Annotated in this window: 100 protein-coding genes, 1 tRNA gene and 3 pseudogenes (1 of these 104 running past the window's edge); 45 read left to right on the top strand and 59 right to left on the bottom strand. The window is 64.4% G+C overall.

The genetic code is table 11. From position 1 onward, the window contains the following. Window positions 1-17: the 5' portion of a class III poly(R)-hydroxyalkanoic acid synthase subunit PhaE gene (gene phaE, locus XarbCFBP7408_RS04740; RefSeq protein ID WP_181106604.1), read on the bottom strand. It extends 1153 nt beyond the left edge of the window; 17 of the gene's 1170 nt are visible here — the first part of the coding sequence; its start codon is at window positions 15-17; its stop codon lies beyond the left edge, outside the window. Window positions 18-71: 54 nt separating this feature from the next. After that, entirely contained in the window at window positions 72-734 is a 663-nt protein-coding gene (locus XarbCFBP7408_RS04735) for a CDP-alcohol phosphatidyltransferase family protein (RefSeq protein ID WP_181106596.1), read from the bottom strand. Window positions 735-816: 82 nt separating this feature from the next. Here XarbCFBP7408_RS04735 and XarbCFBP7408_RS04730 point away from each other — a divergent pair, with 82 nt between their 5' ends. Continuing rightward, window positions 817-1578: a 3-hydroxybutyrate dehydrogenase gene (locus XarbCFBP7408_RS04730; protein ID WP_104561923.1), complete on the top strand. Its 762-nt coding sequence runs from the start codon at window positions 817-819 to the stop codon at window positions 1576-1578. 317 nt (window positions 1579-1895) lie between these two features. Here the strand turns inward: XarbCFBP7408_RS04730 and XarbCFBP7408_RS04725 are convergent, their stop codons facing one another. From XarbCFBP7408_RS04725 to ppsR, 3 genes are all read right to left on the bottom strand, one after another. Further along, window positions 1896-2384, bottom strand: coding sequence for an NUDIX hydrolase (locus tag XarbCFBP7408_RS04725; RefSeq protein WP_104561835.1), 489 nt, complete (start codon window positions 2382-2384; stop codon window positions 1896-1898). A gap of 64 nt (window positions 2385-2448) precedes the next feature. Next, on the bottom strand, window positions 2449-2958 hold the full coding sequence (locus XarbCFBP7408_RS04720) for a DUF1249 domain-containing protein (protein WP_104561833.1): 510 nt from the start codon (window positions 2956-2958) through the stop codon (window positions 2449-2451). A 202-nt stretch (window positions 2959-3160) separates the two neighbouring features. Continuing rightward, window positions 3161-3982 (bottom strand): posphoenolpyruvate synthetase regulatory kinase/phosphorylase PpsR, encoded by an 822-nt coding sequence (gene ppsR, locus XarbCFBP7408_RS04715; protein WP_104561831.1) that lies wholly within the window; start codon window positions 3980-3982, stop codon window positions 3161-3163. 141 nt (window positions 3983-4123) lie between these two features. Here ppsR and ppsA point away from each other — a divergent pair, with 141 nt between their 5' ends. Next, the gene (ppsA, locus tag XarbCFBP7408_RS04710) at window positions 4124-6517 is read left to right on the top strand and encodes a phosphoenolpyruvate synthase (protein WP_104561829.1); all 2394 of its coding nucleotides are present in this window, start codon (window positions 4124-4126) and stop codon (window positions 6515-6517) included. Next, the gene (locus XarbCFBP7408_RS04705) at window positions 6517-7479 is read left to right on the top strand and encodes a mechanosensitive ion channel family protein (RefSeq protein WP_104561827.1); all 963 of its coding nucleotides are present in this window, start codon (window positions 6517-6519) and stop codon (window positions 7477-7479) included. The genes ppsA and XarbCFBP7408_RS04705 overlap by 1 nt, the downstream gene beginning before the upstream one ends. A 209-nt stretch (window positions 7480-7688) precedes the next feature. Here the strand turns inward: XarbCFBP7408_RS04705 and orn are convergent, their stop codons facing one another. The 3 genes from orn to mntR form a co-directional block, all read right to left on the bottom strand. Then, a complete protein-coding gene (gene orn, locus XarbCFBP7408_RS04700) occupies window positions 7689-8273 on the bottom strand; it encodes an oligoribonuclease (protein ID WP_104561825.1) in 585 nt (194 codons plus the stop codon). A 68-nt stretch (window positions 8274-8341) separates the two neighbouring features. Further along, entirely contained in the window at window positions 8342-8851 is a 510-nt protein-coding gene (gene tadA / locus XarbCFBP7408_RS04695; protein ID WP_104561823.1) for a tRNA adenosine(34) deaminase TadA, read from the bottom strand. Window positions 8852-8853: 2 nt separating this feature from the next. Beyond that, a complete protein-coding gene (gene mntR, locus XarbCFBP7408_RS04690; protein WP_024939187.1) occupies window positions 8854-9321 on the bottom strand; it encodes a manganese-binding transcriptional regulator MntR in 468 nt (155 codons plus the stop codon). A gap of 144 nt (window positions 9322-9465) precedes the next feature. On the opposite strand from mntR, the gene XarbCFBP7408_RS04685 reads away from it, so the two are divergent. The 4 genes from XarbCFBP7408_RS04685 to XarbCFBP7408_RS04670 all read left to right on the top strand — a co-directional run bounded on the left by XarbCFBP7408_RS04685 (window position 9466) and on the right by XarbCFBP7408_RS04670 (window position 14323). Further along, window positions 9466-10812, top strand: a complete 1347-nt coding sequence (locus tag XarbCFBP7408_RS04685) for an Nramp family divalent metal transporter (protein WP_104561821.1) — start codon at window positions 9466-9468, stop codon at window positions 10810-10812. A 542-nt stretch (window positions 10813-11354) separates the two neighbouring features. Further along, window positions 11355-12179: an alpha/beta fold hydrolase gene (locus tag XarbCFBP7408_RS04680; protein WP_104561921.1), complete on the top strand. Its 825-nt coding sequence runs from the start codon at window positions 11355-11357 to the stop codon at window positions 12177-12179. A 345-nt stretch (window positions 12180-12524) separates the two neighbouring features. Then, window positions 12525-13652: a Cache 3/Cache 2 fusion domain-containing protein gene (locus XarbCFBP7408_RS04675; protein ID WP_104561819.1), complete on the top strand. Its 1128-nt coding sequence runs from the start codon at window positions 12525-12527 to the stop codon at window positions 13650-13652. A gap of 44 nt (window positions 13653-13696) precedes the next feature. Next, complete coding sequence (locus XarbCFBP7408_RS04670; protein ID WP_104561817.1) at window positions 13697-14323, top strand: hypothetical protein; 627 nt, start codon at window positions 13697-13699, stop codon at window positions 14321-14323. 90 nt (window positions 14324-14413) lie between these two features. Here the strand turns inward: XarbCFBP7408_RS04670 and XarbCFBP7408_RS04665 are convergent, their stop codons facing one another. Further along, the gene (locus XarbCFBP7408_RS04665; protein ID WP_104561815.1) at window positions 14414-14977 is read right to left on the bottom strand and encodes a TetR/AcrR family transcriptional regulator; all 564 of its coding nucleotides are present in this window, start codon (window positions 14975-14977) and stop codon (window positions 14414-14416) included. Between the two features lie 87 nt (window positions 14978-15064). Here XarbCFBP7408_RS04665 and XarbCFBP7408_RS04660 point away from each other — a divergent pair, with 87 nt between their 5' ends. Beyond that, window positions 15065-15808: an SDR family NAD(P)-dependent oxidoreductase gene (locus XarbCFBP7408_RS04660; protein ID WP_104561813.1), complete on the top strand. Its 744-nt coding sequence runs from the start codon at window positions 15065-15067 to the stop codon at window positions 15806-15808. 593 nt (window positions 15809-16401) lie between these two features. On the opposite strand, the gene XarbCFBP7408_RS04655 is transcribed toward XarbCFBP7408_RS04660, so the two are convergent. After that, window positions 16402-17058 carry a nucleotidyl transferase AbiEii/AbiGii toxin family protein gene (locus tag XarbCFBP7408_RS04655; protein ID WP_104561811.1) on the bottom strand — a complete coding sequence of 219 codons (657 nt, stop codon included), beginning with the start codon at window positions 17056-17058 and terminating at the stop codon, window positions 16402-16404. Continuing rightward, window positions 17055-17546 carry a helix-turn-helix domain-containing protein gene (locus XarbCFBP7408_RS04650; RefSeq protein ID WP_104561809.1) on the bottom strand — a complete coding sequence of 164 codons (492 nt, stop codon included), beginning with the start codon at window positions 17544-17546 and terminating at the stop codon, window positions 17055-17057. Before XarbCFBP7408_RS04650 ends, XarbCFBP7408_RS04655 begins: the two co-directional genes overlap by 4 nt. Before the next feature lie 211 nt (window positions 17547-17757). Between XarbCFBP7408_RS04650 and XarbCFBP7408_RS04645 the strand changes: the two genes are divergently transcribed. From XarbCFBP7408_RS04645 to XarbCFBP7408_RS04620, 6 genes are all read left to right on the top strand, one after another. Then, entirely contained in the window at window positions 17758-24390 is a 6633-nt protein-coding gene (locus tag XarbCFBP7408_RS04645; RefSeq protein ID WP_104561799.1) for a DUF3320 domain-containing protein, read from the top strand. Between the two features lie 132 nt (window positions 24391-24522). After that, the gene (locus XarbCFBP7408_RS04640; RefSeq protein ID WP_219820257.1) at window positions 24523-25959 is read left to right on the top strand and encodes a hypothetical protein; all 1437 of its coding nucleotides are present in this window, start codon (window positions 24523-24525) and stop codon (window positions 25957-25959) included. Continuing rightward, window positions 25956-26687, top strand: a complete 732-nt coding sequence (locus tag XarbCFBP7408_RS04635) for a hypothetical protein (protein ID WP_104561797.1) — start codon at window positions 25956-25958, stop codon at window positions 26685-26687. Before XarbCFBP7408_RS04640 ends, XarbCFBP7408_RS04635 begins: the two co-directional genes overlap by 4 nt. A gap of 2 nt (window positions 26688-26689) precedes the next feature. After that, window positions 26690-31090 (top strand): hypothetical protein, encoded by a 4401-nt coding sequence (locus tag XarbCFBP7408_RS04630; protein WP_146093736.1) that lies wholly within the window; start codon window positions 26690-26692, stop codon window positions 31088-31090. Beyond that, the gene (locus tag XarbCFBP7408_RS04625) at window positions 31087-32121 is read left to right on the top strand and encodes a Wadjet anti-phage system protein JetD domain-containing protein (RefSeq protein WP_104561793.1); all 1035 of its coding nucleotides are present in this window, start codon (window positions 31087-31089) and stop codon (window positions 32119-32121) included. Before XarbCFBP7408_RS04630 ends, XarbCFBP7408_RS04625 begins: the two co-directional genes overlap by 4 nt. Before the next feature lie 174 nt (window positions 32122-32295). Further along, entirely contained in the window at window positions 32296-33267 is a 972-nt protein-coding gene (locus XarbCFBP7408_RS04620; RefSeq protein ID WP_104561917.1) for an IS5 family transposase, read from the top strand. Between the two features lie 115 nt (window positions 33268-33382). Here the strand turns inward: XarbCFBP7408_RS04620 and XarbCFBP7408_RS04615 are convergent. The 8 genes and pseudogenes from XarbCFBP7408_RS04615 to XarbCFBP7408_RS04575 all read right to left on the bottom strand — a co-directional run. After that, window positions 33383-33911: pseudogene (locus XarbCFBP7408_RS04615) on the bottom strand (integrase core domain-containing protein); the annotation flags it as partial. A gap of 3 nt (window positions 33912-33914) precedes the next feature. After that, entirely contained in the window at window positions 33915-34859 is a 945-nt protein-coding gene (locus tag XarbCFBP7408_RS04610; protein WP_104561791.1) for a nucleotidyl transferase AbiEii/AbiGii toxin family protein, read from the bottom strand. Beyond that, window positions 34843-35664 carry a type IV toxin-antitoxin system AbiEi family antitoxin domain-containing protein gene (locus XarbCFBP7408_RS04605; RefSeq protein WP_104561789.1) on the bottom strand — a complete coding sequence of 274 codons (822 nt, stop codon included), beginning with the start codon at window positions 35662-35664 and terminating at the stop codon, window positions 34843-34845. The genes XarbCFBP7408_RS04610 and XarbCFBP7408_RS04605 overlap by 17 nt, the downstream gene beginning before the upstream one ends. 155 nt (window positions 35665-35819) lie before the next feature. Beyond that, window positions 35820-37079, bottom strand: a complete 1260-nt coding sequence (locus tag XarbCFBP7408_RS04600) for a tyrosine-type recombinase/integrase (RefSeq protein WP_104561787.1) — start codon at window positions 37077-37079, stop codon at window positions 35820-35822. A 401-nt stretch (window positions 37080-37480) separates the two neighbouring features. Then, window positions 37481-37702 carry a transcriptional regulator gene (locus XarbCFBP7408_RS04590; protein WP_258072014.1) on the bottom strand — a complete coding sequence of 74 codons (222 nt, stop codon included), beginning with the start codon at window positions 37700-37702 and terminating at the stop codon, window positions 37481-37483. A 1-nt stretch (window position 37703) separates the two neighbouring features. Beyond that, window positions 37704-38795, bottom strand: a complete 1092-nt coding sequence (locus tag XarbCFBP7408_RS04585) for a PmeII family type II restriction endonuclease (RefSeq protein ID WP_104561783.1) — start codon at window positions 38793-38795, stop codon at window positions 37704-37706. A gap of 4 nt (window positions 38796-38799) precedes the next feature. Further along, complete coding sequence (locus XarbCFBP7408_RS04580; protein WP_219820256.1) at window positions 38800-40176, bottom strand: DNA cytosine methyltransferase; 1377 nt, start codon at window positions 40174-40176, stop codon at window positions 38800-38802. Then, the gene (locus XarbCFBP7408_RS04575) at window positions 40176-40418 is read right to left on the bottom strand and encodes a plasmid-related protein (RefSeq protein ID WP_258072013.1); all 243 of its coding nucleotides are present in this window, start codon (window positions 40416-40418) and stop codon (window positions 40176-40178) included. Before XarbCFBP7408_RS04575 ends, XarbCFBP7408_RS04580 begins: the two co-directional genes overlap by 1 nt. 314 nt (window positions 40419-40732) lie before the next feature. On the opposite strand from XarbCFBP7408_RS04575, the gene XarbCFBP7408_RS04570 reads away from it, so the two are divergent. Then, window positions 40733-41098, top strand: coding sequence for a transcriptional regulator (locus tag XarbCFBP7408_RS04570; protein WP_104561911.1), 366 nt, complete (start codon window positions 40733-40735; stop codon window positions 41096-41098). 218 nt (window positions 41099-41316) lie between these two features. Here the strand turns inward: XarbCFBP7408_RS04570 and XarbCFBP7408_RS04565 are convergent, their stop codons facing one another. The 10 genes from XarbCFBP7408_RS04565 to XarbCFBP7408_RS04520 form a co-directional block, all read right to left on the bottom strand. After that, the gene (locus tag XarbCFBP7408_RS04565) at window positions 41317-41550 is read right to left on the bottom strand and encodes a type I toxin-antitoxin system ptaRNA1 family toxin (protein WP_104561779.1); all 234 of its coding nucleotides are present in this window, start codon (window positions 41548-41550) and stop codon (window positions 41317-41319) included. Window positions 41551-41613: 63 nt separating this feature from the next. Next, window positions 41614-41871, bottom strand: a complete 258-nt coding sequence (locus XarbCFBP7408_RS04560) for a hypothetical protein (protein WP_104561777.1) — start codon at window positions 41869-41871, stop codon at window positions 41614-41616. 2 nt (window positions 41872-41873) lie between these two features. Then, window positions 41874-43535, bottom strand: coding sequence for a P-type conjugative transfer protein TrbL (gene trbL, locus XarbCFBP7408_RS04555; RefSeq protein WP_104561775.1), 1662 nt, complete (start codon window positions 43533-43535; stop codon window positions 41874-41876). Next, a complete protein-coding gene (gene trbK, locus XarbCFBP7408_RS04550) occupies window positions 43532-43801 on the bottom strand; it encodes an entry exclusion lipoprotein TrbK (protein ID WP_104561773.1) in 270 nt (89 codons plus the stop codon). The genes trbL and trbK overlap by 4 nt, the downstream gene beginning before the upstream one ends. Before the next feature lie 15 nt (window positions 43802-43816). Beyond that, entirely contained in the window at window positions 43817-44617 is an 801-nt protein-coding gene (gene trbJ / locus XarbCFBP7408_RS04545; RefSeq protein WP_429001402.1) for a P-type conjugative transfer protein TrbJ, read from the bottom strand. 249 nt (window positions 44618-44866) lie between these two features. Beyond that, on the bottom strand, window positions 44867-45238 hold the full coding sequence (gene traJ, locus XarbCFBP7408_RS04540; RefSeq protein ID WP_104561771.1) for a conjugal transfer transcriptional regulator TraJ: 372 nt from the start codon (window positions 45236-45238) through the stop codon (window positions 44867-44869). Between the two features lie 322 nt (window positions 45239-45560). Further along, window positions 45561-45839, bottom strand: a complete 279-nt coding sequence (locus tag XarbCFBP7408_RS04535) for a TraK family protein (protein WP_104561769.1) — start codon at window positions 45837-45839, stop codon at window positions 45561-45563. Between the two features lie 665 nt (window positions 45840-46504). Then, window positions 46505-47392 (bottom strand): replication protein C, IncQ-type, encoded by an 888-nt coding sequence (gene repC / locus XarbCFBP7408_RS04530; protein WP_181106700.1) that lies wholly within the window; start codon window positions 47390-47392, stop codon window positions 46505-46507. After that, window positions 47364-48242, bottom strand: coding sequence for a helicase RepA family protein (locus XarbCFBP7408_RS04525; RefSeq protein WP_104561767.1), 879 nt, complete (start codon window positions 48240-48242; stop codon window positions 47364-47366). The genes repC and XarbCFBP7408_RS04525 overlap by 29 nt, the downstream gene beginning before the upstream one ends. Before the next feature lie 3 nt (window positions 48243-48245). Further along, window positions 48246-48479 carry a Plasmid-related protein gene (locus XarbCFBP7408_RS04520; protein ID WP_015039729.1) on the bottom strand — a complete coding sequence of 78 codons (234 nt, stop codon included), beginning with the start codon at window positions 48477-48479 and terminating at the stop codon, window positions 48246-48248. Window positions 48480-48560: 81 nt separating this feature from the next. Between XarbCFBP7408_RS04520 and XarbCFBP7408_RS04515 the strand changes: the two genes are divergently transcribed. Both XarbCFBP7408_RS04515 and XarbCFBP7408_RS04510 read left to right on the top strand, forming a co-directional pair. Further along, a complete protein-coding gene (locus tag XarbCFBP7408_RS04515) occupies window positions 48561-49580 on the top strand; it encodes a LuxR family transcriptional regulator (RefSeq protein ID WP_181106701.1) in 1020 nt (339 codons plus the stop codon). Between the two features lie 104 nt (window positions 49581-49684). Then, window positions 49685-49930 carry a helix-turn-helix transcriptional regulator gene (locus tag XarbCFBP7408_RS04510; protein WP_104561905.1) on the top strand — a complete coding sequence of 82 codons (246 nt, stop codon included), beginning with the start codon at window positions 49685-49687 and terminating at the stop codon, window positions 49928-49930. Window positions 49931-50019: 89 nt separating this feature from the next. On the opposite strand, the gene XarbCFBP7408_RS04505 is transcribed toward XarbCFBP7408_RS04510, so the two are convergent. From XarbCFBP7408_RS04505 to folD, 4 genes are all read right to left on the bottom strand, one after another. Continuing rightward, window positions 50020-51222 carry a tyrosine-type recombinase/integrase gene (locus XarbCFBP7408_RS04505; RefSeq protein WP_104561763.1) on the bottom strand — a complete coding sequence of 401 codons (1203 nt, stop codon included), beginning with the start codon at window positions 51220-51222 and terminating at the stop codon, window positions 50020-50022. Window positions 51223-51529: 307 nt separating this feature from the next. After that, entirely contained in the window at window positions 51530-53095 is a 1566-nt protein-coding gene (gene guaA, locus XarbCFBP7408_RS04500; RefSeq protein ID WP_104561761.1) for a glutamine-hydrolyzing GMP synthase, read from the bottom strand. Window positions 53096-53225: 130 nt separating this feature from the next. After that, window positions 53226-54683, bottom strand: coding sequence for an IMP dehydrogenase (gene guaB / locus XarbCFBP7408_RS04495; protein ID WP_104561759.1), 1458 nt, complete (start codon window positions 54681-54683; stop codon window positions 53226-53228). Window positions 54684-54868: 185 nt separating this feature from the next. After that, window positions 54869-55780 carry a bifunctional methylenetetrahydrofolate dehydrogenase/methenyltetrahydrofolate cyclohydrolase FolD gene (gene folD / locus XarbCFBP7408_RS04490; RefSeq protein ID WP_104561750.1) on the bottom strand — a complete coding sequence of 304 codons (912 nt, stop codon included), beginning with the start codon at window positions 55778-55780 and terminating at the stop codon, window positions 54869-54871. A gap of 49 nt (window positions 55781-55829) precedes the next feature. Between folD and XarbCFBP7408_RS04485 the strand changes: the two genes are divergently transcribed. After that, window positions 55830-56150 (top strand): DUF1244 domain-containing protein, encoded by a 321-nt coding sequence (locus XarbCFBP7408_RS04485; protein ID WP_104561748.1) that lies wholly within the window; start codon window positions 55830-55832, stop codon window positions 56148-56150. 126 nt (window positions 56151-56276) lie between these two features. Here the strand turns inward: XarbCFBP7408_RS04485 and XarbCFBP7408_RS04480 are convergent, their stop codons facing one another. The 9 genes from XarbCFBP7408_RS04480 to cmk all read right to left on the bottom strand — a co-directional run bounded on the left by XarbCFBP7408_RS04480 (window position 56277) and on the right by cmk (window position 66607). Further along, window positions 56277-58133 carry a monovalent cation:proton antiporter-2 (CPA2) family protein gene (locus XarbCFBP7408_RS04480; RefSeq protein WP_104561746.1) on the bottom strand — a complete coding sequence of 619 codons (1857 nt, stop codon included), beginning with the start codon at window positions 58131-58133 and terminating at the stop codon, window positions 56277-56279. 174 nt (window positions 58134-58307) lie between these two features. After that, a complete protein-coding gene (galU, locus tag XarbCFBP7408_RS04475) occupies window positions 58308-59201 on the bottom strand; it encodes a UTP--glucose-1-phosphate uridylyltransferase GalU (RefSeq protein WP_104561744.1) in 894 nt (297 codons plus the stop codon). Next, window positions 59201-61108 (bottom strand): polysaccharide biosynthesis protein, encoded by a 1908-nt coding sequence (locus tag XarbCFBP7408_RS04470; protein ID WP_024939212.1) that lies wholly within the window; start codon window positions 61106-61108, stop codon window positions 59201-59203. The genes galU and XarbCFBP7408_RS04470 overlap by 1 nt, the downstream gene beginning before the upstream one ends. Before the next feature lie 13 nt (window positions 61109-61121). After that, window positions 61122-62099 (bottom strand): MraY family glycosyltransferase, encoded by a 978-nt coding sequence (locus XarbCFBP7408_RS04465; RefSeq protein ID WP_104561742.1) that lies wholly within the window; start codon window positions 62097-62099, stop codon window positions 61122-61124. Beyond that, a complete protein-coding gene (gene lapB, locus XarbCFBP7408_RS04460) occupies window positions 62099-63277 on the bottom strand; it encodes a lipopolysaccharide assembly protein LapB (protein WP_104561740.1) in 1179 nt (392 codons plus the stop codon). The genes XarbCFBP7408_RS04465 and lapB overlap by 1 nt, the downstream gene beginning before the upstream one ends. 6 nt (window positions 63278-63283) lie before the next feature. Further along, window positions 63284-63589 carry a lipopolysaccharide assembly protein LapA domain-containing protein gene (locus tag XarbCFBP7408_RS04455; RefSeq protein WP_104561738.1) on the bottom strand — a complete coding sequence of 102 codons (306 nt, stop codon included), beginning with the start codon at window positions 63587-63589 and terminating at the stop codon, window positions 63284-63286. A 65-nt stretch (window positions 63590-63654) separates the two neighbouring features. Next, window positions 63655-63966 carry an integration host factor subunit beta gene (locus XarbCFBP7408_RS04450; RefSeq protein ID WP_016903549.1) on the bottom strand — a complete coding sequence of 104 codons (312 nt, stop codon included), beginning with the start codon at window positions 63964-63966 and terminating at the stop codon, window positions 63655-63657. A gap of 88 nt (window positions 63967-64054) precedes the next feature. Continuing rightward, window positions 64055-65740 (bottom strand): 30S ribosomal protein S1, encoded by a 1686-nt coding sequence (gene rpsA / locus XarbCFBP7408_RS04445; protein WP_016903550.1) that lies wholly within the window; start codon window positions 65738-65740, stop codon window positions 64055-64057. Window positions 65741-65923: 183 nt separating this feature from the next. Next, the gene (gene cmk, locus XarbCFBP7408_RS04440; RefSeq protein ID WP_104561736.1) at window positions 65924-66607 is read right to left on the bottom strand and encodes a (d)CMP kinase; all 684 of its coding nucleotides are present in this window, start codon (window positions 66605-66607) and stop codon (window positions 65924-65926) included. Between the two features lie 173 nt (window positions 66608-66780). Here cmk and ykgO point away from each other — a divergent pair, with 173 nt between their 5' ends. From ykgO to XarbCFBP7408_RS04410, 6 genes are all read left to right on the top strand, one after another. After that, window positions 66781-66906 carry a type B 50S ribosomal protein L36 gene (gene ykgO / locus XarbCFBP7408_RS04435; RefSeq protein WP_005913193.1) on the top strand — a complete coding sequence of 42 codons (126 nt, stop codon included), beginning with the start codon at window positions 66781-66783 and terminating at the stop codon, window positions 66904-66906. Window positions 66907-67155: 249 nt separating this feature from the next. Then, on the top strand, window positions 67156-67497 hold the full coding sequence (locus XarbCFBP7408_RS04430; protein WP_104561734.1) for a hypothetical protein: 342 nt from the start codon (window positions 67156-67158) through the stop codon (window positions 67495-67497). 234 nt (window positions 67498-67731) lie between these two features. Next, window positions 67732-68766, top strand: a complete 1035-nt coding sequence (locus XarbCFBP7408_RS04425; RefSeq protein ID WP_181106702.1) for an agmatine deiminase family protein — start codon at window positions 67732-67734, stop codon at window positions 68764-68766. A gap of 138 nt (window positions 68767-68904) precedes the next feature. Further along, the gene (locus XarbCFBP7408_RS04420; protein WP_104561730.1) at window positions 68905-69789 is read left to right on the top strand and encodes a carbon-nitrogen hydrolase; all 885 of its coding nucleotides are present in this window, start codon (window positions 68905-68907) and stop codon (window positions 69787-69789) included. Window positions 69790-69793: 4 nt separating this feature from the next. Further along, window positions 69794-70321: a GNAT family N-acetyltransferase gene (locus XarbCFBP7408_RS04415; RefSeq protein ID WP_104561728.1), complete on the top strand. Its 528-nt coding sequence runs from the start codon at window positions 69794-69796 to the stop codon at window positions 70319-70321. Further along, the gene (locus XarbCFBP7408_RS04410; protein ID WP_051750033.1) at window positions 70314-71546 is read left to right on the top strand and encodes a TraB/GumN family protein; all 1233 of its coding nucleotides are present in this window, start codon (window positions 70314-70316) and stop codon (window positions 71544-71546) included. The genes XarbCFBP7408_RS04415 and XarbCFBP7408_RS04410 overlap by 8 nt, the downstream gene beginning before the upstream one ends. A 119-nt stretch (window positions 71547-71665) precedes the next feature. Here the strand turns inward: XarbCFBP7408_RS04410 and XarbCFBP7408_RS04405 are convergent, their stop codons facing one another. The 10 genes from XarbCFBP7408_RS04405 to XarbCFBP7408_RS04360 form a co-directional block, all read right to left on the bottom strand. Further along, window positions 71666-72547 (bottom strand): endonuclease/exonuclease/phosphatase family protein, encoded by an 882-nt coding sequence (locus XarbCFBP7408_RS04405; protein WP_429001403.1) that lies wholly within the window; start codon window positions 72545-72547, stop codon window positions 71666-71668. 77 nt (window positions 72548-72624) lie between these two features. Further along, on the bottom strand, window positions 72625-75759 hold the full coding sequence (locus XarbCFBP7408_RS04400; protein ID WP_181106714.1) for a discoidin domain-containing protein: 3135 nt from the start codon (window positions 75757-75759) through the stop codon (window positions 72625-72627). 26 nt (window positions 75760-75785) lie between these two features. Continuing rightward, complete coding sequence (locus XarbCFBP7408_RS04395) at window positions 75786-76622, bottom strand: carbohydrate ABC transporter permease (RefSeq protein ID WP_104561724.1); 837 nt, start codon at window positions 76620-76622, stop codon at window positions 75786-75788. Then, complete coding sequence (locus XarbCFBP7408_RS04390) at window positions 76619-77503, bottom strand: carbohydrate ABC transporter permease (protein WP_104561722.1); 885 nt, start codon at window positions 77501-77503, stop codon at window positions 76619-76621. Before XarbCFBP7408_RS04390 ends, XarbCFBP7408_RS04395 begins: the two co-directional genes overlap by 4 nt. After that, window positions 77500-78858: a sugar ABC transporter substrate-binding protein gene (locus XarbCFBP7408_RS04385; protein ID WP_104561720.1), complete on the bottom strand. Its 1359-nt coding sequence runs from the start codon at window positions 78856-78858 to the stop codon at window positions 77500-77502. Before XarbCFBP7408_RS04385 ends, XarbCFBP7408_RS04390 begins: the two co-directional genes overlap by 4 nt. 3 nt (window positions 78859-78861) lie before the next feature. Continuing rightward, entirely contained in the window at window positions 78862-80481 is a 1620-nt protein-coding gene (locus XarbCFBP7408_RS04380; protein ID WP_104561718.1) for a glucoamylase family protein, read from the bottom strand. A gap of 103 nt (window positions 80482-80584) precedes the next feature. Further along, entirely contained in the window at window positions 80585-83563 is a 2979-nt protein-coding gene (locus XarbCFBP7408_RS04375; protein ID WP_104561716.1) for a TonB-dependent receptor, read from the bottom strand. Between the two features lie 121 nt (window positions 83564-83684). Beyond that, window positions 83685-84707 carry a LacI family DNA-binding transcriptional regulator gene (locus tag XarbCFBP7408_RS04370; RefSeq protein ID WP_104561714.1) on the bottom strand — a complete coding sequence of 341 codons (1023 nt, stop codon included), beginning with the start codon at window positions 84705-84707 and terminating at the stop codon, window positions 83685-83687. 276 nt (window positions 84708-84983) lie between these two features. After that, window positions 84984-85253 (bottom strand): BolA family protein, encoded by a 270-nt coding sequence (locus XarbCFBP7408_RS04365; RefSeq protein WP_104561712.1) that lies wholly within the window; start codon window positions 85251-85253, stop codon window positions 84984-84986. Next, complete coding sequence (locus XarbCFBP7408_RS04360; protein WP_104561710.1) at window positions 85250-85549, bottom strand: YciI family protein; 300 nt, start codon at window positions 85547-85549, stop codon at window positions 85250-85252. The genes XarbCFBP7408_RS04365 and XarbCFBP7408_RS04360 overlap by 4 nt, the downstream gene beginning before the upstream one ends. A gap of 350 nt (window positions 85550-85899) precedes the next feature. Here XarbCFBP7408_RS04360 and XarbCFBP7408_RS04355 point away from each other — a divergent pair, with 350 nt between their 5' ends. From XarbCFBP7408_RS04355 to XarbCFBP7408_RS04345, 3 genes are read left to right on the top strand one after another with little or no spacing between them, the layout of a single operon-like run. Then, window positions 85900-86805: a segregation and condensation protein A gene (locus XarbCFBP7408_RS04355; RefSeq protein ID WP_104561708.1), complete on the top strand. Its 906-nt coding sequence runs from the start codon at window positions 85900-85902 to the stop codon at window positions 86803-86805. Between the two features lie 13 nt (window positions 86806-86818). Continuing rightward, window positions 86819-88036, top strand: coding sequence for an SMC-Scp complex subunit ScpB (gene scpB, locus XarbCFBP7408_RS04350; protein ID WP_181106703.1), 1218 nt, complete (start codon window positions 86819-86821; stop codon window positions 88034-88036). Then, window positions 88029-89663, top strand: a complete 1635-nt coding sequence (locus tag XarbCFBP7408_RS04345; protein ID WP_104561704.1) for a pseudouridine synthase — start codon at window positions 88029-88031, stop codon at window positions 89661-89663. Before scpB ends, XarbCFBP7408_RS04345 begins: the two co-directional genes overlap by 8 nt. Window positions 89664-89865: 202 nt before the next feature. Here XarbCFBP7408_RS04345 and XarbCFBP7408_RS04340 read toward each other — a convergent pair whose 3' ends face one another. Continuing rightward, window positions 89866-90303 (bottom strand): hypothetical protein, encoded by a 438-nt coding sequence (locus XarbCFBP7408_RS04340; protein ID WP_104561702.1) that lies wholly within the window; start codon window positions 90301-90303, stop codon window positions 89866-89868. Window positions 90304-90468: 165 nt separating this feature from the next. Between XarbCFBP7408_RS04340 and XarbCFBP7408_RS04335 the strand changes: the two genes are divergently transcribed. Then, window positions 90469-91239 carry a glutaminyl-peptide cyclotransferase gene (locus tag XarbCFBP7408_RS04335; protein ID WP_104561901.1) on the top strand — a complete coding sequence of 257 codons (771 nt, stop codon included), beginning with the start codon at window positions 90469-90471 and terminating at the stop codon, window positions 91237-91239. Between the two features lie 66 nt (window positions 91240-91305). On the opposite strand, the gene XarbCFBP7408_RS04330 is transcribed toward XarbCFBP7408_RS04335, so the two are convergent. Both XarbCFBP7408_RS04330 and XarbCFBP7408_RS04325 read right to left on the bottom strand, forming a co-directional pair. Beyond that, a complete protein-coding gene (locus tag XarbCFBP7408_RS04330) occupies window positions 91306-92106 on the bottom strand; it encodes an amidohydrolase (RefSeq protein ID WP_104561700.1) in 801 nt (266 codons plus the stop codon). Window positions 92107-92305: 199 nt separating this feature from the next. Then, window positions 92306-93454, bottom strand: coding sequence for a pyridoxal phosphate-dependent aminotransferase (locus XarbCFBP7408_RS04325; RefSeq protein ID WP_104561698.1), 1149 nt, complete (start codon window positions 93452-93454; stop codon window positions 92306-92308). A 198-nt stretch (window positions 93455-93652) separates the two neighbouring features. Between XarbCFBP7408_RS04325 and ccmA the strand changes: the two genes are divergently transcribed. From ccmA to XarbCFBP7408_RS04265, 11 genes are all read left to right on the top strand, one after another. Then, a complete protein-coding gene (gene ccmA / locus XarbCFBP7408_RS04320) occupies window positions 93653-94297 on the top strand; it encodes a heme ABC exporter ATP-binding protein CcmA (RefSeq protein WP_039527017.1) in 645 nt (214 codons plus the stop codon). Further along, the gene (gene ccmB / locus XarbCFBP7408_RS04315; RefSeq protein ID WP_006452115.1) at window positions 94294-94989 is read left to right on the top strand and encodes a heme exporter protein CcmB; all 696 of its coding nucleotides are present in this window, start codon (window positions 94294-94296) and stop codon (window positions 94987-94989) included. Before ccmA ends, ccmB begins: the two co-directional genes overlap by 4 nt. A gap of 94 nt (window positions 94990-95083) precedes the next feature. Next, window positions 95084-95836 (top strand): heme ABC transporter permease CcmC, encoded by a 753-nt coding sequence (ccmC, locus tag XarbCFBP7408_RS04310; RefSeq protein WP_104561696.1) that lies wholly within the window; start codon window positions 95084-95086, stop codon window positions 95834-95836. Further along, window positions 95833-96003: a heme exporter protein CcmD gene (locus tag XarbCFBP7408_RS04305; RefSeq protein ID WP_024939981.1), complete on the top strand. Its 171-nt coding sequence runs from the start codon at window positions 95833-95835 to the stop codon at window positions 96001-96003. Before ccmC ends, XarbCFBP7408_RS04305 begins: the two co-directional genes overlap by 4 nt. Continuing rightward, window positions 96000-96470 (top strand): cytochrome c maturation protein CcmE, encoded by a 471-nt coding sequence (ccmE, locus tag XarbCFBP7408_RS04300; protein WP_039515161.1) that lies wholly within the window; start codon window positions 96000-96002, stop codon window positions 96468-96470. Before XarbCFBP7408_RS04305 ends, ccmE begins: the two co-directional genes overlap by 4 nt. Window positions 96471-96641: 171 nt before the next feature. After that, entirely contained in the window at window positions 96642-98579 is a 1938-nt protein-coding gene (locus XarbCFBP7408_RS04290; RefSeq protein WP_104561692.1) for a heme lyase CcmF/NrfE family subunit, read from the top strand. After that, a complete protein-coding gene (locus XarbCFBP7408_RS04285; protein ID WP_104561690.1) occupies window positions 98572-99174 on the top strand; it encodes a DsbE family thiol:disulfide interchange protein in 603 nt (200 codons plus the stop codon). Before XarbCFBP7408_RS04290 ends, XarbCFBP7408_RS04285 begins: the two co-directional genes overlap by 8 nt. Further along, on the top strand, window positions 99171-99605 hold the full coding sequence (locus XarbCFBP7408_RS04280) for a cytochrome c-type biogenesis protein (RefSeq protein WP_181106707.1): 435 nt from the start codon (window positions 99171-99173) through the stop codon (window positions 99603-99605). The genes XarbCFBP7408_RS04285 and XarbCFBP7408_RS04280 overlap by 4 nt, the downstream gene beginning before the upstream one ends. After that, window positions 99605-100618 carry a tetratricopeptide repeat protein gene (locus tag XarbCFBP7408_RS04275; RefSeq protein WP_181106709.1) on the top strand — a complete coding sequence of 338 codons (1014 nt, stop codon included), beginning with the start codon at window positions 99605-99607 and terminating at the stop codon, window positions 100616-100618. Before XarbCFBP7408_RS04280 ends, XarbCFBP7408_RS04275 begins: the two co-directional genes overlap by 1 nt. A gap of 244 nt (window positions 100619-100862) precedes the next feature. Then, the gene (gene metX, locus XarbCFBP7408_RS04270; protein WP_104561686.1) at window positions 100863-102065 is read left to right on the top strand and encodes a homoserine O-acetyltransferase MetX; all 1203 of its coding nucleotides are present in this window, start codon (window positions 100863-100865) and stop codon (window positions 102063-102065) included. Further along, window positions 102055-102480, top strand: a complete 426-nt coding sequence (locus XarbCFBP7408_RS04265; protein ID WP_258072010.1) for a DUF1294 domain-containing protein — start codon at window positions 102055-102057, stop codon at window positions 102478-102480. Before metX ends, XarbCFBP7408_RS04265 begins: the two co-directional genes overlap by 11 nt. A 57-nt stretch (window positions 102481-102537) precedes the next feature. Here XarbCFBP7408_RS04265 and cydC read toward each other — a convergent pair whose 3' ends face one another. After that, window positions 102538-104214 (bottom strand): thiol reductant ABC exporter subunit CydC, encoded by a 1677-nt coding sequence (gene cydC, locus XarbCFBP7408_RS04260; RefSeq protein ID WP_104561684.1) that lies wholly within the window; start codon window positions 104212-104214, stop codon window positions 102538-102540. Further along, a complete protein-coding gene (gene cydD, locus XarbCFBP7408_RS04255) occupies window positions 104211-105956 on the bottom strand; it encodes a thiol reductant ABC exporter subunit CydD (RefSeq protein ID WP_104561682.1) in 1746 nt (581 codons plus the stop codon). Before cydD ends, cydC begins: the two co-directional genes overlap by 4 nt. A gap of 149 nt (window positions 105957-106105) precedes the next feature. Between cydD and XarbCFBP7408_RS04250 the strand changes: the two genes are divergently transcribed. The 6 genes and pseudogenes from XarbCFBP7408_RS04250 to XarbCFBP7408_RS22295 all read left to right on the top strand — a co-directional run. Then, window positions 106106-107728 (top strand): cytochrome ubiquinol oxidase subunit I, encoded by a 1623-nt coding sequence (locus tag XarbCFBP7408_RS04250; protein WP_104561897.1) that lies wholly within the window; start codon window positions 106106-106108, stop codon window positions 107726-107728. A 16-nt stretch (window positions 107729-107744) separates the two neighbouring features. Next, complete coding sequence (gene cydB, locus XarbCFBP7408_RS04245; RefSeq protein ID WP_104561680.1) at window positions 107745-108896, top strand: cytochrome d ubiquinol oxidase subunit II; 1152 nt, start codon at window positions 107745-107747, stop codon at window positions 108894-108896. A gap of 92 nt (window positions 108897-108988) precedes the next feature. Continuing rightward, window positions 108989-109099, top strand: a complete 111-nt coding sequence (cydX, locus tag XarbCFBP7408_RS04240) for a cytochrome bd-I oxidase subunit CydX (protein ID WP_104561678.1) — start codon at window positions 108989-108991, stop codon at window positions 109097-109099. A gap of 60 nt (window positions 109100-109159) precedes the next feature. Beyond that, window positions 109160-109236 (top strand) — tRNA-Pro (locus tag XarbCFBP7408_RS04235). Between the two features lie 123 nt (window positions 109237-109359). After that, window positions 109360-110566: pseudogene (locus tag XarbCFBP7408_RS04230) on the top strand (CynX/NimT family MFS transporter); the annotation flags it as partial. 1 nt (window position 110567) lies between these two features. Further along, window positions 110568-111517, top strand: a pseudogene (locus XarbCFBP7408_RS22295) (IS481 family transposase); the annotation flags it as partial. Between the two features lie 69 nt (window positions 111518-111586). Here the strand turns inward: XarbCFBP7408_RS22295 and XarbCFBP7408_RS04225 are convergent. Both XarbCFBP7408_RS04225 and XarbCFBP7408_RS22290 read right to left on the bottom strand, forming a co-directional pair. Then, window positions 111587-113500 (bottom strand): CocE/NonD family hydrolase, encoded by a 1914-nt coding sequence (locus tag XarbCFBP7408_RS04225; protein WP_104561676.1) that lies wholly within the window; start codon window positions 113498-113500, stop codon window positions 111587-111589. Window positions 113501-113566: 66 nt separating this feature from the next. Beyond that, window positions 113567-113893: a hypothetical protein gene (locus tag XarbCFBP7408_RS22290; protein WP_146093735.1), complete on the bottom strand. Its 327-nt coding sequence runs from the start codon at window positions 113891-113893 to the stop codon at window positions 113567-113569. Window positions 113894-114194 lie beyond the last annotated feature (301 nt).

Below are 114194 nucleotides of genomic sequence, written 5' to 3'. Positions count from 1 at the left end.
CCGCTGGTTGCCATGATCCCTTCCCGTGACTGTCCACCAGCCATCCTACCGCGTGTGCCCGGCCGTACCGGTCAGGGTTTGGGGATGCGCAGCGTCTTGCTGATCATCAGCGAACCGGACACTGCAAACAGCAGCACCAGCGGGTGGAACTGCCACGGCCCGAGCTGCCACTGGCCCCACCACAAGCTCTGGCCGATATGGCCGCTGCTGGCAGCCACCGCCAGCAGGATCACCAGCAGCAGGCTGGTCGGGATCGGGGTACCCTCGAAGTACGGCACCTTGTCGGCCTCGCCGGCGATCTCTTCGGCAGTCACGTTGTAGCGCGCCAGCCGGCTCACGCCGCAGCAGACGAAATAGCTCAGCACCAGCCAATCCCAGCCGCCGCGCATGCCGCAGGCATAGCCCAGCGCCGCCGGCGCCACCCCGAACGAGATCACGTCGGCCAGTGAATCCAGCTCGCGTCCCAGCGTCGAGGAGGCCTTGCGCCAGCGCGCCACATGCCCGTCCAGCGCATCGAACACGAACGCCAGCGGGATCAGCGCCATGCCCAGCAGCAGGTCGCCGCGATGGCCTTCCTGCAGGAAGCGCATCGACGCGAACACCGCGCCGGTGCCGCAGAAGGCGTTGGCCAGGGTGAACCAGTCCGCGAGTTGGAAATCGCGCAGCATCGAGAAATGGCGTTTCATGCGGAACCCGAGAAGAGCAAGGCGCAAAGGGTAACGCGCGCACGCCATGCAGGCGACTGTTTCGCACGATCGGCTAGGCTGGCGATCGGCATGGCCGCTCCGGCCGGGCACGATCGACACCGAGGACAGCATGAAGCGCAGCATCCTGATCACCGGCGCAGGCAGCGGCATTGGCGCCGGCATCGCCACCGAGCTGGCCGCCGGTGGCCACCATCTGATCGTCAGCGATATGGACCTGGCGGCAGCCGAACGCACCGCGCAGCGCCTGCGCGACGCCGGCGGCTCGGCCGAAGCACTGGCGCTGGACGTGACCGATGACCACGGCATCACGCAGGCCTTGGCGTGCGTGACGCGCGCGCCGCAGGTGCTGGTCAACAACGCCGGCTTGCAACAGGTGTCCGCGCTGGAAGACTTCCCGATGCAGCGCTGGGCCTTGCTGGTGGATGTGATGCTGACCGGCGCCGCACGGCTCAGCCGCGCGCTCCTGCCCGGCATGCGCGCGGCCGGCTACGGACGCATCGTCAACATCGGCAGCATCCACTCGCTGGTCGCTAGCCCGTACAAGAGCGCGTATGTCGCCGCCAAACACGGCCTGGTCGGCCTGGCCAAGGTCATCGCACTGGAAACCGCCGACTGCGACATCACCGTCAACACGCTGTGCCCGAGCTATGTGCGCACCCCGCTGGTGGAGCGCCAGATCGCCGACCAGGCGCGCACGCGCGGCATCGCCGAAGAGGCGGTGATCCGCGATGTGATGCTCAAGCCGATGCCCAAGGGCGCCTTCATCGACTACGACGAACTCGCCGGCACGGTCGCGTTCCTGATGTCGCATGCCGCGCGCAACATCACCGGGCAGGCGATCGCCATCGATGGCGGCTGGACCGCGCAGTGAGCACGGCTGGCGAAATTTTCACCAGCTTCCGTGGCCGCCTTGCGCCGCAAGGCGCGCGCGCAGTTGTCCACAGACTTGCGCAGACTTCATCCACAACCGGTGTGGAGAAGTGCGTGGAGGCGGAATGCGGAAGGCATGTCGCCACAGGGTGCGGCGCCGGCTTGCGGTTGCGCTCGCCAGGTCGATCGCATGCGCATTGGCGCCGATGGAACGACATCCATGGCGAAGGGAGACGACACGCAAGTCCGGCCCTGCGGTGACCGCGCCAGACAGACAGCCGCGCTCGCCTGGGCGGCTGCGCACTCCCTCACTCCCGCTCAGATACGCGAATACGTCCACGACTGCATGCGCCCGTCGCGATACGGCATCACGCCATGGAACGGACGCGGGTCGCCATCGAAGACCAGCGGCAGAAAATTGCGGTCGCCCTCCCACATCGGTACCTGGTCCATGCGATCGATCGCCACCCATTCCAGCGTGCCTTCCGGGTTGTAGGCCTGCGGCTCGCCCTGGAAGCTGTGGATCAGGAACACGAAGCCCAGCCAGTCCTCGCCGTGCTTGCCGAAGCCCGGCCAGCTGATGGTGCCGCGCAGTTGCATATCGCCGCACTCCACGCCGGCCTCTTCGCGGATCTCGCGGCGCATGCCGGCCAGCACGTCCTCGTCCGGTTCCACCTTGCCGCCGAGCCCGTTGTATTTGCCCAGGTGCTGATCGCCGGGGCGGGCATTGCGATGGATCATCAACACCTGTGTGGCGTCGGGCGACAACAGGTAGCCGAGCGTGGCGACGATAGGGGTATAGGGCATGGCGGGCGCGCTAGAATCGAGCGCATCAGTATGCCCGATGCTACGCAAGCGGCGTGGCGCAGCCTCAGCCGACGGCGGCCTGCGAGCCGGGACGCGGTGGCGCGACGTAGTCGCTATCCAGACGCAAGGCAGCCACGCCATGGCCGCGCTCGGCCAGATAGTCCAGCCACTTGCCCAGGAACGTGTTCATGCGCATGCGGTGGCTGATCAGCTCGGCCGGCGGCGGGAACATGCCCATCACGTCCTGCCAGCGACGGCCGACGTAGCAATGGGTGGTCTCGGCCTGGCGCGCATCGCGGTACAGGCGCACATAGGCCGACGGGTCCGGCTCGCCGGTGACCGGGTCGCACAGGTCGTAGGTCAGCCGCAGCTCGACCGTATAGCGGTGACATTCGATCACGTCCAGACGCAGGTCCAGGCCATCGCCGATCGACGACAGATAGGAACCGGGAGCGAGGTCGGCCGGTGCGAACAGCCGGGTCAGGTGCTGGAAGTTTTCTGCGTACAAGCCCATCAGCCAGCCGAACCGGCTCAACCTGGGGATGCGTTCGAGTTTACTCAGTGCTTGCGCCATGAACCGATCCTACACGCTGCGCTGCCGCACGGGCAGCATTGACGACCGGCCACCGGCAGGCCTACCTTGGCGGAGCCCTGCCCCGCCCGCTTGATGTCCTTGACGCTCACCGACCGACCGTGGCACGTTACGGTAGCTCCGGATCGTGAATGTGCTACGCGCGGCCCAACCCCAATCCCCAATCCCGCCAACCAATCCCGCCTCAAAACATCTCGCGCTGCAGCCCCAGCGTGGATAACACCTTGCTGGAAATTTCCTCGATCGAGGTATTGGTGGTGCTCAAGGTCGGAATGCGCTCCATCTGGAACATGCGCTCGGCGGTGGCCACCTCGCGCCGGCAGGTCTCTGCCGCGCTGTAGCGTGAATTGGCGCGCCGCTCCTGGCGGATCTGCTGCAAGCGCTCCGGGTCGATGGTCAGGCCGAACAGCTTGCTGCGGTAATTGCGCAGGCGCGGCGGCAGACGCTCGTTTTCCAGATCTTCCTCGGTCAACGGATAGTTGGCGGCGCGGATGCCGTAATGCAATGCCAGGTAGATGCAGGTCGGCGTCTTGCCGGCGCGCGACACCGCCACCAGGATCACGTCGGCCTCGTCGTAATTGAGCGCGATGCCGTCATCGTGGCTCAGCGCGAAGTTCATCGCGTTGATGCGGCGGTGGTAGGTCTCGAAGTCGACCATGCCGTGCGCACGCCCCACGCGCGAATGCCGCGGTGCATTGAGCTCGCGCTCCAGCGGCTCGATGAAGGGCGCGAACACGTCCAGCATCAGGGCGCCGCTTTCGGCCAGGATCATGCTCAGCTGGGGATCGACGCAGGAATTGACCACCACCGGACGGACCTGGTACCGCTCGCCTGCCGCGCGTATCCGCAGCGCCGCATCGCGCGCTTTTTCTGCATCATCAATGAACGACATGCGGTCGGTGACGAAGTTGAAACCGCTGAACTGCGTGAGCAGGCTATGCCCAATCGTTTCAGCGGTGATACCGGTTCCATCGGAGACGTAGAACACCGGTCGAATTGTTGACATCAAGACCACCTCTTTGAACTGGTGTCCAAAACTACGGGTTCATGCTTGTGCAGATTCCGCTGTGCACTGCATCATAGCGGCTTCTTCCTACGGACGCGGCCATCCAGCCCGCTCGGGCGATGGCCATACGGAGCATCGCGCTTGAACGAGAATATCCTGTGGTTGCATGAGCTACGCCTGGCCGATCTGGCCCGCGTAGGTGGTAAGAATTCCTCGCTCGGCGAGATGATCGGCAACCTGGCCGGGCTTGGCGTTTCGGTTCCCGGTGGATACGCGACCACCGCCGAGGCTTTCAAGGACTTCATCGCGCACAACGACCTGTCCAAGCGCATCTTCGACAAGCTTGCAACGCTGGATGTCGAAGACGTGTCTGCCCTCACCGTCGCCGGCAAGGAAATCCGTGGCTGGGTGATCGATGCTCCGCTGCAGCCGGAACTGGACCGCGATATCCGCAGCGCATACGCACAACTGTGTGCGGAAAACGGCGGGGGCGAAGTGGCCGTGGCGGTGCGTTCGTCGGCCACCGCCGAGGATCTGCCCGATGCCTCGTTCGCCGGCCAGCAGGAGACCTTCCTCAACGTGACCGGCGCCGACGATGTCGTGCACAAGGTCAAGGAAGTGTTCGCCAGCCTCTACAACGATCGCGCGATCGCTTATCGCGTGCACCATGGTTTCAAGCACGAAGACGTGTTCCTGTCGGCTGGCGTGCAATTGATGGTGCGCTCGGGCGTCGGTGCGGCCGGCGTGCTGTTCACGCTGGACACCGAATCGGGCTTCCGCGACGTGGTGTTCGTCACCTCCAGCTTCGGCCTGGGCGAGATGGTGGTGCAGGGCGCGGTCAACCCGGACGAGTTCTACGTCTACAAGCCCACGCTGACCGCAGGCAAGCCGGCGATCCTGCGCCGCTCGCTGGGCAGCAAGGCGATCCGCATGGTGTACTCGGATGTGCCCGGCGAACGCGTGCGCACCGAAGACACGCCGATGGAACTGAGCAGCACCTTCTCGATCAGCGACGAAGACGTGCAGGAGCTCTCCAAGCAGGCGCTGGTGATCGAAAAGCATTACGGCCGCCCGATGGATATCGAGTGGGCCAAGGACGGGGTCAGCGGCAAGCTGTTCATCGTGCAGGCGCGTCCGGAGACCGTGAAGTCGCGCAGCCATGCCACCCAGATCGAGCGTTTCGCGCTGGAAGCCAAGGACGCCAAGATCCTGGTCGAAGGCCGTGCGGTCGGTGCCAAGATCGGCAGCGGCGTGGCGCGCGTGGTGCGCTCGCTGGACGACATGAATCGCGTGCAGGCCGGCGACGTGTTGATCGCCGACATGACCGACCCCGATTGGGAGCCGGTGATGAAGCGTGCCTCGGCGATCGTCACCAACCGCGGCGGCCGCACCTGCCACGCGGCGATCATCGCGCGCGAACTCGGCGTACCGGCGGTGGTCGGCTCGGGCAATGCCACCGATGTGATCAGCGACGGTCAGGAGGTGACGGTGAGTTGCGCCGAAGGCGATACCGGCTTCATCTACGATGGTTTGCTGCCGTTCGAGCGCACCACCACCGACCTGGGCAACATGCCGCCTGCCCCGCTCAAGATCATGATGAACGTGGCCAACCCGGAACGCGCATTCGACTTCGGCCAGCTACCCAACGCCGGTATCGGCCTGGCACGTCTGGAGATGATCATCGCCGCGCATATCGGCATCCACCCGAACGCGCTGCTGGAATACGACAAGCAGGACGCCGACGTCCGCAAGAAGATCGACGCCAAGATTGCCGGTTACGGCGATCCGGTGAGCTTCTACGTCAATCGTCTGGCCGAAGGCATCGCCACGTTGACCGCCTCGGTGGCGCCGAACACGGTGATCGTGCGCTTGTCGGACTTCAAGTCCAACGAATACGCCAACCTGATCGGCGGTTCGCGTTACGAGCCGCATGAAGAAAACCCGATGATCGGCTTCCGCGGCGCCAGCCGTTACGTCGACCCGTCCTTCACCAAGGCGTTCGCGCTGGAGTGCAAGGCGGTGTTGAAGGTGCGCAACGAGATGGGCCTGGACAACCTCTGGGTGATGATCCCGTTCGTGCGCACGCTGGAAGAAGGCCGCAAGGTGATCGAGGTGCTGGAGCAGAACGGGCTCAAGCAAGGCGACGGTGCCGATGGAAAGCCGGGCCTAAAGATCATCATGATGTGCGAGCTGCCGTCCAATGCGCTGCTGGCCGATGAGTTCCTGGAGATCTTCGACGGCTTCTCGATCGGCTCCAACGACCTGACCCAGCTCACCCTGGGCCTGGACCGCGACTCGTCGATCGTGGCGCACCTGTTCGACGAGCGGAACCCGGCGGTCAAGAAGCTGCTGTCGATGGCGATCAAGTCGGCGCGCGCCAAGGGCAAGTACGTGGGCATCTGCGGCCAGGGGCCGTCCGATCATCCGGAACTGGCCGAGTGGCTGATGCAGGAAGGGATCGAGTCGGTATCGCTGAATCCTGACACCGTGGTGGACACCTGGCTGCGTCTGGCCAAGCTGAAGAGCGAGGGCTGATGGGCATGTTGGGTGCGATGTTGGCGGCGGCGGGAGCAGTCGCTGCAAGGCCGGTGGCGGCCAGGACGGCGGAGCCGGCGTTCAACTGGGCCAATATCCCGTGGGCGCAATATGCGCTCAACTGGGGGCTGGCCCTGCTGATCGTGGTGGTCGGCATGTGGCTGGCCAAGCAGCTCAGCCAGTGGCTGCACCGTGCGCTGACCCGCGCGCGCGTCGAGATCACGCTGACCAACTTCCTGCGCAACGTGCTTTACGCGTTGTTGCTGGTGCTGGTCTTCGTCAGCGCGTTGAGCAAGATCGGCGTGCCGCCGACCTCGCTGATCGCGGTGCTGGGTGCGGCCGGCCTGGCGGTCGGTCTGGCGTTGAAGGACTCGCTGTCCAACATCGCTGCAGGCGTGATGCTGATCGTGCTGCGGCCGATGCGCGATGGCGACCATGTGGTGATTGCCGGCCAGGAAGGCATCGTCGACGAGATCCGGATCTTCCAGACCCGGATCCGCGCGTTCGACGAGCGCATGATCACCCTGCCCAACAGCACCATCACCACCTCGCCGATCGTCAACTACAGCACCCTGCCCAACCGGCGCCTGGAAGTGACCGTGGGCGTGGGCTACGGCGACGATCTGAAGAAGGCCCAGCAGCTGTTGCTGCAGATCGCCAAGGACAATCCGAACATCCTTCAGTCGCCGGCACCGTTCGTGCAGGTCACCAACCTGGGCGAAAGCACGGTGGATCTGATGGTGTTCGCATATGCGACCAACGGCAATTTCGGCGCGGCCAAGAGCACCACGCTGGAAAGTATCCGCAATCAGCTGCTGGAAAACGGACTCAACATCCCCTACCCGCAGCGCGACCTGCACGTGTATCATCACGATGCCGACGGCAAGCCGATCTCCGATCTGTTGCTCAAAGGCATCACCGACGATGGCGACCTGAACAAGGGACCTTCGTTGGCGCGCTGATGCGGGTAACACTGGCAATAGTGCATGCTCACAAAAAAGGCCGCATCGGACGATGCGGCCTTTTTTGTGCGCGTGGATGGCGCCGAACCGGGTTTGCGAGGGATGCGAGAAGCGAGGCTGAGAGGCGCCTCACCTGCGCGCCGCACCCTATATCCGGCGATCGCCTCGCACGGCTGCATGTCCGACTGCGCAATACCGCCTTGGCGTTTTTAGCCTTCCACACCCGCTGCAGTATCGCCGCCGAGCGCGCCCATGAACTGGCGGTAGTGGCGCAGCTCGTCGATCGAATCGCGCACATCGCTCAGGGCGGTGTGCGCCGAGCTCTTGGCAAAACCATTGGCCACCGTCGGCGCCCAACGCCGTGCCAGCTCCTTGATGGTGGACACGTCCAGGTTGCGGTAATGGAAATAGCGCTCCAGGCGCGACATCTGGCGGTGCAGGAAGCGGCGGTCCTGGCAGATCGAATTGCCGCACATCGGCGAGGCGCCGGCGCGGATCCACTCGCTCAGGAAGGCCACCGTCTGCGCTTCGGCCTGGGCGTGGGTGACCTGGCTGTCGAGCACGCGCTGCCACAGCCCCGAACGGCGGTGCTGATTGCGGTTCCACTCGTCCATGGCTTCCAGCGTCGCCAGCGGGTGGGCGATGGCCAGCTCCGGCCCTTCGGCAAGCACGTTCAACTGCGCATCGGTCACGATGGTGGCGATCTCGATGATGGAATCGCGATCGGTATCCAGGCCGGTCATTTCCAGATCGATCCAGACCAGTCGGTCGTTGCCTGCAAGGGTGTCTGCCATGTCGCCGTCCTGTGGAAGCCGTCGCCGGCCGGAACTGAAGGGCGCGCATCATACCGCGGCCGCGCCGCTCAGGGCGCAAGGGGCGGCTTGCCGCGCTTGGCCCTGAAGTAATTGGTCAGCCGCAGACCGGCTTCGGCGGCCAACACGCCACCGCTGACCTGCACGCGGTGGTTGTGGCGCGGGTCGGCGGGCAGATCGAACACGCTGCCGCAGGCGCCGGTCTTGGGGTCGCTGGCGGCGAACACCACCCGCGCGATGCGTGCGTGGATCATCGCCATCGCGCACATCGCGCATGGCTCCAGCGTGACATACAGCGTGCAGCCGATCAGCCGGTGGTTGGCCAGGCGGCGGCCGCCTTCGCGCATGGCCATGATCTCGGCATGCGCGCTGGGATCGTGGCTGGCGATATTGAAGTTCCAGCCCTCGCCCAGCACGGTGCCATCGGCATCGATCAGCAGCGCGCCGACCGGAATCTCGTCAAAGTCGCGTTCGGCATGCTCGGCCAGTTGCAGGGCGCGTTGCATCCACTGTTGGTCGATCAGCGCCTGCGCCGCATCCACCGACGTTTCCACCGGCATGCTCACGCGGCGCTACCGCCCTGGCGATCCAGAAACGCGGCGAACGCGGCCACGGTGGCTTCGCTGACATGGTGCTCGATGCCTTCGGCGTCGCGGCGCGCGGTGGCCTCGTCGATGCCCAGAGCGAGCAGGAAACGTTCGACGATCTGATGGCGCTGCCGGCTGGACGCCGCCAGCGCCTCGCCGGCCGGGGTCAGGAACACCCCGCGGTACGGGCGCTGCACCACCCAGCCGTCGCGCACCAGCCGCTTGAGCATCTTGGCCACGGTCGGCTGCGCCACGCCCAGGCGTGCGGCGATATCGACCTGACGCGCCTCGCCACCGTCGACCAGCAGGTCGGAGATCAGCTCCACATAGTCCTCGACCAGCTCGGCGCGGCGCGCTTCGCGCACCTGACGGAAGCTTTCCATATGCACCTGTGCGTCGATCAGCGCCGGCGCGGCTGCTTCCAGCTTTTCGCTCTTGCCCACCCTCATCCCCGTCATCACGTCCGGCGCCAGTGCCGGGATGCGTAGTTTGAAGCACGCAGCCGATCATTACGATTTAAATTGCCAATGCTCAACAGCATAGCAGTTGCTATATGATCGGTGCGACTCCCTGCCAGCCTGCTCCGCATGTCCGTCGATCTGCGTCCTCACCCAGCCTCGCCCCTCCCCGTGCCGGCCGCGGCCCATGGCGGGCTGGGCGATCACCACGCCAGCGTCGCGGTCCCCAAGGGCGGCCACTGGTGGTTCCGGCTGCTGGCGTTTCTGGGTCCGGGCTACATGGTGTCGGTCGGGTACATGGACCCGGGCAACTGGGCCACCGACCTGGCCGGCGGCTCGCAATTCGGCTATCTGCTGCTGTCGGTGATCCTGCTGTCCAACCTGATGGCGATCGTGCTGCAGAGCCTGTCGGCGCGGCTGGGCATCGCGACCGGGCTGGACCTGGCGCAGGCCTGCCGGGCGCGTTACCCGCGCGGGGTGAACCTGGCGCTGTGGGGCATCTGCGAACTGGCGATCATCGCCTGCGATCTGGCCGAGGTGATCGGCACCGCCATTGCCTTGAAGCTGTTGTTCGGCATCCCCCTGACCGTGGGCGCCATCGTCACCGCGGTGGACGTGGTGCTGGTGCTGTTGCTGATGAACCGCGGCTTCCGCGCGCTGGAAGCGTTCGTGATCGCGCTGCTATTGATCATCTTCGTCTGCTTCGGCATCCAGATCGCGCTGGCGGCACCGCCGATCGCCGCCGTGCTGGGCGGCTTCATTCCGCATGCGCAGGTGGTCACCGACCCGCGTGCGCTGTATCTGGCGATCGGCATCATCGGTGCGACGGTGATGCCGCACAACCTGTACCTGCATTCGTCGATCGTGCAGACACGCGCGTATCCGCGTACCGACCCGGGCCGGCAGTCGGCACTGCGCTGGGCGGTGACCGACAGCACCGTGGCGTTGATGTTCGCGCTGTTCATCAACGCCTCGATCCTGATCCTGGCGGCAGTGGTGTTCCATGCGCAGGGCCGCACCGACGTGCAGGAAATCGAACAGGCCCATGCCCTGCTCGCGCCGATGCTGGGGGTGGGCCTGGCCTCGACGCTGTTTGCAGTGGCGCTGCTGGCCTCCGGCGTCAATTCCACCGTCACCGCCACGCTGGCCGGGCAGATCGTGATGGAAGGCTTCCTGCAACTGCGCTTGCCGCCGTGGCTGCGGCGCCTGCTGACGCGCGGCATCGCCATCGTGCCGGTGGTGATCGTGACCTGGTTGTATGGCGAGGCCGGTACCGCGCGGCTATTGGTGCTCAGCCAGGTGGTGCTGTCGATGCAGTTGCCGTTTGCGGTGATCCCGCTGGTGCGCTTCGTGTCGGATCGTGAATTGATGGGTACGCTGGTGGCACCGCCGTGGCTGGTGCGCATCGCCTGGGTCATTGCGGCGGTGATCGTCGGCTTGAACCTGAAGCTGCTGTGGGAGACCGCGCTGCAGTGATCGGCCCCGGCAACCGGCCGCAGTGACCGGCCTGTGCGGTCGAGGCTGACACGCGCACGGTCCATTGCGCGTGCCGCCTGCACAGCGATCGGCGCAACGCCCTGCCCGACTGCGCGCAGCCACCCGGGCCGGCCTGGCCGCATGCGATGTCTTGTCGTGTCATGCCAGTGCGCGCCTGGATCACAGCCGGCATATCCGGCGCCGCACTGCGCACGCGCGTGCAATCTGCAGGTGTCCACCAAGCGCTTTACTTGCCGCATGCACCGGCCTGTTCGCGGCCTGCGGCGGTGGTGCCTTTGCAGGCGCGTCGTGGTGACACGCTTGCGCCGTCACGCGACGTCCGGGATGCATGCCCCCCTCCCCCAGGAGTTTCTATGCCTCCGTTCCAGCCGCATCCGGCCGACGCCGGACGCCGCAGCTTTCTCATCTCCGGCACGGCCGCCGTGGCGGCGTTATCGCTGCCGAGCTTGACCAGTGCTGCCGCGGCGGCGCGCGCCCATCCCACCACACCGCCCCATCCGACCAACAACGGAGTCAACCCGATGCCCAATTTCGTCACCCGCCCCGATGGCGCCAACATCTTTTACAAGGACTGGGGCAAGGGCCAGCCGGTCGTGTTCTCGCACGGCTGGCCGCTCAGCGCCGATGCCTGGGATGCGCAGATGCTGTTCATGGGCCAACACGGCTTCCGCGTGATCGCGCATGACCGTCGCAGTCATGGCCGCTCGTCGCAGACCTGGGACGGCAACGACATGGACACTTACGCCGACGATCTGGCGGCCGTGATCGAGCAGCTGGATCTGCAGGACGCGATCCTGGTCGGCCATTCCACCGGCGGTGGCGAAGTGGCGCATTACGTCGGTCGCCATGGCAGCAAGCGCGTGGCCAAGGTGGTGCTGGTCGGCGCGGTGCCGCCGCAGATGGTCAAGAGCCCGACCAACCCGGGTGGCCTGCCGATCAGCGTGTTCGACGGCATCCGCGAGGGTGTGGCCAAGGACCGTTCGCAGTTCTATCAGGAGTTGAGCACGCCGTTCTTCGGCGCCAACCGCGACGGCAACACCGTCACCCAGGGCATGCGCGATGCGTTCTGGCTGCAGGGCATGCTGGGTGGACACAAGGGCCAGTACGACTGCATCAAGGAATTCTCTGAGGTCGATTACACGCCTGACATCAAGAAGATCGATGTACCGGCGCTGGTAGTGCACGGCGACGACGAGCAGATCGTGCCGATCGATGCATCGGGCAAGCTGTCGGCCAAGATCATCCAGAACGCCGAACTGAAGATCTACGCCGGCGCTCCGCATGGCCTGCCCGTCACCCACGCCGATCAGTTCAACCAGGACCTGTTGGCCTTCGCCAAAGCCTGATCCGGTTCGATTCGCGACACCAAGCCGGCTCGCGAGAGTCGGCTTTTTTATGCGTTTCTCCTCGGCGCCGCCGGCTTCCAGGCGCGCAAAGGCCATCGCGCCGTTCGTCGGCCACACCCATCGCGCCGCAAGCCTGTGACGTTCTCGACCGTTCTTGAACGCCACGCCACTTGGCGTAACCGCCGCGCTTCCAAATCGATCGGCTTGAGCTATCGTATACACCGCCAGCGGCGCGGGGGCCGCTTCAGCATGGTGTGCAACAGCCGATAACGGCTAGGTCCGACCGCTGCCGGGGGGCTGCGACGGCATTCGCTTCAATCACTAAACGCGTTCAGGGGAATTGCGATGCTTCGTCACTCTTTGCGGGTGCGCCTGCTGTTGCCGGTGCTGGCCTTGGTGCTGGTCGTGGTGGTGGCACTGACGGTCATTCTGGCCATTACCGAAGCGAACCGGGTCAAGTTCGAGACCGGCGACGCGATCGAGCGGCAGTCGGTGTCCTTGCAGACCCTGTTCTCGGTCACCCGCGTGATGATGCTCGATCGCGTCAATTCCTCCATGCGCCAGCTGCGCAAGGACGCCAACGCACGCGGCGCCGCAAGCATCGGCAACGAAGTGCGCGTGGGCGATCGCAGCGCCAACGACCTGCTGCTGGGCCAGAAGGCGCAGGCCAACGTCTTCGACATGCTCGACGATGTCACCGCCATCCACGAAGGCACCGCCACGCTGTTCTCGCGTACCGGCAATGACTTCGTGCGCATCTCCACCAACGTCAAGAAGGACGACGGCAGCCGCGCCGTCGGCACCGTGCTCGATCCCAACGGCCAGGCCGCCGCCAAGCTGCGCAACGGCGAAAGCTTCTACGGCGTGGTCGATATCCTCGGCAACCCGTACGTCACCGGCTACGAGCCGATCTTTGCCGGCGACGACAAGCGCGTGATCGGTGCCTGGTACGTGGGCTACAAGGCCGACACCCAGGCGCTGGAAAACGTGGTCAGCAGCCGGCGCGTGCTCGACTCCGGCTTCATCGCCGTGTTCGATAGCAAGAACAAGCTGCGCTTCCAGTCCACCACCGGCGCCACCACCGATACCGCCACCATCGAGCGGATCGTCAAGGAAACGCCGGACGATTGGGTGGTGACCAAGCAGGAAGTGCCCGATTGGGGCTTCACCCTGGTCTCGGCCTATCCCAGGAGCGACGTCAATGGTGTGATCGTGCGCCAGTCGCTGTGGATCGCCGGCATCGGCCTGCTGGTGTGCGCGCTGTTGCTCGGCCTGCAGTGGGCGCTGATCTGGAGCCGCGTGCTGCGCCCGATCCAGCACCTGACCACCGTGGCCGAAGAGCTGAGCCTGGGCAAGTGGAACCACACCATCGACGAGGTCAACCTCAAGGATGAAATTGGTACCCTGGCGCGCGCCATCTCCCGCCTGTCCAACAGTGTCCGGCTGGCCATGGAGCGGCTCAGCAAACGCTGAGCCGCGCGCACCCACCCCGTACCAGATGCTGCAAGGAAGACGCCATGTCCACTGAATTCCGTCCGCTGATCGAGGTCCTGCGCGAGCTCAAGGCGCTGGCACTGAAGAAGGCGTCCGGCTTTCTGTTCATCGTCACCGAGGAGAACCACTCCTGCATCATCCGCCTCAACGCCGGGCAGATCGAAGAAGTGGTGTTCCGCATGCTGCGCAATGACGAGGCGGTGCAACGCCTCACCATGGTCAATGCGGCCAAGGCCCGCTTCCAGGCCGACCCCGGCGCCGGCATGGGCAAGCCCTCGCTGCTGAGCGACGACTCGCGACAGTGGTTGCTGGGCGGTTTCGAACAGGATCTGGGTGGTGCGCCGGCACCGCCGCGTGCAGCAGTTCCAGCGGCTCAGGCAGCGGCCGCAGCAGCGTCTGTCGCCGCACCGAGCGCAGCACCTGCATCCGCTGGCGCTGGCGCCGCACCCGACGAGCAGGTCCGCGATGCACTGGAAAAAGTCGCGCTGAATTATCTCGGCCCGATCGCCGGCATGCTCTGCGACGAAGCCTGGGACGCATCGAGCGACATCGAGCAGGTGCTCAATCAGCTCGGCGCCAACCTCTCCACGCCACAGGAAACGCAGAAATTCATGGCCGATGCGCGCGTGGCGCTGGCCAAGCTGCGCTGACGCGCAACTGCAGTAGATTCAGGATCAAGCCGCGCATTGCGCGGTTTTTTTTTGCGCCCACTCGTGCGGAGATAGCGGAATTATCGCTGGCTAATCCAGACTTTTCACGCTTATGCCATTCAAGAACAAGTCGACGAAATGCCCGATACGCGATTTCGATGATTGGTCATTTTCGACTGCAAGGGAGATGGCAGTCACCACGCAAATGAAATCCTCATACGTGACGTCGCCACGGATCGCACCCGCGTCCTGCCCGCGCTGAAGCAGCCGGCGCCCTTCCGCGGTGATCGCATGACAGCCGGGTGTCCCGCATTGGATAACAGCCCCGATCGAAGCAGCAAGGCTCTGATAAATGCTCGTGTTCCTGGCAAGTTCTTCCAGGTACGCGCGTACCGCCTCGCCTGGAGCAAGGTCTCGGTCGCGCGCACGGCTGGCTTGCGCGAGCGACAGGAAACGCTCGTTGCTGGTCGCGGCTAAAAGTGCCTCGCGCGTGGGAAAGCGACGATACAGCGTACCGATGCCGACACCTGCGCGCTTGGCAACTTCCTCGAGCGGGACACCAGCTCCTTTTTCCAGAAAAAGCGCTTCAGCTGCAGAAAGGATGAGTTCCCGATTTTTCTGCGCGTCAGCCCGAAGGGCAGGTTCATCACTCACGCTTTTTCCTCTTCATTCTTGTCAAGTGGAGGCTACCTCCATATTATAAGTGGAGCAATCCTCCATATTTGAAGAAGGCACCAGCAAGTGACGAACCGTTTCGAAGACAAAGTGGTGGTGATCACCGGGGGCAGCGACGGCATCGGCCTGGCATCGGCGAAGCTGTTCGCAATGGAAGGCGCGCACGTGTACATCACCGGGCGTCGGCAGGACACACTTGCCGAGGCCGTGAAGAAGATCGGCCACGGAGCAGTCGGTGTGCAAGGCGATGTCACCAACTCCGACGACGTCGCGCGGCTTTACGAACGCATCAAACGCGATCACCACAAGGTCGATGTCGTGTTCGCCAATGCGGGCATCTACGAGGTCGTCCCCCTCGACGCGATCGACGCTACGCATTTCGACACGACCTTCGACGTCAATGTGAAAGGCATGGTGTTCACCGTGCAAAAAGCGCTACCGCTGATGACTGCGGGCAGCGCTATCGTCCTCAACGGCTCCATCGCCGGCAGCAAGGGCCTGCCAGGCCAGTCTCTTTACAACGCCAGCAAGGCCGCGGTGCGCTCGTTTGCCCGAAGCTGGACCACTGACCTCAAGGAGCGAGGCATCCGCGTGAACGTCGTCTCGCCTGGTGGCACGCAGACGCGCCTGATACGCAGCTACCTCGATTCGCAGCCCGAAGTTGAAGAGGCGCTGAGCAAGAGTGTTCCGCTTGGCCGGTTGGCCGAACCGAACGAGGTAGCACGGGCAGTCCTCTTCCTGGCATCCAGCGAGAGCAGCTTTGTCGCCGGCCATGAGCTTTTCGTCGACGGTGGTGTCGCTGCGGTTTAGGCATTGGGCAAGACGCGTGGGGTGCACGGCGATCCTGCGTGTCGAAGCCGTGCTGATCGTGCAGGCATGGCTGCGGCTCTGGTCGAAACGCTTCGGCAAGCGCAGAGCATCCCGCTGTGCGATCTTGTTTGACGCATAGGCGCGAGGCAGCCCGCTCTTCTAGAGGGTGATCCTGGCATCCAGCAACGGCACAGGCGCAGGCCAGCATCCCATCATCCGCGAAGGTCGAACGTACCTGAGTGCAGAACGCCTCACCCTTCCCCGCCAACGGCGGGGTCCGGGCGCATGCGCACCCGGACTATTTCACCATCATCGATACTTGCGTCATCATCTCGACGACTGGCGACAGTCATCGAAAGGCCGATGTCACTCCCCCTCTGTCATCAACGGGCCTCGTAAATCCCTGTGATTTAAGGGATTTCTAGTGAGGGATTTCTAGTGATCGACAAATATATACCGTCGCGATCTACCGTCAAAACACGCGTTTAATGCTGGTGCGGGTTATGGAGCGACCTGCGCGGCGTCGACACTTCCGGGCTTATTGTCGATTTAGCGCGCTCCACTACGACCGGGAACGACCACACGCTAAGGGATTACAGTTCACCCAGGAAATCCCCGACCACGGCGACGCAATGATCGAAGCTGGGCGTGTAATCCAGCATGGCGATGGCGTTGAACGCGGCGCGCAGGCCGGCATGCGGCGCCTGGATCTGGGACAGAAACGCCTCCCGATGGCGTAGGAGAAACGGCGTCGCCGCCAGAAGCTGCTGAGGCTCGCGCTCGATCACGAGCGCCAGGTCGAAAAGATCACGCGCCGTAACCCGATCGCCACGGTGGTACATCTTCTTGGCAATGATTTCGGCGGCTGTCTCCACCTTCACAGCGCGACCGCCGATATCCCAGGTGTCCCAGGCGTCGTTCAGCAGATTGGGAGCGGCAACGAAGTCGACCTCGCCCTCCTCGAACTGCAGTTTGACGAAGGCGCCTGGCTGCTCAGTGTAGTCCTGCGTCAAGTCCGCCGCCGAGTCGCTCAAACGAGGCGTGACAAAGCCGAGGTACTGCGGATCGGGCACGAAAATGTCGATATCCTTGCTCAGCCGATGGCAGTGACGGAACATAAGCACGGTTCCACCGCCCAGGGTCCAGAACGGGTCCGTGATGCCGCCGTACTGGCTGATCTCGTCGATCAGCGCCAACGCCCGCGGGAAAAGCTTCTCCCATGGACCGCCGGGCAGTGCCACGGGCTTCATGCCCACAGCGCCCGACGGTGCACGGACAAGGACCCAGCCAGCTTCGCCACGTTGCGCCAGACCTGCCTTGGCGGCAGGTGTGCACGCGAGGCCGCCTCTTCCACGGCCATCACGACGATGGGCACAGGCGCCTCGTCGAGTAAATGTGTCAGGTGAGGGGCAAATGGAGCAGGCACTTCGCCACTCGCCAGGGCCTGCTCCAGCGCCTCGGGCGCCAGTTCACGTGCATAGCTGACGCTAACCGTCTTGGCCGCCATCCACAGGCCGCGCTTCTTACGCCTCGCTTGCGTATCGAGCTTGGGACTGTCCAAGCCCAGTACCGCCGTCACCTGCCCCACACGGTTGACGCCAAGATCGCTCAGCGTGCCATTTTCCAGGCCGACCAGGGTCTGCCGAGACAGTCCGCTCAAGTGCGCCAACTGCGCCTGGGACAGGCCCAGCTCAGTGCGCCGGGTCCGCACGGTATGGCCGAGATCGATGAGGTTCATGACAGGCGCGATAGTTAGGCTAAATGACTAATATTTTTTACACAATACACCCGCCTATCACCACCTGCAAGAAGGCAGATGTGCAGGCCGTCCGCCCTATTTCGCTGCGATGGCTCTTATCTAGCCGACATCTCTGCCAGCTGGCGCTAATATCCTGGCAGGGCGTAACAGGGCGTCATGCGCGTTACGACAGGGCACTGCTGGGGATTCCATGGACGACACACAACTGGAAGATTCGGCCACCGCTGCCGAATTGAAAATCGACGTTACCCTGATCGCCAAATTGAACTTGGCGGACTTTCAGAATGCGGTCCCGCTGTTGCGGGATCTCTGGCTGGTCAACGAGACCGATCAGAAGCATGAGCAGGTCGAGTTGGTCCTGACGTCCGATCCGCCCTTTCTGAAGCCGCGCCGTTGGCGGATCGACGCGCTGGCCGCGGGCTCCCGCTATCCGATCCGCAACCTGGACATGAATCTGGACGGCGGATTGCTGGCGCGGCTGACCGAGGCCGAGACGGCCACGGTCTCGCTGGCCTTGCGCTCCGTGGGCGCGGATGCTTCCACCCCGGCCCTCGCGCAGTGCGACAGCCATCTGGAGCTGCTGCCACGCAACCAATGGGGCGGCATCTCGCATCTGCCGGACTTGGTCGCCGCCTTCGTCCAACCCAACGATCCGGCCGTGGATCGGCTGCTCAAGAGAACCGCCGAGGTGTTGCGGCAGAACGATCGCAACCCCGCACTGGATGGCTACACCGGCGGCGCCAAACGCGCCTGGGAACTGGCTTCGGCCCTCTGGGGGGCCACGGCTGGCATGCAGTTGGACTATGCACTGCCCCCGGCCAGCTTCGAGCAGTCGGGCCAGAAGGTGCGCAGTCCCAGCCAGATCGAAAGCTCGGGGCTGGGGACGTGTTTCGACCTCACGTTGCTGTTCTGCGCCGCACTCGAGCAGGCAGGGTTGAACCCCCTGTTGGTCTTCACAGAGGGCCATGCCTTTGCAGGGGTCTGGCTGCAACCGGAGGAGTTTTCCAACACGGTCGTCGACGACGTGACCGCTTTGCGCAAGCGCCTCAGGCTCAAGGAACTGGTGCTGTTCGAGACCACCCTGATCACCCAGCGCCCCACCGTCCCTTTCAGCTATGCCACCGAACGCGGTGCCCAGCAGGTTGATGAATCTCAGGATGCGGGATTCCGCCTGGCTGTGGACATCCGCCGGGCGCGGCTGCAGCGCATCAAGCCATTGGCCAGTGCGGAGGCGGCAGTTGCTGCGGTGTCAGACAATGAAGCGCCGCCGTCTTCGCCCGCCGTATCAGTGATCGAAGACGCGCCTGACCTGCCCGACAGTGCGCCAGCCAATACAGAAGACGCCAGCCAGCTCGATCCCAAGGACCGGCTGCTTCGCTGGCAACGCAAGCTGCTGGATCTGTCGCTTCGCAACAACCTGCTCAACTTCAAGGCCGGCAAGAAAGCACTCAAGCTGGAAGCACCGGACCCTGGCGCGCTGGAAGACCTGCTGGCCAGCGGCCAGTCCCTGAAGCTGCGCCCGCGTCCGGACCTGATGGACGGTGCCGATCCGCGCGATCAGGCCATCTACGAAGCCCGCGAACGCGAGAACGTGCGCCGTGCGCACGCGCTGGAAGCCCTGCAGAAAGGCGAGGTTTTCGTTGGCGTTCCCGAGATCGAACTCGATTCACGCCTGGTCGATTTGTTTCGCAGCGCTCGCACGACTTTGCAGGAAGGCGGTGCCAACACGCTTTATCTCGCCCTGGGCTTCCTGTCCTGGACCCGCGAAGACCGTGACGGTCAGCGCTACCGCGCGCCCTTGATCCTGGTGCCGGTCAGCCTGCAGCGCAAGAGCGCCCGCTCGGGCTTCACGCTCAGCCTGCATGACGACGAGCCCCGCTTCAATCCGACCTTGATCGAGATGCTGCGCCAGGACTTCGAACTGAGCCTGGGCACGCTCGAAGGCGAACTGCCGCGGGACGATGCCGGCCTGGACGTCGCTGCGGTATGGAAGGCTGTCGGCCACGCCATCAAGGACATCAAGGGCTGGGAAGTGACCGAGGACGTGGTGTTGTCCATGTTCTCGTTCGCCAAGTATCTGATGTGGAAAGACCTGGCCGAGCACAGCGAACAGTTACGCGAGAACCCGGTCGTGCGCCACCTGCTGGACACCCCGCGCGATGCCTATCCACTGGGCGCTCCGTTCCCGCAAGTGCGCGAACTGGACCAGCACTTCGACCCCAGGCAGGTATTCTGCCCCTTGCCGGCGGATTCCTCGCAGTTGTCAGCCGTGCTGGCCGCCTCGCAGGGCAAGGACTTCGTCCTGATCGGTCCACCGGGGACGGGCAAGAGCCAGACCATCGCCAACCTGATCGCACAATCCCTGGCACAGGGCCGACGCGTTCTCTTCGTATCCGAGAAAATCGCGGCGCTGGACGTCGTCTACCGGCGCCTGCGTGAAATCGGCCTGGGCGAGTTCTGCCTGGAGCTGCACTCGAGCAAAGCCCGCAAGCTCGACGTGCTGGCGCAGTTGCAATCGGCTTGGTCCAGCAGTGGCCAGGCCGATGCCGAGCAATGGCGGGCCGAGGCCGAGAAACTCAAGCGCCTGCGCGATGCGCTGAACATCTATGTGGAACGCCTTCACCAGCGTCGCCGCAACGGCTTGAGCCTGTTCGATGCCATCGGCACCGTCAGCGCGGGACACGACGTCCCGACACTTCACTTGGCCTGGCCCTCGGCCGATCAGCACGATCATGCTGGCATCGAACAGTTGCGCAGTGCCGTGGACCGCCTGGAAGTCAATGCACAAGCCATTGGCCATGCCGCGCTGGCGCAGCACCCCCTGGCCCTGGTCGGCCAGGGAGACTGGTCGCCCACCTGGCAGCAGCAACTGATCGCCACTGCGCGTGATGTGCTTCCCGCCGTCCAGGCGACGATCGAATCCGCCCAGGCGTTTGTCCAGGCCATCGGCCTGCCCTCTCCCACGTTGACGCCCGAAACCTGCGAAGCGCTGCTGCTCCTGGCCCAACGCCTGCCTCTGGCGGCGGGACATGATTGGCGCTTTGTCCTGCGGCCCGACGCACGCAGCCTGAGCCAACGCCTTCAGGAAGGCGCGGCACTGGTGCGCCGCCATGCGGAACTGAACATACAGCTGTCCACGCCGTGGCCCGCTTCTGTCATGACCGCCTGCGCCGACGGGCTGGCCCTGCTCGCCGAGCACCGGCAGACTCGCGCAGAACTCGGCGAGCCCTGGCCGATACGCATCACCGTGCAGCTCAACCAAGGGCTGGGCCTGCTGGCCCAACTCGGCGAGCACCACTCGGCAATATCGGCTCCCTACGGCAAGGCGATCGAACAGCTCGACGTCGCCCAGTTGCAGCAAATGTGGGAACAGGCCGAGCAGACGTTCTGGCCCAAGTCCTGGCTGGGTAAACGCAAAGTCACAGCACAACTGTCCAGCGCTATCACAGGCGGCGCGCAGCCCGACGTCGCCAACGATCTGCAGCATTGGAAGGCCATCCGCGCCTTGCGCCAGCAGATCCGGGCCATCGTTCCAGGCCAGCAGTGTGCGGACGTCTGGGCAGGACTGGAGACACAAGAGGACAAGATACGCACGGCCCTGCGCTGGCAAACCGCCCTGGCCGCCGTACGCGAAGGCCAGCCCTGGGAGGACGACGGCTTCGATGCCATCGCCAACGGCCAATGCGGGGCCGCCCTGCAAGCCGATCTGCAACGGGCACGGCGACTGCGCCAGCTCGACCAGGACATTGCGGCACAGGCATCGCTGGAAACGGCGACCGACGGCCTATGGGCAGGCCACTCCACACCAGTCGACCGCCTGCGTGCCGCACTCGACTTCCTGAGCGACTGGCGCAGCCATGCCCAGCTAGGTGCATTGGATGCCCACACCTTGGTTGAGGAAGGCGCTTGCGGCCCCACGCTGACACGTGACCACCAGACGCTTCGCCAGCGGGCCGATACGGAACAAGCACTGGCCGCCCTGGACGACTTGCGCGAGTCCACCGCAGGCCTGTGGAAAGGTCTCGCCACCCACCTGGATGACCTCGAGCAGGCCTGCCAGCTCCGAGAGGATCTGGCTGCCGTGCTGGCCCGCCTGGCCACCACGCCCGAACAGATCTCTGCCTGCAAGGCACCGCTGCATACGCTATTGGGCGATGCCAATGCATTGCTGGAGCCCGGTGGTCGAATCGCGCTGGCCGGCGCTCGATACGTGGAGAAATGGGAACAGCTGCTACCCCGGCGCGAGGCACTCGCGACCACCGGAAATTTTGCCGAGGCCGCCCAGACGCAGTGGCAGTCCATGTCACTCGAAGGGCTGATCGAGCAAAGCCAGTCCATCGTGCGCGCCGAACACAGTCTGCGCAGTTGGTGCGCATGGCGCCAGGCGCGCGACGAGGCGCTGGCACTCGGGCTGACCACGCTGGTCCTGGGCATCGAGCAAGGCCAGGTCGGCCCGGACCAAGCACGCCGAACTTTCGAGACCAACTACGCGCGCTGGTGGCTCAACGCCGTGGTCGATCATGAGCCGGTCATTCGCGGTTTCGTCAGCGCCGAGCACGAACAGCGCATCCGCGATTTCCGCGAGCTCGATGAGCGCTTCACCGCCCTGACCCGGGACTGGCTGCGCGCCCGCCTGTGCGCCGACCTGCCCTCGCAGGACAACGTCAGCCGCAACTCCGAATGGGGGCTGCTGCGGCACGAGATGGGCAAAAAGCGCGCGCACCTGCCCTTGCGCGAACTGATGGCCCAGATTCCGGAGGCGCTGACCAAGCTCACGCCCTGCCTGCTGATGAGCCCGCTGTCCATCGCCCAGTACCTCCAGGCCGGGGCCAACGCGTTCGACCTGGTGATCTTCGACGAAGCCTCGCAGATCCCGGTCTGGGATGCGATCGGTGCCATCGCCCGCGGCCGCCAGGTCGTCATGGTCGGCGACCCCAAACAGTTGCCGCCGACCTCCTTCTTCGACCGCGCCGAATCAGGGCTGGACGACGAAGACGTCGAGGCCGACCTGGAGAGCATCCTCGACGAGTGCATCGGCGCCAATCTGCCGACACGGAATCTAAACTGGCACTACCGTTCCCGACATGAAAGCCTGATCGCGTTCTCCAACCATGCCTACTACGACGGCGGACTGGTCACCTTTCCTTCCCCCGTCACCAACGATCGCGCGGTCAGCTTGCAGCCGGTCTCAGGCACCTACCAGAAAGGCGGTACACGGACCAACCCGGCCGAAGCGAAGGCGCTGGTCGCCGACGTGGTGGCGCGCCTGACCGCGCCTGGCTTCCGCGAAAGCGGACTGACGATCGGCGTGGTCACCTTCAATGCCGAGCAGCAGAAGCTGATCGAGGACCTGCTCGACGAGGCACGCCGCCAGGATCCAAGGCTGGAGCCCTATTTCGCCGAGAGCGAACTGGAGCCGCTGTTCGTCAAGAACCTAGAGAGCGTGCAGGGCGACGAACGCGATCTCATCTATTTCTCCATCACCTACGGCCCGGACCCCGCAGGCCAACTGGCCATGAACTTCGGTCCGCTCAACCGCCAGGGCGGCGAGCGCCGGCTCAACGTGGCCATCACCCGCGCGCGTCACGAACTGCGCGTATTCGCCAGCTTCCGCGCCGAGCAGATGGATTTGGCGCGAACGCAAGCCATCGGCGTGCGCGATCTCAAACACTTCCTGGAATTCGCCGAACGCGGCGCCCGTGCGCTGGCAGAAGCCAACCGCGGCAGCCTGGGGGCCTTCGACAGTCCGTTTGAACAGGCCGTGGCCACCGCCCTGGCCCGGCGCGGCTGGCACGTCCAGCCGCAGATCGGCGCCTCTTCGTTCCGTGTCGACCTCGGAATCGTCGATCCCGACGCCCCCGGACGCTACCTGGCCGGTGTGGAATGCGATGGCGCCACTTACCACCGCAGCGCCACTGCACGCGACCGCGACAAGCTGCGCGAGCAGGTTCTGCGCGGCCTGGGATGGGACATCGTGCGGGTCTGGTCCACCGACTGGTGGATCGATCCGGCCGGCACGCTCGACAGGCTGGACGCCCGGCTGCAAGCCGTGCTCACGGCCCAGCGCAAGCGGCGCTCCGAACAGGCCGAGCGCGAAGCTGAGGCCGAGCGCCTGGCGCAGGCGGCCATCGCGCAAGCTATGGCGTCAGTAACGAAGCCAGACGAGGAAACGGCGGCCCCAATCCAGGATGCGGGTCCGGTCGCACCAGAAGTCCCGACGACAGCTCCATCGCAGCAAGTAGAGGAAGTCTTTGCTCGCCAGGTCTCCGCAGCACCAGCCCATGCCGGTAAGGCAGAAACAACGCCACCCGAAGCCTCGCTCTATCGGGTCACCCATCCGGCCGAAGCGGTCGCCGGCGCCAATCCCGATCGCTTTTTCGACGACGATTACAACGACACCCTATTGGCCATGATCGCCCACGTCATCGATCATGAAGGCCCCGTGCTCGACGCCCTGCTGGCTCGCCGCATCGCCCGTGCCCACGGCTGGGTACGCACAGGCGGGCGGATCCGCGAGCGCGTGTTCCAACTTGCTCGAGCCCGCCATCGGACGACGGATGAAGAAATCGGCACGTTCTACTGGCCCGAGCATCTCGATCCTGCAACGGAGCCGCCTTTCCGGGCGCCTGCCGACGAAGACAGCGTGCGGGCGGTCGACGAGATCAGCCTGCAGGAACTGGCTTCGCTGGCCCGTGCTGTGATCGCACAAGGAACGAAAGACGAAGCTGTGTATTACGCAATGGCGCGGAGACTGGGCCTCCAGCAGCTGCGGGCCTCCAGCCGAGTACGCTTGGAACAAGCCGTGCATTCGACAGGACATTAGGCAGACGTTCGCAGGAAGGGAACCATGCCGTACCAGGAGGAACCACCATTGGACTCGGAACGGGGCCTTGCGTCGCGCAGGATAGTTCCGGCGGAGCCTGGACCGCGGGCGTCCCCCGAGGATGGCCTGCGATTGGATGGCGGCGCCCCAGACCTGCTTGACCTGTCGCGTCAGCAGCGCAACCTGCTACTCCTGCGCCCCATCTTCCAGCTCGAGCGCTACAAGACGATGCTTGGTGATGAAGGCAATGCGGACAGGACACTGTTCCACGGTATCGACACCCACTACCTCGCGTTGTCCGCCCTCGACCTGATGATGGAAGCGACGACCATTTCCAGCGGAAGTACATCGGTCGAGGTCGTGGCTCACCTGGGATACATCGCCAGCCGCATGAAGCCTGGCCTCACATCACCTCAGGCACGCCGCATCGCGGATGTCGTCCTTGACGCGCTCGACAACAAAGCCAACAACCACAGGGAGTTCAGCGCGGAGTTCTTCGACGCATCTGCCGGCACCGCCAGATCGATCCGATATCGACTGGTCCGCTTCGAACCAGACGCCGATGACGTCTACCGCTACCGTCCCACCGCCGAGGGCTACCTCGTCTACCTGGGAATGCTCGACCTCGCGCCGGAGGATTCGCAGGAGCTGATGGAGAAGATGCTCGACCTGCTGGTGCGCCGCGGCCGGTTCGAGGCCGCCGTCGAGATCGCACGGCGAGCCCGGAAGTACTCCATCGAATACCGCCAGCTGATCCGTGACCAGCTCTATCAAGCTTACCGGGCGCCCGGCAGCGTCAACTGGAGCCGCGACATGGCAAGCCGGCTGGACGAGGCACGAGCACACGTGCGCCAGCGCCAAGCGGAAGACGCGCGGATGGAAGAAGCCGTTGGTGAAGCCCTGCTCGGTGCCGACGAGCCGAAAACGCGCACGAGCCTGGTGCAGCTGAAGGAAACCATCCGTAGCGCCAGCCTCATTCGGCTGCAGCTCGTCACCGACATCAACGTGGCGCCCGAGCGTTTCATCGAAGCACAGCGCGCAGTCTTTCGCGCACGCAGGCCCACCGGTCTCCCGGACCTTGAGCCGCAACTGCTTCCGCAACTCGTCAACCTTCCCACCCGAGTACTCTCGGCAGAAGCGGACGTCTTCATCAGTGCGCTGTACCCACCCGTGTGGCCGAAGGTGTACGACATGAACTCGGTGTTCACCCTGCTGCTAGAGCAACGCGGGGAGGACACGGAGATCGAGACCGACCCAGGCTCGATCGAGAAATTCGAGCCTCCGCCCGACCAGTTTCCAAAGGACCTCGTGCAGCGCGCCAACGACTGGCTGACTGGGAAGTTCGCCACCGGCCAGCGGCTGCGCATCGACCAGTTGCTGGATGCCGCCGAAGACGAAGGCCTGGACAGAACGATGCGGCGGTGCCTCGTGCTGATCCTTTTCCGCTCGTTCGCACGGTCCGAGAACCAGTTCAAGAACGTGAGCGTCGAACTCACGGGAGAGACGTTCCACCTCGACATCGCTCAGGGCAGCGCCCTCGCATTTGTTCCTCAGGAAGATTCAGCATGAATGCAGAACCTACCGTGCGCAACGCCGCGCGACTGACGTACAAGGCGCTACACACGACGCTGTCACCCATCAACGACGCGGAATACCGCGAACTGCTGGCCCTGTGCAGAGCGGACCCGACGTTCAGACAGTACGTCGAAGATGTCGCGGCCGGGATGGAACTGCAAATTCTCGACTTGAGCGAGCAGCGCGGTCTCATCGTGGTTCCAGCCTCCAAGGACAGCCGCTTCGCGGTGCGTATCACGGATATCCGCAGCGGCATGACGCCGGATCAGAAGGCGGCCCTCGTGCTGGCCCACATCGCCATCGCCGCGGTCTTCTTCCCGACGACCGATGGACTGGACGACGACAACTACTCCCCGCCCCCGGCGTCGGTGGCCACCTGCCGCGACACGCTTCATGCCCTGGCGCGACGCCTGAAGGAGACCTCCGACCTCCCGCCGGACGTGCCATTTGAACTCGCGCCCGGCTGGGAGACGATTTCAGCACTGCCCGTCGCCATCCCGTCCGGTCAGCGGGCGTCGCACGCCTCGGTCGTCGGCGTCGTCAAGATTGCGCTGAACCATATGGCGCAGAACGGCCTTGTCCGGCTCGACCGCGACGCGGAGGACGAAGCGGCGGCGACCTATACGCCCACCTTCCGGCTGCGGGTGCAACTGCGAGAGCTGGCGTTGCGGCGACTCTACGAGATGGCGCAACTGGCTACGACCGAGCGCAAGGCGGTGTGATCATGCAGAAGATTTCCCGCCTCCACCTGGGCAACTGCGGCTTTCGCACCGCATGGTATGAAGGGATGACCTTCGATCTGACCGACCCGGACAGCGGCTACCCGACCGACACGCTCATCAATCTGGAAAACGGCGGCGGCAAGACCACACTCATCGGCCTCGTGTTCTCGTGCTTCGAGACCGCTCAAGAGAAGTTTCTCAAGCACATCCAGAGCAAGCACAACACCTTCTCTCAGTACTTCACTCATGATGGCACGCCTGGATTCATCATCGTTGAATGGCTCATGCCGTCCAGAACGGCGGGAGCAGAACCCTACCGCCTGGTGACCGGTCAGGCGGTCGCAGTGAGGTCGCACACGGAGCCACCTGAAGTCGACCGCATGTTCTTCTCATTCGAGGAGCACACCGACCTCGGCCTGACGGATATCCCCGCCCCCGGTCTGGCGCAGCCCACGCCGACCTCCATGCAGGAGTTTTCGCGTTGGCTGTACGCACGGCAGAAAAAATACCCGGGCGACGTTTTCATCAGCCACAACCGCCAGGCCGAGTGGCAACGGCACTTGAGAGACGAGCGTCTCATCGACCTGGATATGCTGCGCATGCAGGTCAACTTCTCGGCCCAGGAAGGCGGATTCGACACAGGTTTCCTCGATTTCAAGACGGAAGGCGAGTTCCTGCGCAAGTTCCTGCACCTGACCAGCGACACGACGAAAGCCGACGAAGCACGCAAGCTGGTGGTCGCGGTGTGCGAAAAGCATCGCCGCAAGCCGCAGTTCCAGAAGCGCCGCGATGAACTGACCAGATTCCGGGCGGCACTGAACGCGTTCGCCGACGCTGCCCAGCTGTATCTCGAGACACTGGCTGCGCAGCGCTCGATGCTGGTCCGTGGCGCTCAGATGGTCCAGGCTCTGCAGGCCCGCGCCATCTCCTTGCGCTTCGACCACGCTCAGGAAGCGGAATTCGAGCGGCTCCAGCGACAACTGGCTTCGGCCGCGCTTGCGGATTCGACGCTCCACACTAAGGAGCAAGCGACGGTCACCTGGGCCTGGCATCAGAAACGCAGTGCGCAAGCCAAAGCGCGCAAGGAGGCCGCCGATGCCCGGGTAAGAGACCTGGAGCGGGACGAGCAGCTCATTCGAGCGGCACGACTGCAGAAAGAAATCATCGGTGTCGACGAAGAAATCAAAGAGCTTGACGCACTAGCCGAAGCCGAACGCGCAAATCTCAAGCCGACAAAGGACCACGCCGAGATTCAAGGGGCACTCCTGCGCCGAGCGCTATTCAACGAAGAACAGCGACTGAAGGCGGCACTCCAAACGCTCGATCAGCGGGCTGCCGCGCGTGAGGAGGCACGGACCACCCTTCGCAAGAAACGAGATCAAGCCGAAGCCGACGAGCTCCGACTGGTGGGAGAACGCTCGAAGCTTCAAGCGGCCGAGGAGGCGTATGCCCGGCGGCGTGACGCATTGCAAGCAGACAAAACGTTTCGGGCGCCAGAGGAAACCACCGCCGAAGCGCTCGAACGCCTCGATACCGAGGCTGCAACCGCGACCGCCGAGCGCGACCTGCATCGAGCGTCTCAACAACACTGCGCCAAGCAAGCGCGGGAGCGTCGGCAGACCGCCGCAACGGAAAGCGTCCGTGTCGCCGAGTTGGCCGGCAAGGCCCAGTCAGCCGGCGAATTCATCGCCCGAGGGGAAGCCGAGCTTGAGCGTCTGGCGCAGTTGCCCGCTCTGCTGAACGCCATTGAATCCGACCGCGTCGACCCGCTGTCCGCGGCCTTGCCCGCACGCCTGCGCGAGGTCGTCTCCGAGTCGGCAAGACAAGTGTCTCTGGGAGACGTGCGCCTGGCGGAGTTGCATGCCACCAGACAGGCCATCGATGAAACCGGCGTTGCCGGCTACAGCGCCGATGTCGCACTCGTCGTCCAGACGCTTCTACAGGCAGGTGTGCGCTCGGCCCAAGCCTACAATGCGTACATCTCCCGCGCTCTGCCCGATGCCTCCAAAGCGCGAACGCTCGTCGCCAGCGATCCCGCCCGCTTCCTCGGCGTCTCCGTAGCATCCACGGAACTTGACAAAGCCAGAGCACTCGCCTGGGAGACGCGCCGACCTGCACGGCCCGTGGTGGTATCCGCGGCAACCCTTGAGCCTGCGACACAACTGGCCGAGCGCGTGATCGTCGCGGCCGAGGACGATTCGGCCTTCAACGTCGAGGCTGCGGCCAAGCTGGCCTCCAACCTCGAACTTCGCGTCGTCGAGGAAAATGAGCGCCAGTCAGCCTATCGGGAGCGCCAGGACCGGACGCTGAAGGCGATCCACGAACTCGACACGTATGCGAAGGAATTCGGCGACGGAAAACTTGGCAATGCACGAGCCGACAAGCTGGCCTTCGAAGAAGACGCTGCCGTGGCGACAGCGCGCGCGGAGTCCCTCGAATCACAGGCGCTTGAACTGGATGAGAAGGCTCAAGGACTGGAGCTGCAAGCGCAGGCGGCTGATCTGCGACGCCAGGCCGCAGTCCTGTCTTCGTCAGCAGTCCGCAGTTTCCAGAGCGAACACGAAGCCGGCCACGAGGAACGCGTCCGCAGACTTGCGGAGATCGTGCAAAGCATCATTACTGCACAGGAAAACAAGTCTGCAGCCGATGTGGGCCTTGAACAACTACAGAAGGAACACGACAGCGACCACGGCTTGCGCGTGAGCACAGGCCATGAACTCGGGCTCGCCGGCGAAGAGCGGGCGGGCATTGCCCACTATGACAAGGACTATCCGGCCCACGAGCAGTTGCTGCAGAACCCGCGGCCAGTGGAGACATTGCGCCGCATCTATCGCGACGCCGAAGCCGCCTACCACGCGCAGGAGCAGGAGCGACTCGGACTCCTGGCGCACAAGCTGGACGATGCACGAAAGCGCCGCGAGGACAAGGCCAGAGAGTTCACCCGCGAGTTCAAGGGCGTGCAGATGTCGGATATTGCTCCATTCCTGAACCTTAATCACGAAGAAGAACTGGCTGGCTTCAAGGCAGCGCTGGAGGCGGCCAAGCCAGAGCAAGTGAATGCCGCCTCGAATCTGCAAGTCGTGAATGGCGATTCAAAGAAATGGTTCGACTCGAACAAGTCCAACCTCGGACCCGCAGAGCCCGCTCACGAAGCTTTGGACCTGGATGCCCTGGCTGCTCTCATGGTGGACGCCGAGGGCCGCGTGGTCTCGGCGCTGGAGCGGATGCGCGTGGCCAACGAAGCCGCGAACCAGGCCGCAGACCGGGCAGATCGAAAGCGCCAGGCAGCGCAGGCCGACGAAAAGATCGAGGCGCTGCTGCGCAGCAGCATGGGCCTTGCAGACAAGCCCGACCCCATGCTCATCGCAGCGGAAATCGGTGCCCAGGTAGGAGTGACCTTGGAAGTGCCAGACCCAGACAGTTTGGTTCTCGAGACCGATGCCAGCAATCAGGTCAGCGCGCTGCTGAGGGACTACACAGGCAAGAATCAAGGCGTCAGCAAGTTGCAGGAGAAGGCTCAAACCGCCTTCGACCTCGTCAAGGCAGCTGCGTCGCAGCCATCGTTCCGCGAGGTCGACCCCGATGTTGCGCAGCACATGGTCGCCAACGCGTTCGGCGCCGCGTGCACGGACGCCAGGCGCCTCCTGGAACACCTGGACGACCGCATTGCGACGACCGAGGCGACGCTGCAATCGATGCAAGCCGATTTCGACGCCTGCGTCGAGGAGGTGCTTGCCGTCGTCCGCTCGGCCATCACGACGCTCAATCGCGCGATGAGCAAGGACAAGTCCGTGCCAATGGGCGCCCCATACGTCGGTGGCAAGCAAGTCCTGAAGATGCGGGCAAATTTCAGCACGATCCCGGTCGAGACACGACGCCAGACCCTCAGCGCCTACCTCGATACATTGGCCGATACGAACGTGTTCCCGCCGCGCGGCACGGATCTCATCGCCGATGCCGTGATGCGCGTTTATGGGCGTCCGCTGGGACTGCAAGTCCTGAAGATGTCCATCGAGGAGACAGAGCAGTACGTACCAGTCGAGCGGGTATCGAACTCCGGTGGCGAAGGCGTCGTCATGGCGATGTTCCTGTACCTGGTCATCAACCAGCTGCGAGCTGAGAACCACGCGCAAGTGCATCGCATCGCCGGCGGACCACTCATCCTCGACAATCCCTTCGCAAAGGCCACTAGCCCCGCCATGTGGCGCGCCCAAAGGCTGCTGGCCGAAACCATGAACGTCCAGTTGATATTCGCCACGGCGCTTCAGGATTTCAACGCTCTCGGCGAGTTCCAGCGGTTCATCCGCTTGCGCCGAGCCGGACAGAACAGCAAAACCAGACGCTGGCACCTCGAGTTCGCGAACCTGAAACTCAACGACGGGCCAGAGGAGTTAACAGCTTGAGTACATTCCTTGAAGCCCTGCTGTCGTCGCCGCGCAAGCGCGTGCCGCTGGACGAGCTGCGCCGACACTACTTCTCGTTGTACCCGGATGTCCAGAACAGCCCGGAACGCAGTTCGATGCTGCTGGAAGCGCTGAAGAAGCTAGAAGCTGACGGCGCCATCTCGCTTCCGGCTTCCGGAAGTTGGGAACAGGCCGGTTCGCCGCCTCTTCCGCTCTGGATCACCTTGAAGCGCACGCCTCGCTCCAAGGTGGCCGTGACCCACGCCACCGTGACCTGGGCACCGGAGCTGGGATTCTGGCCGGAATTGAGGCCATCGCAGTTGTCAGCGTTGCAGCCCATCAACGACTTCCTGCTTCGACGCCGGGGGACTTTTTCTCCAGTTCCCATCAAGGAGCGTTCCCTGGAAATCTTCGGCGACGAGAAGCGACTCGACAACATGTGCACCAGGGACTTTCTCTTTGGCGGACGACTCCCACTCTCCGTCATCGGTTGCTTCCGGGTACCCCAACCGCTGCCGTATCGCAAGGTTGATACGCCTGGCAAATCCATACTCGTTGTCGAGAATCACAACACATACTGGAGCTTTGCAGAATGGAACGAGGACACGCGACGATACACCGCAGTCGTCTACGGTGGAGGCGAAAACTTCAGACTCACTGGGCGAGCGTTGCAGCAGGCGATGCTGGAAACAGGAGCTTCTTCAGCGGAATACTTCGGGGACCTGGACCCGAAAGGCTTGTCAATTCCCGTGGACTTCAACCGCTGCATTGAACCGGGCTATCCGACTGTTTCCGCAGCGCTCCCGTTGTACCGCTGGTTGATTGCAAACGGGATTCGGCGTGAAAAGCCAGAGTGTGCAACCTATGCTGTAGGGCTGGCAGTTGCTTGGCTCGGCTCAGAGCTGGCTGCAAAGCTCGAAGCAGTTTGGTCTTCGGGCATGTGGCTGCCTCAGGAAGCTCTAGGCACCGAGCAGCTCCATTCTGGCGCCATGGACATCATGGCCACACCAACCCGCGGTTTGGACGGCTGAACGGAAAAACACATAGCCTCCAGCTACGGTGGTAATCCCCCTTTTTAGCGGACTTCAGAAGTGGAGTTATGCAGCCATCGCCAGTTTCATCGCTGGCGTGATGCCGCCTAGGGAAGGTCTGAACAATTCCCCATGATCCTGCGACAATCGCACAGAGGCAACGGGACGATGACGATGCAACTTTCCTTCGGCGACGCTGAGTACAACGGCAAGCGCAAGCGGACGCGGCGTGAGGTGTTCTTGGCCGAGATGGATCAGGTCGTGCCGTGGAAGGACCTGCTGGGGCTGATCGAGCCGCACTATCCAAAGTCGGGGCAGCAGGGGCGACAGCCGTATCGGCTGGAGACAATGCTGCGCATCCATTTTTTGCAGCAGTGGTATGCATTGAGCGATCCTTCGGCGGAAGAAGCCTTGTACGACACGGTGTCGATGCGCCGTTTTGCGAAGATCGGCGGGCTGGACGAGGTGCCGGATGAAACGACGATTCTCAACTTCCGGCATTTGCTGGAGCGGCATGATTTGGCGCGCAAGCTGTTCAACCGGGTCAACGCGCACCTGTCGCGTAAAGGGCAGAGTCTGCGAGGCGGGACGATCGTGGACGCCACGATCATCGCTGCGCCCAGTTCGACCAAGAACAAGGATGGCGAGCGCGATCCGGAGATGCACCAGACTAAGAAGGGCAACCAGTACTTCTTCGGGATGAAAGCGCACATTGGGGTGGACGATGAGTCGGGCCTTGTCCACCATGTGGAATGCACGGCGGCCAACGCAGCGGACATCACGCAGGCACATAAGCTGCTGCACGGCAAGGAAGACACGGTGAGCGGCGACAGCGGCTACACCGGGCTGGACAAGCGCGGAGAGATGAAGCGCAAGCGCAAGTTGCGCTACCTGATCGCCGAGAAGCCCTCGAAGCTGAAGCAGATCAAGAGCAAACGCGAATTGAAGTTGGTCAAGCGGTGGGAGCACACCAAGGCCAGCCTGCGCGCGAAGGTGGAACACCCGTTTCGTGTGATCAAGCGCCAGTTTTGCTACGTCAAGGTGCGCTATCGCGGCCTGGCCAAGAACACCTCGCAGGTGCTGACGCTGTTTGCGCTGTCGAACCTGTGGCTGAAGCGCAAAGAGTTAATGCCCGCCGCGGGGTAGGTGCGCCTGTAATCTGGGTAATACCCCGCAAATGCGCCCAAAACGGCAAAAAATCGAGGATCTGAGTGCCTTGAGCGCGGCCGATGTGGCTTACTTCATTTTCCCGACGCGTTGATCAGGCCATCCCTAGCGCCATGTTCGGGCGCTCATGGTTGTAAGTCCATAGCCGGCGTGTGGCCTTGTCCTGCACCCGCTCGATGGTGTCGAACAGGGTGCGGGCCAGCCAAGCGTAGCGGACCGTGCGGTTGTAGCGTTCGACGTAGGCGTTCTGTTGTGGCTTGCCCGGCTGGATGTGCTCGTTGCGCAGGTACAGGAAGCAAAGGCCGAAGCCCCAGTCGCGATACGTCGTCGTCAATCGCACCAGCCAGTCCGCGATCCGTGCGTTTTCGTCCCACGCCTCGGCCTGGTACCGATAGCAGGTCTCACTCACCTCGAAGCTCTGGCAGGCGTGCCGGATGTTCGTGCGTCCGACTTCGACCGCAGTTCGGGCCATCTCCCGACGTTGAGATGGCCTCACCATTTTTTTGCCATCGTCTCCTTCAGCAGGTCGGCACTGAGCTGGGCGTCGGCGTACATCTTTCTTAGGTGCCGTTCTCGTCCTGCAGCTCGTTGAGCTGGGACATCAGCGACGCATCCATGCCGCCACGTCATTGCACCTTGATGCGCGCCAGCACTTCGGCCAACTGCCGACGATCCGCGGCGCGTTTAGCCGCCGTGCGTTTCCCCAGGTTGTGCAGCTTGCGCCGTACACCGGGCAGACCGGCCGCATTGCCAAGGCCGATCAACCCGAAATCCGGCTGCTCATCCTCGACCGATTGCAGAAAAGCGCTCGACGGCTCATCCAACCAATGCGCCACGCGCGCCAACAGGCGCTCGCGGCTCTCCAACAAGGCCGTCGCTTCAATAGGCTCAGCCGTCATGCCCTTGAAGTGAGCGTAGAAGGTGGCCTCGAAATCCGCAGGTACACGCGGCGCCAGCATTTCCCATGCTGGCTTCGGACTGCATGTCAGGTACACGAGAAATGTCCGCCAAAAACCTGCATCCGCCCGCTCATCCTCCAGCAGCAAGCCCACGTCGAACAGATCGCGTGGATGCTGCCGCGACAATGCCGCCGCCAGCTTTCCGGCATACAGGTCGGCGAAATCCAGTACCTGCACTTCGGCGAAGCCGAACGCCTCCTCCACCTTCGGGCGCACGACCATGGTCCGCACTGGATGGACCGTCCCGCGCATCACCGGCGTCGTCTCGATCTGCACCCGCGCGCGGCCGCGACTGGCCACCAGCCGGGTGACCGTCCCGCCTTCGCCCGATGACGCTTGCACCTGCAATTGCGAAGGCCAGGCGCACATCGCGTCGGCCAGTCGTCCGAGTGCTTCGGCGATCAGCTTCGCATCCTCGGCGTGGTCGTGCACCGGCAGCCAGGCCAGGTCGATGTCCACCGACAGACGCGGCAGATCATGCTCGAACAGGTTGATGGCAGTGCCGCCCTTGAGCGCAAAACGTGGCTCCTGGGCCAGCACCGGCAGGATTTCCACCAGCAGCCGCACACGGCCGGTGTAGCGACGATCCCACCGATCAAGCCAGGTGCTCATCGAGGTCTCCTGGCAAGGTGATCTGGTAGGTCGGATGCAGGCGCCCACCGGGCACCAGCGCACGCTTGCCCCGGCCCAGATCGACACCCTCCATCGGCACGTGCGCCAGCCAGGCATGCCGGTGGCGATCGGCCAGCGCCAGGAACAGCCGCTTGGCCTTGATGCTGCGGCAGTGGCGCAACAGCAGGCCGACCCGCTGAGGCCGCAGCGTGGTCATGGCCTGCATCAGCGCATCGGCCTCGTAGACCCCTGCCGCATCCGATACGCCATCGCACAACTCCAGCATGGCCCGCTCGGGCGTCGCGCACACCAGGGCATCGACACCAGGCGCAGCGGAATGCCAGGCCAAGCCCGCCTCGGATAGCGCCTTCTCGGAGACTTCCGCAGTGAAGGACACGGCCGGCAGATCGAACGGTCCATTGCCCTGGTACTCGAAGCGCTGCTCCATGGATAGCTTGCCGCCCCAGCCCGGCGGCGGCACCGGCCCGTAAAGCGTGATCGTCCCGGCATCGCCTAGACGCAAGTAGTGCTCGTGCCCTTGCAAGGCCAGCGCGAAGCGTCCCCCGACATGCAGCGGCATGCCCTCCCCGACCTGCAGGCTGCGGACCACCCCATCCCATTGCAGCCGCCCGCCCGCGCGCATGTACACACCACGCGCTGGCGACACCAGCCAGCCGCTGCCCACGTAGCGCGCGACCAAGCTGTTGGAGTAGTCATGCGCGCGCAGCCAGCGGCTCGACACCAGTTGCGTATCGCCCAGTTCGGCTAGCAAGCGGTTCAGTTTTCCTGGATTTTGAGCATCCATAGTGCTCAAAATATCATTTTTATAAACTACACCCAAGACTGACGGGTTTGACGAAGTTAGGAAAAGATCATTCAGAGTGATGCTTTCTGGATAAATGCAAACCTCAGGCTGTCCATTCGAAGCAATCACGGTCAATGCCATCATGCGCCCCTCCCTCACAAAGCCGGGCTGAGCACCGGGACCGACACGTTCTCCGGGAGCAGCTTCGGCACATGCGTACGCCCATCGATCCACGCCTCCACCATGTCTGCCCACTCCTGCAGCATGTGACGCCGCGGCCCGGCGTACTCAGCCTTGTTGTAGACCGACCGCGAAGACCTGCTGCCCTCTCCGTGCGCCAGGCACTTCTCGATCCAGTCACCGTTGAAGCCGACCTCGTTGAGCAACGTGGATGCGGTGCGCCGCAGGTCATGCACCGTGAATGGCTCCAGCGGCAAACCGGCTTCCTTCGCGCGGGAGCCAATGAGCTGGGTCACTCGGTTGAGCGTTGCATGCGACATGCAGCGATCGGGGTCATAGCGCGACGGCAGCACGAATCGCGAGCCAGCCGCGCAGGTGTGTAGGGCCACGAAGATGTCCATCGCCTGCCGCGACAGATAGACCACGCGCGGCTTACGTCCCTTCATCCGCACCTTGGGGATCGTCCAGGTGGCGTTTTCGAAATCCACCTCGTTCCACGTTGCCTCGACCAGTTCGCTCTTGCGCACCATCGTCAGCAGGATCAGACGCAAGGCCAACCGGATGGTCGGATAGGACGCAATGGTCTCCAGTTGGTGGAAGGCCAACCGGATTTCGGCGGGCGAGAGCGCCCGGTCCTTGGGAACGAAGGTCGCAATCGAAGCCGCCTTCACATCGTCGGCCGGGTTGGCGAGCCGTTCGCCATGCAGGATGGCGAAGGCATAGACCTGCTTCACGATGTCCCGGACGTGGATGGCCGTGGCCGGTGCGCCGCGCGCCTTCACCTTGTTGCACAGCGCCCGCAGGTCGTCGGGGGTGACTTCCCTCAATTTGCGATTCTGGAAGACCGGCAGGATGTCGCGGTCGATGATGTACTTGCGCATCGCCCGGGTGCTGTCGGCCATGCGGGCATCGGCCAGCCAGCGTTCCGTCATCTCGCCGAAGGTCCTGGCGGCAGTCAGTCGCCGCTTGGCCCGCTGCTTCTCCAGCGCCGGGGAGTCTCCTTGAGCAACCGACCGCTTGGCGTCGAGCAGCCGTTCTCGGGCCATGGCCAGCGACATGCCGGCCGGCCCATACCGTCCGAGCGTGAGCGTCTCGCGGCGTCCGTTGAGACGGTAGTCGTAGCGGAAGGTGATGGTACCGGCGGTCGATACCGCCGCGTACATGCCATCGCGGTCAAAAACCTTATAAATCTTGGACTTAGGCTTGAGATTGCGCAGTGCTGTGTCGGTGAGCATTGAGGATGTTACTCCTGTTCGTGACGGCTTTTACCGTCAGGAACCTGGAGACCCGTTGATGCTCGGAAAGCCGCATGAAACAAGCTTTCCAGGGGAGTGTTTTACCGTCAAAGACCGGTTTGGTCTCAATAGTAAACGGGAGGGTCTCAATCCGACCTCCGGTTCTTACCGTCAGCTCTACCGTCAACCCGTTTTGCTGGCCGGCGATAGTCACCGATAGCTGCCGTGAGGTATTTCTTTCTAAAGCAACACGTTATGACAGACTTTCGATAGCTGACGATAGTCCCCGAAGGACCTGATTTCACTCCCACTCGATTGTCTATAAGCATAAAAATACTTTTCATGGCAATAACTTACGAATCAACCGTCCAGTTGATGCCATGAAAAGTGCCATGCTCAGATCAAGGGGATGAACACTGCTTGCCCTGGTGCCGGGCAATGGCCTCTTCCAGCGTCTCACCGGGCTTCCATCCGAACAGGTCGCGGACGCTCTTCGTTCTGACATGGCCGGGCGGCTTGAACTCGTAACCGGCGGCGATCATCTCGGCCGCCACATCCTCGGTAATGAAAAACGGCTCGGCCTCGCCGCCATTGCCTAGTTCTTTCATGTCGGAAAGCATCATCTCAAACACCTTCGTCAAAAAAAGCGGTCATTGCGGTTGCAAACCAAAATAGCTGGCTTTCCGTAAAGTCTTCACGTATCCACTCCGGCAAGCTATTTCGCGGGAACTGTAGCTGCCCAAGCGCCGTAGCAAGCTGCTGCAATTTGATGTTGATGCGCGTTTCAAGGTCAGCCGTCTCAATACCAACGGCCAAAGCCTTCGCCAAAGCAAGCAGCACTTCTAAAAACACGAAATCAGCGGAGATGGGGTTATCCGGTTGACCAATAAATGCCCAAAAATCCTTCCCAATACACCGATAAACGCGAACTGAACGAGTGGCACTGTCAATGAGAACACCGGGCTTTGTCGCTCGATCCTCTTCCTCAAACCCGCTTTCCAGCAACTTCACCAGAATCTGGTTTTCTTTGTTATTCGTGGTGCAGTCAGTGCCATAGGTCAGTCCTAGCACCACGTCAATTTCCTGAACGCCCGGATAAGTTGTTCGTGTTTGTTCAAGCCAAGTGCGATAGTTATCTATGATGGCTCGGGTCATGCCCTGAACCTGTGTGTCATTGATAGTATTGGGGCCACTCTTAATGGAGGTGAGATAGCGCCTAGCACCGACCACTACTGATTTGTCAATTTCCCTCCAAACCGAATTGATGCGACGCTGCGCCTTCTGCTCATTGCTTAATCCAATAAGAGCATCAAACTCTGCACGCTTCTCGGGAGCCTCAATCCATTTGTTTGGTGATACGACTGGATATTGCCCAACAAATGCCGCTTCAATTGATTTTCCAAAGGAAGTTTCAAGACCCATATAGAGCTTGCTATTGAACAGGAACGTACCAAACGCCCGTGGATCATCAAGGTTCATCACACTGGCCGAGGTCATCAAAACATACGGATTCGTTCGATAATCGGCCAAATGTGAGCGCCGCTCAAGAGCGGCAGGCAAATTAACACTAATATAACCAGCCAGGGCATGAGCCAGAGTCTCAACGCGTTCCTCGGTCACCTTCGCAAAGAGCGCGACTATCTCTTTGGTGTTAAATCTGTGAGTTCTTGACTTAAGGGCTGCCGTAAAAGGATTCGCCGCTGCACGAGTTGCCATTTTATTATCCAATCGCACTAATTTTTCTTAGGGTTTGCGGGGGCTCATAGGAAGCAATAGAGTTATCCTCACCATCCTCCCACACTAGGGTCTTTCCCCCTTTGAACCATTGTCGTGTGCGGACGTGTGATTGAACATACACCACGCGATACCCGTCAGGCTTCTCAGCCTGAGAAAGCCAGTTCTGCTGGCGTAATTTTTCCAGCTCTTCGGCAATTACCTGACCTGCTATCTCTCCCAACCGAACAGGTACAGCGTTTCCAACTTGGGCATACTGCTGACTTGCTGTTCCTTCAAAGCACCAATTCGATGGAAATTCTTGTATGGCGGCATATTCTTTCAGTGAGAGTGCCCGCACTTCAGCCGGATGGCAAAGTGCGGTACTCGCATGGTTCGGCATGGTCACCAAGGTTGGACACGGTAAATCGTAGCTCAGACGTCGCCACCATCCTGATCGACCACCCTTAGCAAACCATGCGTTTCCCATTGACTCCTGCTGCTTATCAACAGGCAGGCTGCGCCAGTTTGAGCCAGGCGGCACTAGGCTGAGGAAAGATTTCTTTCGCGGGCTGAAATCCATGATGACATCAGTCGACGAATATTGCAGATGCCCTATGGCATCACGTAGCGTTCGCCATGGCTTTAGTTGAGTTTTTCCAAAAAGACTCCCTTGCGATTCCTTCGGGACACGAGCAACGCCATGTGTCGGGTCAGGGAAATTCACAACAGCGTTGTAGCGATTGCCAATGAAAAGGGCGCGCTCTCTTAACTGGGGGGCGCCATAGTTCACCGCATTCACTTCAAAACAATCTACATGGTAGCCATTGCCGTTTATTCCCTGGAGGGCCTGCAAGTCTTCCGCAAATAGGCGAACAACTGAGCCAGGCAGCTCATCTGGTTCAAGTGGCGGCCCTCCCTTCTCCGGTCGCTCGGCAATGGGTCGATGCTTGAGCGCAGCAGACAGCAAGCCTCGCACGTTCTCCATTAGAAAGAAGCGAGGCTGCATATATTCCACGAATCGAAGATACTGCCAAAGTAATGTACCGCGTGGGTCTTGCGTGGCCATGCGACGCCCCGCCGTACTGAACGACTGGCAGGGGGGGCCACCCACTAAAACGTCAAGCTCACCTGGTTTAAGACCACATGCGGCCAAAACCACTGCCGGGTCGAGATTAGAAATATCTCCTTCAAACACCTTTAAATTCTTAGGCAGATTTCCTTTCGCGTGATTTGCTCGAATCGTGGCACAGAAACTTGGTTCCTTTTCAACACAGGCTAGCAACTCAAATCGTCCGGTCTTTTCGACGCCAAGATCTAGGCCCATCGCTCCTGAAAAAAGGGAAATTACAGAGTATTTTTCAGCCATAATGATGCGGCCCACTATTGATTATGTTCATTTACTGAAGCTCTTGGGCCAGCGAACAAATCCGCTTGGCCGCGTTGCTGTTTGCTTGTGAAGGTGCGCATAAAATCGCGCAGCACGTCGGCAGCAGCTCGATCTTGGGCGCGGCAAGCTTGCACGAAGGCTTCGCGCAACTCTTTTTCCACCCGAATGCGCATCCCGGAGTCTTTAATGGCCATTCTTGCACTGTACCACAGATGGATACACAAATGTGTATCCATGGGCAGCGAGGGTAGCAAGGTCAAGCGGTAACTTTGCCAAGGCAGCAAGCTCACCGCACCAGTTCGTCAGCGACGTCATGTGCTTCGGCCCCAAGGCCGGATATGAGGTACGCCAAGAAGATGGGCTGCTGCTTTCCCCGAAGAATCCGGTAACGTATTACATGTCCCCTATGACCTCATCTAAATGAGTCGGGCCGAGCAACATCAGCATGAGGTGTTCAATGAGCAGGAAGGAAACCGAGAAGGCGATTGCAGATGGCCGCGCCGGCCGCGTTGCCGGGCGGTTTAGCTCGGTCGATGAGCTGCTGGCCGATCTGAAAGCCGACGACACGCCGGGGAACCTGGAAACCTGGCTGCATGAGAAGGCCGGCCCAGCCCATGACGCGCTGAAAGCCGGCCCGGCCCGCGCCGTCTTGGCTGACCGGGTGCGCTACACGCTCGATGAGCTGCTGGCCCAATGCGCCCCTTCGGCCGAGTTGACTACGCAGGAGCGGGAATGGCTGGATGCGCCTGCGGTCGGCCGTGAAGTGCTGACGCCCTTCGATCCGGCCGAACACCTGACCAATGCCGAAGCTGTGGCTGCACTCCTGGCCGATGCGGAAGCCACCGGCGACCAGGCCTATATCGAGCACGCCCGCGAAGTTGCGGCACGTGCGCGGACCATGCACGGCATCAAATAGCGAAGCTGGCCAGCATCGCTATTTCTGGCGGTGCTGCAGGTGGATCTCATCGCCGGAAATGACGATGCGAGATCCACGCCAAGGGGAAGGTACAGGGCGGCCGTCATCGCTCGAACTGGCGATGCTCGAGCACGCCGGCGCGCATCGTCGAAAACTGCGATGCAGGCCCGAAAACGACAAGGGCGGCCACTGGCCGCCCTTGCTGTTCCTGGTGGAGCCTACGCGGCGAGTGACTGCCGCACCGCATCCAGGGCCTGGCGGAAATCGTCCCGCGTGGCTCTGCCCGTCTCGGCCTGGTAGTACAGCACCATGAACATATTGGCGACGGCTTCAGCCATCGGTGAGAGCTGCCGCGCCGCCTCTTGGTCGATCCAGTCCAGGGCCGCGAGCTGCGCGGCCGCATGATGAACTGCCTGGGTTGCGATTGCATTGGTAGGATTCAAGGTTGCCATGCTTCACCTCTATGGTAGGTGGGTTGTGGAAGTGTCGGCCGGCCCCACGCCGGCCGGCGCGCCTTATCGCTGGCCGCTGCTGTAGAAGCCGGCGGCATCGGCCAGCGGCGTGTTCCTGTTGCTGCCGCTGTAGCTGTTGCCTGATGACCTGGCCGCCGGTCTGGTGGCCTCGATAGCAGACGCGGCAGGGCGATCAATGAAGGCCGCCACTTCCGCCGCTGCATCAAGCTCGGTTGATTGATCGCCAGGCCGCTCAAACTCCACCGCCGGCCGCTGCACCTGGTCGAGCGCCAGGCAGTCGAAAAAGCCACTACGTCTCATGATCACGCCTCCGATTTACCGTGCTCGCGGTTAGCGAATGCGGCCACTTCATCATCAGGATCGGCTGCGGCCGAACCAGCCCCTGCCAGGTTGTTGCCGCCGAATGTCGGCACCGCCTCGACAGCGGCGGTCTGATCGCTCTCCGCGCTCGCCCTGATCGCCGCCGCGATCTTCCCGCCGGTGGTGTCGGCGATGCGTTCGACAGCGGCATCGCGGATGCTCGTCGCCTTGGCCTTCGCAACCTCTCCGACGCCTTGCATCAGGTTCGCGCCGGCGTCGGCCGTCACGCGGCCCGCCGTGCCAAGCGCCGATGCGGCCGAGGCCAGCAAGCCGGGGCCGGTGCTGCCTGGCGCGGCCTGCTGGCCGCCTTGCTGGGCTTTCTTGCTGCCGGCTTCGTCGCCACCCTTCGAGATGGAACCGCCACCCGATTTACCGGACTGCTGCCCATTGCCGCCACCCGATCCGCTGGCACCGCTGCCCGAGTTGCTGCCGAAACCGGCGGCCTGTGCAAGTGGTGTAGTGGTGCCCGCACCTGAGCTTGACCCGCCACCAAAGCCAGCAGCTCGCGCAAACGAGCCTGCATCGCTGCCGGAGTCGGAGCCGCCGCCGAGCATGGGCATTCCGCCCGATTCACCGCCGGCGCTCGACCCCGCTTTCTCGAACGCTGCCTTGACCGCCGACATACCTCCGGCGGCCGAGGCTGCACCACCCATCACGGCCGCGCCGGCCACGCTTGCCGCACCGGCGGCCATGCTCGCCGCGCCCATAGCGGCACCGATGGCAGCACCCGCGCCGAAGTTGCCGATGCCACCCGCGCCACCGATACCCGACCCGGTGATGATGCCGGCGACGAGAGGGGGCACACGATTGACCAGCATGAGCAACGCCACGCAGAAAACCAGCATCACGCCCAGCTCTTCAAAGTTCAGCGTTCCGGTGTTCATCCTGGCGTAGAAGCTGGAAAGCAGGTCGTTCCCGATGCCGACCAGGAGCACCATCGTCATGATCTGCACGGCCACGCCCAGCACGGTCTTGTAGTAGTTGAGCGCCATGTCGGAAGTCCAACGCGACCCACCGAAGCCGAGGAAGAAGATGCCGGCGTACATCAGCAGCCAACCCGAGACGAGCAGCAGCAGCATATTCACCGCTACAACTGCCAGCAGGATCAAGATGCCAACGCTCAAGGCCACACCGATGAAGCTATCCACGGGCGACCAGATCGACGAGTTTGTGAATGCCTGCTTCAAGATCATGAAGCCGATATCCACGATGCCCGAGGGTGTCACCGATGCCACCCCGGATGCCTGCTCACCGATCCGGGCCAGTGACTGGATGATCGAGTTGGCGAAGGCGGGGCCGTTGCGCAGCAGCCAGAGGAAAAAGCCGAAGAACAGAATGAAGCGGATGAACTCGGCGAAGAACTCGCCAATGTCGGCCTTGCGCAGCGCCATGAAGCCGAACGTGAAAACCAGCGAGATCGTGCCCAGCGTCCAGAACAGGAACATCGCGGCATTCATCACCACCGTCTGCCAGGACGTGGCCCGCGTGGCGAACTCCGTCACCACCTGGTCAAGCATCCCCTGGTTGGTGAGCTGGGCCGATGCGGCGGTGGAGTAGAGCGCGAGAGCGACGCCGATCAACGCCGCCTTGTGCAGTGCTTTCATGGCTTCGCCTCCTTCTGGTCTTTCGGGGCGGCCAGTTCGAGCCAGTTCATGGGCTTCTCGGTCGGCGCGATGCCGCCGGCGGCCGGCGACCGGCGCGAGCACAACCCGGCGAATTTCTCGCGCGTGGCCCTGTCCTCGATCTTCTTGATCGCCTCGATCTGGCAGTTGGTGTCATTGACCTCGGGCATGGGCGGGATGGCCGGCTTGTTGTCGCAGCCGGCCACCAGCACCACCACGAAGCCGGCAAGCAGCATCGTTTTTTTCATGGTGCAGGGCCTCCGTCAGCGGGTCAGTTCGAGCCAGTTTCTCGGGCTGGCCGTGCGCTCGATCCTGGATTCCCTGGAAGTCGCGCCGGCGGCCTGCTGTTGCGCCTCTAGGTCGGCCTGGGCCTGCATCCTGGCGGTCGCGGCACTCTGCTGCGCGATCAGCAAGCCACGGATTTGCAGGAGCTGGTTTGCCTGGTTGGCGGCGAGCTGATTGGCGAAGCCGATGGCCTGCATCTGCCCGGTCGCGCCCTGCGCGGCGGACTGGAGCCGTTCCAGCTGGCGAGCATCGGCGGTAAGGTTGCGCTGCTGTTGCTCCAGGCCCTTGAAAAGTGCGTCGTTCGCCTTCTTCTGGCTCTCGCTCGCCAGGCTGCGGTTTTGCTCCATCGCGGCGCGCTCGGCATCCGAGCACCCGGCGGCCGAGAAGCACGGCGAGCCACGGTAGTAGGCCACGTCCTGGAACTTGCCCAGGTAGTTGTCGAGACTGCCGAGCTGGTTCTTGTAGTAGTCCAGCGTGTTGACGGCATTCATCAGCCCGTTGATGGTGGACTGAGCCTGATCCCAGATGTAGGCCGCCGGGGCCATCGTGTTTTGCAGCATGTTTTCGTACTGCTGCAATTGGGTCTGGTACTGCTCGATCTGCTTGAGCGTCTGCGCCACCGACTCGATGGCCGTCATGACGTTCTGCACCAGGTTGCCGCCGTCGATGACGGGGATGCCGGCCTGCGCCGGGGTGATGATGATGCTGCCGGCCAGGACGGCAGCGAGCGCGGTTTTAGCCGCTAAAAAACGGACGTGCTTCATGGTCGCAATCTCCATTCGATGAAAGAAAGGCAATGCCTTGACCAAGCTCGCGCTTGCCCATAGCAAGGTTTCATCGAAGAGCTACGCCACTAGCCAATCGGTATCGCCCTTGGCACTGAGGCCCGGACTTCGGTGTTTCTGTTCTCGGCCCTTATGGGGTGCCCCTGGCCTTATGCGTCCTCCCGAGGGTGATAACGCTCAGGCCTGTGGCCTGGAAGGGCCTTGTGTCGCGTCCAGCACACCGTAATTTAGCCGCTAAAACGCTCAAGGTTTAGCCCTCGGCTGCACCACCGACCTCATAAGCTGGCTCATATCGTCCTGGGTGGCCTCAATCCGACCCAGCAGGGCAAGGATCGTGGCATCGCCGAAGCGGGCCGTGCGCGGGTCGTCGGTGAGCCATAGTTTGAGCAAGCCGCCCAGACGGCCAAGGTCGCCATTCACGCGCACCAGCTCGCGCACGTAGTGGTAGTCCATGACGCCCTTGACCTGGTAGCCCTGGCCCACGTCGCGCAGGTAACGCGCAACGCTAATCCCCGCCCTCTTGGCGTTCTCCTCGATCAGCTCGCGCTCTTCGGGAAGGCAGTACACCTTGATGGGCGGGCTGTTCTTCCGCGTGACCCTCTTCTCGTCGTCCATTCGTTCTCCAGCCGGCGGTAGCCGGCAGCCTCGCAGAGCAGGATGCCCCGTTGAGCGCCCCCGGCGCGAATAAGGGGAAGTGAAGAAGGACAACCCGCTTGCGGGTGGGCCTACTTCACCTATCCTGCCCGCCTTTCGGCGTTGTTTTTGCATCGAACGATTCATCGAATCTCGCGCTATAAGCGCCCTATTGCTGCGCAACAGCGCGTCCGCAGCGTGAAAACGGGAAGGAAATGGCCCATTTCCGCGCGCTTGCAGCGATCCAACAACCAATAACAGTGCATCAGCCGTGCGCTTGCAGCGATTGAGCACGGCTCTTTCCTCACTTCGTGTTCTGACTCGTGGAACCGTGCGGCGCATTGGTGATGTGCTGGCGAACGTATTTCAGAAAGGTCTCGTAGCGGAAAGGAATGCGTCCACTCTCGCGCATGTATTCCCAGATGATCTTGAGCGCGTAGCCAGCCTCCATCGCTGCCGTCACGTCCGAGCGCACCGCCATGAACACGGCCAAGTAGTCCCTGCGCTTTAGCTGTGAAGTCTGCTGCTTATGAGCGAGCCGCGCGGCCAGCTCGTCCGGGTAACTGCTTTCTGTCGTCGTCATGTCCGTAAACCTCCGTTATCAATTGAACTACTCCGAAGGTTACGGAGTGCCGGCCGGCACAACATTCCAATAATTGGCCGAATTGGTTGACATGGAGCCGATGGCACAAGCACGCCCATCGAAACAGCGATGGCCAGTCCAGTCAGCATCACGGAAGAGTTGAACGCCAAGAGGGAGTAGGCCCAGGGGGATTCCCAGCATGGCCCCTCAAGTGTCAACAGACAGTTCGGTCGCCATCGTCAGAAACGGGGATGGCTGTGGTCATCGTCGGAAATGGTGACGGTGGCCAGCATCGCCAGAAATGACGATGCTGCAGCTCGGTCGGCGCGCAAAAAAAATGGGCCGGACTCATATGCGACCGGGCATCGAAATCGCACTGTTGTATGTTGTAGCGCGCTACAACATACAACATACAACGCCAGTCATTGACACTTGAGGGGCGCAGCGTTTTAGCCGCTAAAAAGAGCGGTCGGGGCTGACCGCCCTTCTGGCGTAAAACTTAAAGGCCGAAGGCCGCCTCATCGGCGAGGGCCTGGCGTCGCCCTAAAGGGCGGCGACAAGTGCCGCGCCTAGTGGATGATCTTGGAAGATCATGGATGGAATTCGCGGACTGGTCGCAAGCCCGCACCGTTATTGCATTTTCCAGTTTCTGGCGGGGAACGTTGCTACGGGTGAAGGGGAGCGTTGCTACGGAGATTGGGGAACGTTACTACGGGCTTTGGCCTGCCGATTTCCCACTTCCCTACCGCATACTCGCTTACCTTCCAGCCCACGGCGGCAAGCTCGGCCAGAGCCTTGCGAACCTTCTGGCGGCGCTTCTTCATGGCCTCGGCGTTCGCCTCGTCCGGCCAGACGTAACCAGAAAGGGTATCCAGTTCCACACGTCCGGCTTTGCCCGGGTCGATCCAGCCGCATAGACGCTGGTGAATCAAGCGGGCCGGGTCGGTTTGTAACGCCCGTACCTCGGCCATGTCGATGCGGGTATACGGTCGCCTCCCAAGAATCGCCTCCGTAATCTGAGGATTTAACGCCACGAATAGCCGTCCATCCCCCTCATCGAAGGCATGGCTCATCAGGTGAAAAGATCTGTGCCTGATCCCCTTGGTGACCATCACTGTCACGTTTGTCATGCGCAGCAAACACGCCTTGATCGCCCTGATGTTGTCGCCGCCATCGGTCAAGCCGATTTCGCCTAGCAGACTGGTCATGCTCTCGCGCACGACAAGCGCATCCTGCCCTGCCGCATCGAACTTCGGCTCAAGAAATAGACGGAGCTGCTTCGGCAAATCCGCTGATGGCTCTGGCGTCAGGATGATGCCCTTCGGCCCGCCAAGAGCCACAAGACCTTGCAGAAGCCGCATGTCATCAGCGCCAAGAGGCTCGAAGCCGACGAACCGTGCTTGCTCATTCTCGGCGTAGTGGTACGTCACATCGAGCTTGAGCTTCTTCCGTTCGCCGCGCTTGAGGCTGCGGAACAGACCGGGAACCAAGCAGTGCATCGGATCGTGCCTGGCATGGGTGAGGTCAAAAGCCATCGCCTCGCCTCCGGCCATCGCGCCCCTTCTCCTCATTCCTGCTGACCTCGTGCAGCTCCACCGGCACCAGAACGCCGCCCGCATGTCGCATGTACCAGCGATCAAGCGGCGTGGCGTCGTAGTTCTGCTTGCTGACGCCGAAACGCACGAAGTAGCTGCGGCGCTCATTGCCGATTGGCTGCCGGTCATGGGCGCGGTCGCTGAGGCGCTTTGCTTCGTCCTCGGTCATCCGGGCGACGTAACCGCACCACCTGGCGTTGTCGATCAGCGCGGACGCGCCACGTGCTGCCTGCTGCTGGTCGGTCTGCCCTTCGCGGGCGCTGCCTTTGCTGACGTGGTGCAGGTAGAGCACGGATGCGCCCGTGGTGGCCGCAACGTGCTCCAGCACGGCCACGAGGTGGGCCATGTTGCCGTTGCTGTTCTCATCGAGGGCGTGAATGCGGCTCAGGGTGTCCAGCACGATCAGCCGCGCCCCGGCGCTGTACTCGATGACGCGGCGCAAGTGGGCATCGTCCATGACGTTCAGGCGTTTGCCCATGATCGGCTCAAGCGCGAGGTTCTCTGCGATGGCCTGGCGGGCGGCGTGCCCGAGGTGCTGGCCGATGGCATGAATGCGCCGCACCAGCGCCGGCGGAGGGTCTTCCCCGGCCAAATAGACCACGCGCCCGGTGTGCGCGGGAGCTAGGCCAACGAGGTCGCCACCCGCGACGCTGCATGCGATGCTCATGGCTGCTTCCAGCGCCCAGAAGCTCTTACCCGTGGCTCCTGGAGCGACGAGCGCGCCGACAGTGCCCGCAAGGAAGCCGGGCCATATGAAGTCCAGTACCGGCGGTTCGTGCTCGAACGCCGCCAGTACATCAATCGCCATTCCTCAGTTCCCCGTTCCGTACAGGGACTCGTCACTCAACACCTCGGCGATCTGCGAGGTTCGGAAGTAGACCCTCCGGCCGATCTTCAAGCGGGCCTTGTTGATCCGCTGCGTCCATTCGTTCGTCGCTCGCAAGCTGATCCGCAACCCATCAGGCGAACGATCCAGGACAGTGGCGAGCTGCGCGATGCTCAGCAGCGGGCCGAAGCGTTGCAGCAGCGTGTCTTCCATCGTCATTGCGTAAACCTCCGTTATCAACTGAATTGCAACGAAGGTTAAGCAGCGTCAGGCTTGATAGCAGCTTATTAGTTGGCAATAATGGTTGACATGGAAAACGAAGAGCACGCAAAGAAGCGCCTTGGTCGTTACTACATTCCCATCTGGGAAGGCTGCGACCCCACCGTTTCTCAGTCCATCAAAGATTTCCGCGAACGTTGGAAGCCATACTCCACGTCTTCGCGACGCTACCCTATCGGGCGACTGATCCAGGAAGTGATCGATCCTGCTGTAGCCGCCTACATGGCAACCCTTCCAGTACGCTACTCGGGCTACGTTCCCGGCGCCGGCACAGGTGTGAGCTTCAGCGCGATCATTGGACTGGTAGGACTTGACGCGATGGTTCGCGTGCAGCGCCAGTTGCTACGCCAGTTCATCAAAACGGAAGACCGACAGACACCAAGGGATCATCGCTTTACCGCGACCATCGAAGCCTTGATCGAACTGGTTTGCTACTGTGCCAGCAAACGCCCTCAAACGTCTTCCCCCGCTCAGGGCGTCAGTCTCAATGCGCAACGGAAACACGGCTTCTGCGACTTCTGCGGAGAGCTGACGGAGTTTTCCGCGTTCATGGCCAAGGTTGCGGAGCAACAGGTCAATGATGCGGAGCTTGAGAATCGCAAGAAACTTGAACTTAGTCACCAGTATTGCGAAGGGCATCGACCCAAGCTAACGAATGGCGAATGGAACCCCGCATACAGGCAGGCGAAGCGATCACTCGCGCAGTTTGAACTTGAGCTGGCCAAGCTCAGCCAGCAATGCGCGAAGCCGGCAACGCCGCAAGTGAAATCGGGCGATCAACTCGTTGACGGCTACTTCTTCCACTATGTCATGCGCCAGACGTTGCAGCCGGCAGACAAAGCGGAACTGCGCAACCAGGCGCGGCTGATGGTGGACTCGAAGCTCTCCGATCGGAGGAAGCAGATCTTGATGCTCCAGTGGTCTGGACTCAATCAGTCGGAGATTGCGCGAAGGTTGGGCATCGAGCGCCAAGCGGTATCGAAGGCGCTGTCATCAATCCCCGCAATGTTTCACTTGAAGAAGAAGCGCCCCATCCGCTGATTTCTTTTCGTGTCAACCAAAAGGGTCAATCATTAGGCCGAATCAATCCGCATTGACGGGCACTATCAGGCACATGTTCGCAAGTGACTGAAAGAGGCCAGGGGATGCAGGCAACGACAAGTAAGACGCTCATCAATCGCAAGAAACTGCTGGCGATGATCCCGCTGTCTGAGCGCACGATCTTCAACATGGAGCAGCGCGGGGAGTTCCCGCGCCGGATCGCACTCACCAGCCGAAACGTCGCCTGGGACTTGGTAGAAATCGAGGAATGGATCGAGGCGCGCAAGTCATCGGGCACGCAGGCCATGCGGCCTGGCTTCACCCCGTCGGTCGCAGCCACCGCTTTTTAGCCGCTAAAACGCCGCGCCCCTCAAGTGTCAATGACAGCCGAGGCCATGGTCGCTATTCTGGAGGCGCTGCCTACCTGCCCTCCTCTGACTTACGCCTTCGGCCGCTTGAGCGTCCATTCGTCGATCATGTCCGCCCAGTCCTGCAACATCGCCGTCCGCTGCTCGCGGTACTCTGCCTTGTTGTAGACGGCCCTGACGCCCTTCTGTTCGTGGGCAAGGCACTTCTCGATCCAATCGGTGTTGTAGCCAGCTTCGTGCAGCAACGTGCTGGCCGTTCGCCGCAAGTCATGTGGCCCGAACTTGGCGAGCGACTTCCCTTCCTTCTGCGCTAACCGATACGTCAGCGTCAGCACCTGGTTGAGTGTGGCGCTGCTCATGGGCAAGTCCGAGTCATACCGTGAGGGCAATACATAGTCCGACCCACCGGCAAAGGTTTTCAGGGCAATGAAAATGTCCAGCGCCTGGCGGGACAGAAACACCAGGTGCGGATTGCGTCGCTTCATCCGCTCCTTGGGGATCGTCCAAAGCGCATCGCTGAAATTGATCTCGCTCCAGGTCGCGTTGGTCAGCTCGCTCTTGCGCACCATCGTCAGCAGCAACAGCTTGGCCGCCGCCCGGATGGATGGCGCCGTGCCGATGCGCTCCATGTACTGGTACATCAAGCCGATTTCGTCGGGCGTCAGCGCACGGTCGCGCGGCTCGAACTTGGCGATGCTCGTCGGGCGCACCAGCTCTGCCGGGTTCTCGACCTTCTGGCCGCGCTCGATGGCCCAGCGAAAAACCTGTAACACCACCTCGCGGACATGCACTGCGGTTGCCGGAGCGCCGCGCTCCACGATGGCATCGGTCAGCGCGCGCAAGTCCTCGTGGGTAATCTCCACCAGCTTCTGATTGCCGAATTTCGGCTTCAGCTCGCGCTCGTAGACAGAGCGGCGCATGTCACGGGTGGAATCGGCCATCTGGTAGCCACGCAGCCACTTTTCCGCCCAGGCCCCGAACGTCTCCGCGTCCTTGACACGGGCCTTGTCCCGAGCCTTCTCCTTCGCCGGCGACTTCCCGGCCGTGATCATCTTCTTGGCCTCGCCCAACCGCTCGCGGGCTTCCGCCAGGGTGATGCCCCCAACACCGTAGCGGCCGAAGGTGATGGTCTCCTGCCGACCGTGGATCGAGTAGTTGTACCGGAATGAGATCGCCCCTGCGGGCGTGACGGCTACATAGAGACCGTCACGGTCGTTTTCCTTGTAGAGCTTATCCCTCGGCTTGAGGTTGCGCAGCTTGGTATCGGTCAACATGATTTTCGCCCTAGTTCGGCTCAAATACCATGATTTAAAATAGGCCGAATCCTGGCGTAAAAACACAATGAAATCATTGCACTACGTCATTTCAATACCATGAGCACTAGAAAAATGGCTACATGGTATCGACGGAGCGTCATGGCATCGAAGCACTCAATGCCATCCATCATGCCATGAAAAAGTAGTGCTTGGCGATGCCAAAGATTGCCAGCCAGTGCTAAACGAAATCACAAAAAAGCCCGCATTTACGCGGGCTTAGGTGTGTTTTCGTGCTACTCGGTGCCAGCCGGTGCCAGATGCCAAATCACTCCCACTCGATCGTCGCCGGCGGCTTGCCGGAGATGTCGTAGACCACGCGCGAGACGCCGCGCAGTTCGTTGATGATGCGGTTGCTCACCGTGCCGAGGAAATCGTACGGCAGGTGCGCCCAGTGCGCGGTCATGAAGTCGATGGTCTCCACCGCGCGCAGTGCGATCACCCATTCGTAGGCGCGGGCGTCGCCGACCACGCCGACCGACTTGACCGGCAGGAACACCGCGAAGGCCTGGCTGGTGGTGTCGTACAGATCGGCCTTGCGCAGTTCGTCGATGAAGATCGCGTCGGCCTTGGCCAGCAGTTCGGCGTACTCGCGCTTCACTTCGCCGAGGATGCGCACGCCCAGGCCGGGACCCGGGAACGGATGGCGGTAGACCATCGTGCGCGGCAGGCCGAGCTCCACGCCCAGGCGCCGCACTTCGTCCTTGAACAGTTCGCGCAGCGGCTCGACCAGGCCCAGTTTCATGTGCTCGGGCAGGCCGCCGACGTTGTGGTGGCTCTTGATCACGTGCGCCTTGCCGGTCTTGCTGCCGGCCGACTCGATCACGTCCGGGTAGATCGTGCCCTGCGCCAGCCACTTGGCGTTGGCCAGCTTGTTCGACTCTTCGTCGAAGATCTCCACGAACAGGTTGCCGATGATCTTGCGCTTGGCTTCCGGGTCGCTGATGCCTTCGAGCTTGGCGAAATAGCGATCGGCCGCGTTGACGCGGATCACCTTGACGCCCATGTGCTCGGCGAACATCGCCATCACCTGGTCGCCTTCCTGCCAGCGCAGCAGGCCGGTATCGACGAACACGCAGGTCAGCTTGTCGCCGATCGCCTTGTGCAGCAGCGCGGCGACCACCGACGAATCGACGCCGCCGGACAGGCCAAGGATCACTTCGTCGTCGCCCACCTGTTCGCGCACGCGCGCGATCTGGTCGTCGATGATATTGGCCGCCGTCCACAACGTCTGGCAGCCGCAGACATCGACCACGAAGCGACGCAGCAAGGTCTGGCCCTGCAAGGTGTGCGTCACTTCCGGGTGGAACTGCACGCCGTACCAGCGCTTGTCCTCGTTGGACATCGCCGCCACCGGAATGCGGTCGGTCACCGCGGTAATGGTGAAGCCCGGCGGCACCTGCGACACGTGGTCGCCGTGGCTCATCCACACATTGAGACGCGATGCGCCGGCATGATCGGTCAACCCTGCGAACAAGGCATCGGCGGCCACCACATCGACTTCGGCATGGCCGAATTCGCGCTGGTCCGCCGCTTCCGTCGCGCCGCCCAGCTGCGCTGCCAGCGTCTGCATGCCGTAGCAGATGCCGAACACCGGCAAGCCGCTGTCGAACACTTCCTGCGGCGCGACCGGCGCACCCGGCAAGGTGGTCGACTCCGGACCACCGGACAGGATGATGCCCTTGGCGCCGAAACCGGCAATCTCCGACGGGTCATGATCCCAGGCCCAGATCTCGCAATACACCCCGATCTCGCGGATACGCCGCGCAATCAGCTGGGTGTACTGCGCGCCGAAATCGAGGATGAGGATCTTGTCGCTGTGGATGTTGGTCATTGGCGCCGTGAGTGGGGATTCGGGATTGGAGATTGGCAACAGCGGGATGGCGGCGATGCGCCCTGCCGAAGGAGATGCGGCGGGCTAGTACCAATCCCCAATCCCGAATCCCCAATCCCGCGCAGAGGCATCAGCCCATGCGGTAATTCGGCGGTTCCTTGGTGATCTGTACGTCGTGGACATGGCTTTCGCGCTGGCCGGCACCGGTGATGGTGACGAACTTCGGCTTGGTGCGCATTTCCTCGATGGTCGCGCAGCCCACATAGCCCATCGTGGCGCGCAGGCCGCCGATCAGCTGATGGACGATGCCACCGACCGGGCCGCGATACGGCACGCGCCCTTCGATGCCTTCCGGCACCAGCTTGTCGGCATCGCTGGAATCCTGGAAATAACGGTCCTTGGACCCCTTCTCCATCGCGCCCAGGCTGCCCATGCCGCGGTAGCTCTTGTAGCTGCGGCCCTGGAACAGCTCGACCTCGCCCGGGGCCTCCTCGGTGCCGGCGAACAGGCCGCCGACCATCACCGTGGAGGCGCCGGCGACCAACGCCTTGCCGATGTCGCCCGAGTAGCGGATGCCGCCATCGGCGATCAGCGGAATACGGTCCTGCAGCGCCTCGGCGACCATGTCCACCGCGGTGATCTGCGGCACGCCGACACCGGCGACCACGCGCGTGGTGCAGATCGACCCCGGGCCCACGCCGACCTTGACCGCATCGGCGCCGGCGTCCATCAGTGCCAGTGCGGCATCGCCGGTGACAATGTTGCCGCCGATCACCGGCAGCTGCGGATACGCCTTCTTGACCCAGGCCACGCGATCGATCACGCCCTGCGAATGGCCGTGCGCGGTATCGACGATGACCACGTCCACGCCCGCCGCCGCCAGCAGTTCGATGCGCTGCTCGGTGTCGCCGCCCACGCCGACCGCCGCGCCGACCAGCAGGCGCGTGGACCCGTCCTTGGCGGCGTTGGGGTTGTCGGTCTTCTTCTGGATGTCCTTGACCGTGATCAGGCCGCGCAGCTCGAAGCTGTCGTTGACCACCAGGATCTTTTCGATGCGGTTGCGATGCAGCAGCTCCAGCACTTCCTCGTCACTGGCGCCTTCGCGCACGGTGATCAGGCGATCCTTCTTGGTCATGATGTGGCGGACCGGATCGTCGAGCTTCTTCTCGAAGCGCATGTCGCGGCTGGTGACGATGCCGACCAGTTCGCTGCCATCCACCACCGGCACGCCGGAGATGTTGCGCGCGCGGGTCAGCTTGAGCACCTCGCCGATGGTCGTGTCCGGGCTCACCGTGAACGGCTCGGTGATCACGCCGGATTCGAATTTCTTGACCCGGGCCACTTCGCCCGCCTGCTGCGCAGGAGTCAGATTCTTGTGGATGATGCCGATGCCGCCCAGCTGGGCCATGGCCACCGCCAGGCGGTGCTCGGTCACTGTGTCCATCGCGGCCGAGAGAATCGGCAGTTTCAGGCGCAGATCGCGGGTCAGCCGGGTTTCCAGGCTGACGTCCTTGGGCAGGCAGATCGAATGAGCGGGGACGAGCGAAACGTCGTCGTAGGTGAGAGCTTCAGCCTGGATGCGTAGCATCGGCGGACCCGAGTTTGGGGAAGCGCGGCATTTTAACGCATTGGGGCCGGGATTGGGGAGTCGTGATTCGGGATTCGTAACAGCGCCGCCCTGCACCGCCCCGCACTGTTCGCCTGTTCGCCTGTATGCCGATGGCCGGCCGATCTCGGATGCAATCCGGATCAGCCGATGCATGCACTTCGCCGTTAGCTTTTAACGAATCCCGAATCCTGAATCCCCGCCGCATCAGCGGCCTCGATGGTGTTCTGCATCAGCGTGGCGACCGTCATCGGCCCGACCCCGCCCGGCACCGGCGTGATCCAGGCCGCACGTTGCACCGCCGCGTCGAAACCGACATCGCCGACCAGGCGGCCGTCGTCCAGTCGATTGATGCCGACATCGATCACCACGGCGCCGGGCTTGACCCATTCGCCCGGAATCAGGCCCGGTCGCCCCACCGCCACCACCAGGATGTCGGCATTGCGCACGCTGGCTTCCAGCACCTCGGGCGGGGTGAACTTGTGGCAGCTGGTGACCGTGCAACCGGCGATCAGCAGCTCCAGGCCCATCGGCCGGCCGACGTGATTGCTCACGCCCACGATGGTCGCGTTGCGCCCGCGCACCGGCTGATCGGTGTGCCCCAGCAAGGTCACGATGCCGCGCGGCGTGCACGGACGCAGGCCGAACTCGCGCAGCGCCAGGTGCCCGACATTCTGCGGATGGAAGCCGTCGACGTCCTTGCGCGGATCGATGCGCTGGATCAGGCGGTTGGCATCGGGGATGCCCGGCAATGGCAGCTGGATCAGGATGCCGTGGATCTTGGGATCGGCATTGAGCCGGTCGATCAGGCGCGCCAACTCCGCCTCGCTGGTGCCCTGCGGCAAGTCGTAGTCGAAGGCCTCGATGCCGACCTTTTCCGCCGCACGCCGCTTGTTGCGCACATACACCGACGAGGCCGGGTCGCCACCGACCAGCACCACCGCAAGCCCGGGGCGCGTCTTGCCGGCGGCCAGGCGCGCATCCACGCGCAGCTTCAGCCCGTCGAGCAGTTCCTCGGCGATGCGGCGACCATCGAGAAGGCGGGCCGGAGCAGAGGCAGCTGGCGCGGAAACGGTCATGGGGCGTCAGGTGTAGAGTCGAAGGCCGTCTATTGTCCCCGATTCCGTCATGACCGACACCACCTCGACACCCGATTCCATCACCACGTCCATCGAAGCGGCCGCCTTTCGCCGCCTGTTGCAGCATCTCAACCAGCAGCGCCCGGATGTGCAGAACATCGATCTGATGATCCTGGCCGGCTTCTGCCGCAACTGCCTGGGCGACTGGTACCGCGAAGCCGCCGAAGCGCACGGCCAGCCGCTGAGCAAGGAGCAGGCACGCGAAGCGGTGTACGGCATGCCGTTTGCCGACTGGAAACAGCAGCACCAGAAAGACGCCACGCCCGAGCAGCTGGAGGCGTTCGCGGCCGCGCAACGCCGGCACGGCTGAGTCGGTCGACTTGTCGCCTCAGGCCGGCGCGTTGGCGCCGGCCGTTCCATCAGCCAAGGTTTTTCCCGAACCGCCGCTACAACCGCAGTGCCGAACCCGCTTCGGCGCTCACCGGCCACCGGCGGCTCAGTCGCGGGCCGTGGCTTCCGGCTGAGCGGCCTGCGGTACCGCATCGGGATTGAGCGTGCGGCCCTCCCGCCGTGGCGGAGTGAATGGCGTGGGCTTGGGCACGGTCGGCGTGAGATTGCCGTACATCAGCCCCGCCGCAGCGCCGGCACGCGTGCTGCCGGCCGCAATCTCCAGTTCGAAACGCTCGGCATCGCGACGCCGGATCGCGCGCGCGATGCTGACGGCCTCGTCCTCGTCCACGCCCAGTTCGACCAGGGCCGCCTGCCCGAACGCCACCGCCGACTCGAAGGTCTCGCGAATCTGGTAGTCCACCCCGGCAGCGACCAACTGCAATGCATGCTCACGGTCGAACGAGCGCACCAGCAACCTGGCGTGCGGGAACTCGCGCGTTGCCAGCTCGACGATGCGATTGGCCGCCTCGCGGTTGTCGATGCATACCGCGATCGCGCGGGCGCTGTGCGCACCGGAGGCATGCAGCACATCGAGCCGGGTGCCGTCGCCGTAGTAGATCTTGAAACCGAACTGTTCTGCGCTCTGGATCATCTCGACGTCGTTATCGATGATGGTCACATCCACATCGCGCGCCAGCAGCGATTGGCTGGCAACCTGACCGAAGCGTCCGAACCCGATGATCAGCACGCTGCCGGTCTGGCCACTGACGGCTTCCACGCCGTCCAGCGACGGCTGGTCGGCCGGCGTCAGCCGTCGCTGCAACAGCACGAACAGCGGCGTCAGCGCCATCGACAACACCACGATCGCCGTCAGGCTGGCATTGACCTGCGCGTCGATGACGCCGGAAGCCGATGCCGCGGCGAACAGCACGAAGGCGAACTCGCCGCCCTGCGCCATCAGCACGCCACGGTCCAGTGCCTGACGATGGTCGCTGCGCATCAACCGCGCCACCGCGTAGATGCACACGCCCTTGCCGAGCATGAGCGCCAGCACGCCGGCAACGATCAGCCGCCAGTCGGCCGCAACCACATGCAGGTCCAGGCTCATGCCGACGCCCAGGAAAAACAGCCCCAGCAGGATGCCGCGGAACGGCTCGATATCCGCCTCGATCTGATGCCGGAAGGTGGATTCGGACAACAGCACACCGGCCAGAAACGCGCCCATCGCCATCGACAGCCCGCCGACCTGCATCAGCAGCGCCGCACCCAGCACCACCAGCAAGGCCGCCGCCGTCATCACCTCGCGCGCCTTGGACGCGGCCAGGATGCGGAACAAGGGGTTGAGCAACCAACGCCCCGCCACCACCAGGCCGACGATGCAGGCCAGGCCGATGCCGATGTCCTGCCAGCGTTGCGTGGCCGCCTGCGGGTCGCCGTTGGCGCCCATCCAGGCCACGATCGCCAGCAGCGGCACGATCAACAAGTCCTCGAACAGCAGGATCGCCACGATTTTCTGACCCGGCGGCAAGGCAACATCGCCACGCTCGGCCAGCAACTGCATCACCACCGCCGTGGAGGTCAGCACGAAGCCGGATGCGGCCACGAATGCCACCGGCGGCGCGAAGCCGAGCACCAGGCCGATGCCGGTCAGCACCAGCGCACAGACCGCGATCTGCAGCGTCCCCAGGCCGAAGATTTCCTTGCGCAGGCTCCACAGGTGGGATGGCCGCATTTCCAGTCCGATCACGAACAGGAACATCACCACGCCCAACTCGGCCACGTGCAGGATCGCCTGCGGGTCATCGAACAGGCCCAGACCGAACGGACCGATCGCCAGACCCGCCGCCAGGTAACCCAGCACCGAGCCCAGGCCCAGGCGTCGGAACAATGGGATGGCGACCACCGCAGCGCCCAGCAGGGCCACCACGTTGATCAGTTCGCTGGATTCGGCAGGCTGGCTCATGCCGAGGATTCTAGCGGCAGGCGCGCATCACGCGCCTGCACCAGCGTGCGCAGTTGGCACAGCGCCCTGCCGTGTCGATCACCCCAACAGCACGGCGTTCTCGCCCAGCGAGACCCCAAAACGACGAACGACGCCAGATGGCGTCGTTCGTGGATGCAGGCGATGGCCAGGCAATCAGTCGCGCGCGTCGGCCTCGGCCAATGCGGCGCGCAGGATTTCCTTCGCCGGACCGCCGTGCTTTTCGTGCTCAAGCGCGAAGTGCACGGTGGCTTCGATCAGGCCGATATGCGCGCCGCAATCGAAACGGCGGCCTTCGAAACGGAAAGCGTCGACCTGCTCGTTCTTCAGCAGCTCGGCAATCGCGTCGGTCAGCTGAATCTCGCCGCCCGCACCTGCCCCGGTGGCTTCAAGCAGGTCGAAGATCTTCGGGCTGAGCACGTAACGGCCAACCACGGCCAGATTGCTCGGCGCTACTTCCGGCTTGGGCTTTTCGACGATCGCGTTGATACGGCCCTTGCGACCATCGAATGCATCGGTGGACACGATGCCGTAGCTAGCGGTCTTGTCGTGGGGCACGTCTTCCACCGCGATGACGCTGCCGCCGGAGGCCTCTGCAACGTCGGCCATCTGGGTCAACGCAGCATCGCCGCGATTCCACATCAGATCGTCCGGCAGCAGCACCGCGAACGGCTCGTCACCGACCACGGCCTTGGCACACAGCACTGCATGACCCAGACCGAGCGCTTCGGCCTGCGTCACGAAAATGGCGCGTACGCCGTCCGGCAGCGCATGCCGCACCAGCTCCAGCTGTTCGAGCTTGCCGGCGCGCTCGAGCTTTTGCTCCAGTTCGTAGGCCTTGTCGAAGTAGTCGGCGATCGAGTGCTTGTAGCGATTGGTCACGAAGATCAGCGTGTCGCAGCCGGCCTGGATGGCCTCGTCGACGGCGTACTGGATCAAGGGTTTGTCGATGATTGGCAGCATTTCCTTCGGCACCGTCTTGGTTGCCGGAAGAAAGCGGGTCCCAAGACCTGCGACGGGGAATACGGCCTTGCGAATACGCTGGCTCATTAAAGTCTTCTGACCTCACGTGCGGGGAATGGAACGACCGTATCAGATCGCGCGTCGACTTTCCGTCGAGCAGCCGCAAAATCCGGCATCAGACTGCCCAGCACAGTCTCCATCGCCTTGATGTCGTAGCGGTTAACCGCCTCACGCAAACGCGTCACCAGCTGCAGCACCTGCTCGTGCGAGAACTCGCGCACACCGGCTTCCAGAATCTTGGGATGCGCGGTGGGGCGATAGTCTTCGTCCGAATAGAACAGGGTTTCGTGCAGTTTCTCGCCCGGACGCAGGCCGGTATAGAGGATCGCCACATCCTTGCCGGGCTGTTTGCCGGCAAGACGGATCATCTGCTCGGCGAGCAGGCGGATCGGCACCGGCTCGCCCATGTCCAGCGTGTAGATCGCGCCATGCGAAGCGGAGGCCGCAGCCTGCACCACCAGCTGGCAGGCTTCCGGGATGGTCATGAAGTAGCGCGTCACATCCGGATGCGTCACCGTGACCGGGCCGCCCTGGCGGATCTGCTCACGGAACAACGGCACCACGCTGCCGGCCGAATCCAGCACGTTGCCGAAACGTACGGTGATGAAGCGCGTCGGTGCGTCGCGCGCGTCCAGGCTCTGGCAGATCATTTCCGCATAGCGCTTGCTCGCGCCCAGCACGTTGACCGGCTCGACCGCCTTATCGGTGGAGATGAACACGAAGGTCTCGATGCGTGCACGCTGGCAGGCACGCGCCACGTTTTCGGTGGCCAGCACGTTGTTGCGTACCGCCTCGCGCAACTGCTCTTCCAGCAGCGGCACCTGCTTGTAGGCGGCGGCATGAAATACCGCATCCGGCAGTGCGGTGTTCAAGGCATGCGCGACCACCGCCGGGTCGCCGCAATCGCCGAGCACGCGCACCACCTCGATATCGGGGAACAACCGACGCAGGTCCGAATCGACGGTCAGCAATGCCAGCTCATCGATCTCCAGCAGCACGATGCGGCGCGCGCCGTGACGGGCGCACTGGCGGCAGACTTCCGACCCGATCGAGCCACCCGCGCCGGTCACCATCACCGTCTTGTTGGTCAACCAGTCGCGAATCAGGCGCCAATCCGGGGTGACCGGCTTGCGGTTGAGCAGGTCCTCGATCGCGACTTCCTTCAGTTCGCCAGGCAACGAGCGCCCTTCCAGCACGTTGATCAGCTTGGGCACCATGCGGAACGGCAGCCCGGTACTTTCGCAAATCGCCACCACGCGCTGCATGCCCGAGGCATCCAGCGACGGGATCGCGATGACCAGCAGCTTGGCCGCCGTTTCCTTGGCGATGGCTGCAGCCTGGTCCAGGTTGCCCAGCACGTTCAGGCCCTGGATCTTGGCGCCATGCAGGTTGTTGGCATCGTCCAGATAGCCGACCGGTACGAATGCACCGGTGCGGCGCAGATCGCGGACCAGGCCTTCGGCGGCGCGACCCGCGCCGAGGATCAACACACGCTGCGCAGCATCGCCGGAGTGCGCGATCTGGTAGTCCTTCCAGGCGCGATACAGCAGCCGCGGCGTGCCCAGCAGCGCCGACAGTGCGAACGGATAGACCACCAGCACCGATAGCGGCACCCCATCCAGGCGGTCATAGGACAACGCCAGCACGATCGCGACCAGGCCGAGAAAACTCGACTTGAAGATGTTCCACAAGTCCGGCACCGAGGCGAATCGCCACAGCCCGCGGTACAGGCCCATCTTCCAGAACACCAGGCCTTGCGCGACCAGGACTACCGCAGTGCGCCAATCCCATAACGGCAGATCGGGAGCCTCGCGCAGCATGGAGTAGCGGCCGGCATGCAGCAGCTGCCAGCATACCCACACCATCAACAGGTCATGCAGCACCACCGCCGCCTGCGGCAGGGCTTTGGTCAAACGGTCACGCCAGGAAATCATAAAAGTCCATTACTCAGGAATTGCGCAGTCCATCGCGCAGAAAATGCCAGATTGCGGTGGCGCCCAGGGCCCATGCCAGGGCTCCGGACATCTGCAGCCAGGTTGCATCATGACGAAGTAACACATACAAGCAGACGGCAGCGACGCTGAAAGCGAAATAAATACCGGTAACCGGAACGTGCGTCTCAAGCTTGCGTGCCAGACGCTGGTATAGATGCTGGGCATGGGGCTCCCACCACCGCTGCCGGGCGAGCATGCGAGACAGCAGCGTGAAGCCGGCGTCTACAAGAAACGCGGTCAGTGGCACCCAACTGATCCACCAACTCACCTGCCCGCTCGCCACCGTCAGCGCCAGCAGTGCAGCCAGCACATAGCCCAATGCGCCGCTGCCGCCGTCGCCGAGGAAGATGCGCGCACGCGGAAAGTTGAACGGCAAAAACCCCAGGCAGGATGCGGCGACGGCAAGGCCGGCCCAGGCCCAGGTGCCAGGCACGACCGCAGCAAATGCCAGCGCGGCCAGGGCTGCCTGGCTGCTGGCCAGGCCGTTGATGCCGTCCATGAAGTTCCAGACATTGATCAACACCACCGACGCGGCGGCGGTGAGCACGCCATCCCAGAGCCTGCCGGTGTGCTGGCTGACCAGCCAGCCCAGCATGACCGACGCCAATAGGTGGATCGCAAAACGCAGTCTGGCCGAGAGCGGACGATGGTCGTCCCACCAACCCACCCCGGCCACCAGCACCAGCCCGGCCGCGAAGCAGCCAATGCTCGGCCCTGTGGCCGGCCACAATACGCTTGCCGCCACGCACCCGGACAGCAGCGCCGCCACGATTGCCATGCCACCGCCACGCGGGGTGGCGACCACATGGCTGCGGCGTTCACCCGGATGATCGAGCAGACGCCGATGCAGCGCGTAGCGTCGCAACACCCAGGTTCCCATTGCTGCGATCGTCAGGTGCGACAGACACCACCACAGCCAGGCCTGCAGCATCAGACCACCGCGTAGTTCAACAGCGGCTTGACCGTGCCCCATTCCTTGCAACTCGGGCATTGCCAGTGGTGCGTCTTCGCGCCAAAGCCGCAGCGGGTGCAGCGGTAGCTCGGGTTGCGCACCAGCAGCTGGTCGGTGATGTGCTTGAGGTCCTGCAAGGTGCCGACCGGGTCGCTGCCTTCGGCCAGGGTCAGGTCGATCAATGCAGACTCGCCGCGGACCGATGGCCGGTCCTTGAGCTGACGGCCCAGGTAAGCCAGTGCAGGCGCCACACCGTCCTGCGCTTCCATCAGCTGCGTCAACGCCAGCACCGGGGCGATGCCGCGATAGTGCTCGGTCATCTCGGACAGGAAATTGCGCGCGCCGGCGATATCGCCGACCCGCCGATAGGCCGCCATCAATGCGGGAATGATCTCCGGCAGGTATTCCGGATCATGCCGCGCAGCGCGCTCGAACGCGCGCACTGCCGCTTCCTCGTGTCCGCGCTCGGCTTCGATGCGTCCCTCCAGAATGCCGGCGCGCACCGAGGTGCCATCGGCCTGGTAGGCGCGTGCGATCGCCTGCAACGCTTCGTCGGGCTTGCTCAGGCCGCGATAGCGGTCGGCCAGCTCGCACTCGAATTGCGAAATCAGCTTGCCCATCGGCTCGCCGGTGACTTCTTCGTAACGGGTGGCGTTGTCGATCGCCTTTTCCCAGTCGCGCTCGGCCTGATAGATGCCGATCAGGTGACGCAGCGCCTGCGGCGCACGCTGATCCAGTTGCGCCAGTTCGGTGAACACGGTCTCGGCACGATCCAGCAGGCCGGACTTCATGTAGTCCTCGCCCAGCGCCAGCAAGGCCTGCACGCGCTGCTGATCGGTCAGGTCGGCGCGTTGCACCAGGCCCTGATGCAGCCGGATCGCGCGGTCGACCTCACCGCGGCGACGGAACAAATGCCCCAACGCGACCTGGGTCTCGAAGGTTTCCTTGTCCAGTTCGGCGATGTGCAGAAACAGCTCGATCGCCTTGTCCGGCTGCTCGTTGAGCAGATAGTTCAGGCCACGAAAGTAGGTGCTGGACAGGCGACTGACCTGGGTATCGCCGTGGCGTTGACCACCGCGGCGGCCAACGACCCAGCCCCCCAGCGCTGCCAACGGCACGAACAGGAAGAACCAGATCCACTCGGTCAGAAAGTCCATACGCGCTTACAGTCCATCAAGGGGGCGCGGCTCGACTGCGGCAGGCGCAATGGGCCTGGCGTCGGCGCGACTGACTGCAACCGCCTTGTTGGCCTGGCGCAGTTTGGAATAGAGGGGAATGACCACACTGACCAGCACCATGCCGGCGCCGATCAACACACCGACCAGCAGCGCGACGATGATCGCGATTCCGGAGGTCGTGTGCACACTGGAGAAAAGGAAGTCGAGGGTGACGTCCTGGGAATTGACCGCACCGATGATCAGACCGACCAGCAGGAAGGCCAACATCACCAGCAAGCGAAACACCTTCATGGCCAGACTCCGTCGAAAGAGGCTTAGCTTAACCGAGCCGACATAAACGCAGCGGCAGAATGACCTCAGTCAGCCGCATCCAGCAGATCGACCGGGACCACGGAGCTGACACGCTCGCGCAATTCCTTGCCAGGCTTGAAATGCGGAACATGCTTGCCCGGCAACGCGACCGACTCGCCGGTCTTCGGATTACGGCCAAGACGTGGCGGGCGGTAATGCAGCGAGAAGCTGCCGAACCCGCGTATTTCGATCCGATCACCATCGGAGAGCGCCTGCCCCATCATTTCCAGCAGCGATTTGACTGCCAGATCCACGTCGTCCGCCTTCAGATGCGCTTGACGTCGCGCCAGGATTTCAATCAATTCGGACTTGGTCATGGGAAGACTTGCTTTTTTCGACTGACACATCGGAATCGGCCCGGGCAAGCCCGGGCCGATCCATCACGCTCTTGCGAGCGCTACGCGCTTACTCGGACTTGTTGCTGTTCAACTGTGCACGCAGCAGCGCGCCCAGCTGGGTCATGCCACCGGATGCGGCCGAAGACTGGTATTCCTCCAGCGTTTCACGCATTTCGGCATCGTCCTTGGCCTTGATCGACAGCTGCAGGGTGCGGCCCTTGCGGTCCATGCCCACGAACTTGGCTTCGATCTTGTCGCCGACCTTCAGGTGCTGGGTCGCGTCGTCCACACGCTCGTTGGCGATGTCGCGCGCAGCGACGTAGCCTTCGATGCCGTCTGCCAGGTCGATCGTGGCGCCCTTGGCATCCACTTCACGCACCACGCCTTCGACCTTCGAACCCTTCGGGTTGGACGCCATGTACTGGCCGAACGGATCCTGCTCCAGCTGCTTGACGCCCAGGCTGATGCGCTCACGTTCCGGATCGACTGCCAGCACGACGGCTTCCAGCGTGTCGCCCTTCTTGTAGTTGCGCACGACATCTTCGCCGGTGGTGTTCCAGCTGATGTCGGACAGGTGCACCAGACCGTCGATGCCGCCGTCCAGACCGATGAAGATGCCGAAGTCGGTGATCGACTTGATCTGACCGGACACCTTGTCGTTCTTCTTGTGGGTGGCAGCGAAGGTTTCCCACGGGTTGGCGGCAACCTGCTTCATGCCCAGCGAGATGCGGCGACGCTCCTCGTCGACATCCAGCACCATCACTTCGACTTCGTCACCAACTTGCACAACCTTGGACGGGTTGACGTTCTTGTTGGTCCAATCCATCTCGGAGACGTGCACCAGACCTTCGACGCCCGGCTCGATCTCGACGAATGCGCCGTAATCGGTGACGTTGGAGACCTTGCCGAACACGCGGCTGTTGGCCGGGTAACGACGTGCGATGTTGTCCCACGGATCTTCGCCCAGCTGCTTCAGGCCGAGGCTGACGCGGTTACGCTCGCGATCGAACTTCAGCACGCGCACGTCCAGCTCGTCGCCGACGTTGACCACTTCGGACGGATGGCGCACGCGCTTCCAGGCCATGTCGGTGATGTGCAGCAGGCCGTCGATACCGCCCAGGTCCACGAACGCGCCGTAATCGGTCAGGTTCTTGACGACACCCTTCAGGATCGCGCCTTCCTGCAGCTTGTCCATCAGCTGCTCGCGCTCTTCCGAGTGCTCGCTCTCGACCACGGCACGACGCGAGACCACCACGTTGTTGCGCTTGCGGTCCAGCTTGATCAGCTTGAACTCGAGTTCCTTGCCTTCCAAGTAGGCCGGGTCGCGCACCGGGCGCACATCCACCAGCGAACCAGGCAGGAACGCGCGGACATCCTTGATGTCCACGGTGAAACCACCCTTGACCTTGCCGCTGATGCGGCCGGTGATGGTTTCGTTCTTTTCCAACGCCTCTTCCAGCTCGTCCCACACCATTGCGCGCTTGGCCTTCTCGCGCGACAGCACGGTCTCACCGAAGCCGTTCTCGATGGAATCGAGGGCAACCTTGACCTGGTCGCCGACGCCGACATCGATCTCGCCAGCGTCGTTACGGAACTGCTCGATCGGCACGATGCCTTCGGACTTCAGGCCAGCGTTGATCACCACCACGTCGCCACGCACTTCCACGACGGTACCGGTGACGATCGAGCCCGGCTTCAGCTTCGCCAGATTGGCTTGACTGGCTTCGAACAGTTCAGCAAAAGATTCTGTCATTTGAATTTTACTCAGTTGAACACACGGGCGTTGATCGTCGAATGCGACAGATGCCAAGCGCCCAGCCTGTTGGTCGACTCCGGACAGCGAGTCGGTTAAGTAGTAGTAGAACCGCCACACGGGATGTGCGACGGAGCCTTGGAACGCCTTACGGTCGGCGGGACAGGCCCGCTTGCGGAACGCTTACGACGACGTGCGAACGGTCAACAACCCGACCACACGCTGGACGACATCCTCGATCCCCATTCCGCTGGTATCGATCAGCACGGCGTCTTCGGCCGGCCGCAATGGCGCCACCACCCGCTGCGCATCACGGGCATCTCGAGCCATGATCTCGCGCAGCAGGTCGTCAAAGATAACCGAAACACCCTTTTCCATCAACTGTTTATGGCGACGGCCCGCACGTTCTTCGGCACTGGCGGTCAGAAACACCTTGAAGGCGGCATCGGGGAAGATCACCGTGCCCATGTCGCGTCCGTCCGCGACCAGGCCGGGCGCCCGCCTGAATGCGCGTTGGCGCTCCTTCAGTGCGCTGCGCACCTCGGGAATGGCCGCAATCGCCGAGGCAAGTGCGCCGGTGGTCTCCAGGCGCAGTTCGCCGGTGGCGTCCACGCCATTGACCAGCACCCGCAGCCCGGCCTCGCCGGCATCGTCGAACTCCACCCTGGTGTCGAAGGTGCAGCGCACCAGCGCGGCCGGATCGGAGACATCCAGGTCGGCCCAGCTCGCTGCCACGCCCACCGCGCGATACAGTGCGCCCGAATCGAGGTAATGCCAGCCCAGCCGGGCGGCCACGATCCGGCTCACGGTGCCCTTGCCGGCGCCGGAGGGACCATCGATGGTAAGGACGGGCGAAAGGTCGGTCATTCAGGTTTCCGGTAGGTCATCAGGCGGTAGTGTAGCGCCGCTCGCCGGGATTGCGATGCAACCACTTGAAAGCACGGCGAAAAGCCGGTTAGAATTGCCGGCTTAATTCCGGGTGCACCGCTCGATAGCGGGCACTCTTCCATCGAATCCAACCGTTTACGCCGAGGTGTGCCATGAAAGTCCTATCCTCCCTGAAGTCTGCGAAGACCCGTCACCGCGACTGCAAGGTGGTCCGCCGCCGCGGCAAGGTCTTCGTGATCTGCAAGTCGAACCCGCGTTTCAAGGCGCGTCAGCGCTAAGCGTTCGCCACGCGTGCAAGACCCGAGAAAGCCGCCTCCGGGCGGTTTTTTCTTGGCCGCTGCTTCACGCCGGTTATCGCTCCATGCACTGTGACCTGCGCCCCGGTTGGCCGGGACATGACCGATTCCGGACAGACGCGGCCAGACCGGTTTCGGCGGCGCTCGACCAACTTGGCGTCGCAGCGGCGTCGGTCCTGGTTTTTTGCTGTAATCACCACCTGAAATCTTGTCCACTGGGGAGTAGATGACATGCGCAACCGTTCGTTTGGGATGCCGCCGATCGTGCTGACAATCGCGCTGATGGGGATCAGTGCCGTTGCGTCGGCCGATACGCTGCTGGTCGATCGCGCACAGCAGAAGCCCGCCGCTGCCCTGCCCTTGCGCGGCGACAGCATGCGCCAGGTCGAAGGCCGCTATGGCGCGCCGCAGGAAAAGCTGGAGCCGCGCGGTGGCCAGAAGCGCCAGTGGCCGACCATCCATCGCTGGGTGTACCCGGCGTTCACCGTGTACTTCGAAAAAAGCAAGGTGATCGACGTGGTGGCCAATAAAGCCGATGCCAACGAGATCGGGCCGAAACCGCCGATTCGGTAACGCGTTGAGGACGACTCGGCCGTAGGTGCTGGCGCCTGTCAGCTGCAGCGCCGGCCGGAATGTTTCGCATCGCGACGTTGCCGTTTCCGTCAGCAACCGGACATGCGTTGCTTCGAGGCTTTACCAAGGCTAGGCGCGTCGATGCGCGCCTGGATTGCAAGAGCCCGTACTACGTGCGGGATATCGATGAACGTGCGGGCGATGGCCCGCACACCAAGATGAGTAATGCCTGGCATGACCAACCGTCTTCGCTTTCCCGCCGAGTGGGAACCTCAATCCGCCGTGTTGCTCGCGTGGCCGCATGCCGGCACCGACTGGGCCGAACGCCTAGCCGATGTGGAAGAGACCTATATCGCGCTGGTCACGGCGATCACCCGCTTCGAGCCGGTGGTCATCTGTGCGGCCGACGACGACCTGCAGATCTACGCCGAGGCGCGGCTGCGTTCGGCGCGGGTGGACATGACGCGCGTGCGTTTCGTGATTGCCGCATACAACGACACCTGGCTGCGCGATTCCGGCCCGATCACATTGCGCCAGGACACCGGCTTCCGGTTGATGGATTTCCGTTTCACCGGCTGGGGCGGCAAGTTCGAAGCCAGCCTGGACGATCAGTTGGTGAGCTCGCTGGATGCCGCGCGGGTGTTCGTGCCGGCGCCAGTAGAGACCATCGACTTCGCCCTGGAAGGCGGTGCGATCGAGACCGACGGCGCCGGCACGCTGCTGACCACCTGGAAGTGCCTGCATGAGCGTCACCCACAGCGCACGCGCGAATCGCTCAGCAGCGATCTGGCCACGTGGCTGGCGCAGGAGCGGGTGCTGTGGCTGGATCACGGCTACCTGGAAGGCGACGATACCGATGCGCATATCGACACGCTGGCGCGCTTTGCCGGCCCGGATGCGATCGTCTATCAAGGCTGCGATGTACCCAGCGATTCGCATTACACCGAATTGCAGGCGATGGGCGCCGAACTGGCCGCGCTGCGCAAGGCCGACGGGCAGCCATATCGCCTGTTCGTGCTGCCGTGGGCCGAGCCGATCCTGGATCAAGGACGGCGTCTGGCCGCTTCGTACGCCAATTTCCTGATCGTCAACGGTGCGGTGCTGATGCCGGCCTATGGCGATGCGGCCGATGCGCTTGCGCAGGCAGTGCTGGCGCAGGCGTTCCCGCAACACGAGATCGTGCCGGTGCCGTGTCGTGCGTTGATCTGGCAGAACGGCAGCCTGCATTGCCTGACCATGCAATTGCCGGCCGGCCTGCTCGCCGCCTGAGAGCCGCTCCGGAAGCAGCTCTAGATTTTGCCTGCATCGCGGCGGCACATGCCGCGCGCGGTTTCCTGTTCCGGCCGGCAGGCCGGCGTTCCACCATCGCGCGCTACCTTAGTGCGTCACCTAGCTGGACGAATCGCCATGACCCGTCATCTCCTTCCCGTCGCGCTGATCCAGGAGCGCAACCACGGCGACGCCGCGGCCAATCTGGCCATCATCGAATCGCGCGTGGCCGAAGCCGCCGCACAGGGCGCCAAGCTGGTGCTGCTGCAGGAACTGCACAACGGTGCGTATTTCTGCCAGCACGAGTCGGTGGACGAATTCGACCTGGCCGAGCCGATCCCCGGCCCCAGTACCGAACGGCTGGGCGCGCTGGCCAAGCAGCACGGCGTGGTGCTGGTGGCCTCGTTGTTCGAGCGGCGCGCGGCCGGGCTGTATCACAACACTGCGGTCGTGTTCGAAAAGGACGGCCGCCTGCTCGGCAAGTACCGCAAGATGCATATCCCGGACGATCCGGGCTTCTATGAAAAGTTCTATTTCACCCCGGGCGATCTGGGCTTTGCGCCGATCGATACCTCGGTCGGCCGGTTGGGCGTGCTGGTGTGCTGGGACCAGTGGTACCCCGAAGCGGCGCGCCTGATGGCGCTGGCCGGTGCGGAACTGCTGCTCTACCCCACCGCGATCGGCTGGGATCCGGATGACCAGCAACCGGAGCAGGAGCGCCAGCGCGATGCCTGGGTGCTCAGCCATCGCGGCCATGCGGTCGCCAACGGGGTGCCGGTGCTGTCGTGCAACCGCGTCGGCCATGAGCCCTCGCCGTTGGGCGCGTCGGGCATCCAGTTCTGGGGCAACAGCCATGTGCTGGGGCCGCAGGGCGAGTTCATCGCCGAAGCCGGACAGGAGCCGACGGTGCTGGTGTGCGACGTCGACCTGCAGCGCAGCGAACACGTGCGCCGCATCTGGCCGTTCCTGCGCGATCGCCGTATCGATGCGTATGGCGACCTGCTCAAGCGCTACATCGACTGACCGCATGCCTGTCGAGTTGCGCGAAGTCTGCGACGCGGACATCCCGGCCATCACCGCGATCTATGCGGAGCAGATTGCTGGGGTCAACAGCTACGAAGACAGCGCACCATCGCGCGAGGAGATGGGCGCGCGGGTGCGCGCGAGCGTGGATGCCGGCTACCCCTATCTCGTTGCCGAGCGCGATGGCGTGGTGGTGGGCTATGCCTACGTCGGCGCCTATCGCGCACGCGCCGGCTACCGCTGGACCGTCGAGAATTCGATCTATCTCGCCAGCGGCGCGCAAGGCCACGGCGTCGGCAAGGCCTTGCTCGGCGAGCTGATCGCACGCTGCCAACAGCGCGGCTATCGACAGATGATTGCGGTGATCGGCGATGCCGACAACCTGGCATCGCGGCGGCTGCATGAACGTTTTGGTTTTCGCACGGTCGGAGTGTTCACCGGTATCGGCCGCAAGCATGGTCGCTGGCTGGACGGCATGCAGATGCAACGCGCGCTCGGCTCCGGCGACACCGCCCCTCCTTCTGATGAATGACCCCATGACTGAGCAAACCACCCACGTTCTGGACGATGCGCTGTCCGGCCAGCCGCATCGCATCGTCGAACGCGATGGCGTGCGCTATACCCTGCTCGGCACCGCGCATGTCTCGCTGGCCAGCGTGGCCGCGGTGCAGCGGGCGATCGGCAGCGGTCGCTACGACGCGGTGGCGGTGGAACTGGACGCGCAGCGCCTGCAGGCGCTCAGCGACCCGGATGCCCTCGCCCGCCTGGACCTGGTGCAGGTGATCCGCAAGGGCCGGGTGGCCTTGTTTGCGGCCAACCTCGCCCTGGCCGCCTACCAGCGCCGCCTGGCCAAGCAACTCGGCATCGAGCCGGGCGCGGAGTTGAAGGAAGCAGTGAATCTGGCGCGCGCACAAGGCTTGCCGGTGCACCTGATCGATCGCGAAGTCGGCCTGACCTTCAAGCGCGCGTCCGGGCGGCTGGGATTCTTCGGCAAGATGAAACTGGCCGGCGGCCTGCTCGGCGGCCTGTTCGCTGCCGACGAGGTGGGCGAAGAGGAAATCGAAAAGCTCAAGCAGGGCGACATGCTGGAGGCGAGCTTCGGTGACTTTGCCAGCGAAAGCCCGGAGCTGTACGAGACCGTGATCGCCGAGCGCGACCAGTACATGGCCACGCGCCTGCGCGAGGAAGCCACCACCGATCAGCGCGAGATCCTGGCGGTGGTCGGTGCAGGACATCTGGCCGGTCTTGCACGCCACCTGGAGCAGGACACCGCCGCACCTGGCCCATTGCGCGAGTCGCTGGAATACGTGCAGCAGCGCAAGCGCATTCCGTGGATCACGCTGGGCATCCTGGCGGTCATCATCACCGGCATCGGCATCGGCTTCTGGCGCGGCGGCCTGAGCATGGGCGCGGACCTGTTGTTGCAGTGGGCGATGTATACCGGCGGACTGGCTGCACTGGGCTGCCTGCTGGCCGGCAGCCACCCGTTGAGCATTCTCACCGCAGCAGTCGTGGCGCCGTTCAAGCCGTTCCGCCTGAGCGTGCCGACCGGTGCATTTGCGGCGCTGGTGGAAGTGCATATGCGCAAGCCGGCCTATGGCGATTTCCTGTCGCTGCGCGACGATGCGCAGACGCTGCGCGGCTGGTACCGCAATCGCGTCTCACGCGTGGTGTTGACCTTTCTGCTGACCAATTTCGGCAGCATGGCCGGTGTGTGGCTGGCTGGTGTGCAGATCTTCAATCGCCTGCATGGGTGAGCGTGGCGGCGCTGCAATCGGTGGCTTCTCGTAGGAGCGCACCCGGGCGCGACGGGGCGTTCCCGGTAACGCCCCATCGCGCCCGGGTGCGCTCCTACGTGGTTGATGTAGTGGTCGAGTTACGGAGGCGCGAGCTGCAGGCGCACCCAGACGCCGTAGTGATCCGAGGCCCAGCGCCCTTCGGCATACGGCGTGTCGAACAGGATGCGCGCTTCGCGGGCCAGCAGGCGGTTCTGCTGAAAGAACACGTGGTCGATGCGCGCAGGTTTATCGAAGACGTGCAGGTTCAAGGTACTGACCGTGGCGCCGCTGTTGCGATGCACGCTGCCGTAGCTGTCGCCGTAGCCCTTGCGTAGCGCTTCCAGATCCAGGGCGTCGGCGGCGGTGTTGAAATCGCCGGCGATTACGACCGGTGCCTGCTCGCTGTTGGAGGCAATGAAATCCAGCAGGTCGGCGACCTGACGCGTGCGTGTGGCCGTACCGCGTGCATCGGCACGTTCGTTGAGATGGGTGACGTAGACGTTGACCGGCTGGCCATCGACGTCCAGCTGCAGGTGCGCGGCGACACGGTAATCGTCCAGGGGCTGCAACAGGCGCTGGTGCGTGGCCAGTACCTTGCGACGGCTCAACAGCGCATTGCCGTAGCGTTTGGGCGCACCGACCGGATCGGCCGAGGCGAAGGTGTAGTCGTAATCCAGCTTGCGTGCCAGCCAGGCGGCCTGGTTCTTCACGCTGCCGCGGCGCTCGATCACTTCCTGCAGCGCGATCACGTCCGGCGCCAGTTGCTTGAGCTGTCTGGCAATATAGGCGCGACGCGCCGGCCAGTCTTCGCGGTCGTGATGCAGGTTGAGTGTGACCAGGGTCATCTCGCGCTGCGCCGCGCCCGGCGGCTGCACTGGCCGGGATGCGTGGCCTGACTGATCGGCCTGGTTGAGCTGTGCGGGTTGCGCGACCTGCACGGCGTGGCTGGCCTGCGTGGCGTGTGCAGCGACAGTGCACAGCAGCAGCGCCACCCACGCGACCGGCCACCCGGCACCGGGCCGCGCCGGCGCTGCCCGGGTCGGTCGAGCGGCGTCACTCATTGCGTGGCGCGCTCGGCCCGCCGCACCGCGCTGGGCACATCGATTTGCACGTTGGCCGGCAGCTGCTGGATGCGCAATTCGCCGTTCTGCCACTCCACCGATTCGCCGTTGACCGTGGCCTTGCCCGGCGCGCCTTGATACGGCCACGGCAGCACCACCCCGCCCGGCGGCAGGATCAGCCCGGGCTGCAGTTGCAGCACCAATTGCTTGTCGGTGCGTTGCAAGGTGTAGCTGAGCCGCCCGTACGGCGTGCGCAGTTCGGCAATGCCAATCCCCTTGCCTTCGAACCAGCGTGTCGGCGTACCGCCGGCGATGACCAGGCTGGCATCGGATTCGCGGCCGTAGGCGAACATGTCCAGCACCGAGCGCACGAAATCCGAAGCGACCCAGGCATGCGGCAGATCGCCGACGAAGAACGGCGTGCGCGGCGTACGCGAGACCACTTCGGCCCACTGATTCCACGGCTGCGGTGCGCGGTCCTTGAAGAAGAACGCGGTGGCGTCCCAGGCACGGTCGCGCCAGCCCAGGCGCACGAATGCGGCCACGTTGCGCCATTCGTAGGGCGTGTAGTCCTTCCACTCGCGCTTGCCGTCGCGGCGGTCGGTGAACTCTTTCCAGTAGCGCTCGAAGGTGTTGGTCAGCAGGTCCTGCGGCAGACGTTGCTGCTCGCCGCCCGGGGTCAACGCAATGGTGGTCGAGGTCGCATCGAAGTCGCCCAGTTCCGCGGAACCCGGCAGGAAATCCAGGTTGTGCTGACGCACGGCCGCACCCAGCGAGGCGATCAGGTCGCCACTGAACTCATCGCGTGCGGTGCTGAAACGGGCGACCTCGTCGGGCTTGTCCAGCGCACCGGCCAGCATCACCGCGTCCTTGTAGCCGCGCAGCGCCCAGAAATTGTCCCAGTACGAATGCACCGGCTTGGCCGAATAGCCTTCGTGGCTGATCGACACCGGCATCATTCCGTAGAAGGCCGGGTTACGCATGAAGTTCTCTTCGGTGCGTTCGCTGAGGCGCAGCTTGTCCATGTAGTCGTAGGCGCCGGCGACGTGCGGCCACATCTTTTCCACGAATGGCTTGTCGCCGGTATAGCGGTAGTAGTCGGCGATGTTGTAGATCAGCTCACCATGGCTGTCGTTCTCCGGCACCGGATCGCTGCCGCGGTCGTCCACACAGCACGGCACCATGCCGTCGGCGAACTGATATGGCGCGAACCAGTCTACATAGTCGCGGACCACATCTTCGCGGCCGAGCCGCAGCAGGCCTTCGGAAATCATCGCGCCGTCGCGGATCCAGCTGCGCGAATACGAGCGCGTGCCCGGCTGCAGGCGCGGGCCGATACGCGAAATCAGCATGTGCGCCAGCGCCGTGCGCAAGGTGTCGACCACCGGCTTGCCTTCGGCCGGCACGCTGATGCGCACCCGATCGAGCTTGCTGCGCCATTGCTGGGCGACCTGCTGCTGCGCCGTGTCGGCATCGAAGCCGGCCGGCAGCTGCGCGGCGCCGGTCTGCGGAATCACCAGCGCCACTTCACGCCGTTGACCGGGCTCCAGCTTCCAGCGATACAGCAGCACACCCGAGGCCAAGCCGGTGTCGTCCTTGACCTGGGTGACTGTTGGCGGCGTGGCGGCGGTGAGATGGCTGACGTCCATGCCGCTGTCGAAGGCGCTGGCAAAGCTGGCATCCGGGCGCTGCGCAGCGAACACGCGCGGCTTGCCGTTGACGCTGACCTGGCCGCCGTCCACGGCCAGTTGTTCGATCCGGCTGACGCCGCCCAGGGTATTGAGGAACTGCGCCGGCGGGTTGACCTGGAATGGCCGCACCGCCAGCGCCAGGGTGAAGTCGCGCGCCTCCTTGCCGGTGTTGTGCAGCTGATAGCGTGCGACCAGTTGCGCCTGATCCGGGGCGCCCTGCACGAATGCGGTCACGCGCAGGTTCATCAGGTCGTGATGCCAGTCGACACTGGGAATCGGCAGGTAGTCGTCCTGCAGGCTCTGCTCGCTGCTGACATCGGACCAGTGCAGCAGCTTGCCGCCGGTGACCACGAACGGTTCGATACTGAAACCGCCCTTGCCCACTTCCACCGCGCCGTCCTCGCCGATCAGGCCCTGCTCGGTGCCGCCATCCAGACCCAGGATGGTCCAGTACGGCTGCTCGCCGGAGAAACCGCGCGGATAGCTGCCGCGCGGCATCTGCGCGGCCAATGACTTGATGAAGTCGTTCGGGGTCGCCGCAAACGCCAGCGGCTGCAGTTGCACTTCCTTGATGCCGTAGCGCCAGTTGGGGCCGTCCTTGAGATCGAAGCGCAGGTAACGCGCCTCGGTATCCGGCAGCGCCAGCCAATCGGTGCCGCCGGCACCGGCCGTGACGGTGCGCAGGTCGCGCCAGCCGCGCCCGTCGCTGGACGCGCGTACCACGTATTGCGAGGCCTGCAGGCCGGGGACCCACTGCACCACCGCGCCGCCGAATTCGCGCACCTTGCCCAGGTCCAGCGTGACGGTCTGTTGCTTGACCGCGCCGCTGAGCCAGAAGGTCTCCGGCTTGCCGTCGGCCAGGCGTTGTTCCAGTGCCGGCGCGGTATCGGTGATCGCCTCGGCCTTCAACGGCGAGGTGTCTTCCGGCGGCAGCGGCGTGAGCGTCAGGCGGTCGAAGCACACCGTGCCCTTGCCGCCGACCTTGTTGTAGATGGTGAATTCCACATCCGCGCTGCTGCGCAGCTGCTTGTCCTGGCCCGGACCCCAGGCTTTTTCGATGTTGCGCTTGCGGTAGCTGAAGGTGGTCCAGTTCTTCGGAAACGCAAAGCCGGGGCGGTTGACCCACCACACGTTATCGCCGCTGGCATCGATCAGCTTGATCTGCAGATCGTTGGACGGCGAGTCGCCGCGCAGCGCGAAGCCAAGCCGGTAATTGTCCGGGTACTCGATGGGCAGGTTGCGACGGATGCCGACATAGCCGGACACGCCGTTGAAGTTGTAATCCAGACACAGCGCATGGCCGCCGGAGGTGGTGGCCACCGGGCGCAGCGAACCGCTGACCTGATTGGACACCACCAGGCGCCAGGCGCCGATGTCGTTGAAGCCGTCGAGCACGCGCTCCTGCGCCGGTGCCGCGCCCGCGGCGGCAATGGCGGTCATGGCAAACAGTCGCAGGAACACTGGATTCACCCCTTCACACTCCCCAGCAGAAGACCCTGGATGTAGTAACGCTGCAGCGCCAGGAACAATAGCAGCACCGGAATCACCGTCACCACTGCACCGGCCATCATCAATTCCACATCCATGATGTGCTCGCGCGACAGCGCCGCCAGCGCCACCGGCAAGGTGTATTGCTCCTGGTCGGTCAGTACGATCAGCGGCCACATGAAGTCGTTCCATGAGCCCATGAAGGTGAAGATGGTCAAGGTGACCAGCACCGGCTTGAGCATCGGCAACACGATCTGGAAAAAGATGCGCATCTCGCTGGCACCATCAATGCGCGCGGCTTCGATCAATTCATCCGGAATGCTGCGCGCGTATTGACGCACCAGAAAAATGCCGAACACCGTGGCCAACGCCGGCACCACCACCCCACCGATGTTGTTGACCAGATGCAACTGCTTCATCAGCAGGAACAGCGGCAGCATCGCCACCTGCGCCGGGATCACCAGCGCGGCCATCAGGATCTTGAAGATGCGCTCGCGGCCGACGAACTGCAGCTTGGCGAACGCATAGCCGGCCATGGTGTTGATCAGCAACGAACCGAGCGTGATCAGCCCGGACACCAGCAAGCTGTTGGCGAAGTTGCGCGCCATGCCGGTGCGCGCGAACAACTCGTGGTAATTGGCGGTGGTGAATGCCGACGGCAGCATCGGTGGCGGGAAGCGGCTGGCCTCGCCGGTGGGCATGAACGACACCGACAGCATCCACAGCAGCGGCGCCAGGCTGACCAGCGCCAGCAGCAGCAGGCCGCCGTTGATCAGCACGCCATTCCAGCGCGATTGGCCGACATCACGACTCATATCAAATCCCTCTTGCGGCCGAAGCGCAGCATCACGGTGGTCACCGCCAGGATGATCAGGAACAACAGGAACGCCACTGCCGACGCGCGGCCCAGGTTCCACCACTTGAACCCTTCCTCGAACATGAAGTACAGCACGCTGACGGTGCTTTGCAGTGGGTCGCCGCGGGTCATCACGTAGGGCTCGGCAAACAGCTGGAAATAGCCGGAGATGGTGATCACCCCGACCACCATCAGCACCGGGCCGAGCATCGGCAGGGTGATATGCAGGAACTGCTTCCAGCGCGAGGCGCCATCGATGCGCGCGGCCTCGTACAAATCCTGCGGGATCGCCTGCAGCCCGGCCAGGAAGATCACCATGTTGTAGCCGAAGTTCTTCCACACCGCGAACAGCATGATGGTCGGCATCGCCCAGCGCGGGTCGCCCAGCCAGTCGATCGGGGCGATGCCCAGATGGCCCAGACCGAAGTTCACCAGGCCGTACTTGATGTGGAACAGATAGCGCCAGATCACCGCCACCGCCACCAGCGTGGTCACCACCGGGGCGAACAAGGCGGTACGGAACAAGGCCTTGAAGCGCGAGGCCTTGGCATTGAGCAGCAATGCCGCGCCCAGCGACACGCCGATCGACATCGGCACGCCCAGCAGCACGAAATACGTGGTGTTCCACAACGACTTCCAGAACAGCGGCGTCTGCAGCAGGTCGATGTAGTTGCCCAGGCCGACGAAGCGCAGATGGCCGCTGTCGGCCAGCGCGTACAGATCGAAGTCGGTGACGCTGAGCACCAGCGCGGCGAACACCGGCACGCCGAAGAACATGCCCAGCACCAGGATCGACGGCGCGGCGAACACCCAGCCGGCGACGGAATTACGCTGCATCATCGTGCCGCCCCCTCGCCCGCTGCCGGTGCTGGCGCTGCGGCGGGTGTCGCCGCAGGCGTCGCCGATGCACCGGCCGGACCGACATGCCCGCCCTCCTGTTCGAAGATCCAGCGGCGCTTGGCCAGGATCTCGTCCACGCGTTTATCCAGTTCCTGCACGGCGGCCTCATGTGATTGGCCGCCACGCACCACGCGCTCGGTCACCAGGCGCATTTCCTGCACGATGCGCTCCCACTCCAGCACCTTGGGCGTGGCCTTGACCCGCTCCAGCTGGTCGCCGAAGGCATGCGCCAGTTCGTCGTTGGCCAGCGAAGGCAACGCCCAGGTACTGCGGCGCGGCGGCAGGTCGCCGATGATGGCGTGGAAGCGCGCCTGCACCTGCGGCTGCGACAGGTATTCGATCAGCTTCCAGCTGGCGTCCTTGTGCTCCGACGATTTGAAGATCACCAGGCTGGAACCGCCGGCAATCCCGGCGCCCAGGCCGTTGGGTCCCGGCAGCGGCGCGGTGCCCCACTTGCCTTGCATGCCCGGCGGCTGGCGCAGCTTGAACTCGCGCACGTTCCACGGGCCGGACAGATAGAACGCGTAATAGCCGTTGAAGAACTCGTACCAGACGTTGGAGACCTGGGTCTCGGAGACCTTCGGCGCCCAGCCTTTCTGATACATGGTGTCGTAGAAGCCCAGCGCCTTGCGGAAGCCGGTGCCGCGAAAGTTGCCGTAGTTGTCGTGGTCGCGCAGCAGGCGGTCGTCCTGCTGCAGCGCGAACGACAGCTGCTGCTCGAACTCGTTGAGCGGCATCAGGATGGCGTAGCGGTCCGGGCCGACCTTGCGCTTGATCGCCGCCATCACCTGTTCCATCTCGGCCCAGGTCTTGGGCATCTCGTTATAGCCGGCCTCGCGCAGCAGATCCTTGCGATAGAACAGCAGCCGGGTGTCCACATACCACGGCACGCCATACAGGGTGCCGTCGACCAGATTGGTGTCCCACACGCCGGGGAAATAATCCTGCGGGTCGACGATCCTGGAACGCGCCACATACGGCTGCATCGGTTCCAGCGTGTCCAGCAGGGCGAACTCCGGCAGCCAGGTGTTGCCGAGCTGGCACACGTCCGGCAAGCCATCGGCGGCAAAGGCGGTCAGCAGTTTTTCGTGCGCCGCCGTCATCGGGATGTTCTGCACATCCACGTGGATATCGGGGTTCTGCTTCTCGAAGTCGGTCACCAGTTCGGCGACCACCTCGGCCTCCTTGCCCATGGCCCAGAAGCGCACGGTGGTCTTGGCCGGATCGGCGCGTTCGCATCCCGCCGCACCTGCACACAGGGCGGCGGCCAATATCAACAGTTTCAAAAGTCGCACGGATTACTCGGGTTTTTGGCGTTGCGAGGGGTCTTGCTGGGCCTGGGCGGCGGCGGCACGCGACTCGGCCATGCCCAGCGCGCGGGCGGCGGCCTTCTGCTCGTCCTTCTGCGGCGCCGGCTGCGGCTCGCCTTCGGGGGTGAGCCAGCCGCCGGTGAAGCCGGCACGTTCCAGACCGGCCCGGATGTAGGGGTTCTTCTTCATCACGGTCCAGACGAATTCGTTCTGGTAGTTGGCGATCATCGCCAGGATCGGGCCCTGGTCGATGGCGATGTAGTCGCTGGCCACCCAGCCACGGTCCGGCACCATGCGCCCGGTCTTGAGCGGGATGTCGTAGTTGAAACTGGGATTGAACGAGTCCAGAAAGCCGTAGCTGGAGTACAGGAAGTCGCCATAGCGCTTGTGCATTTCCTCGGTGGCAGGGATCACCACTTCCGGGGCGAACACGATCGAGGAAATCGCCGCCGACGGCACGATGGTGCCGTCGTCGAAGTTCTCGCGCAGGCCGGCGCCGCGCGAGGAGTAGTGGCGGAACTGGCGCTGCTCGCCACGGTATTCCTGGCTGGTGTTCTGCGGGCCGTCGCCGGCGGTCAGGCCCCAGACGTTCTCGCCGTAGTCCTTCCACTTCATCGGGTTGTCGATGGCGTAGTCGCGCTGGGCCAGCGTGGCGCGGCGGCTGTTGAGGAAGTAATCGATACCGCGTTCGCGCATGTACTGGTCCTGGATGTCGCGGAAATCGATCCAGACATGGCTGTACTGGTGACCGAACAGCGGGCCGAAGGACAGGTATTCCTGGCCCTGGTAGACGCCCCAGTCGTTGTTGTAGGTGCGGGTCCAGCTGGTCCAGGCATCCACGTCCACGCCGTGGGTCGGCGAGCCGAGCGCGAGGATGTACAGCATCATCGCCTCGTTGTAGCCCATCCAGTCGTGATCGATGAAGCCGCTCTCGGGGAACCAGCCCATCGAGATCAGCGGCGCGCGCTGCTGCAGCCAGCGCCAGTCCACGCGCTTGTACAGCGCATCGGCGATCTGCCGGATCTCCTTCTCGCGCGGGTCGTCGCCGTCGTAATACGACTGGGTGAACAGCACGCCCATCATCAGCAGCGCGGTATCCACGCTCGACAGCTCGACCCAGCTGTCGTAACGGTTGCCCTGCTGCATGTCCAGAAAGTGGTAGTAGAAGCCCTTGTACCCGGCCCTACCGGTCCGCTGCGGCCCCATTGGCGCATCGCGGAAGAATTTGAGTGTGGTCAAGGTGCGGTCGATCGCCTGATTGCGACTGACCCAGCCGTTCTCGATGCCGATCGGGTACGCGGTCAGCGCGAATCCCACCGAGGCGATGCTGGCGAACGGGCGCGACGGAAAGCGGTCCGGCGACAGCCCATTGAGTTCGTTGGTGGTATCCCAGAAAAACTGGAAGGTGCGGCGCTCGATGTCCGAGAACAGCGGCGGCAGCGTGGGTTTGACCGGCTTGGGTGGTAGCTGCGCCTCCACCAGGATGACTTTCACCGGTGCCTTCTTTTCGGCCACCTTGGGTTCCTCGGCCTGCTTGCAGGACGCCAGCACCAGCGCACCCAGCAAGAGTGGAATCGTCAACCAATACGAAGTCCTGCCCCTGTTCATCCGCCCCCCACTTGTGTAATCGATTACATCTCGCACGCCAACCTACCCTATCCAAGCGCCGAGTTCGACCGCCCTGACATCGCTGCCAGGGCGGCCGGGCACCTCACCAGTTCAGGCCGAAGGCCAGCCGGAAGGTACGCATCGGCGACGCCAGCACACCGGTCGGGGTGCCGTAAGCCGTGTTCAAGTCTCCGAGTGTCCCGGTCTCGCCGTTAAAGTTGGCGTAGTTCACCCAATTGAACACGTTGAGGATATCCGCACGCACGTTGAATTTGACACCTGCGCCGGTATCCCATTCTTTATTGGCGGCGATGCTGAACTCCTTGTAGCCCAGCGTGCCGTCCGGCTTGAACTGCACGATGTAGCACTGGTCGTTGCCGGCCAGGCAGTTCTGCCCGTAGCGCGCGGTCTGGCTGGCCAGCGACAGCTTGCTGGACAGCTTGATCGCGTACGGCAGCTCGTAGATGCCGGTGACCACCAGGCGATTCTTCGGAATGCCACCGGCCTCGCGCCAGCCGTAGTCCTCGATGCGTTCGCGATCCAGGGCGTAATGCTCGCCGAACTGGCGATTCTCCTTGGCGTCGGAATAGGTGTAGGCCACCGTCAGGCCCCAGCCGGACTCCTCGTCGAACGGCTTTTCGACCTGCAACGCGAGCTGGTTGTTGCGGGTTTCCACGCCGTTGGTGCCCAGCACGATGGCGCTGTAGCCATCCGGGCCATCGGTCGGCGAGCCGGAAGTGGTGCCCGGCTGGAAGAACGTGCCGTCCGGCAGGCGGTTGCCGCGCACGAAGGCGAAGCCGTCATGGCTTTCGATGCGGCTCAGGGTCACGTCGGTGAACCAGTCCTGGCCCCACAGCGGCACCATGTTGCGCATGCCGATGCTGAATTGGTCCGAGTACGGGGTCTTGATGTTGTTGTCGATCAGGTAGACCTCGCGACCGCCGCCGCCACTGCTGCTGGCTGTCAGCGTGTTCAGGCCCTGCTGGGTGTTATAGGCCGGATTCCATGCGGTGCACGGGTCGCCCAGGCAGGCCGGGTTGTTGGCGCTGGTGAAGTAGTAACTATAGGAGTTGAACGAGTTGTTGAGCTGCTCGAGCGCCAGGTAGTCGAAGATGTTGCGGTCGTAGGCACGGCCGGCACCGCCATAGATCACGTGGGCCTGATCGCCGAACAGGTCGTAGGAGGCGCCCAGCCGCGGTTGCCAGGCATTCTTGAACGCCTTGCGGTTGTTGCCGGTGCTGATGAAATTGTTGATGTCGTAGTTGGCGTTACGCAGGTTGGTCCAGTTCTGCAAGGCGCCGGCGACGTCGGACGGGGTCACGAAGTCCAGGAACGCCGGGGTTTCTTCGTAGTCGTAGCGCACGCCCAGGTTCAGGGTCCAGTGCTCGTTGACCTCCCAGTCGTCCTGCAGGTAGATGCCGTACTGCTTGTTCTCGGACACCACCGAGCCGCCACCTTCGACCAGCGGCGCACCGAAGCGCACCCGGTACGGCGTTTCGACGTCGCTGAGGATGTTGTAGTAGTACTGCGGGTTGGCCGGATTGAACTGGGTGGAATCCAGATCGATGCTCTTGAACTTCACGCCCATCTTGACGGTGTGCGCGCCGTGCCATTCCAGGCTGTTCAAGGTCAGGTCGTCCTGGAAGGTCCAGCCCTTCTGACCCTTGCGCTGGAAGCTGCTGCCGGCGCCTGCGGCAAGCACGTCGGTCTCGTTGCCGCGGTTGGGGGTGTAGCTGAGGATGTAGCCGTTGCCGTTGTTGATCGGCGCCTGGTTCCAGAACGCGCTCTCGTAGCTGAGGTTGGCTTCGTTGAGGAAGTTGGCGCCGCTGTACTGCCAACGCAGGTTGGCGCGCTTTTCCTCCTGGCCGTTGATGCTGCCGTGCTCGAGCGTCGAGGTGCCGCCGACGTCGTTGAGCTCGTCTTCCTTGCGGTACTTGCCGCTCAGCTCGAACAGGCTGTTGTCGCCGATGGTCCAGTCGATCTTGGCGAAGTACAGGTCTTCCTTGAACGGCGTGCTGTAGGTGGCGACCAGCGGCTGCAACTGCGCGGGCAGCTGATCGACGCGGTCCGAATAGATCGAACCGGGAATCACCACGTTCGGCGTGGTGTATTCCTTGGCCTCATAGGCGACGAAGAAATGCGCCTTGTCCTTGAGGATCGGGCCGCTGAAGGTGGCGCCGTACTGGGTTTCCTCGAAGTCGTCGCGCACGCCGGCGCGCCTTTCCAGCGGGCTTTCTTCGCGCCAGCCGTCGTTGCTGGTATCCCAGAAGAAGCTGCCGTGGAAATCGTTGGTACCGGACTTGGACGAGGCCACGATGGCCGCGCCGCTGACCTGGTCGAACTCGGCCTTGTAGTTGGAGGTGATGACCTTGTACTCGCCGATCGCCGACTGCGGGAACGGGTTGCCGCGGCTGGAATCCTGGCCGCTGACGCCGCCGGTCAGCACGTAGTTCTTCTGGCTCACGCCGTCGATGTAGACATTGGTGCCTTCAGCCGAGGTGGCACCCGAGCGGACCTTGGTGGTGCCGTTGGCCTCGCGGGTGAACTGCACGTTCGGCACGGTGTCGGCCAGTTCCAGGAAGTTGCGCGTGGCACGCGGCAGGTTCTGGATCTGCACGTTGGAGATATAGGTGGCGTTCTCGGAGGTACGGGTTTCCACCAGTACCGGCGGCGCCTTGACCTGCACCGCATCCAGCGTGGTGGCGTTACCACCGTCAGCCGTGGCGGGTTCGCCGCCGACGCCCAGGTTCAGGGTCGCGGTCTGGCCGACCTGCACGGTGACGTTCTGCGAGGTGGTCTGGCCGTTGGCGGTGACGTCCAGGCGATACGAACCCGGCGGCAGGCCGCCGAGCGAGTAGCCGCCGTTGCTGACCTGCACGGTGCGGGTCAGGCCGGTGGCGAGGTTGGTCGCGGTGACCTGGGCCTGGCTGGCAGGTGCCGAGTCGACGGTGACCTGGCCGCGGATGGTCGCAGCAGCACTCTGCGCAAAAGCCGGTGCGGCGCCAAGCAGCAGGCAACTGGCCAGGGCGCAGCTGAGCAGCTTGCGCGCCGGACTGGCGGAATGGGGGTAGTGGTGGCGCATTGGTCCCTCCAGGGATCGGTACAGATTGTTGTTGTGGCGTTGCGACTTGCAGGAACGACCGCTGCGGGGGGCAGCGGGAGCGGACAGAACGTCCGCGAAAAGGGTCAGCGGGCAGGAAACCTCAGAGGCCGGGCTCGCCGGCGCCGCAGGAGGCGCGGATCACCAGCTCGGGCGTGAGCAGTTGGCGGATGCCGTCATCGCGGCCGGGCTGGTCCACCAGCCGCATCAACCGGGACATCGCCTGCTCGCCCAGGCGCGCGATGCTGACCCGCATCGTGGTCAGCGCCGGGTGGACGAAACGGGCCAGCGGAATATCGTCGAAGCCGGCCAGTGCCACGTCCCCGGGCACCGAGATATCGGCCTGGGCAAACGCGTACAGGCAGCCCAGCGCGGTCATGTCGTTGGCGGCGAATACCGCGTCGGGCAGCGCGCCGTCGGCCAGCATCGCCTGGCCGGCGCGGTGGCCGGAGGCCTCGTCGAAGTCGCCGGGGAATTCGATGGTCTGCGCGGTATCGCCGTAGGCGGCGATGGCATCGCGGAAGCCGCGCAGGCGTTCGCGCGCATCGAAATTGAGCGCCGGCCCGCCGATGAACGCGATGCGCCGATGTCCGGCCGACAACAGATGTTCGGTCATCGCCATCGCGCCGGCATGGTCGTCGATGCTCAGCACCGGATAGGCATCGCCGGGGACGTGCGCATTGATCAGCACCGTGGGCAGCGCCTGCGGCAGGTTGTCGGTGAGGAACCCGGGCTGCTCGGCATACGGCGACAGCACCAGCAGACCATCCACGCGCCCGCGCATGGACTGCAATGCCCTGCCCTGCGCCTCCGGGTCGCCGTGGTAACTGGACACCAGCAGATGCTGGCCGGCGGCGCGCGCCGCGCCATCGATCCCGCGGATCAGCTCGGAAAAGAATTCGCCATACAGATCGGGCAGCACCACGCCCAGGGTCTGGGTACGTCGGCTGCTGAGGCTGCGGGCTGCCGCATGCGGGCTGTAGCGCAGCCGCGCGGCCACGTCCTGCACCAGCTGGCGCACCGGCCCGGCGACGTTTTCATGCCCGTTGAGCGCACGCGACACCGTTGCGACGGAGACCTGCGCTTCCCTGGCGACATCTTTGATGGTGACCGCACCCTTGGCCATTCGTGTCGCCCTCCGCGACCGGCTTCCCAAAACTGGCGCGGACTGTAAGCGTTTTCATACAGGGGCGTAAACCCCTGTCTTCACGTCCGTGAAAACGCTTACAGATCAAGCATCTGCAGGTGATGAATACGTGAAGCGATGTGTTGCGTCGCAACAAATGTCGCCCACGTGTCAGGGAATGCTCGCCCCCGTAGGAGCGCACCCGGGCGCGACAGGCCTCACCGATAACCCCGTCGCGCCCGGGTGCGCTCCTACGACGGCGGCTTGATCACCTGGTTACCCCGCCTCGCCGGGCGCGATCGCCTCGATCGACAGCGCGTGGATATCGGTCTGCATCATCTCGCCCACCGCGGCATAGACCGCGCGGTGACGCGCCAGCGGCGGCTTGCCGGCGAAGGCGGCGCTGACCACGCGCACATTGAAATGCCCACGCCCGTCGCGCGCGCCGGCATGCCCGGCGTGGCGATGGCTGTCGTCCACCACTTCCAGCTCGGTCGGCGCCAGCGCCGACTGCAGCGCGGCGCGGATCCGCTCGACCCGGCTCACGGCAACACCCGGCGGAACGGGCGTACCTCGGTGCGCACGTAGACGCCCGCCGCGACATACGGATCGGCATCGGCCCAGGCGCGGGCGTCGTCCAGCGCGTCGAATTCGGCGATGACCACGCTGCCGCTGAAACCGGCCGGGCCCGGATCCTCGACGTCGATCGCCGGGCATGGGCCGGCCACCAGCAGGCGCCCTGCCGCCGCCAGCGCCTGCAAACGCGCCAGATGCGCCGGTCGCGCCTGCTGCCGGGCCGCCAGTGCGTCGGCCCGGTCATACCCTTCGATTACGTACCACATAGGCCACCTCGCCCAAGACGTGAAGAACAGCCCCGGGATTCTAGCCGCCTCGGCGCTGGACACCGCCCCCGCGCACGCATTACCCTTGCCACCACTGCACACGCAATCGGACGCAGCGGCCCGTCGGCCCAGGCCCCACGCCTCCTCGACGACCGATTCGCTGCCCACCGCCGACCCGCGTAGACGACCTCCTCGCTGTTCCGTCGCCGCATGCCACGCGGCGCACGTTGTATGTGGATTTGTAGGATCGTGCCGGCACGGGCACGACATTGATCGCAATAACTCAAGGCAAAGCCCTGCAGGCGCGGCTCAGACCGCGGCCGGCGACCGTAAGACCCGATGTCGACCTGATGAATTCCGAACTCGCGCACGACGCGACTCCGCCAGCCACGAGCGCGCCGCCACAGCAGCAGGAAATGCCGCTGGCGGTGGTGCATGGGCAACCGGTGCTGCAGATCCCGCAGGATCTGTATATCCCGCCGGACGCGCTGGAAGTCATCCTGGATGCCTTCGAAGGTCCGCTGGACCTGCTGCTGTATCTGATCCGCCGGCAGAATCTGGATATCCTGGATATTCCCGTCGCCGAGATCACCCGGCAGTACGTGGATTACATCAACGTGATGCAGGAGCTGCGCTTCGAACTGGCGGCCGAATATCTGGTGATGGCCGCGATCCTGGCCGAGATCAAGTCGCGCATGCTGTTGCCGCGCCCGCCCAGCGAGGAAGGCGAAGAACACGATCCGCGCGCCGAGCTGGTCCGCCGGCTGCAGGAATACGAACGCTTCAAGCAGGCCGCCGAGGATCTGGACACCCTGCCGCGCATGGGCCGCGACAGCGCACCGGTGCAGGCGCATCTGCCCGAGCGCGCCGCGGTCAAGCTGCCGCCGCCGGTGGAACTGAAAGAAATGCTGATGGCGCTGTACGACGTGCTCAAGCGCGCCGAGCTGTTCACCGGCCATGCGATCAAGCGCGAGGCGCTGAGTGTGCGCCAGCGCATGGGCGATGTACTGAGCCGCCTGGACGATGGCAGGTTCTATCGCTTCGAATCGCTGTTCACGGCCGAAGAAGGCAAGCTCGGCGTGCTGGTCACCTTCCTGGCGCTGCTCGAACTGGCCAAGGAGCAATTGCTGGACATCGTGCAGGAGGCGCCGTTGGCGCCGATCTACGTGAAGTCGCTGGCCTTGGGCAATACCAATGCGCCGCTGCAATTCTCCAGCGAATTCGACGACAGCGATGCCGCCAACGAACCTCTCTGAAGCCGATCACCGAATGGATCAAGCGTTGATCACCCGCATTATCGAAGCCGCCCTGCTGGCGAGCAGCCAGCCGCTGACGCTGGCGCAGCTGCAGGGCGTGTTCCCCGAAGAACAACCGGCGCCGCCCGGCAGCGTCGAGCGTGCGCTGGAACTGCTGCGCGACGGCTGCGCCGAGCGCGGCGTGGAGCTGGTCGAGGTGGCCTCGGGCTTCCGCTTCCAGGTCAAGGCGGACGTGCATGGCTGGGTCGCCCGGCTGTGGACCGAGCGCCGCACCAAGTACACCCGCGCCACGCTGGAAACCCTGGCGCTGATCGCCTACCGCCAGCCGATCACCCGCGGCGAGATCGAGCAGGTGCGCGGCGTGGCGGTGAGCAGCAACATCATCCAGGCGCTGGAGGAACGCGAGTGGATCCGCGTGGTGGGCCACCGCGACGTGCCCGGCAAGCCGGCCCTGTTCGGCACCACCAAGGGCTTCCTGGATTACTTCGGGCTCAAGCGATTGGACGAGCTGCCGCCATTGTCTGAGTTGAAGGACATCGCCGAGCTGGAACCGCAGCTGCCGCTGGACCGCGACGGGCAACTGGATGGTGCAGTGCCGGCCTCGGCAGCGATGGATGCGGCCCAGGACCAGGCCGATGCTGATACCGATACGGCTGACGCTGAAGGTGGGGATGCGGATGTAGCAGCGGACGAGGCAGGTGCTGACGATGCGGATACAGGCGCAGATGCAGAAGCCAACGCCGGCGAGAGCGTCAAGAGCGACAGCGGCGCCAGTGACTCGCCAGAGGGTTCGGAAGCGCACGGCGCCAACGCCCCAGCGAGCCCGGACAATACTGCCGAAGCAGCGAGCGATCACCAGATCAACGCCGAGCGCGATGCTGCAAGCGACATCGGCACCGATGCCGGCCAGCGCACGCAGGAAGCCGTCAGCGATGCCGGCTTGGACCAGCAAGACCACGCTCTCGACGATGCAATCGACACGGAAGCCACCGACGCAGTGAGCGCGCAGACACCGCAGCACCCCGAGCCTGGCTCGGCGCACGACCAGCACACGCAACACCCAGATGACGCCCGTGAGGGCGACCCCGACACCGCGCCGGGAACGCGCGCGGATGCAGTGAACGAAGACGAAGACAACGCCGTCGCGACGACGACCGTGGCTGTTGACGAAGCCGATTCCGACCCAGAGGCCGACCCACAACGCGTCGGCCGGAGCCAGACACATGAGTGACACCCCCCGCAAGCTGTCGTTGAACAAGCTTTCCCTCAAGCGCGACAGCGCGCCCGAAGCGCCCAAGCTGGAAGAGCGCCTGCACAAGGTGCTGGCCCAGGCCGGCCTGGGGTCGCGCCGCGCGCTGGAACAGCGCATTGCCGATGGCCTGATCAAGGTCAATGGCGCCGTCGCGCAGACCGGCATGTCGGTGCGCAGCGGCGACAAGATCGAACTGGACGGCCGCAGCTTCGTCGCCAGCGCGCTGACCGAACCCTCCCGCGTGCTGATCTACAACAAGCCCGAAGGCGAAGTGACCACGCGCGAAGATCCCGAAGGCCGCCCGACCGTGTTCGAGTCGCTGCCGGCATTGAAGGGCTCGCGCTGGATCGCGATCGGCCGCCTGGACATCAACACCACCGGCCTGTTGCTGCTGACCACCGACGGTGAGCTGGCCAACGCGATGATGCACCCCTCCTACGAGGTCGAGCGCGAATACGTGGTGCGCGTGCGCGCCCCGGAAGGCGAGGAAAAGGTCTCCGACGCCATCATCGAGCGCCTGTCGCGCGGCGTGCTGCTGGAAGACGGCGGCGCCAAGTTCGACGAGATCGAACGCATCGGCGGCACCGACTCACACGACTGGTTCCGCGTGGTGGTCAAGGAAGGCCGCAACCGCGAAGTGCGTCGCCTGTGGGAGTCGCAGGGCTGCCAGGTCAGTCGCCTCAAGCGCAGCCGCTACGGCAAGATCTCGTTGCCGCGCGAACTGCTGCGCGGGCACTCGGTGGAAGTGGCGCAGGACAAGGTCGACGCCCTGCGCGCCGAACTCAAGCTGGAAGAAGGCGCGCCGTCGGCGCTGACCCTGCAGCCGGTGATCGGCCAGCGCCGCGCCGCCAAGTCCACCGTGCACGTCTCGCGCGATGGCCGCAGCAATGCCTACGTCAACGGCCAGACCTCCGGCGCCGACGAAGGCCGCGAACTGCGCCGCTTCGACAACCTGCGCGAAGATCGCGGCGGCCGTGGCCGTGGCAAGCCGGGCGGTTTCCGCGGTGGCCTCACCGTCAGCGGCGAAGCGGCGGCCAAGCAGTCGCAGCAGCGCCCGTTCAAGCAACGCGCCCCCGCCAAGGGCGACCGCGGCCTGCCGGACGGCAACCCCGCCGCGTTCCGCAGCTGGTATGTGCCCGATGGCGTGAGCACCGGGCCGAGCGGTCACCGCAATGCCGGCCCCGGCGGCCCCGGCACCGGCCAGGCACGCCCGTACGCGAAGAAGGGTCCGGGCGGTGCACGCCCAGGTGGCGGCGCGGGCAATGCACGTCCCGGCGCAGGCGGCGCGGGACGTGGCGGCGCCGGTGGCGGACAGGGCCAGTCGCAGGGCCAAGGCCAGGGTCAGCGCAAGCACCCGTATGGTCATCCGGGCAATGCGCCGAGCTTTCCGTCCGATCACGCCAACCCGGGTTTCAGCCCGTATGGCGCGGCACGTCCGGCGGCCGGTCGCCCGACCGGCGCACGCGCGGGCGGCCCCGGCGGCAACCGTGGTCCGGGCGGCAATCGCGGCCCCGGTGGTCCGGGCGGCGCGCCGCGTGGACCGGGTGGTCGCCCGCCGGGCGGCGGCAATCGTCGCCCGCCAGGCGGCGGTAATCGCGGTCGCTAAGCTGCGACGCGCGCAATAAAAAAACGGCCCTGCAAAGGGCCGTTTTTTGTTGTTGCCTCCGTGGCTATGCAGCCTTGCAGCTGCTTGCCGTAGCAGCGACACCGAGGTCGCAACGCGTCAGCGCGGGAGCGCACTGTGCTGGCGCTGCGCGTGCCGGCAGGCGTCGACCATTCGCGACGCCTGCGCTGCACCGCGCAGCGTCTTACTTGCGAGGCTTGATGACGAAGTTGCCCACCGCTACGCCCAGATCGACGCCCTCGCCGGTGCCGGCCAGGGCCAGCGAAATGTCGCCCTTGGTGACCACCTGTGCCGTGCTGGACTTGACCACGCCGGCATGCGCTTCGGCCGCCGCGTAGGTGCCGAACAGATCATTGAGGCTGTAGGCGCCGGAGAAGCTGCCGCGGCCGCCGACGATCTTGGACTTGCCGACGGTCAGGCCGCCGCCCTTGCTGGAGATCTTGACCGGGATCACCGTGCCGTTGTCACACTTGATGGTGCCGGTGCCGCTGGCGGTCTTGTAGAACAACGACCAGCCCGACAGGTTGAACGACAGCTGGCAGTCGATGTTGCCGGCGGCCTGCGCCTGCGGTGCAAGCGTTGCGGCGCCCAGCAGCGCGAAGAGGGAAAGGGACTTGATCATGCGGGCATTCCGGTTGGTGAACGTGGCGCCGAGCCTAGCAGCGCCGATGTGGCAGCCGCGACAACATGCCGGCACCGCGCATGCGACCGTTCAGCGAATCATTATTTCGCCAGCCGGTGGCCTGCGCAGCCACAGTCTGCGATGGCGGCATGGGATGATTGCGGCATGCCACGCACCGCCTACAGCCTGCTCTTCGCCGCCCTGCTGCTGCCCACCCCCGCCCACTGCGGCGAGACCATCCCGACCCAGGGCTATACCGTCGTGCGCACCTATCCGCACGACACCGCCGCCTTTACCGAAGGCCTGTTCTATCTGGACGGGTACCTGTACGAGAGCACCGGCGAACTGGGCCGGTCCAGCGTGCGCAAGGTCGAGCTTGCGACCGGCCGCGTCCTGCAGCAGGCCACGACACCGGCGCCGTTTTTCGGCGAAGGCATCGTGGCCTGGCAGGACCGCCTGATCCAGCTGACCTGGCGCAACCAGCGCGGATTCGTCTACGACCTGGCCACGCTGACGCCGCGCACGCAGTTCCATTATTCCGGCGAGGGCTGGGCGCTGACCCGTGACGACAGCAGCCTGTACATGAGCGATGGCACTGCCAATATTCGACGGCTGGATCCGCAGACGCTGCAGCAGGTCGGCAGCATCAAGGTCACTGCCGGCGGCAGGGCGCTGGACAATCTCAACGAGCTGGAATGGGTCAACGGCGCGCTGTTGGCGAACGTCTGGTTGACCACCCGCATCGCACGCATCGACCCGGCCAGCGGCAAGGTGATCGCCTGGATCGACTTGAAGGCGCTGGTGCCGGACGCCGACACGCTGAGCGACCCCGGCAACGATGTGCTCAACGGGATCGCCTACGACGCCGAGCACGATCGCCTGTTCGTCACCGGCAAGCGGTGGCCGAAGATCTACGAGATCAGGTTGGGGGAGTAGCGGGGATTGTGGATTCGCAACGGCGGGCAAGCGGATAGCTGAGCCTTGCCTGCTTTGCACCAATCCCTAATCCCGAATCACAAAGCCATCGGCATCCAGCATCGCCGGGAAGCGTGCGCGGTGTTCGGCCAGTGCGGCAGCGCTGAGGGTGGTGGTGACCACCTGTGGCTGCTCGCGGATCTCCACCTGCGGCTGGCCGAGGAAATCGATCACGGCGCTGTCGCCGGCGTAGTGCAGCTGATTGCCGTCGACGCCGACGCGGTTGACCGCTGCCACAAAGCACAGGTTTTCGATCGCGCGGGCGCGCAGCAGCGTCTTCCATGCATAGGCGCGCGCGGACGGCCAGTTGGCGACGAACAGTTGCAGATCGAAATCCAGCTGGCCCGGCCGCTCGACATCGAAGCGATTGCGGCAGAACACCGGAAAGCGCAGGTCGTAGCAGACCTGCGGATTGATCCGCCAGCCCTTCCACTCCACCGTCAGGCGATCGCGCCCGGCCGCGTAGCGCAGGTGCTCGTTGCCGAAGCGGAACAGATGGCGCTTGTCGTAATACTGCAGCGCCCCGTCCGGCGTGGCCCACAGCAGCCGGTTGAACACGCCTTCGGGCGTGCGCAATTGCACGCTACCGGTGACGGCAGCATCCAGCCGCGCCGCCTGCGCACGCACCCAGGCCACGGTCGGCCCGTCCATGTCCTCGGCCTTGTCGATGGCGTCGTTGGAGAACCCGCTGGTGAAGGTCTCCGGCAGGATCACCAGATCGGTCTGCCCGGCCAACGGCTCCAGCAACGCACCGTAATAGTCGCGATTGCCGGCCGGGTCATGCCAGCGGGTGTCGCCTTGGATCAGGGAGATGCGCAGGTCGTGCATTGAAGGCTCGGGAATGGGGAATGGGGAATGGGTAGAGCGGGTGTGGTGGTGTCTGTGCGCTATGTGGGTGACAAAGTCGGAGGGCAGGAAGAACATCAGCGACGCGCTCACGATTGCCTGTCCCGGGCCGGCAGAAATCGAGAAGGAGTCCAGTAACGCTCTTACGATTCCCCAATCCCGACTCCCGATTCCCAGCTCTTCAGAGCTGCTGCAACCGCGCGATCGCCGCATCCAGGGTCGCATCGTTCTTGGCGAAGCACAGCCGCGCCAGGCGTTGCCCTTGCGGCGCGGTCTCGTAGAACGGCGACAGCGGAATCGCGGCCACGCCCTTTTCCACCGTCAGCCACTTCACGAACTCGGTGTCGGGCAGGTCGCTGATCGCCGAATAGTCGACCAGCTGGAAATAGCCGCCGGGCACCGGCAACGGCTGCAGGCGCGTGGTCAGCAACTGTTCGCGGAAACGGTCGCGCTTGGCCTGGTAGAACGCGCCGAGCTGCTCGTCGTGTTCGGGTTCGTCGCGGATCATCGCGGCGAACGCGTGCTGGGCCGGGCCGAAGCTGGTGAAGGTGTTGTACTGGTGCACCTTGCGGAACTCGGCGCTCAGTGCCGGCGGCGCGATGGCGTAGCCGATCTTCCAGCCGGTGCAGTGATAGGTCTTGCCGAAGCTGGAAATCACGAACGCGCGCTCGCGCAGTTCCGGCCAGCGCAACACCGATTCGTGGCGGCGGCCGTCGAACACGATGTGTTCGTACACCTCGTCCGAGAGCAGGAAGATGTCGCTGCCGCGCAGCAGCTCGGTCAGGCGCTGCATGTCATCGGCAGACAGCATCGCGCCGGACGGATTGTGCGGCGAGTTGATCATCAGCAGGCGCGTCTTCGGCGTGATCGCCGCGCGCAGCGCCGGCCAATCGATGGCGAAGGTCTGCGGGTCCAGCGCCACGTGCACGGCGCGCGCGCCGGCCAGGTCGATCGCCGGCTCGTAGCAGTCGTAGGCCGGGTCCAGCACGATGACCTCCTCGCCTGCGCGCACCACCGCGTGGATGGCGTTGAAGATCGCCTCGGTGGCACCGCTGGTGACGGTGATCTCGCTGTCGGCATCGACCTGCGCGCCGTAGCAGCGCTGCACCTTGCCGGCGATGGCATGGCGCAAGGCCGCAACGCCGGTCATCGGCGGGTACTGGTTGTGGCCGGCCGCCATGGCCTTGGTCAGTTGATCGACCAGCCGCTGCGGCACCGCGAAATCGGGAAAACCCTGGCCCAGATTCACCGCGCCGTGTTCGGCCGCCAGCTGCGACATGACGGTGAAGATGGTGGTGCCCACCTTGGGCAGCTTGGTCGTGAGGGGCATCGGGCCTGTCCGGGCAACAAACGGGGGGACCGCGAGTGTACGCAAAGCCGCCAGGCGGTTGCGCCCGGGCGATGCAAAACAGCGTTCCCGGACACATCACCCTACCGAACGCGCCCCCGGCAGCGCGCCATCGTCGCTACAATGCGCGCCCTGCCTCGCCCACCCCATGCCGTCCTGCGACGGGAGCCCGCTGCGCCGATGATCGAACCGCTGCACACTGCGCCACCGCTGCTGGCGGCGCGCGCGCTGGCCTTCAGCCGCAACGAGGAGCCGGTGTTCGGCCCGCTGGATTTCCATGTCGATGCCGGCGAGGCGCTGCTGGTGCAAGGCGACAACGGCGCCGGCAAGACCACGCTGCTGCGGGTGCTGGCCGGGCTGCTGCATGTGGAGCGCGGGCAGATCGAGATCGACGGCAAGACCGCGCGGCGCGGCGACCGCAGCCGCTTCATGGCCTATCTGGGCCATTTGCCGGGGCTGAAGGCCGATCTCAGCACGCTGGAGAACCTGCACTTTCTGTGCGGCCTGCATGGCCGCCGCGCCAAACAGATGCCCGGCAGTGCGCTGGCCATCGTCGGCCTGGCCGGCTACGAGGATGCGCTGGTGCGGCAGCTGTCGGCCGGCCAGCGCAAGCGCCTGGCGCTGGCGCGGCTGTGGTTGTCGCCGGCCCCGCTGTGGCTGCTGGACGAGCCCTACGCCAACCTGGACCTGGACGGCATCACCCTGGTCAACCGGATGATCTCCGCGCACCTGCGCGGCGGTGGCGCGGCGCTGGTCACCACCCACGGCGCCTATGCGGCGCCGCCGGTGCGTACGCGCATGCTCACGCTGGAGGCGGCGGCATGAGCCTGCATTCGCCACAACCCTCGCTGTGGCAGGCCGCGCGCGCGCTGCTCAGCCGCGACCTGCAGCTGCTGTGGCGCCGTCGCAGCGATGCCTTGCAGCCGGCGCTGTTCGCGCTGCTGATCGTGGTGTTGTTCGCGCTGGGGCTGGGCGGTCGCCCGGACCTGCTGGCGCAGGCCGCACCGGCGGTGCTGTGGCTGTCGGTGCTGCTGGCCGGCCTGCTGTCGCTGGATGCGTTGTTCCGCAGCGATGTGGAAGACGGCTCGATGGAGCAATGGCTGCTGGCGCCGGTGCCGTTGGCGTGGCTGATCGCGGTGCGCGTGCTGCTGCATTGGGCCACCAGCGCGCTGCCGTTGATCGCGGTGACGCCGCTGCTGGGCGAATTGCTGCACCTGCCACATGACCAACTACCGGTGCTGCTGGCATCGTTGGCGCTGGGCACACCGCTTCTGAGTCTGCTTGGTGCCGTGGTCGCGGCGCTGACGGTGACGATGAAACGCTCTGGTATTCTCGTGGCGTTGCTGGCGTTGCCGTTGTACGTGCCGGTGCTGGTGTTCGGTGCCGGCAGTGTCGCGGCCAGCGGACAAGGACAGGATGCGGTGGGTGCGTTGTTGTTGCTGGGCGCCGGATTGGTGATCGGCGTGGTGCTGGCACCGCTGGCTGCGGCTGCCGCGATCCGGATTTCCTTGAGTTGAGCCCTGCGGTCGATGCGCTGTCGACAAGACGCTCCACTCATTGCGTTGTTGCTGTTTCGAGAGCCAATGCCATTCCAAAGGCTGCTGCCATCGCATGAACGTCGTCGCCCGCTGGTTCCACCAACTCGCCTCGCCTCCGATCTTCGACCGTTTCACTGCGCGCTGGGCGCCGTGGTGCTACGCGCTGGCCGCGGTGTCGCTGGGCGCGGGCATCTGGCAGGCCTTGTTTGCGGTGCCGGCCGACTATCAGCAGGGCGATAGCTTTCGCATTCTGTATATCCATGTGCCGAGCGCGTGGATGAGCCTGTTCGTGTTCGGGCTGATGGCGGTGTACGCGGCGATCGCGCTGATCTGGCGCATCAAGATCTGCGAAATCCTGGCGATGGCCTGCGCGCCGATCGGCGCGGCGTTCACCGTGATCACCCTGCTGACCGGCAGCATCTGGGGCAAGCCGATGTGGGGCGCCTGGTGGGATTGGGACCCGCGCCTGACCACCGAGCTGATCCTGCTGTTCCTGTATCTGGGCGTGATCGGTCTGTACCAGGCCATCGACGATCGCCGTCAGGCCGCACGCGCGGCCGCCTTGCTGGCGATCGTCGGCGTGGCGTTGCTGCCGGTGATCCTCTATTCGGTGGTGTGGTGGAACTCGCTGCATCAGGGCCAGAGCATCCGCCTGCTCGGCCCTTCCAGCATCGATGCCAGCATGCTGCTGCCGCTGTGGCTGATGGTGATCGGCACCAAGTTCTGGTTCGCCGGTTCGCTGCTCACGCGGGCGCGCGCCGACAACCTGCGCCGCGAGGCCGGCAAGGCCTGGATCGTGCGCGATGCGCCGGAGGGCGCGGCATGAGCTACCTGCCCTACGTCATCGCCGCCTATGCGGTATTCGTGCTGGTGCTGCTGTGGGACCTGATCGCCGGGCGCTGGCAGCTGCGCCGCGCGTTGAAGATCGCGCAGGCGCGGCGTCTGCGCGAACGCAAGCGCGCGGTGCCCAGCGATGCGGAGCTGATCCGGTGAACCCGCAACGGCGCCGCCGGATCTGGCTGGTGATCGCGCTGGTGCTGGCCGGCGGCCTGGCGACCGCGCTGGTGGCGATGGCACTGCAGCGCAACGTGGCCTATCTGTACACACCGTCGGAAGTGCTGCGCGGCGACGCCGGCGAGCATGCGCGCTTCCGGCTCGGCGGCATGGTGGAGAAAGGCTCGTTTCAACGTGCGTCCGGTTCGCTGGAAGCGCAGTTCCGCGTCACCGATGGCGATGCACAGTTGCCGGTGCGCTACGACCGCATCCTGCCGGACCTGTTTCGCGAGGGACAGGCGGTGGTGGCGACCGGACGCATGCAGAACGGCGTCTTCGTTGCCGAAGATGTGCTGGCCAAGCACGACGAGACCTACATGCCGAAGGAAGTCGCCGACAAGATGGGCAGCGCGCACCGCAAGCACGATGTGCCGGCGGCCGCAGACCAGGCCGGAGCGCTGCGTTGATGGCAGGGGTCAAAACGTTCGCCTTGCTGCGCTGTGATCGCTTGCAGCTTGCCTGCGTGGCCGACGATGTCGCGATGCCTGGGCAGGCGCATGCAGACGCTGCCCGGATGTCGCCCCTGCATTGCGCCGGCAAGCGTCGCACCACTGCCTGCCCGCCAACGCGCCAACCCGATGCTGCCTGAGCTCGGCACCTTCCTGCTGATTCTGGCCTTGCTGGTGGCCCTGGTGCAGGCCGCGCTACCGCTGGCCGGTGCGCAGCGTGGGCGCAGCAGCTGGATGGCGGTCGCGCGGCCGGCCGCGTTGCTGCTGCTGGGCCTGATCGCAGCGGCCTTCGCGCTGCTGACGCATGCCTTCCTGGTGCAGGATTTTTCGGTGCGCTATGTCGCCGAGAATTCCAACAGCCTGCTGCCGGTGATGTATCGCTACTCGGCGGTGTGGGGTGCGCACGAGGGCTCATTGCTGCTGTGGACGCTGGTGCTGGCGCTGTGGACCGGGGCGGTGGCGCTGTGGTCGCGGCGGCTGCCCGCGCAGGTGGTGGCGCGCGTGCTCGGGGTGATGGCGCTGGTCAGCATCGGCTTCCTGGCGTTTTTGCTGTTCACCTCCAATCCGTTCGCGCGCTTGTCGCCGGTGCCGCTGGAAGGCGCCGATCTGAATCCGCTGTTGCAGGACCCGGGGCTGATCATCCATCCGCCGATGCTGTATTGCGGCTATGTCGGCTTTGCGGTGCCGTTCGCCTTCGCCATCGCTGCGTTGCTGGAAGGTCGCATGGATGCGCGCTGGCTGCGCTGGACGCGGCCGTGGACCAATGTGGCCTGGGCCATGCTCACCGTCGGCATCGCACTCGGCAGCTGGTGGGCGTATTACGAGCTGGGCTGGGGCGGCTGGTGGTTCTGGGACCCGGTGGAAAACGCCAGTTTCATGCCGTGGCTGGTGGGCACCGCCTTGCTGCATTCGCAGGCGGTCACCGAAAAGCGCGGCAGCTTCGCCAGCTGGACCTTGCTGCTGGCGATCGCCGCCTTTTCGCTGTCGTTGCTGGGCACCTTCCTGGTGCGCTCGGGCGTGCTGACCAGCGTGCATGCGTTTGCGGCCGACCCGTCGCGCGGCCTGTTCATCCTGGTGTTCCTGCTGGCGGTGGTCGGCGGTTCGCTGCTGCTGTACGCGTTGCGTGCGCCGCGCCTGTCGCTGGTCGATGACCCGCGCCGCGCGTTCGCCGGCAGCTCGCGCGAAACCTTGCTGCTGTTGAACAACCTGCTGCTCGCCTGCGCCTGCGCGATGGTGTTGCTGGGCACGCTGTATCCGCTGCTGGCCGACGCCTTGGGCCTGGGCAAGCTGTCGGTGGGGCCGCCCTACTTCGGCACCTTGTTCGTGGTGCTGATGGCGCCGCTGGTGGCGCTGTTGCCGTTCGGCCCGCTGACCCGCTGGCAGCGCGAGCAGGCCTCGCGTCCGCTGGCGATGCTCGCGCCGTGGGCAGGCCTGGCGCTTGCCGCAGGCGTGCTGGCCTGGTTCGCCGCGCCGCAGGGCCAGTGGAAGGCGGCACTCGGCGTGGCCGGCGCGGCCTGGGTGCTGCTGGGCACGCTGCGTTTCCTGTGGACGCGGCGCGCGGCCAAGGGCCGCAAGCTCACCGCCGAAATGCTGGGCATGCTGCTGGCGCACCTGGGCGTGGCGGTGTTCCTGGCCGGTGCGTTGCTGGTGGAATCGCTGAGCCTGCAGCGCGAGCTCGCACTGGCGCCCGGGCAGCAGATGCAGATCGGCCGCTACGCGCTGCACTTCGCTAATGTCGAAGAACTGCGCGGGCCCAATTACGTCGCCGACCGTGCCAATCTGCAGGTGTTCAAGGACGATGCGCCGGTCGGCCTGCTGCGTGCGGAAAAACGCCGCTACGCCAGCGGCGGGCAGACCCTGACCGAGGCGGCGATCCGTCCCGGCCCGTTCGGCGACCTGTATGTCGCGCTTGGCGAACCCCTGGGCAATCAGGCCTGGGCGGTCCGCGTCCACCTCAAACCGTTCGTCCGCTGGATCTGGCTGGGAGCGCTGCTGATGGCGCTTGGCGGCCTGGTCACTGCGGCCGACCGGCGTTTTCGTCGTTCTCCGGAGATCCAAGATGGTTGAGTCACGTTCACCCCGCCTGCCTACTGCGGTTCTGGTGGGTGCCATCGTGCTGCTGCTCGCGCTGGCAGCGCTGCTGGTCTATGCGGTGGTGCGCTCCGGTCAGGACGATCGCGATGCCCTGCCCTCTGCGCTGATCGGCAAGCCGGCGCCGGAGTTCGCGCTGCCGCTGCTGCACGACCCCAGCATCGTGGTGCATGCGCGCGAACTGCGCGGCGCGCCGTACATCATCAACGTGTGGGGCAGCTGGTGCCCGGCCTGCCGCGAGGAGCACCCGGTGCTGAGCCGCTTTGCGCTGACCAAGCGCGTGCGCGTGATCGGCTACAACTGGAAGGACGAGCGCAACGATGCGCTGCGCTGGCTCGAACAGCTGGGCAACCCCTACCTGCTGGTGGTCGCCGACAAGGATGGCCGTACCGCGATCGACTTCGGCATCGCTGCGGCACCGGAGACCTTTCTGGTCGACGGCCGCGGCGTGGTGCGCTGGAAGTACAGCGGCATGCTCACCCAATCCATCATCGACACCCAGCTGATTCCGGTGCTGAGCAGGATCGAGCGCTCGCCCAGTGCCGCACCGGACCTGCACGCCACGCCATGATGCGCGCCTGGCTGCTGACGCTGCTGCTGTTGCCCTGGCTGGCGCTGGCCCAGCCGGTCGGCGACCCGGCGCCGCTGCGCTATGCCTCGGCCGAGGAAGAGGCGCGCTTCCATGCGCTCACCGCCGAGCTGCGCTGCGTGCAGTGCCAGAACCAGTCGCTGGCCGATTCCAATGCGCAGATCGCCCAGGACCTGCGCCGCGAAGTGCTGGCGCTGATGCACGCAGGCCGCAGCGATGCGCAGATCCGCCAGTTCCTGGTCGCGCGTTATGGCGAGTTCGTGCTGTACCGCCCGCGCGTGGAATCGCGCACCTGGCTGCTGTGGTTCGGCCCGCTGCTGGCGCTGTTGCTGGGCGCTGGCGCCGTTGTGCTGCTGGTGCGCCGGCGCAGCGTGGCTGCACCCGCCCTGCCCGCCGATGAGCAGGAGTGGTGATGGTCGGCTTCGTCAGTGCGATGGTGGTGCTGGCGCTGCTCGCGTTCGGCGTGGCGCTGCGGCCGCTGTGGCGCGAGGCGCGCGGGCTGACCGCCAGCATCGCGGTGTTGCTGCTGGCGGCGAGCGTGGCGCTGTACTGGCTGGTCGGCACGCCGAGCGCGATTCAGGCGCCGGCCGAGCGGCCGGCCACGCCACGCTCGCTGGATGAAGCCATCGTGCAACTGCGCGCCGCACTGGCGCGCAATCCCGATCAGGCCGAAGGCTGGGTGTTGCTGGGGCGCTCGCTGTCCAGCCAACAGAAATTCGCCGAGGCGCGCGATGCGTTTGCGCGCGCGGTCGTGCTGCGTCCGGACGAGCCGGATGTGCTGGTGGCTGCCGCACAGTCGCGCATGCTCGCCGACGCCAGCGGGCGCCCGGATCCGCAGGCCATGCGCCTGCTGGAACATGCGCTGGCGGTGCAGCCGGACCATCAACGCGCTCGCTGGTTCCTGGGCGTGGTGCAGCGCCAGGCCGGTGAACCGGCCAAGGCCAGCGAGACCTGGGAGCCGTTGCTGCGCGTGGTCGATGCTTCTACCCGCCCGGGCCTGCTGGAACAGATCAACGCCGCGCGCCAGGAAGCCGGGCTGGCGCCGATCCAGGCACCGGCTACGCCTGCCGCCGATGCAGCCAACAGCAAACGCATCCAGGTGCGCGTGACGCTGGATGCCGAGTTCGCCAAACGCGCCGGATTGCCGGGCGACACCAGCGTGTTCGTGATTGCGCGCGCCGCCGACACGCCGATGCCGGTGGCGGTGGAAAAACACGCGCTAAGCGAGCTGCCATTGACCATCACCATGGACGACGGCGACAGCCCGATGCCGACGCGCACGCTATCGTCGCTGGACACCGTGCAGGTACTTGCCAGGCTATCGCGCAGCGGCAACGCAATGCGCCAGGCCGACGATGTCGAAAGCATGCCGGTGATGGTGGAACTGCCCACTGCCGCTCCGGTGGAGCTGGTGATCGGTCGCTGAGTGGCCGCCACGTGTCGACGCAACGCAAGCAACGATGACGCCGCACCGGAGTGAGTCGGCTGCGGTGTTGCAAACCATGCACACCGACCATCTCCACCGGCCGTTGCCCTGCAACCGAGCCACAGATCCGCCGCTCCCGAGAGTGGCATCACACACAGTTCAAGGGCTCAAACCGAATCCCCATTCCCCATTCCCCATTCCCCTCCCGGCCCCCGGCCCCTGCCATGGCAGATAGAATTGCTGCATGACTGAATTCATTCCCCCCGGCACGCTATTTCACGCCCTGCCCTCGCCGTTTCCGATGAAGCGCGGTGGCCTGCTGCTGCAGGCGCGTGTCGCCTACGAAACCTGGGGCACGCTGGCAGCCGATCGCAGCAATGCGGTGTTGATCGTCACTGGCCTGTCGCCGAATGCGCATGCCGCGGCAAATCCGGCCAATGCCGAGCCGGGCTGGTGGGAAGCAATGCTCGGGCCGGGCAAGCCGATCGATACCGAACGCTGGTTCGTGGTCTGCGTCAATTCACTGGGCAGCTGCAAGGGCTCGACCGGCCCGGCGTCGATCGACCCTGCCACCGGCACGCTGTATCGCCTGGGTTTCCCGGAACTGTCGATCGAAGATGTGGCCGATGCCGCAGCCGACGTGGTGCGCGCGTTGGGTATCCAACAACTGGCCTGCCTGATCGGCAACTCGATGGGCGGCATGACCGCACTAGCGTTGTTGCTGCGCCACCCCGGCATCGCGCGCAGCCATATCAATATCTCCGGCAGTGCGCAGGCGCTGCCGTTCTCGATCGCGATCCGCTCGCTGCAGCGCGAAGCCATCCGACTGGATCCGCACTGGAACGGCGGCCACTACGACGACACGCATTACCCGGAATCGGGCATGCGCATGGCGCGCAAACTCGGCGTGATCACCTACCGCTCGGCACTGGAATGGGATGGCCGTTTCGGCCGCGTGCGGCTGGATTCCGAACAGGCCGCCGACGATCCGTTCGGCCTGGAATTCCAGGTCGAAAGTTATCTGGAAGGCCATGCGCGCCGCTTCGTGCGCTTCTTCGATCCCAACTGCTATCTGTATCTGAGCCGCTCGATGGATTGGTTCGATCTGGCCGAGTATGTCGACAACAGCCCGGCCATCGACGCGCGGGTCGATGGCACGCAAGTCGACAACGCCGCGGTCGCCGCCAAGCCGGATACAGGCATCTCGACCGACGCCACGGTGCTTGCCGGACTGGCGCAGATCCGCATCGCGCGGGCGCTGGCGATCGGTGCCAACACCGACATCCTGTTCCCGGTGCAGCAACAGGAACAGATCGCCGAAGGCCTGCGCGCCGGCGGTGCCGAGGCACACTTCATCGGGTTGGATTCGCCACAAGGCCACGATGCCTTCCTGGTCGATTTTGCGCGCTTCGGGCCAGCGGTACGCAACTTCCTGGATGCTTGCTGATTTCCAGACCGGCGCAACGGCGTCGCGGCACGTCCCAGCAGCAGAGCCTGCCGCGCAAGACGCTCGCCCTGCTGTTCCTGATCGGAATGACCGCCATGGTGGTTGCAGGCCGCCTGCCGGCGCTGCTGGCGCTGTGGTACGCGGCTGCAAGCTTGCTGGCGATGTGGTCTACCGGCTCGACAAGAGCGCAGCCCAACGCGGCCGGCAACGCACACCGGAAGCCACCCTGCACCTCATCGCACTGCTCGGCGGCTGGCCGGGCGCGTTGCTGGCGCAGGCGCTGTTCCGGCATAAATCCAGCAAGGCAGCCTTCCAACTGCGGTTCTGGATCACTGTCGTAGCGAACGTCGCCGCCTTGTATTGGGCATGCCGCCAAGCTGCGCTGATGGCAGCACTCCACACATTGCTGGGGTGAGCGGCGCCTGCGCGATGCATGCGCACAACCGGTCAGTGCGAACCGGCAACAGCATCCTCAGGCCAAGGGCTCCAGCGCACCGGCCCGCAGGCGATAACGTCGCTGCACCACGCCATCGGGCACGCTGTCGTGGGTGATCATCACCAGGCTGCGCTCGCCCAGCGCGGCCGATAGATCCAGCAGCAAGGCGTGCGCGGTATCCACATCCAGGCCGTCGGTGGGTTCGTCCAGCAGCAGGATCGGCGCCTCGCGCAGCAAGGCGCGCGCCAGCGCCAGCCGGCGCGCCTGGCCGGCCGAGAGCGTGGCGCCGTTTTCGCCGACCCAGGTGTCCAGCCCGTTCTGCGCGGTGGCCCAGGCGCGCAGACGCACCTGGTCCAGCGCGTTCCACATCGCTGCATCACTCGCGCCGGCATCGCCGATGCGCAGGTTGTCGCGCACCGTGCCGGCAAACACCGGGGCATTCTGCGGCAGCCAGGCGATGCGTTGATGCCATTGCGCCTGCGCGAAATGGCGCAGGTCGATATCGGCGTAGGTCACCTGCCCGGCCTGCGGGTCCCACAGCCGCAACAGCACTGCGGACAAGCTGCTCTTGCCGCTGCCGCTGTCGCCGCTGATGGCGATGCGCTCGCCAGGCGCCAGGCTCAGATCGAGCGCCTGCAGCAGCGCACGTCCACTGCCCGGCCACGCAAAACTGACCTGTCGCAGGCGCAGCGTACCGCTGCGTGGCGCATCCACTGGCTGCGACGGATCGTCGACCGACGGCGCCTGGTCGACGATGGACTGCAGGCGCCTGGCCGCAACGCGCGCGCTCTGCAGCGCCTGCAAGGCGAGTCCGGCGCCGGCCCAGACCTCCAGCAGTGCCATGGTCAGGAACACCAGCCCGGCCGCCATCTCCGCAGCAATCAATCCGCGTTCTGCCGCGCTCAACCCAAGCCACAACATGCCGGCCAGACCGATACCGCCGCAGACCGCATGCAGCAGATTGCCGCCGATCAGGCGACGGCGTTGCTGGCGATCGCCATCGACCACTGCCGCCGCCGTTGCATCGACCTGATGCAGCCAGGCACCTTGCGCATCCACCGCAGCGAGATCGGCCGCACCTTCCAGGCCCTCGAACGCCTGCGTGCGCAAGGTGGTGCGTTGCATGGCGCGCAGCTGCTCGCGCTGCGCACCGCCGCGCGTCACCTGCCACGGCACCACGCCGCCGATGACCACGCCCAGCACCACCAGCAACACGCCGGCCGGCGGATAGATCAGCGCCGCTGCCACCACGCCGGCCACCCAGATGCCGAGCAATGCGCTCAACGGCGCCAACGCGCGCACGCTCACGCCATCGACCTCGCCGATGTCGGACATCAACCGCGCCAGCAGATCGCCGGTGCGCGTGGCCGACAGGCGGCCCGGCGCCAGCGGCAACGCGCGGCGGAAGAACCACACGCGCAGGTCGCGGGCGATGCGCAGCGTGGCGTCGTGGCCGATCAATTTTTCGCCATAACGCGAAACGATGCGCGCGAAGGTCAGCGCGCGAATGCCGGCGGAGGGCGAAAAGAAATTGAAGCCGCTGCCCATGCCCGCGACACCGGCCAAGGCGGCGGCGGTCAGGAAACTGCCGGACACGCCGAGCAGGCCCACGCCGGCCAGCATGGTGACAAGGACCAACAGCGCCGACAGCAGCAGGCGCCAGGCATGCCGGCGAAACACATCGCGCAGACGGTCGGGCCGTGTGTCGTTCATGGCAGCTCCGCTGCGACGGTGGCGCCGCGCAGGTCGATCACCGTATCGGCCCAGCGCATTACCGCGGCGCTGTGCGTGGCCAGCACCACCGCGCGACCGCGCGCGAACACACCCAGGGTGCGCAGCAACTCCGCTTCGGTGTCCGGATCGAGGAAGGCAGTGGGTTCGTCCAGCAGCAACAAGTCCGGCTCGCGCAGCAACAGCCGCGCCAGGGCCACGCGCCGTGCCTCGCCACCGGACAATCCGAAGCCGCGCTCGCCGATCTGCGTGTCCAGGCCCGCAGGCAGCTGCGCGGCAAAGCGCAGCACCTGCGCGGCGTCGGCCACCGCGTGCAGGCGCGCAGCGCCGGCCTGCGGATCGGCCAGGCGCAGGTTGTCGGCGATGCTGCCGTGAAACAGATACGGCCGCTGCGTGGCATAGCCGATGCGAGTCCCCGGCCGCAGCACCACGCTGCCGGCCTCCGGCGCCAGCCAGCCGGCCAGGCCCTCCAGCAAGGTGCTCTTGCCGCTGCCGCTGGCACCGATCACCGCCACGCGCTGCCCGGGCTGCAAGGTCAGCGAAAAATGCGCGACCACCGTGTACGGCGCGCCCGGCGGCCGTAGCGCAAGATCGCGCGCCTGCAGCAGCGGGGCGTGTGCCTGGGCCGGTTCCAGTGCACGCAAGGCAGGCACCGTCACCGCTGGCGCTGCCGATGGCGGTGCGAATCCTTCCAGCAGGCGCTCGGCTTCGGCCACCGCCGCCAGCGCATTGGCACGGTCGTGGTAATGCGCCGCCAGCCGCCGCAACGGCGCAAAGAATTCCGGCGCCAGCAGCAGGCAGAACATGCCCGCGCCCAGCGTCGGCAAGCCGTGCAGATCCAGCATGCCCAGATAGGTCAGACCGAAGTACAGCGCCACGATGGCCACGCTCACCGAGGCGAAGAATTCCAGCACCGTGGACGACAGGAAGGCGATGCGCAGCACCTTGAGCGAACGCTCGCGCACGCCTTCGGCCGCCGCGGCAATGCCGCTCAACTCGGCCTCGCCGCGGCCATACACGCGCAGCAGGCCCAGGCCCTTGAGGCGATCTGCAAAGTGCCCGCCCATCCGCGCCAGTTCGCGCAGCTGGTCGCGCCCGGCGGCTTCGGCGCCCCAACCCACCAGCATCATGAAGAACGGAATCAGCGGTGCGGTCAGCAGCAACACCAGGCCCACCACCCAGTCGACCGAAAACACCGCGACCAGGATCAGCGGCGGCACCAGCAGCATCTCGGTGCGTGCGAGCTGGTAGCCGACGAAGTAGCCCTCCAGCGCATCGGTATGCGTCAGGCTCAATTCGCCCAGTTCGCCGCTGCGCTGCCGGCGCAGCCACACCGGCCCGTGCTGCACCAGGCGGCGCGCGATGCGGGCACGCAGTTCGCGCCTGGCCACATCGGCCACCTCGCCGCTCAGCGACTGCGCCCAGGCATTGAGCAGCGCGCGCCCTACCAGCGCACAGACCAGCCCCGCTCCCACGTCGCGCAACTGCGCCAGCGCCAGATGCTGCACCAGCACCGCCTGCAGCAACCACGCGATCGCCGCCGCCTGCGCCAGCAGCAGCACGCCCGACACCGCCACCGCCACGCCGGCCAGGCGCCGCGCACGCGTGGCCGGGGCCGCCAGTGCATCCAGCCATTGGCCGCGTTGACGGCGCTGGGCTGGCGTTTCGCTGGCTCGCACGCTGGGCTGGCTCACATCGCTCTCGAGGAAGACACCGTGTTGCAAGCGATTGTAAGTCGCCACTTCCCGCTACGGGGGTGCACATTGTGCCGCACCCGCCCGCCTCGGCATTGATCTGGATCAACGCGCGTGTCGCAGCAAGCGCAGATGATCGGCTGCATTCCTTCATCGACACCCAACCAGGCCCACCCGCCATGATCGACTCGACAGTTGTTGAACTATCGCGGCTGCAGTTCGCAGTCACCGCGATGTACCACTTCATCTTTCCGCCGCTGACCATGGGCCTGTCGTTCCTGCTCGGCATCATGGAGAGCGTCTATGTGATGACCGGCAAGGACATCTGGCGGCGCATGACCATGTTCTGGGGCGTGCTGTTCGGCATCAACTTCGCCATGGGCGTGGGCACCGGCATCGTGATGGAATTCGAGTTCGGCATGAACTGGTCGTACTACAGCCACTACGTCGGCGACATCTTCGGCGCGCCGCTGGCGATCGAAGGCCTGATGGCGTTCTTTCTGGAAGCGACCTTCCTGGGCCTGTTCTTTCTCGGCTGGAACCGGCTGAGCAAGGTGCAGCATCTGGCCACCACCTGGCTGGTGGCGCTGGGCAGCAACTTCTCGGCACTGTGGATCCTGATCGCCAATGGCTGGATGCAGAACCCGACCGGGGCGGTGTTCAACCCGGACACCATGCGCATGGAAGTGGTCGATTTCATGGCGGTGCTGTTCAACCCGGTGGCGCAGGCCAAGTTCGTGCACACCGTCAGCGCCGGCTACGTGCTCGGCGCGGTGTTCGTGATGGCGATCAGCGCGCTCTATCTGCTGCGCGGCACCCATGTGGAGATGGCGCGGCGTTCGTTCGCGGTGGCTGCCGCGTTTGGCCTTTTGTCCTCGCTGTCGGTGGTGGTGCTCGGCGATGAAAGCGGCTATGCCGCCAACGAGCACCAGAAGATGAAACTGGCGGCGATCGAGGCGATGTGGGAAACCGAGGCAGCGCCAGCCGACTTCACCGCGTTCGGCATTCCCAACCAGCAGACCCATCGCAACGACTACGCAGTCAAGATCCCGTACCTGATGGGCTTGATCGCCACACGTTCGCTGGACCAGCCGATCCCCGGCATCCTGGAACTGGTCGGCCGTGCCGAGCATCGCATCCGCGGCGGCCAGATCGCCTACGGCGCGCTGCAACGCATCCGCGCCAACAAGGACGATGCCGAAGCGCGCAAGGTCTTCGATGCGCATTGGCAGGATCTGGGCCATGGCCTGCTGCTCAAGCGCTATCGCGACGATATCGGCAACGCCACGCCGCAGCAGATCGCCCAGGCCGCGATGGACACCGTGCCGCGGGTGCTGCCGCTGTTCTGGACCTTCCGCATCATGGCCGCCATCGGCATCTACCTGATCGCCTTCTTCGCCATCGCGTTCTGGTTCGCCTGCAAGCACAACTTCCAGGAAAAGCGCTGGTTCCTGACGGTGGCGCTGTGGAGCCTGCCGCTGCCGTGGATCGCGATCGAATGCGGTTGGTTCGTGGCCGAGTACGGCCGCCAGCCATGGGCGGTGGAAGGTGTGCTGCCGACCTTCTATGCCGCATCGGGACTTGACCTGTACGAAATCGTGGTGACCCTGGTCGGCTTCACCGCGCTGTACACCACGCTGCTGGTGATCGCGATCAAGCTGTCGCTGAGGACCATCCGCAAGGGTCCGGATGCGCTGTTTCCACCGAGCCAACGCACCCCGTCGCCACACGGCAGTTCGCCCCACGCGTCCTCACCCGACGCCCCACTGAGCACCGGCGCGCTGGCCGGCGGCGCAGCGTAAGCCAGGAGAGACACCCATGGATTTCATCTTGCTCGACTACACCACATTGCGCGTGATCTGGTGGCTGTTGATCGGCGTATTGCTGTCCGGCTACGCGGTGATGGGCGGCTTCGATCTGGGCGTCAGCACGCTGCTGCCGCTGGTTGCCCGCAACGATGCCGAACGCCGGCTGGTGATCAACACCATCGGCCCGGTCTGGGAAGGCAGCCAGGTCTGGCTGATCCTGGGCGGCGGCGCGATCTTCGCCGCATTCCCACCGTTGTATGCGGTGAGTTTTTCCGGGTTCTATCTGGCGATGTTCCTGATCCTGTTCGCACTGATCCTGCGCCCGGTCGGGTTCAAGTTCCGCGGCAAGCTGGCCGACCAGCGCTGGCGCAGCAACTGGGACTGGGCGTTGTTCGTCGGCGGCTGCATTCCGGCGCTGATCATGGGCGTTGCGGTCGGCAATGTGCTGCTCGGCGTGCCGTTCCACTTCGACGCCAGCATGCGCACGTTCTACACCGGCAACCTGTTCGGGCTGCTGACGCCGTTCGCGCTGCTCGCCGGCCTGCTCAGCGTGGCGATGTTGATGGCGCACGGCGCGGCGATGCTGGTACTCAAGACCGACGGACCGGTGGCCGAGCGTGCGGCGCGTTTCGGCAGCATCGCCGCGCTCTGCGCGGTGGCGTTGTTTGCCGCCGCCGGTGCATGGGTGGCGCTGGGTCTGCCGGGCTATGCAGTGACCTCGCTCCTGGCCACCGATGCGCCGACCAATCCGCTCGGCAAGACCGCCGCGCTCACCGCGGCCGGCGGCTGGCTGCACAACTACAGCAGCATGCCGGCCACCCTGATGGCACCGCTGATCGGCCTGGTCGGGCTGGCGATGAATGCGCTGCTGTTGCGTGTGCGTCGCGGCGGCCTGGCGTTCATCGCCTCGGGCTGCGCCATCGTCGGCATCGTCTTCACCGTCGGCTTTGCGTTGTTCCCGTTCCTGCTGCCCTCGTCCACCGCACCGAGCGCAAGCCTGACGCTGTGGGATGCCTCCAGCAGCCGCCTGACGCTGTGGATCATGCTGCTGGCGACCACGCTGCTCATGCCGATCGTGCTGGCCTACACGAGCTGGGTCTATCGCGTGCTCAAGGGCAAGGTCACCGCCGACGAACTCTCGGCCAATCCGAACGCCTACTGAGCATGCCCGCTGTGCGTTGCGATGCACAGCCGCATCGCGCTCGCAGCAGGCCTCACCCTCGCACCTGCTTCAACGACTCAAGGAGAACGACAATGTGGTACTTCGCCTGGATCCTCGGCACCGGTCTGGCCGCACTGGCGGCCGTGCTCAACGGCATGTGGTTCGAAGCACGCGAGCCGGAGCGTGGCCAACCGCAGCAGTAAAATTATTTTCGCTGGATGCTTGCCGATTCCGCATTCCCTATGTAACATACGCGGCTCCTTCGGGGTGTAGCTCAGTCTGGTAGAGCGCTACGTTCGGGACGTAGAGGTCGCAGGTTCGAATCCTGTCTCCCCGACCAGTTTCAAAACACAAAACCGGCCTCGTGCCGGTTTTGTGTTTTCAGGCGCTGGCGCATGCATGCGCGCAGTGCGGATGGTCTGTCATGTCTGTTGTCATCGCCGCTGCCTCCCCGTCCGCCCGGTTGCGTGGTCGCGGCCTGGTGCTGGCTGCCATTTTGTTGTCCGCCTTCAACTTGCGTACCGCGGTGACATCGTTGACGCCGCTGCTGGAACGCATTGCCGACGAGTACGCATTCGGCGCGCCCACCATGGGTGCGCTCGGCATGTTGCCGACGGCTGCGTTCGCACTGACCGGTGTGGCCACGCCGGCCTTGCTGCGCCGCTTCGGCCTGCTGCGCACGGCGCTGCTGTCGATGGCATTGGCCACCGTCGGCCTGGTGTTGCGCCCGCTGCTGCCGGGCACTGCCGGACTGCTGGTCGGCTCGCTGGTGGCGCTGGCCGGCATGGGCATGGGCAACGTGGTGTTGCCGCCGCTGGTGAAGCGCTATTTCGGCGATCGCGTCGGCGGCGTCAGTACGCTCTACATCACCGTGCTGCAGGTCGGCACCCTGCTGCCGGCGTTGCTGGCGGTACCGCTAGCCGATGCGCTGGGCTGGCGCAGCTCGATGGTGGTGTGGGTGTTGCCGGCACTGCTGGCAGCGGCGGCCTGGACCATGGTGCATACCAGCCACCGCCGTCTCCGCGCGACCGGGCCGGCACCGGTCACGCCCACGCCCGAGGCCGAGGGGCGCGTGGCACGCACCGCCCTGGGCTGGAGCATGGCGGTGACCTTCGGCATGACCTCGCTGGTCACCTATTCGATGTTCACCTGGTTGCCGACGCTGCTGCGCGAAGCCGGCGCCTCGCCCGCATTCGGCGGCACCATGGTGGCGCTGTTCGCGGCACTGGGCATGGTCGGCGCCTTGACCATGCCGGCGCTGGCGGTGCGCATGCGCAACCCGTTTCCGATCGTGCTGCTGTGCGCGGCCTGCCACCTGGTCGCGTTTGCCGGGCTGTGGTGGGCGCCGCTGGCTGCGCCGATCCTGTGGGTGACCCTGCTCGGCCTGGGGCCGAGTACGTTCCCGCTGGCATTGGTGCTGGTCAATCAACGCAGCCGCACTGCGGCCGGCTCGGCGGCCCTGTCCGGGTTCTCGCAGGGCATGGGCTATGCGGTGAGCTGCCTGGGGCCGTTCCTGTTCGGCTGGCTGCACGCGCACCACGGCGGCTGGACCTCGCCGTTCGTCTTCCTGGTGATCTGCATCCTGGTGCAGCTGGCCGCCGCCTGGGTGGCCTGCCGCCCGCAGTTGCTGGAAGACGTCTGGGCGCCGCCGCCACGCGGCGCCCGCGCGGNGGGCCAGGTTCTACACGGGAGCGCCACTACGACAGAGGCGATCCGTCGAGCGATACAACATAGTCAAGAGAGCCTGAGAGCGCTGTCCAAGCGCTACGGGATCAATCACAAGACGGTGGCGAAGTGGAAGAAGCGTAGCTCGGTTGCCGATTTGCCAACCGGGCCGACGCAGCCGTGTTCCACCGTGTTGTCCGTTACGGATGAGGCGGCGATCGTCGCTTTCCGCAAGCAGACGTTGCTGCCGCTGGACGACTGTCTCTACGCACTACAGCCGAGCATGCCGCGTCTGACGCGCTCATCGCTGCACCGCTGCCTGCAACGCCATGGCATCTCGCGGCTTCCTGAAATCAAAAGCGACAAAGCCGCCAAGAAGCGTTTCAAAAGTTATCCGATTGGCTACTTCCACATCGACATTGCAGAGGTGCAGACGGCCGAGGGGCAAGCTCTATCTGTTCGTGGCCATCGACAGGACGTCCAAGTTTGCGTTCACCGAACTCCACGCCTGGGCCAACAAGCTGGTTGCAGCGCAGTTCCTGCGCAATGTGATCCAGGCAGTGCCCTACACCCTGCATACGGTTCTGACGGATAACGGCATCCAGTTCACCAACCGCAGTTCCGACCAATATGCCTTCCCCCATATTTTCAGTCGAGTCTGCGAGGAGCACGGCATCGAACACCGCTTGACCAAGATCAAGCATCCCTGGACCAACGGGCAGGTCGAGCGGATGAATCGGACCATCAAGCAAGCCACTGTCAAACGCTTTCACTACGACGATCACGCACAACTGCAACAGCATCTGACCAACTTCATCGACGCCTATAACTACGGTCGCAGGCTCAAAGCATTGAAGGGTCTGACGCCGTACGAGTTCATCTGCAAGCAGTGGACATCCGAACCCGAGCGGTTCAAGGTGGACCCGATCCATCTAATGCCGGGACTGAACACCTAATTGGTACATCACTCAGACGGACTTTGATCTTGGAATTAACAAGAATCAACCGTAGCCACTTATTTGGGGTCAACGTACCGGCAGACTGATGTAGCTGGGCTGCTCGGGGCTCACATAGACGCGCTGGGTGGCCTTTCGATAATCGCCGGGCTTGGCGAAGAAGATGTTGTCCACGTAGGTCTGCGGATTGCGGTCGTACAGCGGAAACAGGCTGGACTGCACCTGCACCATCACCCGGTGGCCCGGCTGGAAGGTGTGGTTGGCGGTCGGCAGGCCGAACTGGAACGCCAGCGGCTGATTGGACGCCAGCGGCTTGGGCGTGCTGAAACTCTCGCGATAGCGGCCGCGGAAGATCGCCAGCGACACCGGCAATTCGTAACCGCCCATCTTCGGACTGGACGCCATCTCGTCCGGATAGACATCGATCAGTTTCACCACCCAGTCGCTGTCGCTGCCGCTGGTGGAGGCCTGCAGATGCACTTCCGGTGCGCCGGCGATCTGCAGGGGTTCGGTCAGCGGCTCGGTGACGAAGGTCAGCACATCCGGGCGGCCGTCGACGAAGCGCTGGTCCTGCACCAGCCAGGTGGTCCACATGCTGCGATCGCCGAAGTCCACCGGGCGCGGCACGAACGGCACCGGCTTGGCCGGGTCGGCCACGTATTCCTCGAAGCCCGGCTGCCCCGCCGCCGGCCGCTGGAACGACAGCTTGCCGCCGGCCTGCAGGTACAGCGGTTTGCTGGCCGCGGCACAACCCTTGGCGCAGCTGCGCGGCCAGGCCTGCAGACGGTCCCAGTGATTCTCTCCGGTGTTGTAGATGAACACCGGCGGCGTGCTCGCCTTGGGCGCGCCATCGACCAGGTATTGGTCGAAGAACGGGCGCAGCACGTCGTGACGGAACTGGCGCGCGGTATCGCCGTCGAAATTCAATGCGCCCAGCGCGCTGCCATCGTAGTTGACCTGGCTGTGCCGCCACGGGCCCATCACCAGGTAGTTGAGCATATTGCCCTTGTCGCGCGGCTCCATCGCCGCGTAGCTATGAATCGCGCCCCACATGTCCTCCTGGTCCCACAGCCCCTGCAGCCACATGGTCGGCACCTTGAGCGGCGTGCGCGCCATCACCTTGTCCAGTGCCTGCTCCTGCCAGAACGTGTCGTAGGCGGCGTGTTCGGTGAGCTTGTGCCACCACGGCAGCTGCTCCAGGCCGGCGGCCTTGGCGAAATCCCCCGCCGAGCCGGCACGCAGCAGGTTGCTGTAGTCGTCATGGCCCTGGCGCGCGATGCCGATGCCCTTGCCGCGCTGGGTGAGCTGGCCGGTGAAATAGTCGAAGTTGACCTGGCGGAACGCACCATAGTTGAACCAGTCGTCGCCCATCCAGCCGTCGATCATCGGGCTTTCCGGCACTGCGACCTTGAGCGCCGGATGCGGGTTGGTCAACGCCATCACCACGGTGAAACCTTCGTAGGACGAGCCGATCATGCCGACCTTGCCGTTGGATTCCTTGACGTTCTTGACCAGCCAGTCGATGGTGTCCCAGGCATCGGTGGCATGGTCGACCTCGCTGGGATTGAGCGCACCGCGCAACGGCCGGGTCATCACGTAGTCGCCTTCCGAGCCGTACTTGCCGCGCACGTCCTGGATCACGCGGATATAGCCGCCTTCCACGAACACGTCATCACCCTGTGCGAGCAGGTCCTTCATGTGCGGCGAGGCCATGCGCTCGGTGCGCCCACTGGCGTTGTACGGGGTGCGCGTCAGCACCATCGGTGCGTTGCGTGCGCCCTTGGGCAGCACGATCACCGTATGCAGCTTGACCCCGTCGCGCATCGGGATCATGACCTCGCGCTTGATGTAGTCGTTGGCGGCATCGCTGGCCACGAACGGCTTGCCGGTGATGTCCGGCGTCATCGGCGAGGTTTGCGCCAGCGCGCCGCCGGTGGCGGCGGCAATGGCGGTGGCGAGCAGGCAGGCGGCAAAACGGCGCATCGACGACTCCGGAACGTGCGGGGGCAGTCCTCGACTGTAGGCAGGACGCGGCCTGCCGGGGGAGTGTCAAAGGTCGTGGTTGGCGGGATGGGAACACGCGGGCCAACCGCAAGGCGCGGCCCCGGCATCTGAACCAACGGAGTCCATGTATCGCTCAGCTGGCAGCCGCGAAGGCCTGGCGAGAACAATGACCAGCGCATCACTGCCTCCAAGTCGCGCGCGATCACACCCAACGATCAGCAGCGAAATATTCCATTGCTCGCGCATCGCGTGTTGGAGGCGATGCTGATATCCACGATTCGCGCGCAAGTCGATCGCTTCGCGCTTCCATTTTTCGAAAGGGATGTTCCCGCACATGATGGAGCGGCCTTTAACAATCAGGTTCTCATCCATGGGTATTTGCGGTTCCGTCGATCGTGTCCAGTCGGGAAGATTCACATATACCGAAAGTTCTCCGGCCGAGCAGCCGCCAGCGGGCAGCACTTCGCAGCGTGTCAACAGCCCCGACCCCACAGGTGGCGTGCTGGCAGGACTGAGCAGCGCGAGCCATCGCAGGAGTGCGAGCAGATCGTCCTCACGACAGCGCTCCCTCTCGCCGAGCCTTAGCAGGCTGCTGAAATACCAGCCGCGACGCGAGGCGCAACCAGCGGAATTTTCCAGTACATGTCAGAAGTGGCGAACAATTGACCATGCA

The organism is Xanthomonas arboricola pv. guizotiae (genome assembly GCF_002940205.1).
GTDB lineage: Bacteria > Pseudomonadota > Gammaproteobacteria > Xanthomonadales > Xanthomonadaceae > Xanthomonas > Xanthomonas arboricola_C.
Note: the sequence above shows the minus strand (reverse complement) of the source record. Positions and strands in the feature narration are given on the sequence as shown.

Coding starts and splice junctions, on each gene's coding strand:
- XarbCFBP7408_RS04400 (WP_181106714.1), bottom strand. CDS start 75,759: ATGACCGCCATTGCCGCCGCGGGCGCGGCACCGGCGCAGGAGCGCGTG.
- repC (WP_181106700.1), bottom strand. CDS start 47,392: ATGGCCGGAGGCGAGGCGATGGCTTTTGACCTCACCCATGCCAGGCAC.
- XarbCFBP7408_RS04470 (WP_024939212.1), bottom strand. CDS start 61,108: ATGATTTCCTGGCGTGACCGTTTGACCAAAGCCCTGCCGCAGGCGGCG.
- XarbCFBP7408_RS04370 (WP_104561714.1), bottom strand. CDS start 84,707: ATGGCCAAGGGTGCGGTCACCATCAAAGATGTCGCCAGGGAAGCGCAG.
- XarbCFBP7408_RS04535 (WP_104561769.1), bottom strand. CDS start 45,839: ATGACGACGACAGAAAGCAGTTACCCGGACGAGCTGGCCGCGCGGCTC.
- XarbCFBP7408_RS04390 (WP_104561722.1), bottom strand. CDS start 77,503: ATGATGCAGCGTAATTCCGTCGCCGGCTGGGTGTTCGCCGCGCCGTCG.
- XarbCFBP7408_RS04265 (WP_258072010.1), top strand. CDS start 102,055: ATGCTTGCTGATTTCCAGACCGGCGCAACGGCGTCGCGGCACGTCCCA.
- XarbCFBP7408_RS04280 (WP_181106707.1), top strand. CDS start 99,171: ATGATGCGCGCCTGGCTGCTGACGCTGCTGCTGTTGCCCTGGCTGGCG.
- XarbCFBP7408_RS04520 (WP_015039729.1), bottom strand. CDS start 48,479: ATGACGATGGAAGACACGCTGCTGCAACGCTTCGGCCCGCTGCTGAGC.
- XarbCFBP7408_RS04560 (WP_104561777.1), bottom strand. CDS start 41,871: ATGAGACGTAGTGGCTTTTTCGACTGCCTGGCGCTCGACCAGGTGCAG.
- scpB (WP_181106703.1), top strand. CDS start 86,819: ATGGATCAAGCGTTGATCACCCGCATTATCGAAGCCGCCCTGCTGGCG.
- XarbCFBP7408_RS04600 (WP_104561787.1), bottom strand. CDS start 37,079: ATGCTCACCGACACAGCACTGCGCAATCTCAAGCCTAAGTCCAAGATT.
- XarbCFBP7408_RS04340 (WP_104561702.1), bottom strand. CDS start 90,303: ATGATCAAGTCCCTTTCCCTCTTCGCGCTGCTGGGCGCCGCAACGCTT.
- guaB (WP_104561759.1), bottom strand. CDS start 54,683: ATGCTACGCATCCAGGCTGAAGCTCTCACCTACGACGACGTTTCGCTC.
- ykgO (WP_005913193.1), top strand. CDS start 66,781: ATGAAAGTCCTATCCTCCCTGAAGTCTGCGAAGACCCGTCACCGCGAC.
- XarbCFBP7408_RS04510 (WP_104561905.1), top strand. CDS start 49,685: ATGCAGGCAACGACAAGTAAGACGCTCATCAATCGCAAGAAACTGCTG.
- ccmA (WP_039527017.1), top strand. CDS start 93,653: ATGATCGAACCGCTGCACACTGCGCCACCGCTGCTGGCGGCGCGCGCG.
- XarbCFBP7408_RS04305 (WP_024939981.1), top strand. CDS start 95,833: ATGAGCTACCTGCCCTACGTCATCGCCGCCTATGCGGTATTCGTGCTG.
- XarbCFBP7408_RS04655 (WP_104561811.1), bottom strand. CDS start 17,058: ATGAAGCCCGTGGCACTGCCCGGCGGTCCATGGGAGAAGCTTTTCCCG.
- XarbCFBP7408_RS04480 (WP_104561746.1), bottom strand. CDS start 58,133: ATGAGCCAGCCTGCCGAATCCAGCGAACTGATCAACGTGGTGGCCCTG.
- galU (WP_104561744.1), bottom strand. CDS start 59,201: ATGAGCCAGCGTATTCGCAAGGCCGTATTCCCCGTCGCAGGTCTTGGG.
- XarbCFBP7408_RS04250 (WP_104561897.1), top strand. CDS start 106,106: ATGATCGACTCGACAGTTGTTGAACTATCGCGGCTGCAGTTCGCAGTC.
- XarbCFBP7408_RS04525 (WP_104561767.1), bottom strand. CDS start 48,242: ATGGCGATTGATGTACTGGCGGCGTTCGAGCACGAACCGCCGGTACTG.
- trbL (WP_104561775.1), bottom strand. CDS start 43,535: ATGAAAGCACTGCACAAGGCGGCGTTGATCGGCGTCGCTCTCGCGCTC.
- lapB (WP_104561740.1), bottom strand. CDS start 63,277: ATGGACTTTCTGACCGAGTGGATCTGGTTCTTCCTGTTCGTGCCGTTG.
- XarbCFBP7408_RS04410 (WP_051750033.1), top strand. CDS start 70,314: ATGAATGACCCCATGACTGAGCAAACCACCCACGTTCTGGACGATGCG.
- XarbCFBP7408_RS04330 (WP_104561700.1), bottom strand. CDS start 92,106: ATGCACGACCTGCGCATCTCCCTGATCCAAGGCGACACCCGCTGGCAT.
- XarbCFBP7408_RS04675 (WP_104561819.1), top strand. CDS start 12,525: ATGCTTCGTCACTCTTTGCGGGTGCGCCTGCTGTTGCCGGTGCTGGCC.
- XarbCFBP7408_RS04455 (WP_104561738.1), bottom strand. CDS start 63,589: ATGAAGGTGTTTCGCTTGCTGGTGATGTTGGCCTTCCTGCTGGTCGGT.
- XarbCFBP7408_RS04360 (WP_104561710.1), bottom strand. CDS start 85,549: ATGTGGTACGTAATCGAAGGGTATGACCGGGCCGACGCACTGGCGGCC.
- XarbCFBP7408_RS04730 (WP_104561923.1), top strand. CDS start 817: ATGAAGCGCAGCATCCTGATCACCGGCGCAGGCAGCGGCATTGGCGCC.
- cydX (WP_104561678.1), top strand. CDS start 108,989: ATGTGGTACTTCGCCTGGATCCTCGGCACCGGTCTGGCCGCACTGGCG.
- XarbCFBP7408_RS04355 (WP_104561708.1), top strand. CDS start 85,900: ATGAATTCCGAACTCGCGCACGACGCGACTCCGCCAGCCACGAGCGCG.
- ppsR (WP_104561831.1), bottom strand. CDS start 3,982: ATGTCAACAATTCGACCGGTGTTCTACGTCTCCGATGGAACCGGTATC.
- XarbCFBP7408_RS04685 (WP_104561821.1), top strand. CDS start 9,466: ATGTCCGTCGATCTGCGTCCTCACCCAGCCTCGCCCCTCCCCGTGCCG.
- XarbCFBP7408_RS04375 (WP_104561716.1), bottom strand. CDS start 83,563: ATGCGCCACCACTACCCCCATTCCGCCAGTCCGGCGCGCAAGCTGCTC.
- XarbCFBP7408_RS04650 (WP_104561809.1), bottom strand. CDS start 17,546: ATGAACCTCATCGATCTCGGCCATACCGTGCGGACCCGGCGCACTGAG.
- tadA (WP_104561823.1), bottom strand. CDS start 8,851: ATGCCGGTGGAAACGTCGGTGGATGCGGCGCAGGCGCTGATCGACCAA.
- XarbCFBP7408_RS04345 (WP_104561704.1), top strand. CDS start 88,029: ATGAGTGACACCCCCCGCAAGCTGTCGTTGAACAAGCTTTCCCTCAAG.
- XarbCFBP7408_RS04720 (WP_104561833.1), bottom strand. CDS start 2,958: ATGGCGCAAGCACTGAGTAAACTCGAACGCATCCCCAGGTTGAGCCGG.
- XarbCFBP7408_RS04680 (WP_104561921.1), top strand. CDS start 11,355: ATGCCCAATTTCGTCACCCGCCCCGATGGCGCCAACATCTTTTACAAG.
- XarbCFBP7408_RS04645 (WP_104561799.1), top strand. CDS start 17,758: ATGGACGACACACAACTGGAAGATTCGGCCACCGCTGCCGAATTGAAA.
- rpsA (WP_016903550.1), bottom strand. CDS start 65,740: ATGACAGAATCTTTTGCTGAACTGTTCGAAGCCAGTCAAGCCAATCTG.
- XarbCFBP7408_RS04565 (WP_104561779.1), bottom strand. CDS start 41,550: ATGGCAACCTTGAATCCTACCAATGCAATCGCAACCCAGGCAGTTCAT.
- XarbCFBP7408_RS04630 (WP_146093736.1), top strand. CDS start 26,690: ATGCAGAAGATTTCCCGCCTCCACCTGGGCAACTGCGGCTTTCGCACC.
- XarbCFBP7408_RS04450 (WP_016903549.1), bottom strand. CDS start 63,966: ATGACCAAGTCCGAATTGATTGAAATCCTGGCGCGACGTCAAGCGCAT.
- XarbCFBP7408_RS04465 (WP_104561742.1), bottom strand. CDS start 62,099: ATGCTGCAGGCCTGGCTGTGGTGGTGTCTGTCGCACCTGACGATCGCA.
- XarbCFBP7408_RS04285 (WP_104561690.1), top strand. CDS start 98,572: ATGGTTGAGTCACGTTCACCCCGCCTGCCTACTGCGGTTCTGGTGGGT.
- cydC (WP_104561684.1), bottom strand. CDS start 104,214: ATGAACGACACACGGCCCGACCGTCTGCGCGATGTGTTTCGCCGGCAT.
- cydB (WP_104561680.1), top strand. CDS start 107,745: ATGGATTTCATCTTGCTCGACTACACCACATTGCGCGTGATCTGGTGG.
- XarbCFBP7408_RS04620 (WP_104561917.1), top strand. CDS start 32,296: ATGCAACTTTCCTTCGGCGACGCTGAGTACAACGGCAAGCGCAAGCGG.
- XarbCFBP7408_RS04290 (WP_104561692.1), top strand. CDS start 96,642: ATGCTGCCTGAGCTCGGCACCTTCCTGCTGATTCTGGCCTTGCTGGTG.
- XarbCFBP7408_RS04395 (WP_104561724.1), bottom strand. CDS start 76,622: ATGAGTCGTGATGTCGGCCAATCGCGCTGGAATGGCGTGCTGATCAAC.
- XarbCFBP7408_RS04485 (WP_104561748.1), top strand. CDS start 55,830: ATGACCGACACCACCTCGACACCCGATTCCATCACCACGTCCATCGAA.
- ccmC (WP_104561696.1), top strand. CDS start 95,084: ATGAACGTCGTCGCCCGCTGGTTCCACCAACTCGCCTCGCCTCCGATC.
- XarbCFBP7408_RS04335 (WP_104561901.1), top strand. CDS start 90,469: ATGCCACGCACCGCCTACAGCCTGCTCTTCGCCGCCCTGCTGCTGCCC.
- XarbCFBP7408_RS04670 (WP_104561817.1), top strand. CDS start 13,697: ATGTCCACTGAATTCCGTCCGCTGATCGAGGTCCTGCGCGAGCTCAAG.
- XarbCFBP7408_RS04585 (WP_104561783.1), bottom strand. CDS start 38,795: ATGGCAACTCGTGCAGCGGCGAATCCTTTTACGGCAGCCCTTAAGTCA.
- traJ (WP_104561771.1), bottom strand. CDS start 45,238: ATGGACGACGAGAAGAGGGTCACGCGGAAGAACAGCCCGCCCATCAAG.
- XarbCFBP7408_RS22290 (WP_146093735.1), bottom strand. CDS start 113,893: ATGGATGAGAACCTGATTGTTAAAGGCCGCTCCATCATGTGCGGGAAC.
- orn (WP_104561825.1), bottom strand. CDS start 8,273: ATGGCAGACACCCTTGCAGGCAACGACCGACTGGTCTGGATCGATCTG.
- XarbCFBP7408_RS04425 (WP_181106702.1), top strand. CDS start 67,732: ATGACCAACCGTCTTCGCTTTCCCGCCGAGTGGGAACCTCAATCCGCC.
- XarbCFBP7408_RS04725 (WP_104561835.1), bottom strand. CDS start 2,384: ATGCCCTATACCCCTATCGTCGCCACGCTCGGCTACCTGTTGTCGCCC.
- XarbCFBP7408_RS04575 (WP_258072013.1), bottom strand. CDS start 40,418: ATGGATACACATTTGTGTATCCATCTGTGGTACAGTGCAAGAATGGCC.
- XarbCFBP7408_RS04610 (WP_104561791.1), bottom strand. CDS start 34,859: ATGAGCACCTGGCTTGATCGGTGGGATCGTCGCTACACCGGCCGTGTG.
- metX (WP_104561686.1), top strand. CDS start 100,863: ATGACTGAATTCATTCCCCCCGGCACGCTATTTCACGCCCTGCCCTCG.
- XarbCFBP7408_RS04380 (WP_104561718.1), bottom strand. CDS start 80,481: ATGAACAGGGGCAGGACTTCGTATTGGTTGACGATTCCACTCTTGCTG.
- XarbCFBP7408_RS04415 (WP_104561728.1), top strand. CDS start 69,794: ATGCCTGTCGAGTTGCGCGAAGTCTGCGACGCGGACATCCCGGCCATC.
- XarbCFBP7408_RS04515 (WP_181106701.1), top strand. CDS start 48,561: ATGGTTGACATGGAAAACGAAGAGCACGCAAAGAAGCGCCTTGGTCGT.
- XarbCFBP7408_RS04420 (WP_104561730.1), top strand. CDS start 68,905: ATGACCCGTCATCTCCTTCCCGTCGCGCTGATCCAGGAGCGCAACCAC.
- XarbCFBP7408_RS04275 (WP_181106709.1), top strand. CDS start 99,605: ATGGTCGGCTTCGTCAGTGCGATGGTGGTGCTGGCGCTGCTCGCGTTC.
- XarbCFBP7408_RS04325 (WP_104561698.1), bottom strand. CDS start 93,454: ATGCCCCTCACGACCAAGCTGCCCAAGGTGGGCACCACCATCTTCACC.
- folD (WP_104561750.1), bottom strand. CDS start 55,780: ATGACCGTTTCCGCGCCAGCTGCCTCTGCTCCGGCCCGCCTTCTCGAT.
- ccmB (WP_006452115.1), top strand. CDS start 94,294: ATGAGCCTGCATTCGCCACAACCCTCGCTGTGGCAGGCCGCGCGCGCG.
- XarbCFBP7408_RS04705 (WP_104561827.1), top strand. CDS start 6,517: ATGGGCATGTTGGGTGCGATGTTGGCGGCGGCGGGAGCAGTCGCTGCA.
- trbJ (WP_429001402.1), bottom strand. CDS start 44,617: ATGGAGATTGCGACCATGAAGCACGTCCGTTTTTTAGCGGCTAAAACC.
- XarbCFBP7408_RS04225 (WP_104561676.1), bottom strand. CDS start 113,500: ATGCGCCGTTTTGCCGCCTGCCTGCTCGCCACCGCCATTGCCGCCGCC.
- guaA (WP_104561761.1), bottom strand. CDS start 53,095: ATGACCAACATCCACAGCGACAAGATCCTCATCCTCGATTTCGGCGCG.
- XarbCFBP7408_RS04590 (WP_258072014.1), bottom strand. CDS start 37,702: ATGATGCTTTCCGACATGAAAGAACTAGGCAATGGCGGCGAGGCCGAG.
- trbK (WP_104561773.1), bottom strand. CDS start 43,801: ATGAAAAAAACGATGCTGCTTGCCGGCTTCGTGGTGGTGCTGGTGGCC.
- XarbCFBP7408_RS04635 (WP_104561797.1), top strand. CDS start 25,956: ATGAATGCAGAACCTACCGTGCGCAACGCCGCGCGACTGACGTACAAG.
- XarbCFBP7408_RS04430 (WP_104561734.1), top strand. CDS start 67,156: ATGCGCAACCGTTCGTTTGGGATGCCGCCGATCGTGCTGACAATCGCG.
- XarbCFBP7408_RS04735 (WP_181106596.1), bottom strand. CDS start 734: ATGGCGTGCGCGCGTTACCCTTTGCGCCTTGCTCTTCTCGGGTTCCGC.
- cmk (WP_104561736.1), bottom strand. CDS start 66,607: ATGACCGACCTTTCGCCCGTCCTTACCATCGATGGTCCCTCCGGCGCC.
- XarbCFBP7408_RS04605 (WP_104561789.1), bottom strand. CDS start 35,664: ATGGATGCTCAAAATCCAGGAAAACTGAACCGCTTGCTAGCCGAACTG.
- XarbCFBP7408_RS04505 (WP_104561763.1), bottom strand. CDS start 51,222: ATGTTGACCGATACCAAGCTGCGCAACCTCAAGCCGAGGGATAAGCTC.